This is a genomic window from Legionella moravica DSM 19234 (assembly GCF_000423305.1).
GTDB classification, from domain to species: Bacteria; Pseudomonadota; Gammaproteobacteria; order Legionellales; family Legionellaceae; genus Legionella; species Legionella moravica.
In genome coordinates, this window is record NZ_KE384001.1 from 57,672 (window position 1) to 173,014 (window position 115,343).

Here is a 115,343-nt window from a genome sequence, read left to right on the forward strand (position 1 = left end):
GTTAAATCCTGATAAATTGGTCAGTATGGGGATTTCTCCCCTGGACGTTATTGAAGCCGTAAAAGAACAAAACCAACAGGCCGCAGTAGGGGTTATAGGCCAACCTCCTGTTCCTCAAACCATTCCTTTTCAGTATCAGATTACTACCTTGGGCCAATTAAGCGATACGCACCAGTTTGAAGACATCATTGTCAAAACAAAAGAAAACGGACAGATAGTCCGGGTTAAAGATTTGGGGCGTGTTGAAATGGGAGCCGAAACCTACATCACTACTTCCCAACTTAATGGAAAACCTAATGCCAGTATTGGAGTATATCAATTGCCAGGAGCCAATGCGCTGCAGCTGGCAGATGGTATTAGAAAACTTATGGAGAAAATGAAAAAGGAATTTCCGAAAGGAATGGATTACACCATAGTTTATGACACAACCAAATTTGTTAAAGAGTCTTTGAAGGAAGTAGTGCTTACCCTTTTTGAAGCTATAGGCCTCGTATTTATCGTGGTCTTTCTGTTTCTGCAAAACTGGCGAACCACACTGATTCCTTGTATTGCAATTCCAGTCTCTTTGATAGGAACCTTCGCATTGTTTAGTATTTTTGGTTTTTCGATTAATACCTTAAGCCTTTTGGGTCTGGTACTCGCAATAGGCTTAGTGGTTGACGATGCGATCGTTGTTGTTGAGAACGTTGAGAAAAAATTGGAGGAACATGTTTCTGACATTAAAGAAGCTACTTTGTTAGCTACAAAAGAAGTTCAGGGTCCGATCATTGCAACGACTTTAATTTTGCTAGCCGTGTTTGTTCCTGTTGCTTTTATACCCGGAATGACGGGTAGTTTGTACAATCAATTTGCTCTGGCAATTGCATTTTCAGTGGCGCTTTCAGGGATTAACTCCTTAACTCTTAGCCCGGCCCTTTGCGGAGTGTTATTGAAACAGAAAGTGGAAAATAATTTTTTTGTGTTTCGTTGGTTTGAACGAGGTTATGAAGCAACGTTAAATAAATATAAGGCCATGGTGGATTTATGCTTGAATCATAAAAAAATCGTGCTTATTATTTTTGTCGTGTTAGGTGTTGCTACAGCCTTTGTTTTCAAATCATTACCCACCGGATTTTTACCTGAAGAAGATCAAGGCTATTTTATTACTGTGATTAAAGGACCTGATGCTTCATCTCTTTACAGAACTGAAGAGACCGTTAAAAAAGCCCTTAAAATACTGTCATCTACTGAAGGTGTTGCCAATATCCTCAGTATTAATGGATTCAATATTATTGATGGAATCAATCAACCTGATACTGCCGTACTGTTTGTGATATTAAATCCTTGGTCGGAACGGACAACTCCTGATTTAAGCGCAGTAGGAATTATGAAGAAAGTTCAAGCTCAGTTTAATAATATTAACGATGCCAGGATAGGTGTAGTAAACGCCCCAACCATTCCAGGGCTGGGATCGGTAGGAGGTTTTCAGCTTGAAATAGAAGATGTGAATAATCAGGGCGTAGAGCAATTAGCCGCAGTTGTTAATCAGTTTGTCGAGGAAGCCAATAAAGATCCTGCGATAGGGGGATTATTTTCTGACTTGTCTGCACAGGTACCTCAGTTGTTTTTGAATATAGATCGAACAAAAGCCAAGGCTTTAAATGTATCCATTAACGAGTTACTGGTTACCTTACAGACTTATTTGGGATCGTATTATGTTAACAATTTCACCAAATACGGACAAACATATAGAGTAATGGTCCAGGCCGAGGGCAATTCAAGGGCGGAAGTAACGGACATCAGCAAGCTCTATGTTAAAAGCGATACTGGTGCCATGGTGCCTTTAAGCAGTTTATTAAAAGTTGAATATACTAACGGAGCCTATAATATTCCCCATTACAATTTATATACTGCGGCGAATCTGAACGGTGCTCCAGGGCCAGGTTATAGCTCGGGTCAGGCATTGACTGCAATTGAACATTTAGCAGCTCAAAAACTACCTAAGGGTTATGAAATGGAGTGGACGGGTATTACCTACCAACAATTAAAAGCCGGTAATATGGCTACATTAATTTTTATGCTGTGTCTGGTTTTCGTCTTTCTGTTTCTTGCTGCTTTATACGAGAGCTGGACCATGCCCTTTATGATTTTGCTTGTAGTTCCTCTCGCGCTTTTAGGGGCGGGATTAGCGCTCTTGTTACGCAATCTGGATTTGGATGTGTACGCGCAAATTGGCTTGATTTTATTAATTGGCCTTGCGGCTAAAAACGCTATTTTGATTGTAGAATTCGCCAAAGAAAAACGGCTGACAGGTGCGTCCATCATTGATTCAGCAAGGGAAGCAGCGGCATTACGTTTAAGACCTATTTTAATGACTGCCTTTGCGTTTATTTTTGGTGTATTACCTTTGGCAACGGCTACAGGCGCTGGTGCAGCCAGCCGTCATTCTATTGGCACTACAGTCATGGGCGGCATGCTGGTCGCAACGGTATTAAGTCTTTTGGTTGTTCCTGTTTTTTATGTGGTTATTGAAACCTTACGAGAAAAAAATACAAAAATAGTCACTAAGAGTGGTGAATTTGGCGATTAATTAACTCTTAGTCTGTATCTTCGCCTGTTATTCACGGCTGTCCCATTAAAAATGTGACGTCTTTCCGAGCGTAGCGAGGAATCTCCTGCAAATTGGCACAATCTGAATTAATGCATTAATTATCATTACCTTTTAAACTCTTTTTTTTTACAAGGAATTTAATGATGTCATCAGAAGATGTACCTGGATTTTTATATCATTTCGACACGCTCGAAGATCCAAGAATTGATAGAAAGAAATTGTATCCTTTAACGGAACTATTATTTGTTGTTATCTGCGCTAACCTATGTGGAGCTCAGAGTTGGCGTGATTTAAAAACCGTTATTATGCTTGAATCACGTGTTTCTTCCGGTGGACATACAGCCATAGAACAGCGCTACTTTATCAGCAGCTTGGCTGCAAATGCGAAACAAATTGCTCAGACTATTCGTAGTCACTGGGCTGTCGAGAACAGTCTACATTGGGTCTTAGACGTTACATTACGTGAAGATGATTCTCGCGTACGCAAAGATCATGCTCCTGAAAATATGGTGATGGTTCGGCATATTATTTTGAACAGGTTACAAAATACCAAAAAGAAATTTAAGGATATGAGCATTAGGCGCCTGCAGAAAAAGGCTGGCTGGGGAGACTCAACTCTTGATATGATTTTAATGGCCACATTTTAATGGGATCGTGCAACCTTGCAGGAGATTCCTCGCTACGCTCGGAAAGACGTCATATTTTTAATGGGACAGCCGTGGCCTGTTATTCACGCATCAAGACAATACTATTAATTTATGATAACTTTGTTTCTTTTTTGATTGGATGAAATCATGGTAATGACTTATGACGATTTTGAAAAAATTGAATTACGATCCGGTACTGTAGTTAAAGTTGAAGAGTTTCAACGCGCCAAAAAGCCTGCTTATAAAGTCTGGGTAGATTTTGGGAATGACATAGGCGTATTACAAACCTCTGCTCAGATAACGGTGCATTATACCCCCGAAACTTTATTGGGGCGTTCAGTTGTAGGCTGTGTTAATTTGGGTGAAAAAAATATAGCGGGATTTATTTCGCAATTTCTATTGGTTGGATTTTCGGATGAACAAGGTGCTATTTGTTTGGTTACGACTGATCCGAAAGTACCTAATGGACAAAAACTGCATTAATTGATGTCTTATCCTCTGTTCAGGGCAATGTGAGGATTGTTGGTTTTTGAAACCCCTGGAAAATGAGATATATGATTTTTAGTTTTTAACTCATGAAACCATCTTCATTCAGGAGGTTCCTGATGAACATGGTTTCTTGATGAGTTAATCTGTTTTAGATTGTAGAGGCTATGTTTTGATTAGGCTCTTGGCTGAAATCAATATGCTCCAGGGTACTTGTAATCGTATCTTTCAAAACATGTACTGCCTGGGCAACATCATCTGCCGCGGTTCTCGTCTTTTTGAAAAACTGAGGTGTCGTTCCTAAACTGAGTATATAGATTCCCCAGTTTGCGATAGACCTCAATACATCAACAACAGCAGTTACTCCTGAACGATTGCCCTCAAGTTGTTTAATAGCCTGTTTACCTGCATCGCAACACTCTTTAAAAAACGCATTAAAATCATTGGCTGTAATCTCTTCAATTTGCTTGCTTATCGATGGGTTGCTCACTAGATACAAATGGGTTTCTTTTGCCTTTTGAATGGCAGTATAAAACTCTACCAAGACGACATTTGCCTTTTGATTTTTGTTTGGATCGAGCGTGTTAATCAAAGCTTCTATATTGTTAAATGTCGGAATGCCAAAACCTAAAGACTCCAGTCGATTTTTTCGTTGTGGCATGCCATCCAAAACTTTTTGAACTTGATTATTGATAAATTGATAGAGCTTTTTGACATCCATGGACAATTGCAGTCCGCCTTGTTGACTTAATTGAGCGTAGAGTTGGGTCAATAATTGATCGCGTGCCTGGGTTTCCAACTCATCTTGAACGGAACAATTTGAATAGACAATATCTACAATAATCTGATGCAAAAACTCAGGACTTGCTGTTAAAGCTTCGAGATCAGCGGGGGATTGCTCCAACGCTACTTCAATATATTCTTTCGCGGCAGGAAAGGCTTTGCTTAACAAAAAAAGCTTGCAGAGTTGTTCTGTATGTTGAGTATCATTTTGTTCATTCTGCTGGGATACCCTTGAGAAGAATTTTTCAACCTGCTTATCAGAAATGGTGTATGTACCAAGGCGCCTCGTTCTCAGCGTCTTTAACTCATTGTCCAGTTTGAAAATGTTATCAATACCATTAAGTAAATCTGCATCCACTTCTCTTGTTGCTTTTAAATCATGCAAACGAGTTTTTAGCGTTTCACTGCTTAATTCTATTGGGTGATGTGCAATTAATGCTGAAATCATTTCTGAGCGCTCTTCATTGCTCAAGACGTTGGCAAAAGGTTGAGTAGAGGACTGCGAATTTATATAGTTAACAAATAAAGAGAACAGGGTGTTCTGATTGGTATGCCCCATGTCCCGCATGTTGATTGACAATTTAAAGAGCTCATTCGCAATAGGATCTTTATCCGATAAACCATTCTCTGCCAGATGGATTTTTAATTTGGTCACGGTGGCATGAACAAAAATCCTGATAGACTCGGGCAAATTAGCGATTGAATTGTTTAATTGTTCCAACTGATTTAATCGTTGGTGATAAAAACTGGACCATAAATTGGGGTGGTCTTTCAACCGAATATACATCGATTCAACCTGTTCCTTATTCATGGCAAATGGTTTGATTAATGTGACCAAACGATCCAGTTCCTGGATAATCAATGCCTTTCTACTTAAGGTATCCAAGTCAGGACATTTCCCCATTTTACTGGCTTCTTCTATGGTTTCGAACGTATTTAACTGCCCGCTTTCATCTACTCCTTTTATCCAGTCAATTTCTGTTTGGAAATCAACCCTAATACCCTGATGCAAATGTTCCGGATCAATCTGTTCCAAAGTTCTTACAATAAAGCTCATTTTTCCAACAACTTGGCCGTGATATAATTCTTTAGGGAGATTATGCATAGATACACCTATAACTTTATTACCGAATAATTCTGGTCAAATAATATCAAATGTGAGGTTTTTTTACAATATAATTGTTAGCTTTGTTTCCTTATTGTTTCATATTTGTTAAATATTTATGAGGAACAATATTAATTTGTTTCTGATTAATGAAATTCAGGTTCAGTTTTATCGGCCAACGTGTGTTTAAGGACGATACTTTTTAATAATGTAAATCAGGTTTTATGAATTGTTAAAAAGTGAGCTTTTTTTAGAGGGGTTTACGGAATCTATAGGCCCTGTTTCATTTAGAGGCATCAAGTTGTTATCCTCCTCTAACAGATTCTCATAGATGAGTGGTAGGGCGTCAACCTTAAGCTGACATCCTACCTAAGTAAAGACTTATTTTATTGAGTGAGTAGACTATTGTGGCGGAAATAAATCCTGAAACTTAATACGACTTTTAACGTGTAAGGCTTTACGTCTGTCTTTTGACAAATCAAATAATTTATAGATGATGATGGGAAATACAAAGCTTACTATGCCGATACCAAAAGCCAGTTTATACATGGGATCTTTATTCAACACCAGGAAAAATAAAGCAAACAACATCAGGATCACCGCTATTATTCCAGTATAAGGAGAGTAAGGCGTAACATAGCGTAGATCTTTAATACTATAACCCGCTTGATAGAGCCTGTTTCTAAAGCTGATTTGTGAAAGACATAATGAAATCCAGGCCAATGTACCAGTAAAGCCAGAGACCAGGAGTAGGGCAATATACAGCTTGGTTTGACCAAAGAAGTATCCAACCCCTAATAAGGTCCAAACGCCAGTCAGCGTCGCAATCACCGCATTTTGCGGTATGGCATTTTTGTTAAATTTGGCAAAAGTATGAGGAGCCATACCATCTCTGGCGAGCGCATTGAGTGAGCGCACGGTACCGTAGAATCCTGAGTTGGCGCAGGAAAGAGTAGCGGATAAAGTAACAAAACTGGTTACTGCTCCTGCCCAATTTAAACCATAAAAGTTAAGGGCATCGGCAAATACAGAGTTTGATAAACCTGCTTTTTGCCATGGGAAGATAAGTACCAGACAAAACACGGGTATGATGTAAATGAATAAAATTCTTAAGGTCACATTACGTATGGCATGAGGGATCATACGCGCTGGATTCTCTGATTCTCCTGCTGCAAGACCTATAATTTCCGAGCCCTGGTAGTTCACCAGAAGCAGGACCATGGCGGTGAGTAAGGACATGGTACCGTTCGGGAGAAGGCCTCCATCTCCCAACATGTATTTAAAACCAATGATTCCAGGGGGTTCGGTTCCATGGATAATTCCAAAGAAAATGAGAAGTGCCAAAACCACAAAGGCCATTAATGCAACAATTTTAATTAGAGCGAGCCAGAATTCAATCTCACCAAAAGTATCAACTTTTGCCAGATTGATGTAGGTAATGAGTAAACCAAAGCAAATCGCCCAGACATAGCCATTTATCCCGGTAAACATTTCCATAATAATACCGCCAGCCACGCATTCAGCTGGAATATAGGCGACCCAGCTTATCCAGTATGACCAGCCCACTCCACAGGCTACAGAAGGGGATATAAAGTCGGACGTATACGTAACAAAGGACCCTGAAATAGGAATGGCAACAGCCAGTTCACCCATACATAACATCGTTAAATAGATGATCAAGCCACCTAACATGTAAGCAATAAACACTGCTGGGCCAACGAGGTTAATCACCTCGCCTGTTCCAAGAAAATAACAGGATCCAACGATCCCACCCAGAGCAATCAGCTGAACATGACGGTCTTTTAATCCACGGCGGTAGCCACTGTCTTTAATGGGTTTAGCTAAGGTTGGATTTTTCACGGGCTGTTTCTTTCTCACATGGTTATTAAAGGGATAAACTCTAATGTTATAATTAACTGAAAAATTTTAAAACTATTCTAATCATAAAAACTAAAAATAGTTCCTTTGTAATTGAATAAACAGTTAATTTATTTCATCAAGTCACTCGAAGATTAATTCAATAAAAATTAAATTTTGGCGTTTATAGCATAATTTTTGTGCTTTTAAAAGAAAGTTTTTGGCTTAAGCTATTTGCTTTGCTCATCCAGAACAAACATCGAAAGAATTCTGTCCGTGATTTAATAATAACTGTTTGATTTAAAACAACAATTTCATGTCTTTTTGATTTGCTATAATCGGTGATTAAAATTAAAAAATGAATCAATTTAGAGTCTGTTGACAATTGCTCCTAATCATTGCATTTAAATTTTTGACCCTGAGAATTTACTCAGGTAGGATATTTTTATCTTAAGTTGTAAGGAACGATTATGTACCGATTATGGACGATCGCCACTGTTTTTTTTGTGTTCACTTCCGCTGTTTTTGCTGATAAATCGGAATGCTTGAATCACCATTGCCTGGCTGTAGTTGATGCGGGCAGCTCAGGATCCAGATTACACGTTTACGCATATGACCTGGATGAAACCAATACCCCAACTGGCATCAAGGAAATATGGAACAGAAAGGCTCTACCTGGACTATCCACTCTGGAACATGAACATAAGTCAATTTCAGTTTACATGGAGAAATTATTTACTGACGCACCCACAGTTCAAATGCCGGTTTATTTTTACTCAACTGCTGGGATGCGATTATTACCAAAGACTCATCATAAAAATGTGAATCAATTGGTCGCTGACTGGTTTGACAAACAATACTACTGGCGTTTGGTTACTGCCCGAACCATTACAGGTCATGAGGAGGGAGTTTTTGCATGGCTGGCAACAAACTATCAATTAAATCTGTTTAAACAAAGCGAAAAACCACTGGCTGGAGTAATGGACATTGGCGGAGCTTCCGTTCAAATTGTTATTCCTTTGAATGAAGAGCCAACTATGGATTCAAAAGACCGAGTTGAGTTTAATTTATACGGAAAAAAATACCGTTTATATGCACGCAGTTTTCTGGGATTAGGGCAAAATGAAATGGGGCATCAATTCTATGACCGAAAAACATGCTTTCCCGATGAATACGAATTACCCAGCGGACGATCTGGCAAAGGCGATGCCTCTACATGCACCAATGAACTGTCCATTTTAGTAAATGACGTACATTCAGTGAGAAAAACAGTCAAATCAGTACTGGCTTTAAACCCCGTAGATAATTGGTACATCATTGGTGGAATTACATTCATGCTCAACGACAAACTATTCCCAACCACCCAACACCAATTTACCAATCAGGACTTAATCTCTTTCGCAGATAAAAACATCTGCCACCAAAAATGGACCATCCTGGAAGAAATCTACCCCGATAACTTCATGCTCTACAACTACTGCATGCTCCCATCCTATCTCTACGCCTTAATAGTCAACGGCTACGGCCTCCCAGCCAACCAAAACATCAATTTCCTACCCTTGAATAAAAACGCCGACTGGACCATAGGAGTAGTATTGCAACATCACCAAACTTAAGTATACTTTTTATTAAGCCGCTGTAGCTCAGTTGGTAGAGCAGTTGATTCGTAATCAAAAGGTCTGCGGTTCGATTCCGCGCAGCGGCATAGTAGAATCAATAAGTTACAAAATTTTCTCACGGTCTCCTTGTTTTGTGTCGCAGCTGTGTCGCAATAATATCCGGGTCTTTCCTTAGTCTATACTCTAGGTATCAGTATTTCAGTCAAAAAGGACATGATATGAATACTAGAGTCAATATTTCATTTCTTTTGTTAGTTTTACTACCTCTCACATCATTTTCCGAAGAAAAATTTGACAAATTAAGATGTAATGGAAAGCTCATTGAACCAGGTGATTCCCTACAATTTGTTCTTGAAAATTGTGGTGAGCCAGTTAATAGAAGAAATTGGGGAAATCAATATGAGACTCAAAAATATCTCTATTTCAAAGCACCAGGCGAGTCTGGTTGTTATTACACTTTTTTTATTGATGACAAGATAGTTGCTAGTGTCTACAGAGGGTATCAAGGATGTCCTTAAGATCCCACATATATATATTAGTAATAGGAGGCTTCACTTTCGGATTGCTTGTATTTCCTTTAGTCACTTATGCTAAATCAGGTTGCTGCTCCCATCATAAGGGCGTAGCAGGATGTAATTCATCAACTGGATTTTATCATTGTTCTGATGGAACAGATTCTCCTTCCTGTATTTGTGGATATTCTAACCAAAATAGTTCTATCAAATACAAGCCTTTTAATACCAATACCAATACCAATATCAATATTAGTGCACCAGTATCAACAATAACCATTGGGGACATGACTGTTTATAAATGGACAGATAAGAAGGGAGTTGTTCATTATAGCGATAAACCATTTAGGTAGTAAATAAAATCAATTTCGTCGATACATTAAATCATATCTCCTGGTTTTGCTATAATTTGAACAATAGATATTACAAGGGAATTTATGTCCGTAAATAAATTGCGATCTATTTTAAAAAGTGCTTTTCCTCACTTATCTAAAATGTTTTCCGAAAAAGAAGGTGTTCAGCAATACAGGAAAATATTAACGTATTTTTTAAAGGATGGAGTAATCGATCCCCTTGAGTTAGAGCAACTCAAATATGTAGAAAATAAATACGAACTGACAGAGGAAGAAATAAGAAAAATTCAAAGAAAGGCATTATCGACCTACTTTAATGAGATTATCTCTGATAAGAGAATTAGTGAAGAAGAGCGAAAAACGTTACAAGAGTTATTGAATTTATTCTCTTTGCAAACTAACGAAATTAATTTTGATCAAAAAATTTTCAACAAATATTATACTTTGGGATTAATTGAGCAAGGCTCATTACCATCGGTTGAAAATAAAGATAAACTAAACATTATTTTTAAACCAAATGAAATATTGCACTACCGTGCCTCTTCTCAATTAAATAAAATAAAAAAAGTTACTAAACGAATCAATTATGGAGGCTTGACTGGCTCTATAAAAATTATGAAAGGAGTTCGTTATAGGATCGGCTCTATTGGGGTTCAAACAAAAACACAAGAAATTCTTGATACAGAAGACGTTGGGATTTTATACATTACAAACCAACGTATTGGTTTCAAAGGTAATAAAAAGCAATTTAATATCTTATTCAATAAAATCTTATCTTTTGAATTATTTGCAGAAGGTATCTTTCTATTCAAACAAGGCAAAGAAACTCCTTATATTTTAACTTTGGATGATTATGAGATTCCTCTAACCATACTGTCGTTCCTTTTAAATAATTAATTGTTCTTGAACGATCCAGAGTTGTTCTCTATAGAAAACAAGCAACCTGTGTGATTTCATACAGGCACTGCCTCTTCGATCGCAATGCACACTGACACTTAATATTCTATAATTGAACAAATGCATTCAAATCCCTTGGGAGAGTTAAATGGCCTTAGAATGGAGTGATAAGTTAGTTCAGTATAAAATAAGGAATTGGCTTCAAGATTTCGATACAGATTATTGTCCAGAAGATGGGGACTATGTTCCTGTTAATGAGAATGAGGATGGGAATTTGGAGCCTAACTTCAAAGAAAAACGCTATTTTAGAAGAGAAGAGCCCTTCCCGGATGATAGGGATTGGATTCCTTGCTTAATTTTGCATGAAAAATGACTCACTCCCTCACTTTCTATTAATTGCTAAAAATTTACAATCCCGTTTGGTTGCGAACGGGATTAAACTAACCTTATTTATTTGAAAAAACGTAGGATTTTAAAAGCTCAACAAGCCTATGTCTATCCACAACTCCAGATGCTGCCTGTTCGATAATATTTGGTAAATCATCCTTAATATCATTGATATTTTCATAATGATGATATTGTTCAGCACGTTTAAGCGCAGATTCAAGTTTCCCTGGATCAGTAACAGAAGCATTGGATAATATTTCACTTTGAATAAATACAACATCTTCTACAGTTAAAAAAATTAATTCCATTATTTATCCGCTAAGGCTTTAATAGTCGCAGTATGTCGCTCTTTTAGTTTAGCAATCGTCTGAGCACGTTTCTTGTACTTTGCTTCTTCAAGTTGAGCATCAGTTGGTGTGCCAATTTTCCCTATGATAAAAGGTTTTTGGCCTTTGCGAGTAAAGCAGATTTGCTCACCATTGGCGATTTTCTCCATGATTTCACATAAATGTTCGCGCATATGAGTATAAGATACTGTTTGCATGGTTTTCTCCACATTTCCTGTACATGTACAGTATAGTTGTTTTGATATGCTTGTTTCAAGTTAACTTGACTAAACAAAGTGCGACCTAACATAACCTACTCGATCATTTAACCCGAGTTTTACAATATTTGAGTTCCAGCTAGTGTCGTAAATTACTGTAATTGTGCCTGGGATATCATGGGGTTAACTTATACTGATTTGTTCATAATTCTGAAGTGTTCATTCAAAATGAACGATACAAAAAAATGAACAAGATTACCTATAGGCCTAGAATATCTGAAATCGGGTTTCTAATCGTTTTGCATAAGATCAGCATAAGATCAGGGTCAGGTCTTGAATTGTGAATTCTCAATTACAGCACATGCAAAATTCAAGGCCTGACCCTGCTGACCTTTCAAGGCCTGACCCTGCTGACCGGTTCCTTGGTTTAACTATTTAGTAAAGTGATCCATACCAAAAAACAGATTTCATAAAATGTCTAGTGTTCAGTCTCGCTTTTTGCCTTACTGTCCAGAAATGGGTACAAAGCGAGACTTTACCCTGATACTCTCTTTTAAAAGTAATGTTGATTAATAAAATCATGCTTTATTAATCATTAATGCGCTATATTGTGATTAATAAATAGCGAGGTTATTAATCATGAAATGGAATTGGCAGATTGAGAATTGGCCTAATTTTACTTGGGACTCAGATAAATTAGTTGTGTATGAACAATCTTTTACTGAGAGTGCTGGGATTATTATTGGTTCCTCACAACATATTTCTCAAGAAGGTAAGCAAAATTTATTCATCGATTTAATGTGTACTGATGCTTTGGATAGCTCTGAAATTGAAGGAGAGCATTTAAACAGGGATAGTGTTCAATCTTCTATAAAAAAAGAGTTAGGGTTATCTACTGAAGCCCCTAGAGCTAGCCTGGCAGAACGTGGGATCGCTAAAATGATAGTTAATTTATATCAAACGATTTCTAGTCCACTAACACATCAGGTTTTATTTGAATGGCATCAATTTTTAATGAGTAATAGCCATCATTTAGAAAATATTGGCCAATATCGTAGCCATGAGGAAGCAATGCAGATTGTTTCTGGGCCTGATTATGATCGAAAAATCCATTTTGAAGCGCCTCCTTCAAAATGTGTTATGGCTGAAATGGAGCCATTTATTAATTGGTTTGAAAGGAGTTCTCCAGCCGGCTCAGCGCCTTTATCCACATTAACTCGAGCAGGAATAGCCCATTTATGGTTTGAGAGTATTCATCCTTTTGAAGATGGGAATGGAAGAATAGGGAGGGCTATAGCAGAAAAAGCGTTGTCTCAAGGTTTTTCAAAACCAGTAATGACAGTATTAGCTAAAATATTATTAAAAAAGAGAAAGGAATATTATCAACAATTAGGTTTGGCAAGTAAAAGCTTAGACCTGACATCTTGGCTTTTATGGTTTGCTAATATCGCTTTGGAGGCGCAACAAAGCACTTATTTGTATATTGATTTTATTATTAAGAAATCTGTGATCTTAAAGGAAGCGGAAGGGAACATTAATCCAAGACAGGAAAAGGTTTTATTAAGATTATTTCATGCTGGGCCTGATGGATTTGTAGGTGGTTTAAGTGCTAAAAATTATATGAGCATTACTGGTGCGCCAATCGCTACAACAACCAGAGATCTGAATGACTTGGTTAAAAAAAATATTCTCAAAAGAATCGGCGAACTTAAAGCGACTCGTTATTTTTTAAATCTGGATAAGGCTTAAATGGAATTTGCTGAATTTGGTAATTCTGAGCGCATAGCATTAATAAATGATAAGAGAACGAGATAATAAATGAAAATATTACAAGTAGGAATTATGCCACGAGATATAGAAGTCAGGGTCAGGTCTTGAATTGTGAATTCTTAATTACAGCACATGAATCTATTGACGATCCGAATCAAATAGATTAAAAGCATTAGGAAAGGAAAATTAAAAATTAATAGTCCAACATGGCAAGATCACTACGGATAGAATTTCCAGGAGCCTTGTATCATATCACCTCTAGGGGTGATGGTCGGGAGCGCATTTACATTTCAGAAGAAGATCGAAATTTATTTTTAAATACTCTTTCGGAGACCTGTTTAAGATACACATGGGTGTGTTATGCGTACTGTCTCATGGATAACCATTATCATTTGTTAATAGAGACTCCAGCCGGCAATTTAAGTAAAGGTATGCAATTACTTAACGGCGTCTATACTCAAAAATTTAATCGAATACACAATCGTGTGGGGCATGTTTTTCAAGGACGATTCAAATCAATATCAGTTGATAAAGACCATTATTTGCTTGAGCTATCAAGATACATTGTATTAAATCCTATACGCGCAAAAATGGTTACTTCACCGCATGAATGGAAATGGAGTAGTTATCTAGCAACAATATTAAAAGAGACTAAACCAAATTGGTTATATGTAGATAAAATTCTCTGTTTATTTAGTGAAGATGTATCCGAAGCCATTAGGAAATATCAACAGTTTGTAATTGATGGAATAATGAGTAAGTCTCCTTGGAGTGATTTAAAAAAACAAATTTATTTGGGGAATGATGAGTTCATTAATGAGATGTTGAAAAAGATTGACCCTCAAATGAATTTAATAGACATCCCGAAAGCTCAATATGAAACGGAGATACACACATTGAAAGAAATAGAACAGAAGGCAGATACAAGAAAAGAAAGAATTCAAATTGCATACAAATGCGGACAATTTAGTTTAAAAGAAATAGGAGATTATTTTGGTTTGAATTATTCTAGTGTAAGTAAAATAGTCAAAAAATTATGACTATAGATTTCTAAATTCAAAATTCAAGGCCTGACCCTGCTGACTGCGTATACTGCTGACTGTGACCCTGCTGAGCCCTTGTTGATATTAAATGAACGCAAATGAGCTTATTGTTCTCTTTTAATGCTATAGAGAACGTGTTGCGAAAGCCGGTGATTCAGTGGCAGTTTGGGATGGGCAAAAGAGCCATTTATATCATGCGCCATACCGATTTTTTCCATTACTTTTCGTGAGCGTAGGTTGTTTGGCACTGTGAATGCAACTATTTCGCTGAGTTTAAGTTGATTAAAGCCATAATCTAAGGAAGCTAAAGCACCCTCTGTTGCATATCCATATCCCCAATATTGGGAGCCTAAACGCCAGCCAATTTCAACGGCAGGTGAAAAATGGGTAGGTTGATCGAAATAGTTGAGACCGATAAAGCCTATCAGTTCGCCTGTGTTTTGTAATTCAACTGCCCACAGCATGTAATGACGGATTTTAAACTGTGCATTCTGATGCTGCATAAATTGATTTATTTGCACCTCGGACATGGCTCCGGGCAAGAATTCCAGTACCTTTTCATCCTGATTTATTTCAAAGTATGGTTTGCGATCTTGTTCATACCAGGGTCTTAATATTAATCGAGAAGTTTTGATGATGGCCATGTTATTGAATTCCCGCTATTGGTTTGCTAACCAATCTTCATATGTTAGGGCAAAACGAAAATGATCTTGCCAAATGCCATTGATTTTCAAATATCGGGGTGAAAACCCTTCTTTGATAAACCCGTTCTTCTTCGCAAGTTGTATTGATGCAGTATTTCTAGGTTGAATATTGGCTTCAATTCGATGAAGATCCAAAGTTGTGAATATTTCTTTAAGAACTAATTTAAGCGCCTGATTCATTAATCCTTTTCCAGCGTATTCCGCAGTGGCGTAATACCCTAAATAAGCGCTTTTAAATACGCCTCTCATGATACCGCTAATATTAAAAACACCAATAATCTGCTCGTCGACATTCCAGGCAAAATAGTATTGTTCACTTTCTTGATTGCCTTTATTCAAGTAAAGTCGAAATTCTTCAGAAGTTGTCGGTACTGTTATAAAAGGAAAATAAAAATCGCGGCTTTTTTTGATTGCAGAAATAAACGCTGTTTCATCTTGGAGAGATGGTTCGCGAAGAACAATCATTTCATTCTCATGGGCTAAATTATGTAGCTTGATATTATATCATGGTTATAACAATATTTTATTTTAACAGAACTAAGGAATTGATGAACCAATTTTACATATTAACCGGAGCGCCAGGCAGCGGTAAAACATCTATGTTAGTTGAATTAGCAAAGCGAGGATTCCCTGTTATTGATGAGCCTGCCAGGCGAGTTTTAGCGCAACAAAGGCTCATTGATGGGGAGGGTGTTTATGACAAAAATCCCTTTTTGTTTAAAGAGTTGATGTTATCAAGGATGCTTTATGACTACGAGAACGCCCCAAAATATGATTTGGTTTTTTTTGACAGAGGACTTCCTGACCTTATCGCTTACAGCAAGTGTTTTAGTTTAGATATTGGTTCTGAGCTAAAAGCCAGTCGTAAAAATCGATATAATTCAATGGTTTTTTTTGCTCCAGCATGGGAACAGATTTATATCAATGACGATGAACGACAGATTACTTTTGAAGCGGCTCAGGTATTTGAAAATGATTTAAGGCAAGCGTATTCAGAGTTAGGATATCAATTGGTTAATATTCCTTTAATAACTGTTTCCGGCAGGGTAAATTTTATCTTGAAAACTATTCGGGGTGTTTGAATTACAGCATAAAAAACATTATGAGGTTTGGTACTTTTAAACACGGCTTACCCACTAAAAACTACGATATTATGGATACATCTTATCTCCAACAAGCAAATTATTTTAACAGCGCCAATCGGTATTTTCCAATTTGATTAATTATCAACTGTATCCATAATTAAAACCATAAGGCATCCTTTGCTGAGGTTTTCAACTGGATAAAAACTGGTCTCAAGGGATTAGCCGAGTTGAGTGTTGCTCGTCCGAGGTTACGTTATCGTGTTTGTCCTCCTGAGGCTCTAGCGCGCGGAATAATTTTGAAAGCATTGAATGCCTCTTGATGCAATGATTATGAAGCCCGATTACTCTGCGTCTTGCCATGATGGAATCATCAAAGATAAGTGCCGAAGGAATTTTAGCGAATTGCTGAATGCTCATAATGTCTTTCACTGCAACCTGGTCAAAGCCATTAGATCTTAAATCAATGGATTCGAGATTGTTTGGCATGCAGTTTATGATATGGCTAAGAGCTAACAGTGATTTTTTGTAGAACTGGTTTCTGCTTAAATCAAGTGACTGTAACCATTTGGGTAGGACTTTAATCATGGCGATGAGGTTTCTAGATGATTTTTGGTATAGGAGGTTTCCGCTTAAATCAAGAAAATTTAAGCCCTGGGGAAGTTGTTGGAAAATAGCCAGGAGGTTTTCTCCTGATTTTTGGTAGAGTGCATTTCCGCTCAAAGAGAGTGAGCGCAGATCTCTTGGCAGGGCGTTCATGATAATTACAAGATTATCAACAGAATGATTATAAAACAGGTTGTTATTGCCAAGATCGAGCGTGTGCAGATTTTTGGGCAAGGCCCTCATAATAGATACGAATTCCAGTGCTGATTTGCGATAGAGGCTATTTCCACTTAATCCAAGTGATTTCAGATCAGCTGGTAAGGCATTTATAAGGCGATGCAAGACATGAGCAGCTTGGGTACCAAAAGCATTTTCGCGTAAATCCAGTGAGTGCAGATGAGCAGGCAGCGCTTGGAAAAGGGCTCTGAGTTCCTCATAGGATTTATTGCCAAGATTATTGCCATGCAAATCAAGCGACTGCAGCGTTTTAGGCAATGCGTTCATAATGGCTGCTAAATTTTGGTCGGATTTCAGGGGAAGTGAATGCCAGCCCAACTTCAGGGATTTTAGGCTTACTGGCAAAGCGCTCATAATTTGTTCCAGGTCTTTGGCAGGTTTGATGCAGAGTTTGTTCCAACCCAAATCGAGGGATTCAAGGCTAACGGGTAAGGCCCTGATGATGGTTACAAGATCTGAAACGGATTTAAGGTAGAGACCGTTGGAGCGTAAATTAATTGATCGGATGTCCTTCGGCAGAGCATTCATGATGGCAACAACATCGGCACAGGAACGGTTGCCAAGATCATTTCTGCTTAAATCTATGTCGGTATTAAGCCGAGGCAGTGCCGCCAGTTCAAGAAGAATTTGAGGTAGTGTTTTTCCATAAAAACAAACTTTCATACGTTATCCTTAAGTATTCAGCTGCCGAACAGGGAGCGTTTCTGATCTGCGGCTGATAAGCAACAAACATCTTAGCATAATGAATTTCTATTTTCATAGGCTAAGATTCAACCGAGCTCTTAGAGACTCTGGCACAGGCAAGTGCTGGATTTAAAGGGTGACGTTTTGCAGGGAACTCACTAGGACTTGTTATGGACATACATCCGTTTTTAATGGGACGTTGGGTATTAATGAAAATCTATTAGCGAGTTGTCTTAAGGGGGCTGTACACATCTTGTCATCTGAAAAATAGACGGATTCCAGGTTCCTTATTCCAAAAAACTTGAACAAATTTATTAAAAGATTAAAATATGAACACTTAATTCCGTACAGAAGACACAATGCTTAAAAGAAAGCCACGAAAACAGTCCACTCCACTCCATTACTCTCGCACCACCATTGATATTAAACCGGCACCAGTAGGGGAGATCACTAAAACAATTTTGGGATCAGATGTTGAGGTAGGCATAGAACAAATATTTTATTTTTTACCACAAAAAAAACATCCCTTGTTTTTGGAGTTATATCAGCAATTTTCACGAGAGAATGCCATTAAATTATTTGCTTATACTCAAATTGCGAAGCGTTTTATGGAAATGCCCTCAATTTTATGGCACGAGCGTTTGAGATGTCTTCTTGCTCGCTGGAATATTATGAATGAATTGCTTTATCTCGAACATCAATTTGATAAACCCAATTCGTTGAGGACTGCTGAAAGTATTACTTTCTTTTTGAAAGAGATCCAACAAGACGAAGATGAAATCTGGAATTTTATCGCCAACTTTGCCTTTAATCCAGAGTCATATCCTGAAGAATTAAGGGAGCGATTGCAATCTGCATTGAGTCAATCCGTGTTCCTTTACGGAATGGTACCGGGGCATTATGCGTTTAAATTAAGTTATTTAACTGGACTTTCAACAGAGGCATCAGCGAAACGCTGGGAAGATTGCCTCTGGACCTACAACAACGCCCTCAGTGCCTATAGGCAATTGCACGAGCTGCTCGCCACTTTATTAGAACAGAGCAGAAATGCGTTGAGTGCACCTGCATCAAATAAACAATCAACTATGCAACGTAGTCTTACAATTCAAGCCGTTTGTGATGCGCTAAGGTGTACCAAGCAGGAAATTGAACGATTGCATAAAGAATTTATGTTTAAAGCGCGATTGCCAAACTCATCACCATACATCAATTATTTTGTTTATGATCCTCAGTTTGAATCTCAAGAGGATTCTAAAGACAGTGTAATGATTACGAGCATTTTCATGAAACTGGTGATTGCAATACGAAACCAACCACAAATTTTTGCTAACCCGGAATTTCATATCGCAACACGAGTTTGGTTAAGTAAGCCTGAGAGACTTTCTCAATTATCAGAATGTCTTTTGCAAACATTAAATCACGAGTTTGGCGTTCTATCGAACCATACTAAAACGATTACTGATTCGTTGATGGTTTTAGCCGATTTTCCTATATATAAACCCTTTTTTGAATTTCAAAAAGTACTCGTGTTTTTTTTCAAAATGTTTGAAAACTCAACTACTGTGCATGAGATGTCTTTTTGCCATGGAATCGTTTTTGACCTGTGGCAATATCATTTAGCCTGTATGGATCTGATGGATATAAGGAACTGCTATAGCCTCAATGAGTGCGATAGATCACTATTTCGTTATCTAAGAACTGAATATTTTGCCACTTTTTACGAAATTCATAACCGGCTGATTAATCTGTTGAGCATAACATTAAATAACGAAAGTCAGAATGAGAATAACCTGCAAAAAAGTAAAAATGTCTTCTCAAAATTTGATGAAAACATGTTAAAGACTATGTCGATTCTTCAGAACAGTGTCATTGAGATGACTCTGGAAAATAAAATTGAGAATGCAGAATTACTTCTGGCGAATATAGGCGTATTAACGGGCATGATTAATCAACAAAAATTGGAGGGGAACAGCACTTCAACGAGCAAAGACTCGCTATATAACCTCAACAGTCCTGTTTATTGCATTGCATCGGCAAAAGAACTTCTGGCTGCTCCGCCAACTCCTTGTCTTCAATTGGCAAGAACGCTCCGATTTACTGTGAATACCATAATGAATGTATCGGAGCTTGCCTCCCCAAATAATCTGACCTATAAAATGATGGAAGATATTCTTGATGCTGCCAATGCCGTACTTGGAGACATTATAGGAAGGTCATCTCAGGAGAGTTCTCTCTCGGATATTGCAGGCAAAGTAGAAAAAATAGCGCTTAAATTGTCTCATGGTATTTTATCGGGAAATTATGTGCAGCGCCTGGAATTGGCAAAACGTCTTGCATTAATTCTTGAAGAATGTTTAAAGCGAACAGAGACGCACCTTTTTGATCATTACATCCTGAAAAACGCTCTGGAAATGCTGCATACTCATATTATTAAGATTAAAAACAATACTTATGCAACGTTAGTACAATTTTTCACCCCAAAAGTTGAGGCTTTGACCGCCTCATTAGAAGAAGCCTCATCACTGAAATCCAGTTCATGCTCTGAGAAGGTAAACCCATTAGAGCTTGAAATGCAGTGCCCGGTATTTCTTGAGCTTTTGGAAAAAGCTCTCCAAAGAAAACATAAATGGAATAGCATTAATTATCAGGCAGTAGCCAGACTCTTCGCACAACTTGCTCAGACATCAGGCAGTGAACATCTTCAGTGTCGATTATTTATATTGTTTATTACTTCATTTTATCAACACAAATCTACTAACAGGGCAGATTTAGATGCACGATATACAGCACTTCATCATCTGTTTCTGGCCATACCGCTGCACGGTGGGTTGATTAAAAATCCTCGATTGAAAAAAACATTTCTTAGTGTTCTCGAGATTTTTTGTAAAGAAGCAGTGCACTGGTCTGAAGAGGGTGAATCTCGCCGTGCAGAGATCGTTCTTTTTGAGGCAAAAGCATTGCAGGATGCTTTGCAAACGGTTTTAACTCCAGAAGAAGCCTCACATTCGGAACAGTTAATCAATACAATGCTGAAGTCTATTTCGTTCCAAAAACACTATTCCGAACTGCTGACTTTTTTAAAGAATCCTCACCAGCCCCACGCCTTTGAAAATAATTATTGGCCTCTTACTAAAGAAAAAAAAGAAAGTAACAATTTATTGGAACAATTCCAGTCAGCATGGTACGCACTCTCTTTTAACTCCGGAATGATACAAAGCGAGGGAGATGCACGGGCATTATATCAAGCATGGTTTGCGGAGTTTATTCAATGCCGTGTTAAAACGACCAAAGAAATGTTACAGATGCGTTGGACAGAACACTATCACCGTTTTCTGGGCAATATGCCGCAACATCAGTCATCGGAACTGCCAGCCAAGAGAGCACATGTTACCGTAGCGTTTAAGCCTGTTGAATTATCAGAAACAAAGAAAGTACGTTCTTCTATCTCTTCATCACGGTTGAGAGCAATTGAACAATACAATCAAAAAAGCATGGAAAGATCTCTTGCTTCAAAACCATCAAAACCATCAAAACCTCGCAGGGGAGAGGGTAAAAAGGGGCGAAAACCAAGGTTTGTGGAAAGCGCCTCTGCTGTTGCGATAGAATCCCCGGTCGTTACAACAGCTATTCCAGCGCAAGATGTAATGAGAACGCCTGCATTAGACCATGATTCAATACAAAGCAATATGCCCCTCGCATCCAGTTCAGTTGATTCCTCGCTGTGCCAGCACGAACTGTCCGAAAAAAGTAGTCTTAAACTGCCAGAGGGCTATCAGAATCCGGCTTTTGTCCAGAAAGTTCTTGAGATCATCGAAGGTGCTGGTTACCAGGCCTACATCATAGGTGGTTTTGTCAGGGATACGTTACTGGGCTTAAATCCCAATGATGTGGATTTAATAACCAATTGCCCAGTAAGCATTCTGCCGACTTTGTTTTCTGACATCAGTAAAAGTAAAACATTTGATGATGTGTTTCACCTAACCAATCCTGACGATCAAAATCAGGTTGTAGATATTACCTGCCGAATTGGGGATACCCTGAAAAAATTATTGTCCCAGGGCGACTTTACCGTTAATTGTTTGGGTGTAAACTCTAAATCCACTCTTCTCATACCTTATCCTCGGAGTATTACTGATTTTAATCAACGTAAATTACGAACACTCATTTCTTTCAAAAAATCCATTGAGATTGATCCTGTACGTCTCTTGCGTTTGATCCGCCTGTCCAACCAACTGGGCTGGGAGCTGGATGTTGCAACAGTCAAAGCTATGCCTGAAGTGGCAATTCATCTGGCGTCTATTCCATTATTAACACTGGTCAAGCATATCCGTAAATGTTTTCCACACAATATAAATGTTGCTATGGCCAACCTGGACTCTTTTCTGCATTATAAATTATTTCCTGCAATTTTTGGCGTAAAAATGGCTTCAGAGCTATTGCCTGTTGACTTGTCTGATTTTATCAAAAGGGCATTCCTGGTTATTCTTACTGGTAAGGAATATGAGTATCTTGAAGACATCCTGGCAGTTTCCTCTCTGACACTTGTGGATTCTTCTACAAAGATAACCCAGACGGTTAAAGCCTGGCTTGCGCATGTGGTTCCCCAAGAAGATAGGGGTAAAGCAAGGATTTTAATGGATTGGTTACCAAAAAAAATTGCTCATTATCACGCACAGTCTCCACTCAATCTATTCAATCCATGTGCGGATACTTTTGATCCAGTTGAAGCACTTAAGCAAAAAATGTCGTTAGTTGAGCAACACTCTCAAACCTACAATGGATATTCGTTTTTTGAATCGCACACAACATGCGTTGCCTCATCATCGTCATCATCATGTGAGACAAATGATTCGGGCTTCCAATTTTATCCCCGCTGATTATGCACCTGCTTCTTGTCTCTTGTGAGTCTGGAAGCAGGACTATCTATCTTGCGGTTATCTGTTTTTTTACCAGTCACTTTGGCACAATAAAAACAGTTAATCGTTACAGAGATTCTCAAAGAGATCTTGTTGCACCAGCACTAATCGAATTTACTAAAATTTATCTCTGAAGAATCAGGTATTTCTGTGAATTTCAATTGTGCAAAATAAGGTAACGATAAGTCGTGATATCGGTAAATTTGTCTCAGGAAAAACACAGAAAAATTTGATGTGGTCAATCAGGAAACCCTTGCGCAGCATGGTATATTTTTTCCTTAAGCTATTTGCTGTTGCACTATTAATTAATTCATTTGTATTATAGTCTTGATACTCTCTGAAGCACTAAAGATTAAGAATGCGTTCATTCGCGGTTTGATTTTATTTTTTCATTAATAAAAGGATTTTAATTGGATAACAAGTCGCAAACAGGATTGATTCGAGCACTGGGTTTGGGTGCTTTAATTATATATGGTGTAGGGGATATACTTGGTGCTGGTATTTACGCGGTCATAGGTAAGATTGCGGGGCATGCAGGTTCTTTGACCTGGCTTTCTTTTGCAATTGCGATGGGAATTGTTTTTCTCACGGCTCTGACCTACAGCGAACTCGGGAGTAGACTTCCTAAAAGTGGAGGTGTCTCTATTTATGTACAAGAGGCATTTGGCTTGCAGTGGTTATCTATATTTGCGGGTTTATTGCTTTTTAGTGCTACGATTCTTTCTATGTCAACATTGTCGCAGGCCTTTGTGGGCTATTTGAAATCTTTAGGCTTCAAGCTTCCTGATTGGGTCGGTGTTTCCGTCTTTATGTGTCTTTTGCTTGTAATTAATCTTCGCGGAATTAAACAATCATCTATAGCTAATATAATAAGCACTATGGTAGAGGTGAGTGGCCTGTTAATAGTCTTGGCTTGTGGTTTTTTTTATCTCAGCACGTCACCTCATGAGACTTCCGTTGCTCCACCAGAGCAAATGCCAGGATTGAGCGATATTTTACAAGGTGCGGCTTTAGCTTTTTTTGCATTCACTGGTTTTGAAGATTTGGCCAATATTGCCGAAGAAATTAAAAATCCGGAAAAAAACATACCTCGCGCAATACTCGGTGCTCTCAGTACTGCTGGACTTTTGTATTTGGGGGTTAGTTGGGTGGCCACTGCAATTGTTCCAGGAGAAGTACTAAGCCAATCAAATTCACCTCTTTTAGAGGTTGTAAGTAAATCGTATCCTGCTATGCCTCAATCTCTGTTTACTATTATTGCCATTTTTGCAATTTCCAACACCACTTTATTGAATTATATTACAGCATCCCGCTTGCTTTACGGCATGTCCCGATCTGATCTTTTGCCGGGCTTTTTGCAGCGAGTGCATAAAACATTTCATACACCTTACATTGCCATTTTATTAATATTTCCATTAGTCCTTGGATTGGCATTGACGGGTACTTTAAAAGATCTGGCCAGTTCTACCAGTGCTGTAGTTTTGCTGGTGTTTTCACTGAGTAGTGTGGCATTAATCAAAATCAAACTGAGCGAGAGAAAAAAGGGTATGAAAGAGAACGTATTTCATATTCCTTTATTTGTACCTTGCTTGGCAGTTATTTTAAATCTCGCTGCCATTTCATTCTTACCTCCCAGAAATATCATTCCAGCGATGGTGTTTATTGGGTTAGGGATTATCATTACCTGGACCGTAACCAAAAGTCTTTCTTCTATACTGAAATGACTCTGTTCATGGCAAAAAAATCGGTCATGCCCGTAGAGGCGGGCAAGACCGATTTTTTTGTATAGGGCTGAAATGAATTCCAGGATTGATTGAATAGATTGAGAATGGAATTGATTTTAATTTTAATACTATGATAATGAATCAATCCAGAGTTTATTAACGAAGAAGAACGTATTGAATACTAAGCAGCAGGATATCCGTCTACTCCACGCAATAGAACACCAGGCATCATTATCAAACCATCGCATATCAAGCTTCGTGTTTGAAGGTAAAACGTACATTATTAAAAAACAAAGAGAAAGTCGCAGCAAAATTGGATATGTTATTTTAACATCAATTAGCAAATTGCTTCGTATGCCCGCCCTGCAAGGCATTCATGTTGGTGGTGGAAAAAAAACTCAAGATACAGAAGTGCGTCGTCTCAAAGCGCTTTGTATAGCAGATATTTTGGTACCTCAAATCATTTATGAAAATGAACTGTATTTTGTCATGTCATGCATGGGGGATAAAAGCTTTGATTTCATCTTGAAAAGTACTCAAAACAGTTCTTCAATTGCTCATTGGGAGCAAATATTAAAAGCCATTGTCAGCGTTCATGATAAAGGAGCTTATCTAAGCCAGGCTTTCTCACGTAATATGATTTTGCATGAAAGTCAGGAGGTGGCTTTTATTGATTTTGAAGATGATCCTGGCACGATAATGTCCTTGCACTTGGCTCAGGCACGTGATTGGTTACTTTGTATTCTCTCGACTTGCTGGAGACTTGATATTGATTTCAAAACTCAGGCAGAAATTATTTCAAATCATTTAAGTCAGGAACGAGAGGAGGTGCAAGAGGAAGTATTGGCCTGTGCTTCTAAAATTGCATCCTTACGTTTTCTATTTCGTAGAAAGAAACCCTATAAAAAAAGAGATCTGCAATCGTGCAAAGTTCTTATCGATGTAATGAATGAACTGAAACAACTGCGTAAAAGATGATTCATTTGTGTTCAAGAGGAAATGGAGCAATTTTTTGATTGATTTTAATGGAGTTCTCTTATGTCTCAAGTAAGTAGCCTGATTGCTCGCAACCAGGCTACCTAATATCAACGTTCCTGTGAGAGTAACAACTGTCTTTTAGCTTGTATAAACTAAAGATACACCAACATAGTTTGCATGGCTTTCAATGTCATATTGCCCATTATATTGGCTATTTAAGCTAGAACGGGTAGGGTAAAATGTGTAATTATAGTCCAGTGCTGCAGAGAAGTGTGATCTAAGCGCATACGCCAGGCCTACTCCAAATCGACCACCTACTTGATCGCGTGCATGATAATATGGACTTACGGTATTTGTTGCCTCACGATTTAAAAATGTATCTCTAAATGCAAGACCAGCTCGACCGTAAACTAATAGTTCGGGGCTATAACGATAACCCGGAAGTAAATCTAAGCCTAAATAGTCCTGGCTTGAGAAACTAACGTCAAAGCGCTGGGCCGTAAAAGTAACGCCTGGATAATTATAGTTAACTACGCGATGCGGGAAATAGGTATTGGCTTCAACGCCTAAAAATAAATTATTTACAAAAGTATGGCCTGCGCCGATAAAGAGATTTCCCTGGGCTTGATTATTGGTAGATGAGGCTGTTGAATTTCGACCAGAAAGGACATTAGTTACATTTAATTTATCACTATTAAATGTTGCGCCAACTCCAACCCCAACATATAAATGTTCTTTAGGGCTAACGACTGTAGAAATTGGTCCCATTGTTCCAGAAAAAACAGACGTCGATGCCATTAAACTCAGTAAACATATATTTTTTTTCATTTATCATCCCTTTGAAAAAATTATTTAATCCTGTAAAAAAGTCTATTAAATTCAGTATTTTAATCTATTACAGCAGAGAGTGACTGCTGTTTGACGGTTTATGATATTGCATATGATTCTGTAGAGCAACATTGTGTTTTCGCACATTGAGGCAATTTGTTCAGGGACTAATGGATAGTATGAAGAAATTACCAACAGCGTCTCATTTTAACAAGGCTAATCGATACCTTCCTATTTCATGAAAACCAAGAGATTGATAAGCGCCAATAGCAGACGGTTCATTAGTGAACAAAACCGCCTTTTTAACTTCTCGGTGGGCCGCTTGTTTTAGGCAAAGATAAACAGCTATTCTGGCAAAACCTTTATTTCTTAATGATGGCGGGGTATAAACGGGGCCGATCTGTACGATATCGGGTAGGTCAGCATTAAATCCACATAGAGACACAGGTGCGTTATTTACAAATAAAACCCATCGATTACGGCTAATCTGTGAGTCTTGAATTTCGTCAATAACGGATTGTTCCAGTGCAGGATTATCAGCATCCTCTCCGAGCGCTTCAATATCATAAGCAATAAGCCATTTTTTGATGATATCCAAGTCACAATCTTGTACTGGTTTAAGTGCGCAGCTATAGGAGTGAATCGCTTGAGGAATTGTCATTTTATTGAGATTAAGTAAGAACAGCTTTTCCTGATAATTAATGGCAAACAGAGACTCTTCCAGTTTTAGCTTATCAATGACAAAATCAGCCTGGGTGTCTTCGCCAAGGATTCCGGCAATCGGTCTTGTTCTTTTAAGCTCAAATTCTTCTACTAATGCGGATAATGCAGAAAAATGTTCCGTTTGCATCATCACATTACCATTCCAATAATGCGCTAAAACACCATTAATTTTATTGTTTTCAAAGGAGCCGTAATAGTCTCCGTGAAATGGTGTATTTTGGAAGGAAATTCCCGAGTGGTATAAATTGTTCCTAATGAACATGGTCGTTTCTTGATAATGATTGAGATAGGATGACAATTCATATATATGCGATTCGTCGAGTTTTTTTATCTCAATCATGGTTACCTCGGTAAGAAAAATGCTCTTCATGCATTTTTAGATAAGGGTTAAGATAGCTTAATCAATACATAGTTTAAAGAGACATTAATGCATTGCGGTGAAATGGATAACCACTTAGACCAAAAACTGATTGCAGACTAATTTCCACAATGGGGATCATTACATGCCCATGTTGCTTGGCTATTCCCTATATTTGGAAATAGCCAAGAACTGTCAAGAAGGGTTATTTAGTTATTGAGAAGGTTATTATTCATTACCTCTGATACATCCTCCATAAACCGCTCTCCATGACTGGGTTTAAAGAATTGTGGCGATGGATTGGTTGCCGCTTGATAAAATCCTAAGCCATTAACAAGTGAAGAAAGAAATTCCAAACAATCTCTTATAAATCGTTGCCATGAAGGATCTCGATGCTTTTGAATTGATTCCTTTGTTTCCAATAATGTGTTTTTGAATGCTTCCAATCGTCCATTAGGCAACTGATCTTTATTTTCCAGGCAGAGGATTAGATTGTGCACTGCGGATTTTTTTATATGCAATAACTCACTTTTGTCTTTGGATTGATTTAAATGATTAAGATACTCTTTAGATATTCTAATGAGTGAATCAATTACACCAATTGCAGCGGCTTCTTCACTACTTTCAACCAGGTTTAACTCCTCTTCGATTTCTTTAACCCGGGTCTCAGAAGCACTAGGAACTTCGTTTTCTATTTGCAGTTCCTTGGGAGTAGGTTCGCCGGGTTGTTCTGTATCCATCTCATCCAAGGGGGGTATTGGGTCCTGGATTTTTGAGTCATCTAGCTCCAGGCGATTTTTTCTAGTGATAAGACCCTCTTGGGATGTAAGGAATGTCGTATAAATATCTGAAAATTTAGATAAGGGATTGACATACAACTCAGGCCAATGCTGTACCAAATTCCAAATTGATTTGTGATCTCTGTAAGTTCCTGTGTAAGCCCCAAAAGTGACCGGTTTTATTGAGAAAATACTGTCCTCGACAAATTGTGTGCCTTTAAAAACGTAGAGGTATTTATTGTTTTTTGCACTAAGGCTGGCTGGGTTCATGTCCGTTTCGCTTACTCTATCATCCAGCAAATCTCTAAAATATACATGTGCTCGAACGATAATATGGGCGTTTCTTTGGCTGTGCTGATTGATAATATCCAAAGCCTCCTGTTCAGATACTCCGGCCTGTGAGCCTAGATCCATAAGATACTCATTCAGCAGCTCTGCTATCATGGAAAACAGTGCCGGGTTTTGAAAGGTATCAGGCGTTATTGTTTCTACGAACTTTTTGGTTAGGGGTAATGGAATAAAGAGATCGGCTACATCATCCCGGTAAACGCGTACACCTTCGGTTGGCTCTCCGAAGACTGGCGCATCACGTCCGGGTGCTGAGAATGAAGGCCCTGAACTGGATGAGGAGCTTGATGCTGAGCCGGTTGGCCAATCGTTCCAATTGAAATCTGCACCATTTCCGCTGAGAATATCTTCTTGAAAATCGGGTTTTTTATCTGAAGGGTAATGTTCAAAAGCATTAAAATATTTCTGGGCTTTTTCTGCATTGTCAACGCGCAACCAAGCGGTTTGTAACTCTTTAAATTGTTCGGTTGTATCTTCGGCTTTATTTTTATCCGGGTGCAGTATAATGGCTCTTCTGTAGTAGGCTTTTTTAAGTTCTTGAAATGTACTTGAGGGTTCGACTCCAAGAATTTCGTAAACGGTAGGCATGAGATAACTCCTATAATTTTATAAATAATGATGATTCAGTTATTTTCAATAAACTATGGATCCTTTGACGCGTCAGAGACGATCAAATGGACGCTATTTTTTGCTTTCAGATGTCTGTATACCCTCCAGAATCAGCCTCAAAAGAGTTCTATTGATTCAATAATTAACCCAAGTGAATCTGATAAAGTTAATTTGTTTGGTCATTTTACGAACAAATTGTTAAATCAATCTGAGGTTAAACCGTCGGATGTAGCATGGGGTATACGCATATCGAATAGGAGTTGTTCAAGCGGGGGTGAGAAGCTTCATTTCAAAATTACAAATTCGTGCTGTAGGTCATACGGTGAATATTCTCTTATTTTCTTACTGAGTATGTGAGGCCAAAGTTTACTGAATTACTTTGGGCTAAAAGGGCGGATCAATAATACATTGATATAAATGAATTTTTTATGCCAAAAATTCTTAAAACATGCAAATCATGCCGCCTAATCTTATATCGTAACAACGAAAATGGCATACCCCCAACGCATTTCGAAGAATCTCATTAACCGGCTCATAATCTCACAGTGATTAAATTTTACACATGAACTCTTAACTTTGTGAGAATATCATGTCTAATATTTATCCAAAAAAACCTATTGTCGTTTTATCTGTAATTGAACCAGGAACATTGGGTGACTTATCTTTCGTAGATAAAATGATTGATTCTTATCAGAATCAAGAAAATGACCAACCATTCATCATTCTGCTTAATGATCTAGGAGATGAATCATTAAAAGATAAAGGTTTGGTTCAAACTTTAAAAAATAAAGTTGGAGAAGAAAATATTCGAATTATTCATACCGACATGGAACACTCTGAAGACATTACGCAATCCTGGCAATTGCGAGAAGAAATTGCCAAATCAAAACCAAAAGCAATCATTTATGGGCCAATGATAATAGAGAAAGATTGTGCCGCGTGTAAAAGATTGGCAACTATCAATGATGTACCCTTTATTGTTCTACCTGAGTACAGTTATAAATATCATGGTTCTAATTCAATTCCAACGGGTCCAGGACCAGACGCAAACGGTATGTTTTTAGGAGGATTCAAAGAAAACCAAAATATACATGCTGAGGATGAACATAAATTTGGCAAATCATTGAATCAGCTAGAGAATGAGAATCAATTGTTTTTTGCTTATTTGAATAATCATTCATCAGGTCGCGGAGCGAACCCAGAGACGTTCAAACAGGAATTATTAAGTTATTTATATTTTGTTACGAGTACGTTAGCACATTCAGATAATCAAAAACCAGCTGAGGTTTTTACCCGAATTATACCTGAGATATTTGATTCCTATATCAAAGAGCTACAGCAAAACAATCCCTATGAATGTGGTTTTGAAATACATTATGATGGAGAAATTCATCATGTTTCAGGGAGGAGCGGAAATGATGATCATGTGGTAACCATTAATCTAAGCAATCCTTTTCCTCTAAAAAAAGATTCCATGATTGCCATGATGCAAGCATGCAAAAGACAAATGAATCCGGTGTGTGCCACGGGAGATCAATCCCTTGGTGAAACAATTTCTATTGGAGTTCCATTTTTCTATCAAGCCATGCCCTGGAAAAAAGATCTCGCTAAAGATTTAGACACGACTGCCCAGGTTAAAAATCTTGATGGTGTAAGCGAGATGAATAAACACGGATTTACTTTTAAAAAATTAACTGATGCTGATGAGTTTGCTCAACAATACAAGGAAAAAAGAGTTGAATGGGCTGCTCAGTATTCATCGTTAAGTAAGCATATAGCTGATTTACACCAAGAGTTACCCAATAAGATTGAAAACGGCATAAAAAATCAATCCCAATTGGGCTACACGCATCGAAACAGATTTCATTTTTCTCCAGTTAATTCAAATCAACTTAATCCTGTTCAGGATCAGTTAAAAGAGTTTAGCGGGGATATGTTGAAAGCAAACATATTAGCGGATGTTAAAGATAAACTCTTGGGAGCCCCCAATGAGTTTGTGCTCAATTTGATTGTTAATGGGTTTAAAAGTTCTCAGGAATACACCATTCTAAAAACAGGACAAGATGTAGCAACAACATTATTCAATTTAGAAACGAGCTCAATCGAAGAGTTCAATAAAATAGTAGAAGAGGCAAGGGAGCAGTTGAAATCAAAATCCAGTGTAAGCTTAAGCTGACTTATGTCAGCTCAAGCTCGATATGAAATAAATAGTAAATACCTTGTCGTGTCAGGGTAGGCCCCACCGTTTGATATTAAGCCCCCCCTTGAATTGATAAACTTTTGGCTTTAATAAAAAACCGACTCAAATCGGTTGATTGACTGAGCCATTGTCTAATATATTCAACAAACTCCCAAATAAGGCGTTCATCGGCACGTTTTTTAAGAAAATAGGCGTGAAACTCAAGGTTCATAGAAAAATCACTGAGTTCAATTAGGGCTAATTTTTCATTAAGTAGTCGTTCATAAATCAAGCACCAGCTGGATCCAGATTCCACAATTTGGATATTGCTGTATATTGTATTGACTTCTGCGATTGTTTTAATAGAAACATTTTTTTGTTTTAGTAATAAATTAAATTTTTGCCGCATGATGCTGTCATTTGTTAAGAATACAGCATCGTATTGTGCCAAGTCCGCTATGGAAATTGGCATAGTACATTTGGCCAATGGGTGTTCGATGGACACAACAGGCAAAATTCTTTCTTTCCACAAAGGTACAGAAATGATATTAGCAGGACAATTTTCAACCTGAGGTAAAATGACGATGTCATAGTTGCCACCGGTCAGGTTGGTGATAAACTCTTTTGCAGGTACTATTTTATTGACAATAAAATAGTTTGTTTTAAGTCCATGCATGTAATTGGTAAATTCGGCAAATGCTGAAATTGAAATATAAGGATTAAGTCCTATATTAATCGTTAATTTAGGCTGGCTTTTACGATCGTTATGTTCTGCTTTCATCATTTCATTATAAATGCCGAGCATTTGTCGAATATAGGGAAGAAAAGCCTTTCCTTTGCTTGTCAGTTCTACCCCATAATTGTTATTTACGAAAAGTTGAGCCCCTAACTCTTGTTCTAATTTTTTAATACGCCTGCTTAAGGTTGGTTGTGAAGTGAACATATGCTTTGCTGCCAAGGATATCGAATGGTATTCAACAACAGCAAGAAATGTTTTCATGTCTACTATATTCATCCAGGCCTCCTGGTCTTCTCAAGAAAGAGATAACCTTGCTTTTTTGTTGTTCACTTTTGTTTGTAATATAATAATAGCTTACACCGGAAATTCAGCTTTGCGTCAACCCTTGATACAGAGGATATGCGATAAGCGTATAGGCCATGCAATAATTCAAGATAACCAATCACATTTTATTAATTTGACTCACTTAGAATAGAAATTACACAAGAGCTTACTTTGTTATTCAGCTCTTAGAACATATTTTTATTTATTCGAGGTGTATCATGAGTAAAAAGCTGACAGAGTCAATGAAGCAAGAGATTTATGAAGTAATGCGTACAAAATGCAATACTTCAGATTTTGGAGTTCGTGATGCGATTACGTTTTTTGGTTGTATACCCGGTGTTAATACCAATGTGACTGATATTAAGAACAAATTTCATGAGCAACCCCCTCATGTCTTGAAAGTAATAGAGCGTTGCCGAAAAGCGGAAGAAACCATTGAAGAAGATAAGGACTATAAAAAACAGGGGCCAAGAAAAGGTCAGGGGATCGAACATCCATTGACTCATAAAGAAGTATTAGTCAGAGAGTCGATGGAGAAGACTGCTCAAGTAGTTCAATCGGATAAAGCGGGTGTGTGTCATACTTTGGCACAGTTTGCTTTTGTTAATTTAATGAAAGAATGTACGATGGAGGGTAGGGCATTTGATGATGTGGATCCTTCAGAAATCCCTTCAATCAGAATAGTAGCCCACAACCCCCAATCTAACACAGGAAATGCGCGATTACGTGCTGCCGGTACTCATAATTTTATTATCGTTGGATTAAATGAGGATAATGATTTGACATACGAACAACTGGAGGAGGAAAAAGATAACTTTCTTATTATTGACCCCTGGTATTTTGCTTTAGGAAATGAAGGGAACCAATGGGGACATGGAATTTATACCTGGGATGAATATCCAAAAGGATTTTTGCATAATTTAACATGCACTTATGATAATCAAAAACCTTTTACTCAAGACGATTTGGAAGCTGCCAGGGAATTGAGTCAAAATCAGAAAAAAGAGAGTTTTAAAGTATTCAAGATGGATTGGCATACAACAAAGCAGGTTAAAACTCTTGAGGAGAGTCTTAATTCTATGAAAGCTAAACTGGCTAACTTAGAGGATGAGTGTTTAACTCTTAGTGATGACAGCGAGAATGACTGGGATTTAGAGGAAGATGAAATGAGTGTAAATGACAAAATGGAGAAATTGATGTCATTGAATCTGGAAATAGCGAGTTTAAAAGAGCGAATAAATTCAACACGAACAAATATAGATATCTTGATGCATAATAAAGAACAAGAGGCATGCACTCAACCACAATTAAGCTAAGCGTTCATCATGTCATGACGATAGATATGTAAAACACATTATAATGCTTTATCTTAAAACAGGCATTAGAAAAAGGTAGGGGTTTTAACAATGGATTGGGCAGCACAAGTTTGCTGCCCAAATTACATGAGCCTTTAGGCTGTATATTTAAATTCAACAAAAAGCTGATTCGCTGTTAACGTTCCTTTCCAAGGTGCGCCATAACTCCAACCATCGCTGTTAGTATAAACGTAATCTGGCCCTTCGAAAGTACCTCCGCTAAAATATCGGTAACCAATATTAGCACTTAAATGGCTTGAAACGGGTTGGAAATTAAGACCAACACTTCCTTGCCAGGCAAATGATGTACGGGTTGTCTCATTGCCTATAGAAGTGGTAGACCCTATATTCGTAGCGCTTAAGGGGACGATACCCACTGTATGGAAGTTGTTGACTTTATTATAGCCAGCTCCAATACCTCCGCTGATGAACGGCATGACGTTCAATGACCAGGGTGCTGTATAGGGTGTATTATTATGTAATATGATATTGGCTAAAACAGATTTGTTATTCAGGGTAAAAAAACGGTTTCTAACGGAACCTGTAAATCCAGGCGTGCCACTAGCTCCGGTTTGGAATATTTGATAATCCATATCCTCGTTATTGAAGTAACTTACACTTAAATCAATATAAGGGTGAACTTGTTTTCCAATGGCAAAGCTATAAAAACCTTCATCCGATAAATCACCGTCATATCCTTGTGATGCATTATCCCAGAATCCAGGATCGGGGTTTACAATACCGGATTTATCAGTCCAGGAATAGCCAGTACCAATTGAAACAAACCAGGGCATTGGTTGAGCAATCTCTCCCATGGTTCCCGCTACAGCAGGTAGAGAGGCAATACAACAAAATGCAAATACATGTTTTTTCATTATCGTCCTTTATAATTTCAACTTCATGGACGTATTAATATATAGGAAAAAAAAATTAATTCAATCATCAAGTTAACGAACCATCCCATAATAAATAATCAATTTTTTAAATTGAAATAGCGTGCTGATATAGGTACTATACTGGCGAATTTGGTTCATTGCTGGAATTATGTCTGAGTGACATCGTTCAGTGATTTAGGGGCTGTTGACAATTCATTATGTTCAAGCCTACTTTCCGCGACTTGCTCGCGGAATCGATAGATCGTGCGCAAAACAAGAATATATTGTGCCTATAAAGAGTGAATTGGATCCCGCGAACAAGTCGCGGGACGTCGAAACTTGAATTGTCAACAGACCCTAATCAATTGTAAAAGAATAAAAAACAACAATAGGGAAGATGTATGTTAAAAAAAACTGCCTTGGCACTAATCGCCTTAGGAAGTAGTACCGTTTTTGCAGGCACAATGGGACCTGTTTGCACACCAGAAAATGCAACTGTTCCTTGTAAATCAACAGGTTGGGATGTTGGTATACAGGCAATTTATTTGCAACCTTTGTACAGTAACTCTGAATTGAACAATCTCAATATTGGAAGTGCAAGTGGCGTGCGTATTTTTCAAAAATATCCTAATGACTTTGATTGGGGCTTTCTATTAGAAGGATCTTATCATTTCAATACCGGTAATGATTTGAACCTGAACTGGACCCATTGGGAAGAACCCAATGAATTGCGAATTCATCCTACTCCTGGCTCAGTAGCAGGGCAAACGCAAGCCTCTATCAGTGATTACAGATACCGTGGATCAGACTTTGATCAGGTCAATGTTGAATTTGGACAGCACGTGGATTTTGGCGCAAATAAAAATATTCGCTTCCATGGCGGCCTTCAATACGCAAAGATTGATGTTACTTTGATAAATCGTCAGATAGTAGCTGGTCTTCTGCCTCCCGACACAGAATCGAATGGTGATATCAGCATAACAAATCTGTATCAGTATAGTGGAATAGGTCCACGCATTGGGGCAGATATGTCTTATGACTTCCTGAATGGCTTTGCACTGTATGCAAATGCAGCTACGGCCTTATTAGTAGGGGATACCAAGTACTCCGATAATGCGCCTTTTAATACTATTAGCAGACCCGTTCGGTCCTCTTATACCGCTTTGGTTCCTGAGCTTGAAGCGAAAATGGGCGCTACTTATACCTATGGAATGGCCCAAGGTAATTTAATCTTTGATCTGGGTTATATGATTACTAATTATTTCAATCCACTTCATGAAAATGATCTTAGCTTGTCTACACTAACTTTCAACACCAGGCCCAATTCAGATTTTGGACTGATGGGACCTTATGCGGGATTTAAGTATGTAGGTTCGTTGTAATTAGAGGCCTTAATCTGCAGATATCTCTGGAGTTTCCCACTTTCCCTGGAGATATTCTGCTGATTAAGGAGCTTTTATTTCTAGAGCATATCAACTGATTTCTATTTCCTAAAGTACATCGATTTCCTTAAAAATTCAGCTCGTATCATGTCATCATTTAGATGTAAATGATGGTTCAAAGTTGTTTGTCTAATTGAATTGAACCAGAGGGTTGAAACACAATTGCTCCATTGATATTCCCTTGTAACACGTTTTGATAGCGTCATTCGGTGGCGCACAATATTCCGAATCTCACCGTCAATTAATTTGAAAATCAAGGTGTTTGCGGGTAATGGATAATATCATGGAATAGAGCTGTTTCACTTGTAAGGTTACGGTACCCGTGCAATTGATTCGCATTAAAACGTATACCGTCGCCATTTGAGAGTTTTTGCCACACTCCATCAATTAATACTTCTACAGTACCCTGAATAACCGCGACATGTTCTATAACTCCTTGTTTATGAGGAGGTGATAAATGCTCACAGCCTGGTAACAATTCAATAACAAAGAGTTCAAAACTTAGTTGAGGCTCAAATGGGAAAAGAGGTAAAACCCGGATTTTTTTATCGTCAGGATGGATGGTTTGTACCTGACCTGTACGATATTTTAATTCACTGGATGTTAAGTCTATCTCTTCAATGAACGAAGAAAAGGAAGTTTCAAATCCGGTTGCAATTTTCCAGAGAGTAGCAATAGTTGGGCTTGATTCTTCACGTTCAATTTGCCCTAACATTGCTTTGCTTACGCCGGTTGCTGCCGCTGCTTTGTCCAGACTCCATCCTTTTTTTTGGCGTAAGTCTTTTAATGTTGTTGCGATATGTTTGTATATATTTTCCACAATTATTCCCCGAAACTATTGTGCGTTATGGCGCACAATGATATTATGATAATTATGCGTTATAACGCACGTATTGTACATTGTAGAATTAAGGAGTGTAGTGATGTCCGTTGAGTCGTTCCCTAATAAATTAGTTGCAGTACTGAATAAAAGTGTTGAACCCGGAAAAGTCATGAATGCTTTAGCTCATATGTGCATTGGACTAGGCTCAGCAATTGGCCAGCAGGATTTGAGATTGACTCACTATCGCGATGCGGATGGTGGCTCTCATCCTTTTATCTCAGAAATACCCTTTATTATTTTATCGGAAAAATCTAATAAAATCAGAACAATACGCCAGGAAGCTTTAGCGGCAGGGATTTTATTGAATGATTTTACAGACACAATGACAGTGGGTACTTATCAAGAGCAAATTCAAAGAACCCTGCAGACAAAAGAAGAAAGTCTTATTTATTATGGCATTGTCTTATTTGGCGATTGGGCAAAAGTTACCGAGCTCACCAGAAAATGCTCTCTATGGCGCTGAGAACATTGCAGATTTTGATACTGTATAAACTCAACAATTTGCTCTTCAGCTATAGCTTCACGTGATCAAACAATATAATGAATTGATTAGCAAGTATGCTAAGAATAGGTCATGTACTAAAATTACAATGGGATCAAATGTTTAGAGATCCCATTGGCTAGTGAATAGGCAACATTATCTGGAATCTATTTTAGAATAGAACCGGGTACTGGTTGAAGATAGATACCGCTGGCATATTCCTGCCAGTTTTCGGCATTTTTGAAGTTGCAATGTTTTGAAACCATATGCCATCCTGGTTCTGGGTTAATGCATTCTGCTTGTAATGGTCCTGCTGCAATAACCATGGCGGCAGCTATGATTAATCCAACTACTGTTGATTTGATCTTCATGTAGATCTCCTTGGTGTTTGTTTGTTCCTATTGGTCAAAAAGCGGCCATTGTTAGTATAGTAGGATCTCTGGAATATGCAAATTGCCATAGGATAAGTTGTTGCTTTCTAAAGCATACTATTCTAAAGACTATCTTAGTAGCGGATAAGCGTTACAATAAAACTGGCTAAAGGAATAGCAGAGCCAAGCATAAGAATGATTATTAAGGAGCTTAGAAGGGGAGCTGCAAGCAATTCATTTTGTCCAGGCAACTTTTTTTCTCTAATAATCAGATAAGCAAGTAATAACAGACCATAAAAGTGAAAAGAATAAATAGTCGTCCGTGTTAAGAAATGAGGCATATAGCCAATTTTGACGTAATCAAAGGGAAAGTTGAGCAAAAAGATACAGAGCAGCAAATATCCTAAGAAACGTGTTGAAGCACTGTTTTTTTGTGCTTCTCTTGACCAGCATAGTGCCAAGGGCAGGAGCAATATCGAGAAATAATAAATCCAGCCGAAGGGACTGAGCAACAACATGAACACTAAAGTGAGACTGAATCGATAATGATTTACAGTGTGCTTGATGCATTCATTAGTGGGAGTGCGCAAGAAGTAATAATAAATTCCAAGAGTACAGGTAAATACGAACATGTAAATTAAGCTGATTTGGTGGTGCATCTCATGAGGGACATCATAGCTGAAAGTAACAAGTCGAAATAAAAAACCATAGATACTGGCATTCCAACTGTCTGCATACCAGGTTACATGGCTCATTAAATTATAGTAATTTTGGTATATTTGAGGTCCCCAGAGGAGCAAGGGAATAGCCCAGCAACAAACGCACACGGACAGCATCATCAACAATAGTTTATAACGACGCTCAGTCAGTACGTAAAGAAACAATAATCCCGGGAACAACTTAATGGATATGATAATGGCCCATAAAAAACCTGCTAAACCATCACGGCCCCGCAGGTAATAATGGTATCCCAACATAATAAAAAAAAACAAAATCGATCCGACTTGCCCAATAGCAAGATTCATGATGGTAGAAAACAGCATCATATAAAGAAGAATCAGGCCTAAGCCATATTGACGCAGGCTGTTTTTTGAAAAGGCGAGAGAACATGTGATGCCTGCACCAATTAATCCAGCAATAAAAGAAAAAAGAATCCAGCACAGCAGGGCAGAGTGATAGCTTAGAAGACCTAAAGGGTAGGTTAACCAAAGAAAAACTGGCGGGCATAAATTACTGGTCAGTTTCCTGGGAATGGGCAAATAATCAGCCACTAAAGATGCATAAGGGTTCTCACCATTCATTAATGCGTGTATGGATGAATAAAATGTCGTGAAATCCAGCTTGAATTGATCATTAAATATCAGATAAAAAAGCAATGCATAGGTAATAAGTACCCAAATGACAATAATGGGCTGCCAAATCCTGTTCTTCATCTGTTGATATGAATCCATGCATTCAACGAATACTGTAGATTAGAGTATATCGTTTATCCTCACAACTGAATTTAAGCCAGATATTCAGCGGAATGTGTAAGAGAATTTATTTAACTGACTAGCCTCTACAATTTTCTTTCAGGAACATGTCGCGAGATGTTTAATTTGTTGATGAATTGGCAACTCATCGGTGTGAATCATATTTTCGGTGGTGATTCAGGTCTTTGGGCTCTTCGGGGGACAAGTCTGGCTATTTTACTAAGGCACTCATTTAATCATGTTGCTCTGAAAATTATTTCGGTATATCCTGACGATTCAATCAGCAACAATTTATGTCAGTGTGATTTTTATCGGAACGGTAACTGATTGTTTTTCATAGGAAAATAGTTCGCTGATTGTATGGATCTGAAAGCAAGTGACGATAAGGATTAATCTATTAAGGAGTTCGAAGATTATGAGTACTTTATTTAGTTGGCTTCCCAACGTGTTAGGGTTAAATAGTGAACCTAATCAGTTCAGGGACCAGTGCTACAAAACTTATGGTGGTGATGCTCCTCGATGGGGTGGTTGGATGGATAGCTGTGAGATTGGATCAGGCGTTTATGCCTGGGCATATTATTTTGCGGGGTTTGTTGGTACTCTGGCTTCGGTGGTTGGTGGTTATATGGCCTTAGAGTTTGCAAAAAATGCGCATTTGGAGGAAGTGCCATCCGATACTAATTCTGAAAACTACACTTACTCTTAAATAGTTAAGCAGCTGGTTTGAGTTTGACATTAACCGTGAAACTCAAACTACTCGTGCCAAAGTACATTTGAGGCTCATTTGCCCCTGTTCAGTTAGAATGGGTGTAACATGGTTAAATAAACTAGGAAATTTAACTTTTAAAGATTGGCGGCTCTGAAGAAGCAGCGGAAGAGCTGGTGGAGGCTAAAAGTGCATCATTTGAAAGTTGAGTTATTATCGGTTCTATTTTGTCTGGGCCGCATACTTTGGCCAGATCGTGTCTGAACACAATACTGCGAAGAATTTCGACAGGTGTTTGTTTATTTGCCCCATAACCCAGCCTCTGCGTGGTATCGTTGTGTGCATCATTCTGAACGACGCGCACCAATGTTTCGAGGTATAATTCTTTTAGCATAATTTTGGCATGATCATGGGCAATCGTTGAAGTGCTTGGTCCAGTTAACGATTTAATTGTTTTTTTTGTGAGACTTTTAGACGGCACATGACCCACCGGTACCTGTATTTTTTTTTCTAAAACTTGAATAAATAATTCGTCAATCTGAGCCAAGGCAATTAAAGGATTTGGATTTAAGCGAGCGGTTAATTCCCTCTTTGTGCCTTCTTTATCTCCTATAATGGTTTCAGGGCTTAAATTGCCAAAATATTCTTTAGCTCTGGTTATTTTAAAGGCATTAAAATTATCCAGATCTGTTCGTGTTTCGATTAATAGCTCATAACTTGAAAATCCAGCATAATGAGCAGGAAACTCGGTAATCTTGAGGCCATGGCCATTTTGTAAATGCAAGAGATTTGCCAGTAAAAAGATAAACGTTCTGCCATTTCCATCAGGAAAATAATGAGATTGATGCAGCTTTCGAATGAATCGATTAATCGCCATGATTTCATAAGCATTTCGATGTTCAGGATCTGCTATTGATTGAGCACGCTGAAGCTCAGCATAGTACTGGTCAATGTCATTTTGGACAAAAGTTAAAATGTCTTCTCGTGTAGCTGCATTAGAAATTAGGTCTACTCGTGTCATTTCATCGTCTGAAATGTTTACTGGACCAGTGTATAACCTCAAAGTAGCTGATGCTAATTCAAGTTGTTTGATTAACATATTTTTAAATTCATTTGGAGTTGCAAAGTCATTAAAACTGATTACCCTCGAGTAAAACATTCCAGGTTTCATGATTCCTATTTCATTTTGTGGAAATTCTCTTGATCCTTGGGACTCATAGGATGATTGTATCATCGTGACCAGCTCATCAATACCTGCCAGAGAAACCCCGGCAATAGCTTCCAGACCTGGTAACGGGAGAACGATTGCAAATTCATTTACTGATTCACAGTATCCTTGTCTACAAATTCTCTCATTCTTGAATGCCGATTCATATTGATACGCGCTAAAATAAATGTGTTCAATAAATTCTGGTGTTATGTGCACGTCATCAAAACGTCGTAAAAAATTAAAACCTGCCTCCATGCCTTGATAATAGGACGGACGAAAATTATCTGGTCCACGACATGCTTGCCAACCATCTGTTTGCAGACGCCAAATTTCATTTCTTGGAAAATCTTGCAAGGCAGTATCAAATAAATTGGGCATAGTGAGTTCAAGTATAATAAAGCATCCCTTTAATTATAGTCTCAATTTAATCAGGAGCTGTTGATATTTCATTCTTTTCAGGACTACGTTCCTCGATTTGTTCTCGAAAAGTCGAAATCGATATTGACAACAGCCCCTTGGAAATAGACTCTGTACATAACAAAAAAACCTGTCTTGCCCGCGCAGGCGGGCAACTATCTGACATTAGGCACTGCAGTCAGTTGAGATAACTCATTGACATGCACCCAAATTATATCATCTTGAACGCCAAAGGGAGGGGATATGGAGTGCATCAGCAAGTCGAAAGAGAGTTTAAGCGTGGAGAAAATAATCCCCACTTTTTTCTTTGGCATCGGATTATTTTGATCAATAGTTGCTCGCCCTTCCAATTAGCCTTAAGTTTTTCTTGACGAAATGCTAAATTGATAATTCCAAATGTTATCGAAATCTCGCAAAAATGTCCTTCTCCCTCAGGGAGAAGGTGCCAACGGCGGATGAGGGGATCACACATCACAAACGAAATCTACAATATAGGTATCAATAGGGCATTGTCTTTTGAATTTAAATCCTTGAAATCGTTGTGTTCCAGGTGAGTTCCACATTTTAATTTCCATGCAGTTGCTGTTTTTGCGTAGACTTTTTGCATTATCAATTAATCCCATGCATTTAATTTATTTTTGGTTGGACTAAGTATTTTAATAGATAATTTTAATCGTTTTAAGACCCCCTCATCCGCCGTTGGCACCTTCTCCCTGAGGGAGAAGGACATTTTTGCGAGATTTCGATAACATTTGGAATTATCAATTTAGCATTTCGTCAAGAAAAACTTAAGGCTAATTGGAAGTGCCCGTTGCGCGGGCATGACATTTTTTTTTCATGATGAGGGAAAAAATTAAAAAATGACACCGGTGTTTAAAATATTTACAAAAAGCGAAATATGTTCTATTATTCATCAAGTTCTTGCAGCAAAGGTAAAATCAATGACAAAAAGACGAGTTCCTGTTTATGGATTTGATTCAGATGAAAAAAACTTCATTCTGCAATTACTTGCCGAATCGGAACAGTACTCTTTTGAGAATAACTCTCCAGAACAAAAATTCAAATACCTGACTTCATTCACACCTCATTCCATACTTTCATTACAGATTTTCGTCTTGAATTTAGCAGATAAGCGATTTAGACAACCTCCTGAAATGGTGAGGCCTTGTTTAGGTTGTTATTTCTCGCGATCTGTACTTCTAATTCTTCATGGTGAGGATCCGGAAATTTTAGATAATTATGAACTGAGTTATCATGATAAAGACAACATTCAAATAATTCATAGTAAAAATATTAAAGAACTAAATCCCGGTACTATCCATGACGCTCTGAATCAATTGGAAAAAAATGAAGAGATGATAGCTGAGCCAACGATTTTTTCTGCATCTTATTAGTGTGTATTGGGAATTGTTCCTCACCCTCTAATAATGTATCCGTATATGTCGGTGGGAGTATTTGTCGCCCCTGATACTCAAATCTCGCCAGGATATAAAAACATACATTCGATTTATATTCTGGTTAGTCCAATTAAGTGAAACTGTTTAATTATCCATTGCACTTTCTAATCATTTCGCTTTAGGATAGTTAGGTATCAAGCTTGGTTTTTTTGAAGTCATTTTTACCAAACGAAATCGGCTTTTGAACTAATTTCCCTTGCGTCAATCTGACATGCAAAGGATAAGAGAATGATTAACTGATAAACAAGGAGCGTTTGTGAGTTTAACCAAAGCCAATGTGATTGATTATTTATTGCAAGTGAATTCTTTAATGGCGATTAATAATCACCATGTCGTTGATAAGAACGGTTATAAGACCGGACAAACACCACTGGCAATTCAAATTGGACAAGAATGGATTCAAGAAATTCTGGAAAAGGACAGTCTGTCGGGACACAAAATTATATCAAAGAAAGAACGGAATGCATTAATTGCTTTAGGAGAGGCTATAGACAGAGTCCCAACTTCAATGAGTATCTCATCATTGATGTCAATAATGGACTTGGGTGGTATCCAAAATAATTTGTTTGAATCCATTACTCTCTATATAGCAAGTATTACTCAATTAAATGAACACCTGAATTTGCTTAAGGCCGTTGTCCTGGTACTTAAAATCATTGAATACGATTTGAGTAAAAAAGAAGGTCCAATAACTATAGGTTATCGATTTTTCAGCATGGTTGTTTTAACTAATGAACAAAGAATAATAAATCACCTTAAGATTAACACCATTTTAAACGAAATTCTCCAAAAATTTGACTCATGTTGTGAGCAAAATATGAACTGCTCAACGAGTATGGATGTTTTGATGGGATAAGGGGATATTCTCTTTAACTGTAATGAAAGAGAATATCCCTCAAATTTAACATCAAGGTTTAAGTTGATGACCGCTCGGTTTTATCTCTCTGGTTATTGGGGCCGATTTAAACATGCCAAAATGATCAAGAGCAGGATATTGGGGACTTTGCATATAAGTTGAACTTGATGAATTCACTATGTCCGCTGCTGTAATTATGCTTCCATCTATCGTTAAAAGCGGGGGAGCAAGTGCAAGGATGCTTTTTCCATGGACTGCAATGCATCGATGCAATTCTTCAAAAAGTTCAGGACTTCCTACTTCAACAATCGATGAACGTGTCATCTTATGTCTAACGATTAAACCACCTAGCAATGCATGAGCCACGGCATCTGCAAACAAATACTGACTTTTTGGAGAAAGTTGTTTGGTCCAGTGAATGTAATGGTTGGCTATGGCCCAAGTTAATCTCTCCACTACTGTCAAACTGTCAGCCGGCCTGAAGGAATTGAGCATTTCATACAAATAGGCCATACCATTGACATTGCTTGGCAATTTATAGCCCGTGTTTGAATCCCCGGTTGTGCACTGCTTGTAAAATTTAAGCAAGTCTGCAGCATAGGGAAAATGTTTTGACCAATTACTGTTTTGATTGAGCCACTCCACATCAGCATCAATCGATTTCACTGAATCCGGAATTGATTTACCTGTCTCCTCATCGATTGGAACTTGTTCAAGTACTGGCTTTATAGACTCATCTATAGAACTTGATGCAACTCTTTCGGCAGTAGCTTTTACAGCCATAACTCCGTCCATTGCACTGGGGGACACGTAATTGATTAATTCCAATACATTTGAGTCAAAAGCCATGCCGAACAATAAACTGCTTGACTTTGAATTATTGCTACTGGTTAACTTGATTAGTTGCCCAGATTTTCGGAACTCGTCAAGCCAATTCAGTTTTGTTAAATTGTGTTTTATTGCAGTAAAAATGAAACGCTGAACATGGAGGCCAAAAGCTTGTTTGAAAGTCATATTATATTTTTTTTCTCGCTGTATCTCAGTATTTATAAGTAAGTCAATACCATTGCTTAACGGAGTGAGCTTTGCTTTAATTAAGGGTTGTTCTTCTTCTAACGCATCCCTTGCCATAAACTCCAGGCTACGGAGCATTAGACTGGCAACATATTTTTGATAGAATCATTTACCGATTTATAATGCTTTTTAATCTCAGTTTCCAGGAACCCCAGATTTATTTTGTGGAGCTGAGATGTGTTTGTGAAGGTTTTGTTGTTTCTCCTTCAGATGCTACTTCTTGTGGAGGCGTTTGTGTTTGTTCTTCGGACGCACCAACTTGCGAAGATGATTGCGCTTTACTTTCAGCTACTATTTGCAGGTATTCATTCCATAATACACACTCGGAATTAAAAGAGTCCAATAGTTCTTTTGGATCGCACTGAGACAACACTGAATCCAGATGATACAGGTCGCCACATAAAATACGAGCTAGTAGACCCGACGATTGTTTCAAGGTATCTGGAGCCTCTTCTCCGAACAGGATGCAGTACAAGGGTGGTGCCGATTCGGGATTGTGTTTTGCTTGCGCTAACAACTTTCGCGCTTTGCGAGTATCATTTTTCGTTTGACTGATAAATTCGTGATTGGAATACATTGTGTTCTACTTCAGTTCCAGTTGGGTTAGTATTTATTATTGGATTCAATCTCATAAAATCCGCGTTGGTCAGCATAAATTTTCTTTGGTGGTGTATACCACGCATGATGATTTTCACGATTTTTTTGTTCGTCTTCATACCATTGGCAGGTTTTTTTATACATATCAAATAAGGCGCCAAGCAGGTCTTGTCCACAATCAATAAAGTGGGTGTACTCCATGAGGAACAGCAAGGCTTTGGCGCTCTCGATTTTATCTACTCGCTTATACCCCCCGTTCCACAAGGTATACCCACACACGTTTAATTGCGTGAGGTACGACTCTTCATTTTGTCGTTTTATGATGTAGTCTTTAAGCTCTTGTTGCGAATAGGGTTCTGGAAGAGAAAACAGGGCACGAGAAGAATGAAAGTTCTGCGGCCAATTGATCAATCGGTTGATTTGTTCGGAAACGGCTTGATTATAGAGCGGGTTTGACGCGTCGTCTAAAGGAGGGCACATATTGATTTCCATTGGCATTATGTGCGCGCTATTTTATCATGACGATCCAAACAATGATATCTTGGTTCGTTTCGTTTCTTTTTGTGTAGAAAGTGCACCCTTGGAAGGGGGCATTTTTTGAGTGATATTGCATCTTTTAGGGGCGCAGTTCCGCCCCTTTATAAAAGCTACAGTTTCTTGTTCACAACTCATTGAAAAGCCATATTTGGCGCACTTTAAGCGAAAACATGCACGCAAATCTGACTTTTCTCTAAGACTCCCTATTTTGTGACCAAGAGTCAGTTATAAGCGATGAGGCTAAAACCAGCGCACTATTTAATAGCGGCTGATGATACCTCCTGAGTCGTAAAAGGATAATAACGCAGGCTGGCAAAAACCATTTGATCACTAGTTTGATAACCAATGTATTGGGGGTTAACCACATTGGTCTGTCCGCCATTGCCTGAGAAGAGTTTTCGCACGGTATAGGAATACTGTAGGCCAGCACGTAAATCGCCAAAATCTCCTTGATACACTTTATTCCATAAACCGGTTGTCACTTGCCATATTGCCTGATTGTTTCCTTCACAAATGCCGTATTCAATGTTGCATCCAGTATTGTTTGCGTTAGGAACACCATACCCAAAGTAATTGTCATTAACTCTGAAATAAGTGCGATCTTCTTGTTCTTTACCACCATAGACATAGAGGTCAAGTTTTGGCGTGGCATGCAATGTTGCACCAGCCATGAATATAACTTCAGGTATTGCTGTTAATGTGCCATTAGAATTTAGCGTTGCATCAGGAAGAAAACCGGAGGAATAACTTCCTATACCGCGGCCTGCCAGGAAATTTCCTTGAAGATCAAGTAACTTCGGAAGTACTTCAATAACGCCGCTACCGCCAAAACCATAAGCACTTGTATCATGATTTTCATTATAATTAGGCGCGGTTCGAACGCGATTATAGAAATTGCGGTGCAAACCGATACCTTCAATGTGAACTCGGTGATGATTAAAAGTATCTTCATAAGCCAGCTTTCCAATCACATCAGGAATGTTGTTCAAAGAAAAAATCGCAACATTGGGAAGAGTTTGAATTCCGGGGCTAGAACAAATCTGGCTTATAACTCCATTGCCCAAATTGGTTCCGCAGGGTGTGCCACCAAAGGTTGTTTGAGCGTTTTCTATTGAGATCGCTGCGGTGAACACCTCGCCCAGATTCTTTACCAGACGTAATTGCGGTTGGCGTTTCCATACAAAACCGACAACATATTGAGCATCAATGGTTAGTGGTACTAACTCATTGCGAGGCGTTATTCCTTTTAGATTCGTTGTTGCAAGAGACCAGGTTTGACCTGCCAGTACGTGAACTCCCCAATTATTCCAGTCCGTATTAAAATAAGCATGCCTTAATCTCAGATCGAAGGAGTTACTTTCTGTAGAGTTTGCTGAACCGTTACCTAAAAAATCGACCTCGAGATATCCAGATACCAAGGTTTCTGGATTGATTACTCCCTCAAATAGGCTGGATAAACGTGATTGGCGGGCAGAGAGTCTGGTTTCTCTCATATAATGCAAGGGATTATTACCAAGTGGAATGCCACTGAAGAAGGATCCCACATCAGACTGTTGATAGAGTGAGCGAGTAAAACCTTCGAGAGCAAAAAATCCACCAGGAGTGATCGTCAGTCCTTTTAGATAAATCTTTTTATCTTTGGCAATGTAAGGCCCCTTAGTAGATGTAGAAGATACTGGATGTGCTACAGGTTTTTGTACTACGGGCTGTTTGACATGCGGTTTGTCCGATGTAATCACTTGCTTGGTCTTATGGATTTGAGTACTGCCATTACTTTTTGATCCATGAGATATCTTGGTAGTTGCTTTGTGCTGCGCGATAAGCAATTGTTCCAATAAACGAACCCTATTTTCCAATGCTTCAATCTGTTTTTGTTGTTCATTAGACGTAGACGCCGTATGACCGGGTACAGAGACGCTGACGGTCAGAAGCGTTGCAAGAATGGAGGAGGATGCAAGGGTAGAAACGGGGCGGCGTTTTTCTTCAGAGAGTAGTAACTTCATAAAACATGTCCTTATATTAGATTTCAACACTATTCTGATTTATCAGGGTAGGTTGACGATGCATGGGTTCAATTTGTCACTCCTAATGCTCGAAATGTACGGACTGACCGCGAAATCAGCCTAATACATTGGAACCCGTGGTTAATGCCCGAGCTATTCTCTTAAAAGAGGGTCTCTCTGGGGCAAGCCATGCCTCGTATTGGTTAGCATGCAATGGTTCATAGTTCCTGGCTAATTAACAGAGCGTATAAACGGAGTTACCTCTAGCGTTATCAGGGAAGCGATTCTCTATGATTCATTGTTAAAAATCAATAAGATAAAGAGAGATATGTATAAAAAATGAGGGGTGGCTCAAGAGATTGAGTTGTGCGAAAGGCGTCTGTTGCTTTTGCCTGATTAGTAGTTGCCGCTGAAAGTAAATGGATAATAGCGCAGGCTGGCAAAAACCATATGATCATGGGTTTGATAACCAATGTATTGGGGGTTAAGTAAATTCTCCTGTCCTCCATTACCTGAAAAGATTTTTCGCACAGTATAGGAATATTGAAGGCCAGCACGTACATCACCGTAATCCCCTTGATACACCTTATTCCATAAACCGGTTGTCACTTGCCATAAGGTCTGATTGTTTCCCCCACAAATACCGTATTCAATGTTGCATCCAGTATTGTTTGCGTTAGGAACACCATACCCAAAGTAATTGTCATTAACTCTGAAATAAGTGCGATCTTCTTGTTCTTTACCACCATAGACATAGACGTCAAATTTTGAAGTGGCATGCAATGTTGCACCTGCCATGAATATAACTTCAGGTATCGCGATTAATGAACCATTGGAATTTAAAGTCGCATCAGGAAGAAAACCGGAGGAATAACTTCCTACGCCGCGGCCTGCCAGGAAATTTCCATGAAGATCAAGGTATTTCGGAATTAATTCGATCAATCCGCCACCACCAAAACCGTACGCACTTGTATTATGATTTTCATTAAAGTCAGGCACGCTTCGAACGCGATTATACAAATTACGGTGCAAACCGAAACCTTCAATGTGAACTCTATGGTTATTAATAGTGTCTTCATAAGCCAGCTTTCCAATCACATCAGGAATGTTGTTCAAAGAAAAAAACACAATATTGGGAAGAGTTTGAATTCCGGGGCTAGAACAAATCTGGCTTATAACTCCATTGCCCAAATTGGTTCCGCAGGGTGTGCCACCAAAAGTCGTTTGAGCGTTTTCAATTGAGATCGCTGCGGTGAACAGCTCGCCCAGATTCTTTACCAGACGCAATTGGGGTTGGCGTTTCCAAACATAACCAATGACAAATTGGGCATCAATGGTTAATGGAAGAAATTCATTGCGAGGCGTTATTCCTTTTAGATTCGTTGTTGCAAGTGAAAAGGTTTGACCAGCCAGGACATGAGCACCCCAATTATTCCAGTCGGTATTAAAATAAGCATGCCTTAATCTCAGATCGAAGGAATTACTTTCAGTGGAATTTGCTGAACCGTTGCCAAAAAAGTCGACCTCTATATATCCGGCCACTAACGTTTCGGGATTGATTACTCCCTCAAACAGGCTGGACAAACGTGATGTACGTGCAGAGAATCTGGTTTCACTCATATAATGCAAGGGGTTATTGCCAAGTGGAATTCCGCCGAAGAAGGATCCCACATCAGATTGTTGATAAAGTGAGCGAGTAAAACCTTCGCCAGCCAAAAATCCGCCAGGTGAGATCGTCAGTCCTTTTAGATAAATTTTTTTATCTTTTGTAGTGAATGGTTTCTTAAGAGAAACTGAGGATACTGGATGTGCTTCAGGTTTCTGTACTACGGGCTGTTTGACATGCAGTTTGCCCGATGTGATAGAAGGAGTGGTCTTAATGGAGTGAGTAGCGCTATTTCTTTTTGATCTATGGGATGAATTGGTTGATATTTTTTGTTGTGCAATAAGCAATTTTTCCAGTGAACGAATCCTATCTTCCAGTGCTTGAATCCGTTTTTGTTGCTCATTAGAAGAAGATGTTGACGTTGCATGTGCTGAGGCAGAGACGTTAATGGTCAGTAGAGTTGCAAGAATGGAAGATGATGCAAGGGTAGAAACGGGGCGGAATTTTTCTTCAGAGAGGAGTAACTTCATAAAACATGTCCTTATATTACATTCAACACTATTCTGGTTTATCAGGGTATGTTGACAGTGCATGGGTTCAATTCGCCACTCCTAATGCTCAAATTGTACGTATTGACCGCCAAATCAGCGTAATGCATTGGAACCCGAGGTCAAGTCATGCCTCCAATTGGTTAGCATGCAATGGTTCATAGTTCCTGGCTGATTAATGGAGCATATTATATATAAAGTCAACAACAACGTTATCAGGGGAGCGATTTTCTATGATTAGATTTTAAAAATCAATAAGATAACGAAAGAGTGCCAATAAAAAATGAAGGAGAGCATCAGAGATTGAATGATGTAGATACATTCTTGTTGACTATCAGGATGTTAGTAAATAAATTCGTGACTAAGTCTTAGAGCAGCACTTTGTGTAAGTCCTCACCATTCAACTTTTATCCTTCATTTATGAGAAGACTAAGAGGCTATTCACAGAGATATCCACAGAAAGTGTGGATAAGTAATTCAATACAAATAAAAAATTAATAGCAGGAAAACTCATACAGGGCTTGGGGATATCATTAGATGAGAGTTATGAATTAGAAAATATGACGAGGAAACTGGAAAAAAATATCCACAGGAACATTAGCTGTTGTTTGGATATTGGGAGGAACATCTTAACAACAAAAAAATAAAAAAAACAGTATTGACTGGAAAAAATTACTAAATATTTTTCTATTAAGATTTATCTTGATTTATTCACTGAGCGGAGTTGTATTATAGAGGGGATGATTAAGAAAATCAGGCTCTGCTGAATAGTGCTTGATAATTCTGGCGTGGTGCGGTTGTCCGTGCTCTTAATAAGATCTTTGGATGTTCAGTTTTTTGCTTTCATCTGTGTCTCAGGCCCGTGGACTTTCGAGGCTTCGATGGTGGATTTTCGCTATGAAGCAGAACAATCAAATGAATTACGTTGTGTTTTAAAATTAGCAAGAAGGAAGAATCAGATGCTTATCTTGGGATATATTTTAGCGCTATTTATGGGTTTGATTCTCGGAATGATTGGTGCTGGAGGAGCAATTCTTACAGTTCCTATTTTAGTTTATTTCCTTGGGGTTATGCCTGTAGTTGCGACCGCCTATTCATTATTAATTGTGGGTAGCACTGCTTTGTTAGGTTCCATTACATACTGGAAAAAAAAGCAAGTCTATTTAGCAATGGCTGTCATTTTTTCAATTCCTGCATTGTTGACTGTTTTTTTTACTCGTTTCTATATTGTGCCATCTCTGCCTGAGTTGATTGTAAACATACCCAAAAATAGTTTTGTCATGATCATTTTTGCTGTTTTAATGCTGATAGCAGGGGGATTCATGCTGAAACCAATATCCGTTTCATCCATATCTGAACCTCCTGTTTTAAAGTGTATTGATTATTTTAAATTAATGCTCTGCAGTATCTGCATCGGGTTATTGTCCGGACTGGTGGGGGCTGGTGGTGGTTTTCTTATTATTCCCTCACTTATTGCTTTTTTTGGTTTGGGCATGAAGGATGCAATAGGAACATCGCTAACCATCATTGCCATTAACTCTATAGCTGGTTTTCAGGGGGATAGGATAGCAGGAACTGCATTTAACTGGCCATTATTGACGGGGTTTATCTTACTTACACTTACAGGCATGATGTTGGGCATCTTAATTGGAAGTAAACTACACGATAAAAAACTCAGGGTAGTGTTTGGCTTATTTACTTTAACTGTTGGCGTTTTGATCATGATCAAAGAAATTGGTTCTTTGATAAGCTATTAAGCAAGGAGACTATTATGTTAATTCACCATTTCTTTGATAATGATACGGCAACATTTACCTATGTTGTAGCAGACAGTAAAACAAAAAAATGTGCCATCATCGATGCTGTTCTGGATTTTGATATGCCTTCTGGACGAATTGTGACACATTCAGCAGACAAAGTGCTTGAATTTATTCAGCACAATCACTTGGAAGTTGAATGGATATTGGAGACTCATGCCCATGCAGATCATCTCACTGCTGCTCAATACTTAAAAGATAAAGTCGGTGGGCGAATAGCTATTGGAGAGCATATTAAAGACGTGCAGCAATTTTGGATGCCACTTTTTAATTGTTCAGGTGAATCATCATTTGATGGATCTCAATTTGATCATCTGTTTAAGGACGAGGAAACTTTTTATATTGGCACGCTTCCGGTTCGAGTAATGCATACTCCTGGTCATACTCCGGCCTGTGTTACCTATTTAATTGAAGATGCTGCTTTTGTTGGTGATACTCTCTTTATGCCCTATGTGGGCACTGCCAGAACCGACTTTCCCGGAGGAAGTGCCAACCAACTCTATCGCTCCATTCAAAAGATTCTTTCATTACCAGAAAATACTCGCCTGTTTACTTGTCATGATTATCCCCCTTCTGGCCAGGATCCTGATTGCCTATCTACAGTTGGGGCACAAAAAAAACATAATATTATGGTCAAGGGAGATGTTTCAGAAGAAGCTTATGTGATTCAGCGCTTGGCTAAAGATAAAGGGAAGCCAGTCCCCAGATTATTACTTCCATCCATACAGGTCAATATTCTGGCTGGAAAGCTGAGTGAGCCTGAGGCCAATGGAATACGTTACTTAAAAATACCGTTAAACAGCTTATAAGGACCTATTAAATATCACTTATTACAAGTAGTGGATTTAACGTATTTCTAAAAGTCAGCGATCTTGATACTCTTATATTTAATTAGTGCTCTGATCAGGGATTGATTATGGTTTTGTATAGTGCTTCTTCTTCATATTATTCGATGATTGGTCGTTACGCTTTACTCGAGGCAGGTGTGCCTTTTCAACTCCGGCGTATGGATATTCATTTAGCTAAAGAGCAATTATCTCCCTGGTATATGAAGATAAACCCTTCCATGACGGTACCTGCTCTGGTTGATAACGAGCAGATCTGGACAGACAGTCAGGATATTTTAAAGTTTGCAGCTGATAAGGCTGGCGAGCTCTGGATGGATGCAGATGCCGAATGTGCCTCCAGAATCGAGGAACTGGTCCGCGATCAATATTCCATTACAATTGAACGGCTGACTTTTGGTAAAGCCTTGAGCCGGATCGCTCTACTTAGATTTTTTGCTCTCAATATGTTGCGAAAAGCAATTCGCTCTCTGGAAGCCGAGCTGCCGACGTCGTTGGATAAGGCTGCAATTGAAGCCAAAATCAGTCTGAACAAACAGCGTTTGGCTTATTTTACAGAAGGATCTCTTGTTGAAAAACTGGAGATTGAGCGTAACAATATTCGTTGTTACCTCAAAAAATTACCCGTTCCACAAACATTTTTATTGGGTGAGAAAATCAGTTCGGTTGATATTCTTACCGTAGTTTTATTAGGACGTTTAAAAATGATAGGTGAGTATCAGCTGGTGGAATCAGTTGATTTAATGAATTGGTTTAAACGAATGCAGTCACGTCCTGCCTATAAAGAAGCAGACATCTGGACCTATTTTCAACCATGGAGAATTCTGTTAAAGCGTTAAGACATAAGGCAGTATTCATTTACATAAACTCTGAAATTCCCGTTGGTGGAGCAGTTCAATGCCTGTGTTAATTGAATCATCTGGAATTGAGTTAAAGATTTTAAAAGCCAGGCACATCATAGAGGTTGCTGGGGGAAAATTCTTTATTTCATTGTCTGCAATTAAAGGACGTTATTTAATTAGTTCCTAACTTATTGACTTATAAGATTTAATACGTATGATTAATTTTCCTAAAATTCTTTCTGCGCTTTGAAACTTTATTGCTCAGCAAATTGAATTAATAATAATAAACAAGCGATAATGAAAAAAAATTCAATTCTATCTTCATTGACAGCTGCTGCTGTGATGTTACCCGCTTTAAACTTTGCCGCTGTATCAACGAATCAGGCGGAATCGACTAATCAGCTGGGTGTTACCAAAATTGAGCCGCCTGTGTTAAAAAAAACAGCGAGTCTTTCTTTTGGCGCGGACAACGGTAGTCCTGTCCTCTGCGTTGCTCCTTATCTCAAAAAGCTTCTTGACTTGAAGCCCATTCAAATATTTTATCTGAATGATTGCCCTGACAAGGTCGTTGACCCTGAAGGAGGGGATGCTGCTCTTCTGAACAGTGTAAGTAACTCAGAACAATTGGATGGGGATACTGCTTCTACGTCTGAAAAGCTGGATGAGGACACCGGCTCTTCCAGTGAAAAGCTTGAGGAAGATGGTGGGACTTCCATCGACTCTGGTGCGAATTCATCTGATGCTGCGGCCAACGGTTCACAATCGGATACGGCCACGGATTCGGAGTACGACCCTCATGCCATTTTTGGCGCGGATTCCAAGGTCTTTACTCGAATCATGCATCCTGTCAAAAATCTTTTTGCTGATGTCGCATTGGCTTTAACCAAAATTACTCACAACAACCAACAATATAATCTGGTACCGTATAGTCCCGATCCTATGATTGATGTTAATGCCATCAATGCGTATTTAGAAATTCCGTTTACAGAAAAGATGGATTTCAAGGTGGCTGTTGGTCGTGATGCTTTAACCAGTGCTTCTCCTATATATTATACAGTAACCGGTGCATCGCCTGGGGTGGTCGCTCCTGATACTGGAGTCGCCAAACAGGCAGTAACTGGCGCGTCCGTTCGTGATCAACGTAATGAAGCAGCGGTTAGTTTAAATTATTATGGAGAAAAAGCGACCACAAAAGTTGAAGTTGGCGCATCGAGAGAATACGATTACAAATCAAATTTTATCGGAGCAGAAACAAGCATCGATTTTAATAATAAAAATACAGCTTTAAATATTGGAACGAGCTATACAGCCAATGACATTATACCCAACCAGCTTGGCGCGATAAACCCCAGGGTGGGCGGTACGAATAATAATTGGCAAATGATGGGCGGGATAACCCAAGTCGTCAATACTACCACTCTGGCTCAATTTGCAGTAACGTATTTTCTGGACAGAGGATTTATGAACGATCCTTACAAACCGGATTATCTCCCAGACAGGAGAGTGGGGTGGTCATTTGCGGGTAAGTATCTACATTATATACAATCGTTTCATGAAGCTGGGTTCAATTTGGAGTATCGTTATTATACAGATGATTGGGGCGTTAGCTCCTCGACGGTGAAATCCACTTTGCGTATGGATTTGGTGAATGGTTGGGGTTTGGAGCCTGGTATTCGTTATTATTCACAAACGGGTACTAAGTACTATAATCTGTTAACCCCTCCAAACGTGACGCCACAAAGTACGTTTTTATTCTATACCAGTGACTATCGTTTTGCTTCTTATGGTCAGTTGTCTGGTTTGTTGGAGGTGGATAAACAGTTATCTGCCAGTAATACAGCGTATATTGGAGGCTCGTATGGAGTCAGAAATGCCTCTATGCGTTTAGGTGGTACCAAAGTAACGTATCCGACAGAACCTGAATTTACCAAAATCAGGATGGCGGTGGTGTATGTCGGAATTAAAGGCGTTTATTAGTGCATTAACCATTAACAAGGAGAGAGTGATGAGAGCATGTGCGTTGATCAGTTTATTTATCTGTGCCCTGATGCCATCTGTGTTGTTTGCAGTCGGAGAGGGAAGTGCCGTTCCTGCAATATCGTTACCGCTAATGTCAAACCCTGCTACCAAGGTAAATATTGCCAACATCAAGGCAAAATATATTTTAATTGATTTCTGGGCTTCCTGGTGTGCTTCCTGTCGTCAGTCGATGTCTGAATTATCCAGTTTATCAAAAAGTCTTAATTCAAAGGGTTTAAAAGTGGTGGGAATCAATACCGATAAAGATCCGGCTGCGGCAAAACAGTTTTTGAAAATGTATCCTTCTTCTTTTTCTCATTTGTCTGATCCGGATGGTACGGCTGCTAAACAATTTGGATTATCAAAAATGCCGACCTCCTATCTCATCGGGCCTGATAAAAAGATAATTCGTGTATTTCCTGGTTATGATGCAGGCAATAGTGCAATCATTAAAGGACTGGTTAAATAAAAGGTAACTATGATGCGTGATGTTGCAAGCAAGTATAAACGAATTAAGTTGAATAATAGGCAATGTACTGCAGGTGTTGTGCTGTTACTTGCTTTAATCGATGTTACTTGCATCACAGGGTGCACCAAGGTTGAACCGTGGGAAAAAGGCAACTTCACCAAACCGAGCATGTCACTCGAACCCTGGTCCATTCCTGCTTACATGAACAATAAAACCATGGAAAAAGCGCTTGAATCCTCCCGAGGTAGTGTCAGTTTGGGAGGTGGGGGTTGCGGTTGTGGCTAAATCTTCAGCAGTCAGGAAGTTAAAACCTTTGGCGGTTCGCTTTGTCTCTATGGGATCGCCATGTGAAGTTCGTCTTATAAGTAAAAATAAAGAGCATGTGAACAAGGTCTTGAAACTGGCAGTTCAAGAAGTTAATCGGCTGAATGATAAATATTCCCGATATAAAGCAGACAGTGTTATCAGCAGAATAAATCAATCAGCAGGTAGTGATCGGTTGCTTACCCTGGACGAAGAAACGAGCGCCATACTTAATTATGCCGATGTTTGTTTTCATGAAAGCGATGGGTTGTTTGATATTACTTCCGGGGTATTACGTAAAGCCTGGAATTTTAAAACAGGAAATATAACAACAAAAGCACCCTCTCAAACCCTACTGGATGAACTCTTGGACCTGGTGGGCTGGCAGAAGGTGTACCGTCAGGGACAGCAATTTGCCTTACCTCAAAAAAACATGGAAATTGATTTTGGTGGTATCGTTAAGGAATATGCCGCTGACGCCGTTGCCAGTTTGTGTCAACAGCAAGGGATTTACAGTGGTCTGGTTGATTTGGGTGGAGACATTCGCATCATAGGGCCATATCCTGACGATGATTACTGGTCTATACACATTCAAAATCCTCAAAAAACAGGCGCATCACTTAGAGAGCTGCAGGTGAAACAAGGTGGGATTGCCACTTCGGGTGTTTATGAGCGTTTTATAGAGCTTGACGGCAAGCGTTATTCCCATCTTCTGAACCCTAAAACAGGGTGGCCTGTGGAAGATTGTCCCATTTCTCTTACAGTGTTAGCCCCGCAATGCATCATTGCTGGAAGCATCACCACCATGGCCATGCTTAAGGGAAAAGAATGTGCCAAGTGGCTGCACGAGTACATTGAGTTACCTTATTGGTGTTATCTTTCTAATGGCGAATTGTTAACAAACAGTAAATAAGTTCCCTATATTTGTATAAAGCATAGCAATCCACATTTTATAGTCTAAAATTTAGACATAACTATGTGAGACTCTTCATGTACCGATTAGTTCAAATATGCTGTGTTTTATTTGTTCTTCTTTTCTCTTCCTTGATTAGTTCTGAAACCGTTTATGCTTCTGAGACTCCGGAAGCACATTCTTCTCTTCTGAGTAATAGTGATAGCATAAAACAAGGACATGATATTTTTGTTGGTGTACAGATGAAGCTTCCTAAAGGGTGGGAAACTTTTTGGCGTACTCCTGGAGAGGTAGGATACGGGGCTAAGTTTTCATGGGAAGGCAGTCAGAATTTAAAGCAAGCTGAAGTATGGTGGCCATGGCCAATGCGAATAAAAAGCAATGACTTTATTGCCAATGTCTACAAAAATGAAGTGATGTTTCCAATAAAGATCGTTCCGATAGATCCCACCAAAACTTTGACTTTGAATCTAAAACTGGATTATTTATTATGCAACCCTACCGCCTGTGTACCCCAACAGACACAATTAGGATTAATTTTGCCTCCAGGTGACGCTGCGTTATCGCCCAATGCAAAATTAATCGACAAAGCGATAGAGGCCATTCCGAAATCTGGCAATACCGATAATTTGGCAATCCATGATGTAGCTGTAACCCATCAGGATGATGCATCGGCCAATTTGAAGGTTAATGTCAGGTCTGCAGAAGACCTTAAAGACGCGCAATTATTTATCGAAGGTGCAGACGGGTTACTGTTTAATGTTCCCAAGTTAACACAAATTGATAAGAATCAAGGGTACTATACTATTCAAGTTAAAAAAAATGCAGCCTCTGAATCTGACCAGACTTTGGCACTCTTGCTAAAACAACCGTTTCAGCTAACCTTGGTGAATAACCAACACGCCATTTCATTATCGAAACAAGTAAACGACTCTCAGGCTCTATCTAAGCTCAATGGGACTAATCAGACTGAGCCAGTGACAGATGAGCAGAATGATAGCTATTGGTTAGGAACGATTGTGCTTTTTGCTTTCCTGGGGGGATTGATTTTAAATCTGATGCCTTGTGTGTTTCCTATTTTATCACTCAAAATACTGACGCTTCATTCATTTAAAAATAAACGCATGCATGGTGTTTTTTATACATTGGGGGTACTGGTTTTCTTTTTTATCATTGCTCTGGTAACACTACTCTTGCAAAACCTGGGTAGTCAGGTGGGGTGGGGATTTCAAATGCAGTCCCCATTCGTTCTAATTCTGCTGATTTTTTTGTTCGCGCTTATTACGCTTAATTTATTTGGCTTTTTTGATATTCCATTTTCGTTAAGCACCAATCTAAGATGGCAAAAAACACATGAATTACTTTATGCCTTTGGAACGGGTGTTTTGGCTGCAGTGGTCACCACACCTTGCTCAGCCCCATTTATGGCAACGGCTGTTGGTGTGGCCATAAGTCAGGGAAGCTGGGTGGCTTTCTTGATATTTCTCTCTCTTGGATTTGGATTTGCCTTGCCATATCTGTTCTTGTGTATGCTTCCGAACAACAAGGTTATTTTGCCCAAGCCGGGTGCGTGGATGGAGAAACTGAAACAATTTCTTGGATTTCCCATGCTACTGTCGGTTATCTGGTTGTTATGGGTAGCCGGTTTTCAAATGAGTCATGACAGTGTCATGATGTTATTGGTCAGTTTGTGTTTTCTGTTACTGTTTTTTTGGTTTTTAAGCACTGTTCGGCATGGAGCATTGCGCTGGATAGCCTTATTGGTCAGTTTTGCTCTTGTGATGTACCCATTGTATTGGATTAATCAGGAGTTGACTCAGAAACATCAACACATACAAACTTATGAATATTCCTCTGAAAAACTGGATGATTTGTTAAAGAACCATCAGAAGGTATTTGTTTATGCGACAGCGGCCTGGTGCATTACTTGCAAATTCAATGAAAAAATAGCAATAGACACGAATGAAGTACATAGTTTCTTTAACAAGGAACAGATTATCGTGATAAAGGCAGATTGGACCAATAAAAATGATGCCATTTTAAAGTATTTGCAACAATTTGATCGTGCCGGCGTACCACTCTACGTGTATTACCCCAAATCAGGTAATCCGGTTGTATTGCCTCAGATTCTAACGCCATCAACGATTATTGACCAAATTAACAAAAATCCCTGAGCAATTAAAAGAGATGCGTTAAAAATCAAGTAGAGTTAATTGCCTATTTTCATGGAAAATATCTTTTTTTAACTTGATTCCTATACCTAGTAATCGAACGGGCTTGCCTTTTCTGGAAAATCCTTCATGCACCATTTCCTGTAAAATGTTCAAATCAATGGCATGACTTATACGCTCAACAGTTGTTTGTTGAAAGTCATTAAATTTCAATTTTACAAACAGATTATGAATACCAGATAGTGCACCTGAACGCTGGATGCGCGCTTCAAGGCGTTGAATCAGTTCTGGCAATGAGACAATACAGGCCTGACTATCGGGCAAGTCTTCTGGATAGGTTTCTTCAACACTGATGGATTTGCGCTTACGATAAGGATTGACTGGGCGATTGTCTATGCCTCTAGCGAGCTCATAAAGTCTCGGCCCCATGATGCCAAATTTTTTTGATAGAAACTCGATGGGATACTGTTGTAAATCAGCGCATGTTTTAATGTTAAGTGCGGTGAGTCGCGCTTCCATTCTCGGACCTACGCCAAACAGCTTGCGAACCGATAACGGAGCAATAAAATCCTTGATGTCTTCTGGTCTAATTACCATTTGCCCATTCGGTTTATGCCAGTCACTGGCGATTTTCGCAAGGCTTTTATTAGGCGCTATACCAGCACTCGCGGTGAGTTGACGTGTCTGATAAATTCGATTGCGTAATTCCTGGGCTATCCAGGTAGCACTTCCCTTGCATTGAGTGGAATGGGTGACATCCAGATACGCTTCATCTAAAGAGAGCGGTTCAACGAGATCTGTATATTCGGCAAACAGTGCTCTGATTAACTGACTTTCTTTTTGATAGACATCCATGCGCACAGGTCGCAAGATTAATTGACGACACAGTTTTAACGCGTGGGCTGTTGGCATTGCGGATCGCACACCGAATTGGCGGGCAGCATAATTACAGGTTGCTATGACTCCACGACGTACCGCCTCTCCTCCTACAGCGATGGGCTTATCTGCAAGCTCGGGGAAGTCTCGCATTTCAATTGCAGCATAAAAGCAGTCCATATCGATATGGATAATTTTTCTTATTGGATTCATTAGTTCATCGCAGAATACAGTCAATAAGGTGGAACTCGAAGCAAAGGCTCGTAATTTAGTAGTATATACTCAGTGTCCAATGGATTGGGAAAAAAGTGGTTCAATTGCTCCTCTGTTTATATCAAACCTTGGTACCGTAAACCGGTTTAGTGTAAGTTGTATTTGCATTTTTTGATAGACTCTAAAGAACAGTATAAATTATATTGTGGCAATCAAATAGGAAATTCATCAATCCAGTGTGAAGTTCATATCGAGTTAAGAATAGCTTAAGCCTCTCGCTGTATAATGATTTTATACCAGGAGCATTTAATGGCAGCAGATCGTAGAAATTTTTGGTCTAAACTTTTTGATCTTCCCAGGAACAACGAGTCCTATGTACCCTATATATTAAGCTTGAAATTTATTTGGGCCCCTGTAACCAATGCTTTATTCTCTTTTATAAACAATGTACGCAGTTTGTTTGTGGATGCAGTACACACTGATGATGATCTGGATCATGACAATCCGTCAACTTTGATTAGCAATGCGCCTGTATTATACAAGCATACTCAATTAATTCGTGGGCTATCATCTACCACAGACAGGGATGTTCTTCATTACATGGTGCGATCCTTTAAGTCGAACTCCTATTCTAAAGACGATTTGGGCAATACTCCATTGACTGCTTTTCTGGCACAGCATGTTTTTACCAAGCAAAAAGAGTATCTTGAAGTAGGTCACAAGGAAGTTATATCCGTATTAATTAAACTAGCTGAGTTAGCTCAAACATCCGACTCGGCAAAACGGCTTTTACTAACGCCTAATCAACCCTATGGAGAAATAACTGCTGAAGCAGCAACTCTTGGAGTACCGGTAAACACACCATTGATGTTATTGGTCAAGGCAGGCGATATTGAGGGCGTTAATCTATTGCTTCCGTTTTATTCTGCAGAAGAGTTGATGAAATCAACTCCCCGGGGAAATAGTGTATTTCATATTGCTTCAATTACCGGACAAGAAGAAATGCTGAATTTATTAAAAGGCAGGGCAACTGAACTTGGCATCTGGAATCAGTATCAAGAGAATAAAAACAATGCTGGGTACACTGCTTTTGACCTGTTAGGTGCCTTGATTGCTACAAAAGATTTTTTTAAAAATCTGCTCGATTTTTCTGATGCGTATCTAGGCGGGGAGGAAATTAATAAGGTTGCTATTACTAATCAAGGAACACATAGTGTCTGGATGGTTCGAAAAGGCGCTATTAATTTTAATCAGGGTTTAACCAGCGACAATGACTCTGAGGAAATGAATCAAGATGTCTCTGTTACCTTGCCACGATATTGAACGCCCAGAGCGATAATGTAATTTCTATTTCCTAAACCAGCGGCCCCTCTTGGAAAGTAGTCGAGAGCCCCAGTACTGTTATCAATCTTTTCAGTCTCGGCCATAGTATTGGGGAAATAGGTTAGTGAACCTTCTACGAACAATTTGATCTGCGGCTTTATAAAATAGCCTGCGTTGAGCACGGCATTATAGTATTTGGAGTGATTACTTTGATCATGGAAGGTCAGAGTGCGTAAATAATGTTGATCGACGTCTTTTGCATTGACTCTGTTACTGAATTTGAACAGGCCATTAAACTCAAAGGATCGAACCAGATAGGCTCCAGCAAGACCAATATAAGGCGATTTATAGACCTGCTTATATCCTATAACGCTTTCGCCAGGAACAAAACAGCCAATATCGCTTCCATTATCATAGGTAAAGCAACCGCCTTTACTCAGAAAACTAAAAAGGGTGCGTTGATAGCCTGCCATTCCAGCCACTTGATAGGATGGTTTTTGAATAAACCATGATCTTAAATTCAAATCAAACTCGTTCGCTTGACGTAAATTCGTATCCTCATGATGGGACCAATGAGTCCAGAGGATTTGATTAGGGTTAAACCAGTCATAATCATCCATTATCCCTCGGCCTTGCTGTAAAGTGATCCATCCCTGTGCATTAAAATCCAACCATCGGAACAGATGAACATTAGCTTCACCACGGATGATGGGTTCTCCACTAATTTTCCAGTCTAACTCACTTACTTTTCGTCCTGTTGGCGCATCATAAACAAATTCCTTTGATTTTCCTGATAAATAGCCAATTGATGCGTCTAAAGTAAAGCTGCCAACGTCATAGTGGCCAAGTTGATCGGGATTGCCTTGCAAGACAGGGGAAATAGAAAGCAAGGGTAATAGCATTAATCGAGCGAATCCTGACGTTTTCATTTTGATTTTAAGTCCTTTTATAAGTAAGAAATATCATGTGGGAAAAGTTGATATTAAGTCAATGATTCAAATGGGCAATTCTATTTGATATCAACTGGGATATTGGACTTATTCATTAATTCATCAACAGTACATGAATCATATTCACCAATATGGGCGATAATGTTATTCAGCTCAATGCTGATTTGATCTTTACATTCTTGTGTCAATGGGCCGTTGATTGACAGCTGATATTCCCCATATTGATTTTTTGAGAAATAAACCCATAAGGTTTTGTTACTGATAGGGCGATCCATGCAGCTGAAATGACTGGGATAAGAATAATTCAGATGGCCAAAATTTGTGTCCTGTTGTTCTTTAGTAAATAAACTGGGTGTAATACTGATGAGTACTCTAAGTCTGTCGGGTTTTTGGATCGGCAAGCTCAAATGAAACAATTCATTGATTTTTTGTTTAATCAACAGGCTGTTTTTAAAGGTTTTTGTCCTGCTTAAATATTTGAGATAATATTTGATTACTAAAGAATTGATTTTACTTTCTTTAAATTGTTTCGTGAGAAGTAGTTTGTTTATTGCATAGGAAAGATATTGGCTAAAGGTCAATTTTGAATTTTTAAATCCCAGATCTTTGATGAAATGAGAACATTGTTGGTAGGGTGCAGTGTTTAGAATGTGTTCTTCTATGGTATGTATGCAATCAATAAATCGACTTTTTTCATCCAAAGCCAGATTAATGCGTTTGTATTCAGAAAAAAGACCCACAACGGATTTGTATCGGCTGCCTTCTCTACCGCTGCGAATCAAAATTACTGGAATTTTACTCTGGTGGCTGATAGTGTAAAACGCGATTTGGCAGGCTGCGATTAAACCAGAGGTCACGTTGATGTTTTGTTTTTTATGCCACTCAAAAAATGGATCCATGATGCGATTGGGAATAGGGTAGTGGCATAAAAACTGTGATTGAATGGCTGCATCAGGCAAATGATTTCCATGTCCAAAACTCAATAATTCAAATCCGCGATTGTAGTGTTTCCAAAAATCAATTTTAGCAGTCAGATTTTTTTCATAATGCTCATTGTTGTGTTTGACATAATTAAAGAACGATTCTCTTTCTGGAGAGTGTAGTAATTTTTTTCCCTGGACAAGCTTCTCATAGCTGTTTTTAAATTGGCTCCAAACCAGTTCACAAGAGGTATCATCTACAATGATGTGAGGGATTAACAGATGCAATTCATGCAGATCGTTATTTATTTTATACAGATATACTCTGATTAAGGGTTGTTCTGATAAGGGAATAAGACGCATCAGGTTTCTGTAAAATTCCATATGAAGTACATCTCGCTCATTATTCAAAGAGATGTCATGAAACATTAATTGAAATTGACCGTGTCGATTAATGGTTTGTATGGGTTCCTCTTTGTTAAATTGAATCCAGAATGCGCTGTTTTGTTCTACAACATAATGAAAGGCCTGGGCCAGATAATCTTTATTAAGGGGACCATGTATTTGCACTTGCATGCCAATATTAAAGCTGTAATTGAGTTTATTCATCACCCAAAAAATGTACTGAAAATCACACAATGGAACGGTTTGTTCGGTCATTGGTGCACTTGTCGAATCAATCGTTTCAGAGTGGAGCAAAGGATATAGATTATTGGCAATTTCGGTTGCAATTTTTTCAATAGTCGGACTATTGATGAAGTACTCTATGGGTAAACTCAGTTTGGGAAAGTGCAGCAAATCGTGAATACGATTTCTTACTTCTATAGACATGAGTGAGTCCATTCCGATGGAAAATAGATTATCTTTTGCAGTGATTTGATTGCCGCTGTCCAGCCTCAGAACTTCTGCGGTGATAGAACATAAAGCCTGACTTAGTTTTGCAATGATCTCTTCTTTGGTACCCTGTTTCAAGGAATTTAAAAAGTGATTATCCGGTGTTGTGGGCATTTTGACACGATCTTCAAACAGGGCTTGTTTGGGCGAGTGTTTGAAATAGACAGTCCAATCCATAGGGCATGGAGCAATTTGGGTTAATTGACTGGTTAATAACACATCGAGTATCTCAATATTGTCTGGTTCCATAGGCATAAAACCATGCTGTTGCATGGCTTGGGTCAGGTTTGATGACATTCCGGTGTTTTGAAAAGGTCCCCAGTTTATTGCAATTGCTGGCAAACCTTCATGGTGTCGCCGATGCGCTAATCCGTCCAAAAATCCATTTGCTGCTGCGTAGTTTGCTTGTCCTTTTGCTCCCAGAATGGATGCCGAAGAAGAAAAAAGAACAAACAGTTCAAGAGGAACAGTTTTTGTTAACTGATGAAGAATCAGGGCGCTCTCCATCTTTGCGTTGAGTACGTTTTCTATTTGTTCCTTGGTTAAATTGATTATCAAGCCATCCTGAACGATTCCAGCCAGATGGAATACTCCCTTAAGGGGTAAAGAATCTTGAGTAAGGGATTTGATCAATTGCTCCATCTGTTGATAATTGCTGGCATTGATTTGATGATGTTTTATGTGGATCTGTTTTTGTTTTGCACTTTCAATTAAGGATTGAATGGAAGCTGATGGTTCTGAACGACTGGTCAGATGGAGGTTTCGTGCACCTCTTGAGATTAGATAGTGTATTAATGGTGTTGCTAAACCACCTGTTCCGCCAATAATCAGATAACTGGCCTGAGAATCACAAATCAGTCTTTGTTGTACCTGGTTTATGTGCAGATGTTTGTTCTTCAATCCGGGTACATAGAGTGCCTTTCTCAGAGCGCATTGCGTTTCGGCATTATTGGCATTAAATAAATAATGAAATGCATCTTCCAGACTGCTCTTGGCATCACAATCCACTGTGTAATTTTGTTTTAAATCGAGCTCGTTTCTAAAACTGTTCCAGAAGGAGGTGGCCATGGTGTGGTAGGGATTGACTGCTTCATTCCCGTCCAGGGCAAAAGCCTGTTCTGTTACCAAGGTAAAGCTTTCAGGGCGTGATTTAAAGAGCATTTTGCAGCAATGTACCAATTCATAAAATTGACTCTGATCATAGAGAAACACGATGTGTTTATGTTCTATATCGGCCAGAGATCTGACTTCTTTTATGAGTTGGTAACGGAGCGTTCCTAATCGCTTTTTAGCTTTTTCCGGATCGGTTGAAATGACCAATAGCTCTGCTAATTTCTGTTGAATTGGTTGTTGGTGTTTAACCTGTTTCCATTGAATTTGATACAGATGATTCAGAATGGATTCATAGGAAATAAATTGATTGGGTGTGACTTTTCTTAATTTCAGCTCTTTGATAGACGCAATCAATAACCCTGAGTCATCATATATTTTTAAATCAAAACACAGATCGCGTTCGTCTTTCGTTCTTCTTTTGAGCAAGTGCACCCAAATAGTTCGCGGCGCATGGTGAAAAGCGGTCATCTGATCCAGGGAATAGGGAACGTAAGTTGAATGCTCCACTGAATTCATACTGAGCAGAACAATGCTTTGTATGGCGCCGTCAAGCAGTATGGGGTGATAATGATAATCAGTCGTCTGAGTTGCCTGGGTTAAGGTTATTTTAGAAAGTATGCTGTCCGTGCCAATATATCCTTCCTGCATCACCTGAAATTCTTTGCCATAAAATAATGAGCGATTTTTAAAGTGATCATAAATTTGCGACAGATCCAGCTTTTTATCAAAGGATGATTTGAGCTCGTTAATGTTGATGTGTACGGGGGGAGAGCTGGTTTTGGGGCAACATTCCATCTCGGCATATTTTTGCCAACTTGAATCATGCTGCGCAAAAATGGTGATTTTGTATCGTCCATTTTGGATTGGTTTTGCCAGAAGTTGAATCTCTTGACCTTGTCGAGGATATAATGGACGTTCGACATGAACGTGTTCAATACTCAGCTCATTGCTCTTGAGTAGTTCCTTTGCAGCGGTTAAGCCACACTCTAGATAGGCCGTCGCCGGAACAACCACTTTATCAAATACCATGTGGTGTTTTATATAACTTAGATTATTCAAATCCAGTTTGTTTCTGAACAGGAATTCATTTCCTGGCATGGAGAGCATTTGTCCTAAAAGAGGATGGATTAGGCTTTCAGGTGGTGCGTATTCACTTTTTTTATCCGGCCAGAATTCAACGCGGTCAAAAGTATAATGAGGTAACACAACGGGGTGAAACTCAATGCCGAGTGATTTATAATACTGTTTCCAGTCGATTGATTCGCCATTTAGGTACTTTTTCAATAAGTCATGAAGCAATGGGTTGTGTGTGCGTTCGAAGCTTTTTCCTGGAGCAGAGGATAAGGTAAAATGGCCTGAATTAAGAAGCTGCGCGGCTTCGGTGGTACTTTTTGCTGAGAGAACCAAACGATAAGAATAATGATCGCGGCATGTTGCGGCAGTAAAACAGACATCGCTGAAATTCTCTTTGGTGTGTTCCAGATACTGTTGATACGCCTTGGATAATTGAATGAGTGCTGAACTGGATTTTGCTGATAAAACAAGCACATGAAGCTGGTCTGTGTGGGTTGATCTGCTCATGTCCTGCTGAGGAAATTCTTGAAGAATAACATGAGCATTGGTGCCGCTAAATCCGAAGGCATTGATGCCTGCGCATCGTGGCTTAACACTGCTTTTCCAGTCCATATTTTGCAAGGCAATGCGGGTATTATTCAAGGTAATGTTTGGATTTAAATGCTTAAAATTCAGTATCTTATAAATTTTTTGATTTTTTAAACTGATAATTGTTTTTATAATGCCGGCAATCCCTGAAGCACTTTCAAGATGACCTATATTGGTTTTAACAGTACCCACATACAACGGGTTTTCCTGGCTGTGATGGGTCCCATACACCTGATTAATGGCATGAATCTCTATCGGATCACCCAGTGGGGTACCTGTGCCATGCGCTTCAATATAGCTGATATCCTCGCTTGAGAGATTGGATTGGCTCAGCGCCGTTTTCATCACTTCTTCCTGGCTTGTACCATTAGGAACCGTTAAACCTGCTGACTTTCCATCATTATTGACTGCTGTTGCCTTGATTACCGCTAAAATGGAATCTTTATCGCGCAGGGCATCGGATAATCTTTTGAGCAAGACAACACCACAGCCTTCGGCTCGGGCATATCCGTCTGCTCGTTCATCAAAGGTTTTGCATTGACCATCGGGTGCCAGGGCTTTGGCCTTGCAAAGGGTTACGTTAGATTCAGGCATCAACAGGATGTTCACGCCACCAGCCAGTGCATAATCCGTTTCATGATTTTTTAAACTTTGGCAGGCGTAATGAAGTGCGACCAGAGAAGAGGAACAGGCGGTATCTATGCTTAAAGAAGGGCCTTTAAAATCAAAAAAATAGGCGACTCGTCCAGGAATTAAATTCAATACATTTCCAGTAATCGAGTACGCGCTCAATTCTTCATTGGAAAATCCTGATTTCTCCAATAGAGCATAATACTCATTAGGCCCTACACCGGCAAAAACTCCAGTCAAGCTGCCGCGCAATGAATCAGGAGGGTAGTTTGCATATTCCAAAGCCTTATAACACTGCTCTAAAAAAAGGCGCTGCTGTGGTTCCATTAATTTGGCTTCGCGAGGACTAATGCCAAAAAAATTCGCATCAAAATCTTTAATGTGCTCTATAAATCCCATTTTAGTGACGTAGGATTTACCCGGGGCATCCATATCGGGATCATAATATTTGCTATTATCCCAACGCTCTATGGGAATATCCTTTATGCCGCTGAGTCCTTGCTCGAGCAAAGCCTCGAACGCTGCAATATCGGGAGCATCAGGCAGGTTGCAGCTCATTCCTATAATCGCTATGGCTTCTTCATTTTTGGGCGTTGATGGTTGTTCTGCCTGTTTTTGAATTAAATTCGCATCCAGTTCTGATTCAATATGACCTGCCAATTTATTAATGGTGGGATAATTAAAGCCAATATTAACCATGATCTTCATGGCAGGATCTAATTTTTTCTTCAGCTCGTTTGCCAGTTCGGCAATCATGAGCGAGTCCAGGCCAATTTCAAAAAAACCTTCGTCTTCATCTAAATCGTCAGTTGAGGACAGCTCCAATATCTCTTTGCAGAGCCCTGACACCATGTCTCTACAGGCTTTAAACCGATTTTCTTTATTAATATTGAGGTAATGACTTAACCACTGGGACCAATCTTTATTAGCTGTTTGATTGGTCAGACGGTGCTCATCCAGCAGAAGATCGTCAGAAAGCACTTTATAAAATCCGGTCAAGGGATTTGGAACAAAATCCAGCATGAACTTGAGATAATCTGGCGAGATGATGCTTGCTTGAGACAGCTGACCATTGAGTACTACTTTAATAAAGGAATGACCTTGTTCATTGGTGATCAATGCCTCTTTAAGCCCCTGATCTCGTGAACGTTTATTAGCCATTCCAACCTCGCCCCAAGGCCCCCATTGGATGGCTGTGCCCGGAAGCCCCAAGCGTTGACGCTCGGCAATCAGCAAATCAAGAAAACTGTTGGCGGCACTGTATACGGATTCTTTGTTGCTTCCGAATACTGAGGAGATGGACGAATAAACGGCAAAGAAATCCAAATCACAGTGTTGACTTAGTTCATGTAAATGCCATGCTCCTTTGACTTTTGCAGAAAATAAATAATCCACATCTTCGTCTTTATGATCTATTAACGGAGCTTTTATTGCTGCTCCTGCTGCATGAATAATGCCTTTTAACAGATTATCTGCATTAAGTTCCGCTATGAGTTTTTGTACTTGCTCTCTATTGCTGACATCCACACTTCTCGTTTGTATGGTCTGTTCCGGGAAGTCGATTAGAATTTTTTTTATGGCCGCTTTCAGTTCAGGCTTATCTGTTGCTCTGGAGATTATCACTACCTCCCTGGCTCCTGCTGAAAGCAGTGCCTGCGCGGTTACCAGACCTAGTCCTCCTGTGCCTCCTGAAATGAGGTATCGTCCTTTGCCTGAAATTAGAAGTTTATCGTCAGCTAAGGTGGCTCTTTTTAATCGAGACACCATTCTAACCCCATTGCGATAAGCTACCACGTGCTCATGTAATGGACCGTGGTTATGGTTCATCTCGTCATATACCTGATTGGTGATAATGGCTGATTCTGATGGCTCCAAATCAATCAGAGTGGTATTAAATTGGGGTAATTCCAGTCCAAGGGTTTTGCACAGCCCAATGAGCGGGCTATTGCTCAGATTAAGTTCGCCTGCGGGAAGCTCGGCTATAGCGTTGGTTGTAAGAACAACTAATTGGGGGGCAAGCGCTTTTTTATTGAACTCTTGAATTAAATGCACCAGTTTTTTAGTAAGGTGTTTTTGGAAGTCGATGTTGGCTCCAGTTTCTTTTGTCGTAGATGAATCCAGGCCTTCAGCAAAAATTATCCCATACAATCGATCTAAAGCAATGCCATCCTCCTCAACGAAAATCCTTAATCCTTTCGCTTTAAACTCAGATACCAGATGCTTGGCACCAATGAGCAGCCAATTCATCCCCTGAATTTTACGGTTTTGTTGGTCACAGGGTTGAATTTGCCACTGTAATTGGAAACACCAATGATCAGGAATTGGAATGTCATTCAATTTGTCTTTGGATTTTGTCCAATATTCTTTTCTGTCAAACTCATATAAAGGTAATTTAACCTTTTCAAAAGGGCTATTTAAAGACTGATAAAAATCAGTCCAGTTAAGAATAAACCCGTCCTCATAAGCTGTTTGCAACTCCTCCAGAGCAAGTCCTTGTTGCGCTGTTTCTCGGGATTTTTTTAATGTATGAATGGTGTATTCTTTTCTTTCAATCTGTTCCGCTGCTTCTTGGGCTGATTTGGCTCTAATGACGACACGGTGGAGGAAATGGCTGCGGCAGGTTGCGGCAGTAAAGCAAATATCTGCAAATCGTTCTTTAGTATTTGTTAAATAGTTTTGATAACTTGCCAGCAATAATTCAAGAGACAGTTTGCTCTTTGCTGACAACACCAGCAGAAAATCTTGTTGGGGAAGAGCTGGGAGCTCTTTACGCTGCTGTGGCGCTTCTTGCAGAATAATGTGCGCGTTGGCGCCGCTGAATCCAAAAGAACTGACTCCGGCACAGCGTAACTTTGTATGTTCAGGCCAATCGATAGTTTTTAGTGGAATTACTGCATTTTTTAATTCGATTTCAGGATTTAGTTTTTTAAAGTTGAGATGTTTAAATAATTTGTGAGTTTTAAGGCTTAAAATGGCTTTGATTATTCCAGCCACACCAGATGCACTCTCACAGTGACCAATATTGGTTTTTACTGAGCTGATATACAGCGGTTGTTTCATGCTATGACTGTCACTGAATATTTTAGTCAGTGTATTGGCTTCTATTGGATCTGCTAATGGGGTACCTGTTCCATGCGCCTCGATATAATCAATATCTTCAGGAGATAATTTTGACTTGGCCAAGGCGCTGCGGATCAGTTCTTCCTGTGCTGTGCCATTGGGGACAGTGAAACCGCTGCTTTTACCATCGCTGTTAATGGCGGTTCCCTTGATGACGGCAAGGATATTATCCTTATCTTTTAATGCGGTACTTAGACGTTTTAATACAATAGCCCCGCAGCCTTCGCTTCTGGCATAACCATCTGCGTCTTCGCTAAACGTTTTACAGCGACTTTCTGGTGATAACATTCGAGCTTTGGATAAGGTGATGTTCGACTCAGGAGCTAACAAAGTGTTTACCCCTCCGGCCAAAGCCATGTCGCAGTCACCTGCTTGCAGGCTGAGGCAGGCATTGTGAATGGCTGTCATCGATGAGGAACAGGCGGTGTCGATGACCTGGATTGGGCCGTGAAAATCAAAGGCATAGGCTACCCGGCCAGCCAAGGCATTCAGGACATTTCCAGTGGCAAGGTAAATACTAAGATCTTCTAATTTGAGGCCATTATCAATCAGTACGCGAGGGTATTCATTCGTTCCAACGCCAACAAATACTCCGGTATTGCTGTCTTTAACAGAATCCAGAGAAAGATTTGCGTCCTCTAATGCGTGATAACATACCTCCATAAACACGCGGAGTTGTGGCGACATGAATTTGGCCTCTCTGGGGCTGACATTAAAAAAATCGGCATCGAACTTTTTAATATGATCCATGAACCCTAATTGCTTGATGTACAGTTTGCCCAAGGTATTTAAATCGGGGTCATAATATTTATCGTTATCCCAACGTTCCAGAGGGATATCACTCATACCGCTTTCCCCTTGGTCTAATAGGGATAAAAACGCATCAATATTTTCGGCTTTGGGAAAACGGCAGCTCATGCCGATAACAGCGATTGGTTCAATGTTGAGTACATTAATAGACGGTTGTCGTTGTACGGTTTCAGGAACGATAATGGAGCGAAGATGGCGAGCCAGTTTTACCACATTTAATTGAGGAGACGTTAGGATAGATGGCACTTTATATCGAGGAGCAAAAGAATCCTGAATGAGTTGATCCAGAGCGGCCAATGATTCGGTGGTGAGGCCTAATGAATTAAAATCTTGGTATTCGTCTATACGCTCTTTATTAAGTAACGTTGCTATAAGACCAGCAATTTTTTCTTTGATGACCTCATCCTGTTGTGTTGGCGATTTTTGATAAAATCCATCCAGCCAATGATTATTGTCCGATTTATTTCTTGGTTCGTGCCAAAAGGATTTTCTATTAAATCGATAGAGGGGCAAATCGGTTTTATTAAACGGGGAATCGTTGTTCTCAATTCGCACGTTATCACCAGACAAATAATATTCAACAAGATGTTTATCTGTAAAACTTAAATATTTAGGTGGGTGATTTATGCTGACTTTTATGATTTCATAATCTTCAGATTCAATTTTTTGAATTAATGAATCTTTATCTTTTGCGATGATGGCGCAGCGGTATTTAAAGTGATCTCGACAGTTGATTAGAGTCTGGCAAATATCACTCAGGTTAGCAGCGGTGTTCTTCAAATAAGAAATAAAATCTGTCAGCATCATTTTAAGGGATTCTGAGTTACCGGCAGAAAGTAAAAAACATAACTCGGTGTCTTTGTCGATAGGGGATGCATAAATTTCTAAGTCGGGAGATTCTTCAACGATAAGACTGACATTGGTACCACTAAAACCGAAATTGGAAACCTGGGCATACCTTTTTTTATTGTTTTGCTTCAAAAAATCAACGGAGTGAATCGGGAAGAGGGCTGGAATGGCTTCTGGGGAAATGGTTGCATTAGGGATTGAATAATATAAGTTGGGTGGTATGGTTTTGTTTTTCAGAGCGCAGATTACTTTTATTAAGGAAGCGATACCTGATGAAGAAATGGTATGTCCAATTGTGCTTTTTACTGCCCCCAAGATGAGCGGTTTTTCAATGGAGTGTTGGCCTTGGTGTATGTGCTGAATGGCATTAAATTCAACAGAGTCGCCAATCACAGTACCTGTGCCATGTGTTTCAATATAATCAATGTCTTTTGGAGTGATGTTTGCTTGCTCCAGTAAGGCCTGATGCATGGCAATTTGTGCATTAATATTGGGAGCAACAAGACTTCCCTCGTCTCCATCGTGATTCATGACGATGCTTTTTATAAGGGCAAGTATATTATTTTTGTCTTTAATTGCGTCGCTTAACCGTTTGACAATAACTACAGCGCAACCTTCACTGCGCACAAAGCCATCCGCTTCAATATCGAAGCTGCTGCAATGCCCTTTTGCTGACAGCATATTTGCTTTACTCAAACCGATAAAGTTTTCAGGACATAAATTAAGGTGGACTCCACCAACAATTGCCATGTGGCATTGTCGTGTTCGCAGATCGGTTGCTGCAACGTAAAGGGCTGATAAGGAAGAAGAGCATGCTGTATCAACAGTCATGCTGGGACCTCTGAGGTTTAAAAAGTGACACAGTCTTCCTGGCGCTGCACTATTGGCCGCACCAATTTGCGTGTATTCGTTAAACTGTATGTTGTCTTTATAGTTGAGGTGGCTGTAATCCTGGGAGGAAATACCACAATACACGCCAGTCTTGCTGCCATTGATTGATTCATGAGTTATGTTTGCATGGTTTAAGGCTCGTATGGCTACTTCAAGGAACAGTCGATGTTGCGGGTCAATTTGTTTGGCTTCAGCTGGCGATATTCTAAAGAATTCGGAGTCAAATAAATGAGCATTACTTAAAAAACCACCAAATCGACTGATGATTTTATCTGCTTTTCTTCTGTCTGGATCGTAGTATTGATCAATATTCCAGCGATTCTCCGGGACTTCTCTGATTGGGCTTTGTCCGCTTAGCAATAGATTATAAAATGCGTCAACATGTTCTATATCCGAATCAATACCAGGGAATTGGCAATTCATTCCTATAATTGCCAGAGGTTCATTCATGTCGATAGCTTCGTCATGTTGCTGTTTCTTTAACACTTTTTGCTCCCTGTAATGCCTGAACACTCTAAATTACATGGTCGTAGAGGCGGTACTGACAGAAATTATAAATCGCAAGGATGATTAATCGTCTGGTCGAGTTGATTGTATTTATTTTAAAGAAAAATAAATATTCTCATATCAATTATAAACCATCAAGGCATAGTTGAGATAATGAGCGTGTTATTGATTTATAAGAACATTTTTAATAGAGGAGTGTTTTTTTTTATAAAGGTTAGATGTTGTATTAAGGTATTGTGGATTTTTATAAACCCTCATCCCCAGCCCTTCTCCCTTGAAGGGAGAAGGGAGTTTAGGTACAAAAACATTCAAGCTCCCTTCTCCCTTCAAGGGAGAAGGGTTGGGGATGAGGGTTGCTAATCAATTACCACACTCTCAAGTAAATTTAAAACAAGCTCCATAACCCCCTCGATGTTATTAAACACTTCATTATTCCAAACACGCATGACCCGATAACCAAGTGCTTCTAAATCCTTTGTTCGTTGTTGGTCATATGCTTCGGCAGCCATATGTTGGCCGCCATCAACTTCAATAATGAGTTTTTTTTCTCGACAAACAAAATCAGCTATATAGTGGCCAAACACTTGTTCGCGTACAAATTTATAGCCGCCTAGCCTTCTGTTTCGAAGATAATACCACATACGGATTGCAGCATCCGTTTGATTTTTTCTTAGGTTCCTTGCGCGCTCTTGCATTGTGCTTCATTAATTTTATTGAATATCCGTTAAGGGGGATGTTATCTCGCTTTGGTATTATTTCAAGTTATTTTGGAATTTAATAAACCCTCATCCCCAACCCTTCTCCCTTGAAGGGAGAAGGGCGTTTATAAATCGGGTGGTTTGGTAATACTTTAACATTCAAGCTCCCTTATCCCTTCAAGGGAGAAGGGCGTTTAGGTATAAACCGGGTGGTTTGGTAATACTTTAACATTCAAGCTCCCTTCTCCCTTCAAGGGAGAAGGGCGTTTAGGTATAAACCGGGTGGTTTGGTATTACTTTAACATTCAAGCTCCCTTCTCCCTTTAAGGGAGAAGGGTTGGGGATGAGGGTTACTAATCAATTGCCACACTCTCAAGTACATTTAAAACAAGCCCCACAATCCCCCGGATGTTTTCAAACACTTTTTAAGGTTGGGATTGCGAAGCGGGATGTTTTTTAATATCCTGAATTATCACACTATTTTTGAATGAATAAATGATAAAGTCTTGGCTCAACGCATGGTTTAAAAATGGAAAAACCCAGGACGTTATTAAGCAACCGGTGTCTTCATCTGTAAAACCTCGACCTAATGCCGCTTTTTATGAGAATTACTTCACCCTGATTGCAAGTGGCGCTCGTTTAAAGCTGGTTGAGGCGATGTTTAATCTCGATTTATTTTCCTTGTTTGAACAACAAGACTGTGTTGCAGAGCAGGACATTATTAAACAATTACATTTAATGCCAATTCGAGCGAAGAAGTGGCTTCATCTGCTCAGTTCGGAGCATTTTTTAATTAAAACAACGACCAGAGATTATCAGCCCGCCTACAGACTACCCGAAGAATTTGTTGAAATGATGCGCAGCGATAGATGGTGGGCTATTCGGTTCTTTTTTGGCACATGGAGAGTTGGAGCTGAAGAAAATTTAACCGACGTACTTCGCTATGGCCAGGTTAAAGTCCCCGTATCCTGGCCGCCCAAAACGGATGAAGAAGCCCTTTGGCTTGAAAACTGGATGGCAAAAACAGCAGAACAACCAATACAGAATATATTGGAGCAAATCGATTTTAGTAGAGTGAGCAATGTATTGGATGTAGGAGGAGGGGATGGAACCATGGCCTGCGAATTTGCTCGAGCTCATCCTCACCTTAAGGTCACAGTCTACAATCTTCCCAAAGCGGCAGAACTGGCGAGACAAAATATCGAAAAGCAGGGATTAAGTCATAGAGTCAGCGTATATCAGGGAGATTTTATCAATGAAGATGCATTTCCATTAGGGTTCGATCTGGTGTTATTTACTCGTGTGTTGTTTGATTGGAATGAGCAAGTCGATAGAAAATTATTACGCATGGCTTATCAATGCTTACCAGAACATGGTCTGGTAGGTATTTGTGAGTTTTATAAGGAGGAGAATCATGCACGATGCCTCTCTTCTGAATACCGATACATATTTCATGATGATTTTGCCCCGCATGTGATGAAAACCGCAGCCTCTTATCGCGCTATGCTAGAAGATATAGGGTTTACTGTTGTCATACCCAATACGGAACCTAAAGTTGGGTTTATATATACATCATTGATATTGGCTCAAAAATAACACGCGTTCATTCTATCGGGCTATTCTATATGATGATTTCATGGTTAAAAAAGTGGTTTTCCAAAGACGATAATCATACGTATTCGGAACATAGCTTAGCTTCAGTAACGTCCAAAAAATACAATACTGACTTTTATAATAATTATTTTTCCCTGATTGCCCAAGGCGCACAACTTAAATTGATAGAAGCCATGTTCAGCCTCAACCTGTTCTCATTGTTTGAACACCAGAAATGTGTTTTGGAACGAGATATTATTGAGCAATTAGGATTAATGCCCAATAGAGCGCTTAAATGGCTCCATCTTCTTGCTGATGAGCACTTTTTAGTGAAAATAACCACAGAGGATGGGAAGGAAGCCTATCAGTTGCCTGATGAATTCATTGCTCTGTTGCAAGGAGACAGTAAGTATTGGATGACTATGTTCTTTGCTTCCTGGAGCGAGATTGCTGATGAGAATTTAACAGACGCATTACGTTTTGGCTCCATAAGAAAACAGGTTTTCTGGCCCCCAAAAACCGAGGCGCAAGTTAAGAGGGTTGAGGAATGGATGACTTATACAGCTGATCAGCCTCTTCGTTGTATATTAAATCACATTGATTTTAGCAGGGTGACGCAACTTCTGGATGTTGGGGGCGGCGATGGAACCATGGCCTGTTCTATTGTAAACACTTATCCTCACTTACAAGCCACAGTATATAATGTACCTCTTGCAGCCAAGTTGGCCAGAAACACGATTGAGGCCAAGGGGTTAAGTGGAACAGTAGCTGTATTAGAGGGAAATTTTATTAACGAAGACTCATTCCCATCCGGATATGATTTGATTTTATTTTCTCGGGTATTATTTGATTGGGATGAATCATTATGCCGAAAACTGTTACGAATGGCTTATCACGCATTGCCTGAGAAAGGCATGGTTGCTGTTTGTGAATTTTTTAAGGATGAGGCTGATCCTGCGTGCCTTGTTGCAGAATATCGCTACATTTTTTTTGATGCATTTGCAGTAGATATAATGAAAACTCCAGAGGAATACCATGCGATGTTGAAGGAAATAGGCTTCACAATTATTATACCTAATACTTCAAAACAGCAGCCTCTTTATGATTGTACTTTGATATTGGCTCAGAAATAGACAATCATTTATGATGCCACTTGCAGTCGTTTTAAAAAATCAAGAATAAGCTTGGGTCATACATCCATACACTAATCGCTTGCCTGAGTGGGCTTCTTTTCCATGCATAAAGGTAAAGTTATCAACGATCATAAAGTCTCCTGCGTGCCAATAGATTGGGTAGGTATGTTGGTCAATCACTTGATTAATTTGGAGGATTTCTGCAGAAGAGAATGGGGTATTATTACCATAATGGCAAACTATGGGTAACATGTCTTTAGCGATGAGATATCGGTTCACGAGGTAGGAGTATGTCGGTAATGCCTTTAATTCACCGTAGAGTAAATTGGAATAATAATTTAAATATCCTGCTGAATTAAACCACAGCGTTTGATGGGTCACTGGATGAGTCACTGCTCCAGGTAAAAAATTCAGGACAATTAAATCAGTGCCTCCATTGACCCATTCCCATTTCAGTCCCTCGATGTTTAGGCGCTCTTCAATCTGTTTTTTCTCTACTGTACCAAAATAGTCCATCCAGGTTCGAGCACTGCTGGTATTTAACATCGATGTTATCAGAGATTGTTTGAGGGATTTACCATGGAAAAATTGTTTGTAGACTATGCCATGCTTCATTATTTTTTGCTGTATCTCCTCTGGCATATCGTGCCAAATGGCTCCCGCATTTCCAAAAAGCGTCGCACCACCTTCACGTGCTGGGGTATTGCAACAAAAATAGATATGGCTGGGCGGGTTTTTGGTTCTGGGCTTTTCATGATGAAGAGGTAAAAATATATGGGCTGGGAGATCGCTCGAAGTATAAATTTCATTGGCCAATATTGTTCTTGCAATTTCATAATCTTTAGTACTGCAACGGTCACCCAAATTGCATGCTTCGATAGCCTGTGAAAAGTGATCCACATCCTGACAGGCAAAACTTCTAAATAAAAGAGCACCGTATTTTGCAAGCAGCTTTAAAAATTCCACTCGATGCTGATGAATGAGCTTAATTAAGTTTTCAGGGGTATTAAGTGGCGCGGCAAGAGAGGACGTGATGATGGGGATGTTTAACTCGCGATGATTTACTATTTTAAAATCCATTCTATCCCCTGCATGGTTATTTAATTGCTTCTAAATATATGGGGCGGGTTTCATAATATAATTTGCCCCCATATTGGCGATGACAATGTTCCTGGAATACTTCTAACAGATCTTCAATGATATCGTTAACTTCATCAGGTGGAAATGTTTTGATGAAAGGCATGGTTAATAATAAATTTTTAAAATAACTGATATCAGGAAAGTAAACATGTGTCGTTTTTAGATTCAGTTTCAATTGTTTGAAAGGGAGTTGCAACAGGGTATTGAGAACACGATAAAAATAATATTGATATTCATTACTGGAATTAATGTAGCGTTCTGTTAAAAAATCATAGCGATGCTGTCTGGCTAATTCATAACAAGTTTGATAAATACTGTTGCTGGAAAAAGAGGAAAACAAAGCATATATTCTGCCGCCCTCAGCCAAGGAATGAAACATATTGGGAAAAGATAAGCTGATGTCAGTCCAATGCAAACACCAAAATGAAAGGATGAAATCAAATGGGTCAGTTGGTTGATACTCTTCAATATTGTGCAGTTCAAAACTGAGCGTTTTATTGGCCCAATGCTGATTCGCATGCTTGATCATCTCTGCTGAGCTGTCTATTCCAATGATATGTCCATTTTTTACATGATCTGCAAGAAAACGGGTGTATTGTCCATCGCCGCAGCCGATATCCAAAATTCTCCCAAATGGCTGCACTGGGAAGCTTTTACGAAACGCTTCACTGGTTTCATTTTGAAAGTAGTTTCCCTTGGTATAATTTTCGGGATTCCAATCCATATCAGTCCTGAACGTATTTCATAGAGTTATCCAACATACATAATATATTGGAAACCTATCTAATGAACAATAAGTTTTACCAGGGTCTCTCTGTACATGACAAAAAAGTTGTCTTGCCCGCACGGGCGGGCAACTATTTGGCATTTGGCACTGCAGTACGTTGAGATAACTCGTTGACACACTCTTCAAATCATATCATCTCGAACGCCAAAAGGAGGTGATATGGAGTGTTTCAGCGAGTTGAAAGAGAGTTTAAACGTGGAAAACAATAATCCCGACTGGCTCTTTGGAATCGGTTTATTTTGATGAATGTTTGCCCTTCTGCGTGGGCATGACCGTTTTTTTGCCATGTACGGAGCCAGGGCTTTTTGACAATTGACTATTTTTTTGCTGACAAACGCTTACCTGCGGCAGCTTGCCCCTATCTTTTTGCCACTGCCCCGCGCTAAAACATGGGATCCGGCCTTGATGCGCGGGACGGTGAAAACGAATGGTCAACTGGCTCTAAGAGGTTAAACGCGGGGGCGTATTATTAGGCTCAGGGAGTTCGATCAGGAGCTGGGCAATCGCTGCTTTGTTTAAAGTAGTATCTAATTGATAGCTGACTTTTACTTCAGGACGTTCTAATGATGCAGTCAGGTTGTGTTTTAATTCTGCACTAAAACGCTCAAATAAAGGTTTATCACCGGCGATTAAGCTTTTTATTTGCCGCTCGAGTGCTAAAGCAAACCAGGGGGTAGTGTGTGGAAGTATTGCTTCTACTATTTGGTGAAATCGCGCTTTTTCATCGGGACTGTCTTTGGGTAGCTGGGTGAGAATTACAGCAAAATCAGCATGTCGCTCGATAGGCGCATTTGCTATTATGAGTTCAAATTGCCTTGGGCTTAATTCTGCAGCGGCCATTTTGCAATAAGGTTCCTGGATGTTTCTAAAAATCTCCCAAAATTTATTTTCTTTGATGGACTGTATGAGCTGATCTTCTGATATGTGGTGCAACATGAGGCTGAGACGGTGTTCTCTGTTCTCAATGTCTGACTTATGATTCAACGGTTTCGCTTCGATCCGCCAAAAATGAGTGAGCAAATTTTTAAATTCGGGTAAAGCAGCTCGCTCAGCAATCATTTTAATTCGATTGTCGGGCAATGCATTCAAGTCACCCATGAGTTTTAGCTCATTAATAATATACGTTGTTGCATCCAGTTCCTGAATAAATGCGGCGAAAGCCTCATCGGTCCAATCCGTTTTAATCACAGGTTTGGCTGATGCATAGACTGGAGCTATTGAAGCGTTTACTGTTGCCCATTTGGATGTTTGAGGTTTGCTCTCCTTGGTACTTGAGGATGGTGCTGTTTGTTTGATATTTTTCTTGGTATTAATGGCAATATAATGTTCGGCCAATTTGGCCAATTCAATTTTAAAAGAAGCAGGATGGGCTAAATGAGTAATCTGATCGATTAACGCTGTTTTTATAGTTACTGTAGCATGAGGCAGAATAGAAACCAGTTTCCCTAGCAAATAAGGATCTGGTTGCAATTTTTTAATCATGTAATTGAGCGCATCATGATTTTTACTGTTCGAAGCAAATAACGCGAATTGATTTCGGTTCAAGGTGTTTGCTGCAGCTTCAATGTAGGTGTCTATATTGAGCAGTTTTAAAAAATCAGGGGAAGCAAGCGATGCAGTTAATTGAGCATCAGAGAGCGATTCAAGAACTACTGTAAATTTGTTCTTTTTATACTCCCTTTTGGATGGCTCAAATTCAAAACCACTAAATTGTCGCCACAGAGAATCCAGCTCCGTCAGGCTGTGAGCTCCTTTTCCTTTGACCGAACTGAGTCTTCCGACAAGTAACTGAATGTCTTTGTCGCTCATTTGACCCAGTCTGTCCCAAAACTCATCGCCTGATAATTTTGGATTTTTAATTACTTCAATCAATTTGACAATATAAGGTTCTTTGACTTTGGGTGTAGAGCCCTCTTTTTGCGGTTGAGCCTTTGCTTCATCCTGAGATATCAACTGATTTATGGTTTCTGTAAATGTTAAGAGGTCTTCAGGGCTATTAAAATCATGTGACTTTGAAAATTTAAATGGCTTCGATTGGGGTTTTGTTTGGGATTTTGCAAAAAAGACATCCTGACCTTTAGTGACTCCAGGTTGAGTTGACGTGGTGGAGTCGGTTTTCTTTTGTGGCTTGAGAGAAACATCCTGATTTTTAGTGTCTCCTGGTTTGGTGGACGGGGTTGAGTCCGCTTTCTCTTGATGTTTGATAGTAATATCCTTATCACTGGCTTGAGCAGGTGCACTCGCGTCGTTTTCTAATAACTTTGAGTGTAGCTGAGTAGCTTCATTGGATTCTATAGTTGCCCTGGTTAAATCCAGGCCAAAATTGAAGGCAGATATAGAGCCCAATGAACCGATTTTTGCTCCATTCAAGCTTGATGCGCCAAGCTCTTTACCCTGGATTGCTCCACTAAGGAAACCTAATACACTACCCAAAAAGGCTAATGGAGAAGTTACTACAACGAATGGAACAGAAATCAAAATCAGCACAACTCCACCTAAGATCTTAGGATAATCGGGTTGTGCAATGCGATTCTTTTTAGTTTGTTCTGATGCTAACTGTTCGGATTCGTCGGTGCTGAACTGGGATGCTTTTTTTTGAGGAGGGGGAGTTGTATGGGATTTATTTTTAGGATAATCATTCATTGTAATCTCTATCGATTAAAGCGGTTTTCTAATGTTAATATTAATGCACAAATATAGGCTTAACAAGTTATTTTTTGATCAGTTTCTAGTGAGTGTTAGTTTATAAAGTACATTTGGAAAGAGATGATGACTTCGGCAAAATGATTACTGCATTGTGAGGGATATAAGGGTAATGCGGTACTTTAACCTCAAAATTGGCAAATGTTCCCAATTATTCATAAACTTAATATCATAAGTGCGTCGCCACAAAACAGGCTCTAACCAAAGGATTTTCATCATGAGTTACTTCAAAACAAAAACACCTGTGTGCGAGAGTAAAAAGTGCCCTCAGCATATCAGCCTTGAGATTATTCCTCGTACTGTTGATCTGGGTGGATTTGAAGTAGGGCGAGTATTACCGTCCAGAGAAAAAAGGACAGTCGGTCCCTTCATTTTTTGGGATCAAATGGGACCCGGAGAACTGCTCACTGGCAAGGGTATTGATGTTCGTCCTCATCCTCATATTGGTCTTGCTACTATGACTTATTTGTTCTCTGGTTCACTTGAACACAGAGATACGTTGGGAACGTATCAAGCCATTGTTCCGGGTGAGGTCAATTTGATGACGGCAGGACGGGGAATTGCTCATTCAGAACGAACTCCGCAAAAGGATCGTCATAATCCACAGCAATTTTGGGGTGTACAATGTTGGTTGGCTTTACCGTTAAGCAAAGAAGAAATGGATCCTTCTTTTAATCATTATTCCAGAATGGTTGTTCCTGCTCATTATGACGAGAAAGACATCAGTATACGGGTAGTTGCTGGAGAATGGATGGGTTTAAAATCACCGGTGGTGACTCAATCGGATGCTTTGTTTGTTGAATGTGGGCTTCATGCTGCGCGACAAATGAGTATTTCTGGAGCTGTAGAAGAGCGGGCCATTTTTATTTTAAGCGGTGAAATAAGAATCGATAATGCAGACTATGGCAGTAATAGAATGCTCATTTTAAAACCAGGTTCTGATATTCAAATTACTGCTATTACTAATTCCAGTTTTATCGTGCTTGGAGGAACCGCTCTGGAAGAGCCACGCTACTTATGGTGGAATTTTGTATCCAGCAATAAAGAACGAATTGAACAAGCGAAACAGGATTGGAGTAATGGTGCTTTTGGGGCGATTCCTGGAGATGACAAGGAATATATACCTTTACCCAAATAAGTGGTACGTCTTTTAGGGGCTGGTGACAGTTTATCTATTTATCCTTGCTTCCTGTGCTTTGTTCGCGGCTATATAGGGTTCTCACTAAAATGAACCTGCTTTTAATAAGACCATTTCAAGTCGTTTTTGTTTTCATTGACAGTATTAAAATGATGCAATTATATGGATACCAAGAATTTTGTGAAGAAAATAATATATGAATCGTAATAAATAATGATAAATTGAGGGATTCTAATTTTATAATATTGATAATGAAAAAGAACAAACTAGTGCCAGCTATCAGGATGGCTGCTTTAGAAGACGCTCAAGCAATTGCAGAAAATCATATTCGTTCTTGGCAGGAAATGTATAAAGAGTTCATTCCTGAGTCTATATTGCAGGATCTGTCCATTGAAGAACGAACGCAACAATGGTCAGACCTTATAAAACAGAACGTTAAAGTATTAGTTATTGAGGTGCATCATAAAATTGTTGGATTTGCGAGTATTTGCGCCTTTAGAGATGCGCATGGTGATGGAGGCAAAGGTGAAATTAGTGCCATTTATTTGCATCCTGATTATTGGCGCTTGGGTTTAGGAACTCAATTATGTCTTGCCGCATTATCCGAATTATCCTCTTCTGGTTATAAAACCATTTACCTTTGGGTATTATCTGATAACCATCAAGCACGAAAGTTTTATGAATCTCTGGGCTTTCATAATACGGGGACAACCAAAATGGAAGAATTTTATGAGGGAGGCGCTTTGTTAGAGGAAGTTCTTTATATGAAAAAGCTTTAGTTTTGCTGGGAGTGAGCTTATGAAATGATATTGAACCTTAATCTGTAGTGGTTAAGTCAGTACATAATGTGGTTGACATTTCACTCCATAAATAGGTGGACAACTGATGGTCCTTGAAAGGAAATGTCCATGAATAGGGGCAAAATACATTGTGAATAAATTTGGGGGAGCAGTGGTGCATCGTTACGTTAAGAATTAATTTTTTCGGTGATTATTGAATTTTTTTAATCACTTACCGATACTGGTTTGATTTTTTTATCGCCACCATGTGTTTTTTAAGAACATTTATTGTATAATATTCGTCCTTTTCATATGTGTAGGAAACTTCATGATAAGATCAACCTCAGTTCTAAATTTTCGCAGTATTTCGTCTGAATCACAAGCAGCTTCTTCCACGCCGTCAATCGGAGAGTTAAAATTAAAACATTCCCTTTTTATGGAAAGCCAAAAAGGCACTCCAGCGGATTTGTCTGAGGCATACAGTAAAATAAAGAAACAATTGTTTGAAAATCGCTCTGTAGAAGTGGCTCATTATGCCATAGAACAACTTAAAAAAATTTTAATTGAAGTTGAATCCACTCATAAAGACGTGTTTATCAATTCTCTAAAAGCCAAATGCAGGTATTTATTAGCATGTTGTCTGCTTTATGCAACAGCTCATTCCGGAGAAATAGATCTGGACATCAATAAGGCAGCTCTTGGATTAATTGAAAGCGCACGCATGCTTGGATTACCTGGTTTGGAAAAAGCACAGCAAATCAGCACCGATTACTATAAAAGAGCCATGCAACTTAGTGAATACTATGGAGTATACTTAAACCGTTTAAATACCCCATTGCCCGAATCTCCTTGGGGTTCTAGAATAGAAACACCTCTACGTAAAGTGGTTGGCGTATCGCTTTTTAATCATCAATTGGATGCAGCCAAAATCTACTTGATGGAAGAAATGCCAAAGATAATTGATGAGATGCTCTCAAACGCCATTGATTTTGATCCAAGAATGGGGAAAGACCGATATTTGTCCCCAAGATTAAATTCTAAATGATGCTCCAATTTTTTGGGGCATTTTTGACGTTTGTTTCAAGAACAGAGATGATGCTTTAGCTCTAATTTGGACAGTGGATTGATGGTGTCTGAATCGCTAAAGATCTTTCTGTTAATCAATCCTTAAGCTTTAATGTTTTAAACTAAAAAAAAGCCTAGAGGAGACTATCATGTCAAACAAGAAACTTAATGAGCGTTTGAACCATGAACTGGATGAACTTGGTGTACCTGCTTTAATGACGGAGCGCGTTCAAGTATGTTCCAAACTTTTTAAACTTCCCAGGTTTAAAGTAGAGGCATTGCTAAATGGGATAATTACCTTTGATAATTATTCCATGCAAAAAATAGCTGATGAGCTTGAAGTCAGCATAGGGTGGTTGATGGGTGTTACAAAAAGTAAAACCAGACACTAAGGTCTGTTGATAGTTCATCTAGCTACCCCTGGAACCCGCGCTTTTTGCGCGGGATCTATCTGTTCTCATTAACGCTGGTGTTGGAAAAATAATTTTTTATCACCGTACTCCGATGCCAATAACGAACTTTCCAACATTAACGTGCCTATGTGGTATTCTTTGCCCTGGTAGTCACCGTATACTTCATATAGTGGGCCAAAAGGTACTTTTGATAAGGAAAGTCTGAAATCTTCACGTGAGGTTTCTGGAATGATGTTTTGTACTGTACTGGCAGGTTTGAAGAAAATACGTTCTGGATAAACTGGAATGCCATTATATCTGCCATCGCCTGTCCAGGCAGCCAAATGCCAAAGTGGCAGATTATTAGCTGGGTCACGAGCCCATTCAAATATTTTCTCTATTGCTTTTAAAGTCCAGCTTGTGGGGTGGGGTATCTGATTGGAAAATTCTTTTGCAAAATAATTCCAATTTCCCTCTTGTCCTTCAAGAAGATTCATAACCTGTAAATTTACAGAGGGATTTTGAGAGACCATGAATTTAATGGCCATGCCGGGGACATAACTGTCATCAGAGGGCGCCGCTGCCAAAGACAGTCTGGCGATACCAATTGCGCCAGTCTCGTATATTCCTGTAAATGGATGATCTGCTGCCGGTATAAAAGCAACTTTACCTACTGATCCGTTGGCATGAATAATTTTCACGCGGCCTTTCGGGAGTTCATCGCTGGTGTAATCAAAAGTAGGTTTTAAGTTAAATAAACCATTCAGTTTTTCGAGTATTTCTGAAAAACTGTTGCCACTCAGTGGGGGCAGTGGATCCAGTTGATTGCTCAGGGTAATTTCATGCCATAGTAACTCTTGTTTTTCTCCGGCAGGCAGACTTTGGTAATTAGAAGGCAATTGAGCATATAAAGTTGAGCTTAGGCTTAAGTACAAGAGACTGCTAATAACTAAATTGAAACAACGGCGCATTAAAACCTCTCCTTGTTAATTTTTATGACTTAGGAAAAACCCAGGGTCGAGGTCAAAGGAATTTCTAATAAATGAGTTCAGCTTAACTCAACGACTGATTTAAAAATTCCCTTTAACGAATAGATCGGGCGTTGTTCCCAAGTCCTGATTTTGTTTAATTCCATGACAGGTTATACGAATTAGAGAATTTGATCCATATTCAGCGTGTTAAAGATCATTTATCTTCTGGACTCTATTTAACTTCTTCACCTATCATTACCGCAAGTTCGCAGCATGACGAGTTGCAATGAATCATTCCAGATAGACAGCGCTTGAGGCTATGGTAGAGTGATTAATTCATGCAGACGACAATGATAAGTGAGAATGCAGCTAAAAGTACAATTGGAGGATAGAATGATTGATAACAACCCAAATCCAGGCGATGATGAGTTACATGAAATGGCAAATCAGTACATAAGCACAGCAAGTAAACTAATATTTCAGGATTTGCCTCACGTAATTTCACAAATTATTGAACAAGAAATTTGGAATAAAAGATCTCATCCGTATAAAAATTTTGGCGAGTATGCGCTTGGTCAGTCGCCAGATGGGCTTGGTATTACTAACAATGACCTGTTGTGGTTGTTGAGAGCCGCCATGAACAAAAGTAATCAACACGCTGCTCATTGGGGGGATGTACTTGGTGAAGTAGATACCAGTGTTAGAATGTTAGCAAAAGAAAAGAAGATTCCGATTCGAGAATTACATCGCGATTTGACCGAACAGGATGTTATGAGTATGCAGTTAGCTCAGGAAAATACCATCACTTATCTACCTTCTCGTTCCAAATCAGCAGATGGTCAACTTTTGAAATTAAGAGCGAGCGATCCCGAAGCGTATGATAATGTTGTTCAAGGAAAAATGAAGCTTAAAGAAGCGATGCCTCAACCGACGCGAAAAAAACTACACCCAATTGAGTCGGTTAAAAATAAGTTTTCAAGTTTATCCAAATCAGATCGCGAAGCATTTTTAGCCTGGCTCGAGCAGGAAAGAGAGAATATGGTGTAACCTGGACTGGTTTTATGTCAGTTCAATGATTTTGCTGTTTAATGATGAAACAGGCTCAGGAACAACTGAACATCAGTTAACAAGGTACAGATAAGAGATTTCAGTTGTTCTTCTTCCTGAATGAGTATTGGTCAGGTGTTTAGTGATGAAATTCTACCCAGTTACTAAAAGTATCAAGGAATTTTTGTAAATAATTTTTAGTACTTTCATTGGTAATATTATAGTGTTCATCAATCAAGTCCTCTTTATACATGAGGTAGACTTCAGGTTGTCCCATGACGAACATATCGATTCCAACCAAAATGCTGCGCAGATGCGATTGAGCGACTGCAGTGCCTATAACTCCTGGGCTTGTACCAATGATGGCTACAGGTTTATTAGCCCAGGAATTAGCACCATAGGGTCGAGAACCCCAGTCAATGATATTTTTTAAAACTCCGGGAATGGAACGATTATACTCCGGAGTAGCTATTAAAATTCCATCGGCATGAGCAACTTCATTTTTCAGATCAATCACTGATTGCGGTGGATTTAATTCAATATCCTGGTTATACAAAGGGATTTGGTGCAAATCCAGGATTTTAAACTGAAGCTTGGGGTGATTTAATTTGTCTAGCGCGAGAACGAGTTTTTTATTAAATGATTCGTTTCGTAAACTGCCTATGATTACCTTAACTGTTAACATAGTGAATATCCCTATAGGTTTAAAATAAACAGTATATGCTATATTTGAAAGTTCTCAAAAGTCCCGAGGTATACTATCTCAGGTCAATTCACAACCAGATTTTCACCATGGATGACATTTCCTGGTTTAATAGGTTTGGATTCAGTTACTGTTCTGCTTGAAGACTCTTGGGTGCTGGGCTTTTCGACCAAAACCTGGCTGTGGGTTGACTGTTGGAAGATCATGAAAAAGCATGCGATAAACAAGATGCTGAACCGATTAATAACCATATTAATTACCCAAATAAAATAAAATTTGCACTATATTAACACAAATACGAACTGTGCGCATTAAAATTGTTCTGTTTTTTAAAGGGGATAAAATCTGTCAAGTTATGAAATTTGGGCTAATCTTAATGTATATCAGCTACAATTCATAAAAATAAAGAATTCAGAGGGAATTGAATGAGCAGATTGTTAATGGTGGTGCTGGCCATATTAAGTCTATTGACTGTTTCTTGTAATAACTCAACTTCCAATGCCCCTGCTACGCCTGTTGAAGTGGATGTGGCTTTACCATTAATAAAAAAAATTGTCGAATGGGATGAGTATACAGGCCGTTTTCAGGCCATTGAAGATGTTGATATCCGATCGCGCGTTACAGGTTATTTAACTTCAATTAATTTTAAGGACGGTCAAATCGTTAAAAAAGGAGATGTATTGTTTGAGATTGATCCCAGACCGTTTCAATATGCCTTGGAGGTCGCTGTTGCTGAGGAAGATTTGGCCAAAAAACAATACGATAGGGCTTTAAAACTTAAGGCATCCAGTTTTATTTCTGCCGAGGCGATTGATCAACGCTATAAAGAGATGCAAGTAGCTACTACCCAGGTGAATGAAGCCAAATTAAATCTGGAATTTACCCATATTACTGCTCCCATAGGTGGGCGAATTAGCCGTTATTATGTCAGTGTTGGGAATCTGATCAAAATGAATGATACTATTTTAACTAAAATTATATCCCTGGATCCCATCCATTTTTATTTTGAATTCAGTCAAAATGATTTGCTTAAATACATCAGGCTGGACAAGTCAGGGAAGCTTCCCAGGTCAGATGCTCATTCGAATACTATCATGGTCAAATTACAGGATGAAACTCAGTTTGTTCATAAAGGCAAAATGGATTTTATCGACAACGTGGTCGATCAGGGCACTGGAACGATTCAAGGGCGTGCTCTTATTCCCAATCCTGATAACATCCTTTATCCGGGCTTTTTTGGCAGGGCACGATTAATCAGCAGCGGTGAGTATGAGGCCATTTTGTTGCCTGATAAAGCAATCAACACCGATCAATCCAAGAACTATGTATACATTGTTGATAAACAAAATAAGGTACAGCGTGTGTATATTGAACTCGGAGCCTTGCGTGATAGTGGTTTTTATGTGATCAAATCAGGTCTTAAAGGGAATGAACATGTTGTTATCAGCGGCATTCAACGAATTCGAGTACCTGAACAGGAAGTGAAGCCGGTTCTGATTAAATTGTCTGAATAAAAATAATCCTATATAACGGGACTCTATTAATGAAAATGCCTCATTTTTTTATAGAAAGACCGATATTTGCTTCTGTACTGTCAATTATCATCGTAATTGTCGGTTCTTTAGCCTATTTTAATTTGCCTATAGAGCAATACCCTCAAGTTGTTCCTCCCACCATTCAGGTTACTGCATCGTATCCAGGAGCTAATGCAAAAATTGTGGCAGAAACCGTAGCCACACCCATTGAGCAAGAAATGAATGGTGTAGAAAACATGCTCTATATGGATTCGCAATCAAGCGATGATGGGCAAATGCGATTGACGATTACCTTTAAAATGGGTACCAATTTGGATATGGCCCAGGTTCTTGTTCAAAACAGGGTGGCGATAGCGGAACCACGATTGCCAGAAGCGGTGCGTCGTATAGGGATTAAAACAGTAAAAAACTCTCCCGATTTATTGTTGGTTATTAATATGTACTCACTGAATAAAAAGTACGATCAAACCTATTTGGGTAATTATGCTGTACTGCAAATCAGGGATAAAATAAAACGTATAGACGGAGTAGGTGATATTCGGTTGGTGGGTGCCAGTGAATATGCGATGCGAATTTGGCTTAATCCTGATTTGATGAATTCTTATGATTTGACCGCCAATGAGGTGATTAACGCACTGGCGTCGCAGAACGTGCAGATTGCCAGCGGTACTTTGAATAGAGCGCCGCAAAAGTCCCAGCTCGGCATTGAATATACGATAGAAACTCAGGGACGCCTGATAAAGGCAGAACAATTCGCTCAAATCATCATTAAATCTGGAGAAAATGGTCGACTTGTCCGTTTAAAAGACATTGGCAGGGTCGAATTAGGGACACAAGAATATGCTACAAAAGGATATCTGGGAAAAAATCCAGCGATTGCATTGCCTGTTTTTCAGCGTCCGGGAACTAACGCGATTGAGGCTGCAAATGAAATAAAGGCGACCATGCAGGAGCTGTCAAAATCATTTCCGGAAGGGGTTGTTTATGACATTGTTTACAATCCGACGAATTTTGTTGCCGAATCCATCAATGCAGTAAAACGCACAATTTATGAAGCTGTTTTATTTGTGGTTTTAGTGATTTTACTGTTTTTGCAATCCTGGCGTGCTGCGATTATTCCAATTATTGCAATTCCAATTTCATTGATTGGCACGTTTGCTGTGATGGATGCAGTAGGTTTTTCGTTAAATTATTTAACTTTATTTGGTTTGGTTTTGGCTATTGGAATTGTTGTAGATGATGCCATTGTGGTTATTGAAAATATGGAGCGTAATATCAGTTCGGGCATGAGCCCGCGTGAAGCGGCACACAAAACCATGTCAGAAGTAGGCTCCGCCTTGGTCGCAATTGGTTTGGTTCTGGTCTCTGTGTTTTTACCCACCTTGTTCCTGGAAGGATTGTCCGGACGATTTTATCAGCAATTTGGCGCAACGATTTCTATTGCAACGATTATTTCCGTTTTTGTCTCTTTAACCTTAAGCCCTTCATTGGCTGCTTTATTGCTTAAATCCCATGGAAATAATAATGAGAAATTTAATCGGGAAAAGTGGAGGAATCCCATAAGAATGAGTCTTGAGGGATTTAATCGTTTCATTGATTCCATTTCCAGGTTTTATGGCCGATTCATCGCTAAATTAATCCATCATACCGGCAAGATGTTATCTATTTACATTCTTTTTATTTTAGTCACTGTATTATTATTTGGCTCTGTACCCAGAGGTTTTATACCCAAACAGGATCAGGGATATTTTATCGTTTCCATTCAATTACCCCCCGGAGCCTCCCTCAGCCGTACCGATGCAGTAGTCCAAGACGCAATCAATAAAATATTAGCGATTCCCGGGATTAAAAATGCGGTTGCTTTTGCTGGATTTTCCGGGGCAACTTATATTAATTCATCAAATTCTGCTGCGATTTTTTCAGTATTAAAACCCTTTGATGAGCGAAGAAAACTTGGATTGAGTTACAATCAGATTTTGGCTCAGTTAAGGAAGGAGCTGGGCTCGATTAAAGATGCGTTTATTGTGGTCATTCCGCCTCCTCCTGTCCGTGGTATCGGTAATGCAGGGGGATTTAAGATGATGATTGAGGATAGGGGCGGGCGAGGTACGCAGGTATTGTATGATGCTGTAATGACCCTTGCGCAAAAAGCGAATCAGGCTAAAGCAACCACATCAGTATTTACCTTGTTTGAAAACAGCACGCCCAAAGTTTTTCTGGATTTTGATAAAGAGAAAGCCGAGCAGCTTGGAGTACCTGTTGCCCGAGTGAACGAAGCACTTGAAGTGTATCTGGGTTCGGTATTTGTTAATGAATTTAATTATTTGGGACGAACTTATCGAGTGATTGCTCAGGCTGATGATGAATACCGTAAACGAACAGAGGATATTTATCAGATCAAAGTTCGTAATAATCAGAATGAAATGGTTCCAATCGGCTCCCTTGCAACAATCAAGATTACAGAGAGCCCTGCGAGAATGCCTCGATACAATCTGTATCCAGCAATTGATTTATTGGGAGACATAACACCTGGCTACAGTACAGGCGACGCTCTGGCTACGATGGAGCAATTGGCTAATGAATATTTACCGGAAGGAATTAGTTATGAGTGGACCGACATTGCTTACCAACAAAAGACAGCTGGTAATACCGCTGTTATTGCTTTTCTCCTGGGAGTGGTTTTTGTCTATCTGGTTTTGGCTGCTCAATATGAAAGTTTGACCTTGCCTTTGGCGGTGATTCTGATTGTTCCCATGTGTTTGTTTTCTTCGATGTTAGGGATAAAAATCCTGGGGATGGAAAATAATATTATGACTCAAATGGGGTTTATTATACTGATAGGTCTTGCTTCGAAAAATGCCATTTTGATTGTTGAATTTGCTCGTACCCTTGAACAGAATGGCGCCAGTCGATGGAAAGCGGCTATTCAAGCAGCCAAGCTTAGATTACGGCCTATTTTAATGACTTCTGTTGCCTTTATTCTTGGTGTATTCCCTTTAGTTATTGCAGAGGGAGCTGGAGCTGAAATGCGCCAAGCGCTTGGTGTGGCGGTGTTTAGCGGCATGATAGGCGTAACCTTTTTTGGTTTGATATTTACTCCGGTTTTTTATGTACTGACCAGTAAATTCGCGAGCATGTTTTCAAACAATAAAAGCCAAAATAAATCAGATGCTCTTTAAACTCAATCTCTGAATTAGTAGTGAATGAACGTGAGGGTTTTCAAGAATCAGATGCTGATTTTTGAAAAGGAATGGACATGGGACAACAAAGGATATTACATCATGGAAACTATAGTCTCTGAATCTGGAACAGGTAAATTTTCCCAGGAAATAAGGATAGGTGCACATGCGTTAAAAGCAGATGAACCTCTTGCCAGTGGAGGCAACGACACCGGCCCATCACCTTATGATTTATTGCTAGCAGGGTTAGGTTCGTGTACCTCCATGACGCTACGCATGTATGCTGATTTTAAAAAGATTCCATTAAGAAAAGTCATTGTGAGATTACAGCATGAGAAAATATATGCAGAGGACTGTGCTGATTGCGAAAATAAAAACTCTAAAATGGATCATATAATCCGAAAAATTGAGTTACAAGGTGATCTAACCGAAATTCAAAGGCAAAAATTACTTGAGATGGCCGATAAATGCCCAGTTCATCGCACGTTAACATCTAAACTGTTTATTACTACCGAGCTTGTTCCCGAAGGATAGCGGGTTGGTGTATTTAATTACGATGAGGATAAAATTCAGCTTTGAACCGCTTTTTATTGCATGGAGCACCTGACAAGTATGGAGTGTTCAATGTGTTTTACATGACCGCAGCTTTTTTGCCGCAATTTGGCCTTGATATGGTAAGATTGGTGCTGATTTTAAAAGTGAGTCATATATGATTAAAGTAGGGCAGTTTAATAAATTAAACGTAATTAAAGAAGTACCCTTTGGTTTTTATCTTGATGGTGACGATTGGGGAGAAATCTTGTTGCCAAACAAATTTGTCCCTGAAGGTACTAAAGTAAATGATTCGTTAGATGTGTTTATTTATTTTGACTCCGATGACAAGATTATTGCCACCACACAGCGACCTCGCGTCAGATTAGATCATTGTGCCTTTTTAAAGGTTATAGATGTCAATCGTGTAGGTGCTTTCCTGGATTGGGGCCTGGATAAGGATTTATTGGTCCCTGTGCCGGAGCAGCAAAGGCCAATGGAATTGGGTAAATCTTATATCGTTTATGTCAAACAAGATAGCAAAGGCCGCATTATTGCCAGTTCGAAACTGGATCATTTTCTGGATAAAACCCCGTTTAATTTGAAACGAGGGGATGAGGTGAGTCTGCTTATTGCTGAAACTACCGATTTGGGAACTAAGGTGATTATCAATGATCGTCATTGGGGACTGATTCATTCCGGGGATATATTTCAAACTTTAAATTATGGCAGAAGAATGCCTGGTTATATTAAAACGGTTCGGGATGATGGGAAAGTTGATGTTGTTTTAAGAAAATTGGGGCGTGACAGCGTTCATGAACTGGCAGGGCGCATCCTTGCTCAATTAAACCAAAACAGTGGTTTTCTCCCGCTCCATGATAAAAGCTCTTCACAAGAGATTATGCGTGCCTTTGGCGACAGTAAAAAAAGTTTTAAAAGTGCGATTGGCCAATTGTATAAAGAGGGTGTGATCTCTATCGAGGATAATGGAATTCGATTACGCAATAAAGCCAGGAACATCAAATGATTTTGTTTCTATATATGGAGACATAATTGCTTCAGGATAACAGCGCAAAAGCATTGGATCAACTATGTCTCAGCATCAGGTAGCTGCCGTTAAATAAATCTAAGCCGAATTCCCGCGGTGAAGACCGCTGGAACTAATGCTTGAGTGCCACCATCATGGATTCCGAGGTCACAGCCTCGGGAATTCGCTTGAGATTTGAGTACATGCTGCTTTCGAATTTCCGCGGCTGTGACTGTTGAATCCAGAGAGTAGAACGGGTCTGGTTTTTAAAGATGAGTAGACGATTCGGCAGTGCATTCGTGACAACTTTTCCCATGATTATCGAGGGATCCTCCTTAACTTTCTGTCCACTTGATTCCTTAAGATAACAGTGTACTATTCATTTTTTTTGAAACAGGGAAGGTTATGAAAACATATCATGTATTAAAAGGTATTTTTTGTGTTTGGTTTTCTATTGTTTTCTGCGTCAATGGTTACGCTGCTGCTACGTCAAATCAAACTCTGGTACAGTACGTCTCAATGGGGGTGTTCTCCAAGAAAACGGCTCGGGTTGCATTAAATAAAATGCCCCCGCTGGATACTCTTGCCGTTCATCATAAACTGCAATTGTATAAAATTCTTTACAGAACTCCCGCTCCCGATGGAAGCCTGACGATTGCTTCCGGACTGGTTGCTATGCCAATATCTCCAACCACCAAGGTTGGGATTGTCAGTTACCAGCATGGCACACGGTTTGAACGTAATGATGTGCCTTCTCGTAATAATGAAAAGAACTATATGTATCTGGCTGCATTTGGCAGTAGTGCAGGTTATATGATAGCCATGCCTGACTACCTTGGTCTTGGGGATAATGAACTGCCTATTCATCCGTATGTGCAGAGTGACACACTCGCCAGTAGCAGTGTGAATATGCTAATCGCCGCTAAGGAACTGGCTCATACTTTAAATTATCCAATCAGTGAGAAGTTGTATCTTGCCGGTTATTCTGAAGGTGGTTTTTCTACCAATGTCATGTTTGAATTACTGGTAAATCAATATCCCGATCTTCCAGTTACCGCGGTTGCTTCCGGATCGGCGCCATATGATTGGGATGAAACCATGAGTTTCATTATGCTTGACCCAGGCCCTCGTGCAACAGCGTATCTGGCTTATTTCTTTTATACATTACAAACTTACAGACATTATTGGGCTGATTTTAATGAACTTTTTGTGCCGCCTTATAATACACTGATTCCTGTTTTATTGGATGGTAATCATACCGCAGCCGAAATTCTCCAGGCCTTGCCTTTGAATCCACAGATCATACTGCAACCTGCTTTTTTTAGTGGAATTATTAACCAAACGGATGAACATCTCGATATACTCAAAGCCAATTTCAATCACTATGATTTTGTTCCTAATGCTCCTTTTTTGATGATAGGAACTAAGGGAGATCGTGATGTTCCCTATCATGGCGCTGAAACTGCCTATGACATTTTCAGGAAAAAAAGCGATCAAGTTTTTATTAAGTCAATCAGTGACACCCTGGATCACATACAGGCTCATCCCTATGTCCTTAAGGAACAAGTAGAGTTTTTCAGGCAATTTGAGGACTGATTGATACAATGAAGAAAGGGGGTGAATTGAATGGTGTTACACTTGAACTCCATTAAATGAGTAAAGCGCATCACAATGAGGTAGAGCTTCTTAAAACTCGGAAGTTTTGCCATCAATAACGCTGTGGCGTAGCTCAAAATTCATCAACCAGGTCGTCATCAGAAGATCCTGTTCGGTATTGAGGATGATAAAACATCTTGATTGTGAGATGTTTCATCATCCAAAGGAAAGAGGGGCCAACTTTAGATTTTATTGGCTGGTCCTTGATCCAGCTTGTCCTGGATTTCGTCCACGATTTTTGATGATTTTGTTTTATGCACATGGAAGAATGAATTATCGTTTGCTAGATTAATTGCTCCTTTAACCAGTAATCCAATGCCGGCAGTTGATATTGCGATAGCTAAATTGATTAAAATCTCAGACCAACCTCTATGTTTTTCCAGTTGAGGACGCTCTTGATTAATAACATCAGTACAGGTTTTATTGAACGTCTGGCGATCCCCATCCTTTTGCAATTGAGTAAATGCATCAGTCAATGTGCCATGTATCTTCATTGCACTTTGGTAGGCTTCTACATGACCATCCCGCAGTAACTCCATGGCCTTGGTTCTGAGTTTATATAATTCACTATGAAAAGGACTTACTAAATCTTGAGGTTCTTGTTGAGGTTTAGATATGATTTGAGACGTAATGGGGGGCTCAACGCGTACTTCCGGAACAGATGATTGGGCAGGAGTTCTTTCTGAATGCTCTTTTTTATCAGATTGAATTACACGACTCACCTCTTCAACTGCATCTGCTTCCAGCTGCGCTAATGGTCCACCTTGAACTCCTAACACCTTATAAGTTCCTGTATTATTTGTTGCCCCTTTTCCTAGCATGTTATCCAGATTAATGATGTTTTTTTGTGTAGGTTCACCTGAGTCATGACCATGAGCATAAAACATTTGATATCCATTATGATCTTGTTCTCTGCTTAAATAATAATAATCACGATTCCATATTAAAAAGGTTACTGGATCATTTTTAAAGTCTCTGGAATTTGACATGTTCTTTGTCAGGGTATGAACTGTTCCTGCTTTAACGTGTTTGTCAAATACTGCATTAATCGCTTCTATGGTTCTTGCTAAATTTTCAGCAGTATCGTCTTTGTAAACGACCCCATCATCTTTAAAAAGTTCTGTCATAGAACGAATGGTTTCTAATCCTATGCCCGCATGACTGTATACTGTAAGGTTGTCGCCATCGAGAGTATAGGAGATTAATTTCAAGTTGGGTAAGTAACTGGCTTGAACCAATTGATCGACTTCATCTTTTGTAATCACTCCACGTTCAATCAAAGCTCTCATGTTATCCATAGATCTGGATTGCCCCATAAAACCAATATTGGGAGCATATAACTCCTGATTTTGTTCATATGGAATCATAAATTCAATACCATGATTTGAAAGCAGTATTTCGGTTTGAACACCTGACTTGTTGAGTTTCTCAAGAATTTTAAAAATGAAATAGTCGTTTTGGCCGCGGTCGCAGATTTCATCTCCAACAAAACGTATGAGAGGTTTTTCTCCAATTTCCAAATTATCAACAATAGCATTAAAGGCTTTAATATCTTCTTTAGTTAGATTGTCCTTCAGATAGATATCTTTTAATTGAGTATATTGTGCGTCACTTATCTTTAGAACACCATTTGTCACTAAAAAATACATCATCAACATTGCGTTAGCATGCAAGTCACCGATGGTGATCTCCGTTGCTGTAGTTATGTCCGCTTGAGGACATTTATAAATATCGATTCCAGGTTTTTCAATTTTAGAATGGGTCATTTTGCACCGCCGTAAGGTTGGTTTTATTTAGATTTGTTCTTATTATAGACAAGGTATATTAAGAAATTATTAAGCTGGTCTATAGTAGCATGACTGAGGAGATTATTTGGGTCGCAAAAGGGGAGCATCATTGTGTTGGATTATACTCAAAATTTATCGGTGTAGTGAGTACAGATAATGCCAATTGAATCGTATTGTTTATATCTTTTAATGTGCTAAAGCCTACAAGGGTTTCCTGGTTCATGATTTCTTTAAAGGGTTCTAGATTAGAAAGAGGCTCACTAACTTCCGCATAATGTTCGGAATATTTTCTAAGCAAATCAAATGAGTCTGCTGTAACGGAGTTGCGAGGGAGTATTTCTGTGTGCCAATGACCCATTTGATGGGAATCGGGATTAATTTTGTATGCGCTGATTCTGTTTTTTGTTTCGATGAAAACAGAGAGTTGGGACTTGCGTACATAAATACCAATAATACCATTAAAATCAATAGGATGAGTTTTAGTAATCACTGACGATTCAACTGCAGTTGTTGGATATGTATTAGCTGCTGTTAATGCACTGAAATTGGTATCATACATTGTTATTCCTGATTATTTTTTAATAATTTTAATTAGGTCCTATGAACGAATGTTTAATTCGTTGCAAACAAGTTGTCGTTGCGAGCGTTTGCGACGATTCGATCTACTTCGCGAACACTCGAAATGACGTAATTTTATTCTACAAATAGTGTTTACATAACCCAGGGTGTGTTGACAATTTATCAATTAACTCTCAATGTCCCACGACTTCTTATGTATTAGTTATTATACAGGAGTAAGCTTAGGGTTTACTTAAAGAGTTAAATAAAATGAATAAATCAGTCATAAAAGTTTAAAATAAAAGAGTATATTTTAAGCTCGCTATTGTACAGTGTGTTGTGCCTTGTGAATTAAACAATCCCTTTATCCAGATAATCGAGGGGAAGGGCCGTAGTGTCATTAATCGTCCGTAATATAAAACTTGAGTGAACCGTTTCAACTCCATTGATGGCCGATAACTTACCCAGTAAAAATGCTTGATATGCCTGGAGATCAGGTACAATGATTTTTAACAGATAATCTGCTGATTGTCCTGTTATGAGGTAACATTGTACCACCTCAGGCAGAAAACGGACGGTCTCTTCAAAGGCATTCATAATGGCAGGCTTATGACTGTTTAATCCTACAAGCACAATAACCGTTAAGTGCAAGCCTAAATGTTCAGGCTCAAGAAGCGCAACTTGCTTTTTAATATACCCTTGAGCCTCTAATAATTTAACTCGCCGCAGGCAAGAGGAAGGAGAGAGCGCGACCAAGTCAGCTAATTCCTGATTGCTGATCTGAGAATCTGTTTGCAGAAGTTCAAGAATTTTCTTATCTGTACGATCCATCAAAATGCCTCTTTTCAATAAAAAATAGAAGATACAAGTAATAGTTTAGAATTTAATATCAAAAATATCTATTTTAGTGAAATTTAAATTCATTATCACGCATTTATAGTCTAATTTTGCAATTTAATTTCAACGATAATCAGTTAAAATCAGTGCTTGTTTATAATTTAGACACCATGTTCGCGTTAATCGCTTTTTTGAGAGGAATTATGTCAAACTCACGAATTCTTGCCTGGTTTGTATGGATTATTGTGTCCATATTTTACGCTTATCAATACGTTCTCAGAGTGATGCCTAGTATTATGATGGTTGATATTACCACTCAGTTTCATATTGATGCTGCTGTATTTGGCCAATTTTCAGGAATTTATTATTTGGGGTATTCTTTGATGCATTTACCTATAGGCATCATGCTCGATCGCTTTGGTCCACGTAAAGTGATGTCGGTATGCATTTTACTGACTGTTGTTGGATTATTGCCAATATTATTTGCAGAGCATTGGATTTATCCCTTGATTGGTAGAGCATTAATCGGGATTGGATCTTCTGCTGCTATTTTAGGAACATTTAAAATTATCCGTATGACGTTTAAGGAACAGCATTTTCCTCGGATGTTGAGTATTTCCGTCATGATTGGGCTTATAGGTGCTGTTTATGGTGGAGGGCCTGTAAGTTATTTGTGCTCTACCTTGGGTTATCAGGTGGTCGTTGAGTTGTTCGTTATTCTTGGCCTGGCACTGGCTTGTATTACTTATTTTATTGTTCCTGATGTTGAGGCTACGCATCAGGATTCTGTTATAGCCAATATAAAGGCCGTATTTACCAATAGTGATGTCATCCTGTTGTGTTGTTTCGCTGGTTTGATGCTTGGACCTCTTGAAGGCTTTTCTGATGTATGGGGCTCAGTTTTTTTAAAACAGGCTTATGGTTTTGATGTGACGACTGCTAATTACCTGCCATCAATGATTTTTATTGGGATGTGTTTTGGTTCCCCTGTGTTAAGTTTGATCGCTGAAAAATCAGGTTATTATTTGGGTACTATTATCGCAGCAGGCACTGTAATGTGCCTTATATTCAGTACCCTGGTGATGGGGGTGTTAACAGTAACGTCTATTTCCGTGAGTTTTATTTTGGTGGGAATGTGTTGTGCCTACCAAATTTTGGCAATTTACAAAGCGTCTACTTATGTTCCGGATAATCTGGCGGGTCTTACCACAGCTGTTGCCAATATGATCATCATGAGTTTTGGGTATGGTTTTCATTCTGTCATTGGTTATGTCATTAATGCTAATGGCGGAACTCAGGTGGTTCGTGCTTTTACTTACGGTATAGGGATCATTCCAGTGACCCTGGCTTTAGGTATTATTGGTTTTGTAATCATGGCATATAAAGAGCGAAATAGGGTACCTGTTCGTTTGGATGTGCAATTTAATTGATTGAGGGGAACTGATTCTTTGTTCCTCTTTTTATCATTCGTTTCATTGTTTGGAGTTAATTGAACTATAATTTTAAGATGTATGGTTAATTTCCCTGTGGGATCTCGTTAAACGTGATTCTGCACCAGGTCAATTGAGGATCATGAACAGGGGACTTTATGGATACTCTGAAAACGGAAATTCCTGATAATATTGGGCACACAACGTTCTATCGTGTCTTCATCCCCCCAGTTTTGTTGTCTTTATTTTGCCTTATTATTTATTATTACACCAGTTTTACTGTTTTTCATACCGTGGTAGAACTCTTTTCAATTTTCATTGGTTTTACCGCGATGACGGTAGCTACTACCAGTACTCGATTTACAAACAACCAATTTGTTGTATTTATTTCGATTACGGCTGGTTGGTGTGCGGGCCTCGATTTAACACACATTCTGGTTTATAAAGGGATGAATTTGATCCCTGGAGCAGGGGGAAACGAAAGTACCCAACTGTGGATATCTGCTCGGTTTTTACAGGCTTTTTCTTTTCTGGTAGCTCCATTTTTTTTTAGACACTCAATCAAAGTCTGGATCATTAATGCTGTATATGGCTTTTTATCCTGTTTCATTTTTATTACTGTCTTCCAAGGCCTTTTTCCACAAACGTACATTGAGGGATATGGGTTAACCTCGTTCAAGATTATTAGCGAATGGATCATTGTATTAGTTCAGTTCATGGCCTTGCTTCTGCTTTGGTATAACAAGAAAATGATGTCCGCTAGCTTGTTGTATTATTTAACTATGTCCATTACAGCAATGATACTGACTGATATCATCCTGTCTCATTATACCGATTTATTTGGTCTGGAAAACATAATCGGTCATTTGCTTAAAATATTTTCCTATTGGTTTATTTATGTCGCCCTGGTGGTGTCTACTTTACGAGAGCCTTTTAGCATGCTGGCTCGAGCCGCCAGTACTTATGACAACATCCCCGATCCAATAATGATCGTGCAGTCAAATACCCTGGTGAGTCAGGCTAATACTGCCGCAGCCCTTTTTAGTCATTTAAATGCCGAGCAGTTGGTTGGGCTTTCCAGCCATAGTGTGTTTCATGATCCCCGGATTACTCCAAAACAGTGCCCAGTCTGTTCACAACTCTCAATTAGAAATGATAGGTTTATGATTGAGCTGGAAATAGATGGATTATGGCTGGAATGCAGTCTGTCTCCTATAAATTCAGATATGTTTCCCAATTCATGGGTACAGATGATTCGCAATATCACCGATCGCAAACAACTTGAATTGGAACATAACAAGTTATTATCTGCGCTGAAGGAACGACTTAAAGAAATGAGCTGTCTCTATAACCTATCGAATATAATCGGCTCTAAAGACGACAAAACCATTGATGAACTATTGACAGAGTCAGTTGCCGAGATTCCTAAAGCATTTCAATTCCCAGATAAAATAGTTGCGATAATTCAAAGTAAATGGGGCAATCATTCTTCTCGTTCTGATTCAGAAAGGACCGATTACCATATTGAAAAAGAATTAATTATTGATCAAGAGTATGTGGGTAAAATTTCAGTTTATTATTCTGCTCCTCCCCTAGATTTGAAGAATATATTCCTTCCAGAAGAAGTCACCCTCCTGGATACCGTTGCTTTGCAATTAATTAGTGCTATACGACAAATTCTTGCAAAGCAAAAGGCAGTAAGTGCTGAACATCGATTTAAGGAAAGTGAACAGCATTTCCAGGCCATCATTGATCAGACTGGTGTCGGTGTTTATGTTCGGGATAAAAGCAAATTTTTATACGTTAACCCAAAATTTTGTGCTATTACGGGTTGGAGTCAAGATGAGCTGTTGCGTTTTAATTTATTAGATTTGATTGAAGATGAGCCCACCAAAAAATACATCCAGAATCAATGGCAGGAGTTGTATGAAGGAAAATCAAGTATTTCTTATCAATTTCCGTTCAAGAGAAAAGATGGGGTACAACTAACTTTAAGGTCTGATGCAACAGTAGTAACCTGGGAAGGACAAACGGAATACCTTGCATTAGTCCAGGACATTACGGAAATTGAACATGCTAACAAACAAATTAATAAGTACATTGAGCAGTTGGAGAAAGCAATAAAAGGAACGTTTACAGCAGTTTCCAATATAGTTGAGATGCGAGATCCCTATACAGCAGGCCATGAGCGCAGGGTCGGACTAATTGCCCGGGTTATTGGTGAGGAATTGGGGTGGTCTGCAGATCGCTGTGCTTCATTAGAGCTTATCGGTTTGGTCCATGATGTTGGTAAAATTTCAATTCCTGCTGAAATACTGTCCAAACCGAGCAAATTGACTGATCTTGAAATGGAATTAATCAAGGGTCATGCACAGGCTGGTTATGATATTTTAAAAGACATTCACTTTAATCTTCCAGTTGCTGAAATTATACTACAACACCATGAACGTCTCGATGGAAGTGGCTATCCCCGTGGTTTAAAAGGGGATGAAATTCTACCAGAAACACGTATTATTTCTGTTGCTGACGTATTAGAGGCAATGGCCTCCTTTAGACCCTATAGACCTGCCTTGGGGGTTGAAGCAGCGGTCGCTGAAATTAAGCGTGGCAGAGGCGTTCTATATGATGCACAAGTTGTTGATGTTGCTTGTAAACTGATTAGCGAGAAAAAAATAATATTAACACACACTGAACATTAATTTGATAATTTCCTTATATTCGTCAGTCAGGATAGTCCACGGCTGTCCCATTAAAAATATGACGTCTTTCCGAGCGTAGCGAGGAATCTCCTGCAAATTGGCACAATCTGAATTAATGCATTAATTATCATTGGACGTTACATTACGTGAAGAGGATTCTCGCGTATGCAAAGATCATGCTCCTGAAAATAGGGCGATGGTTCGGCATATTATTTTGACCAGGTTACAAAATACCAAAAAGAAATTTAAGGATATGAGCATTAGGCGCCTGCAGAAAAAGGCTGGCTAGGGAGACTCAACTCTTGATATGATTTTAATGGCCACATTTTAATGGGATCGTGCAACCTTGCAGGAGATTCCTCGCTACGCTCGGAAAGACGTCATATTTTTAATGGGACAGCCGTGCAGGATAATCTATATCTCATTGATCTAAATTATTTTATATTTTAGACTCAATGGCCATTTGCTTAATTCACAATGTACATTGGTAATGAAGATTAGCTCAACAGAGAATATTATTCATTACATAACTTGAACATTATCATTTGATTGGAACTTTATTAATGAAAAAAACAAGGACTTTTCTTTCTTTAACTGTTGCGCTGTTTGGTGCTCACTCCTTTGCTGGTACTGGTGGGGTTGCATTTGAAGAGAATACAGGCTGGACTGGTTTTTATGTTGGCGCAAATGCCGGGTATTTATGGTCTGCAAGCAATTTAATCAGGAATTTGGGAATTCCATCTTATTATAATCCAGTTTTTTATCCTTTCTCGCAATCAATGTCTGAGACGATAGCCTTTCTTGGAACTCATGAAATTGACAATTCATCGGATAGTTTTATAGGAGGGGGGCAAATTGGATACAATGCTCAGATTTTGGATAAACTGGTTATAGGTATTGATGCGGATTTGGATGCTATAGCTCCAGCAAGCAGTACCAGTAATTTTGTAAGCACAGCAACAACTCCTCTGCTGGCAGGAGTGACTCATATTGCTAATATTACCCTTACTAAAAAACTGGATTACCTGGGTTTACTTAAAGGTCGTTTGGGGTATTTAATCAATCCTACTCTATTGGTTTATGGAGCGGGTGCGTTTGCTTATGGTGGCGCGACATTGAATACACAATACAACGTGACCAACACCCAACCTGTTTTTACTCCCATGTCGGGTTATGCTTCAGTACATGATGTTTTAGGCGGTTGGGCCGGTGGCGGTGGCGCAGAATGGTTAGTTACTCCCAAATGGAGCGTTAAAGCGGAATATATTTATTATAACTTAGGACCTATGCATAGCTATCTGACTCTTGCTCAGAATGCAGCGTTTAATCCCCTTGTTGAATATGCAGCTGCTTCAGTAAAATCCAAAGCGGAATTTACTGGAAATATTTTGAGGGTTGGCGTTAATTATCATTTTGGATAATGATTTTTTATTGAACGCATCAATTAAGCGGTGACTTCCAATTTCCGCGGCTTTGACCCTGTCTCTTGTGCACAACTCACCAAAGATGGCTCTTCAGTGAGTTGTGCACAAGAGACAGGGCTTTGACCTCGGAATCCAGAGATTAATGCTGGACTAGCTTTAATTAAAGTAAGGTTTTAAAGTCTGTTGTACATCCAAATCCAAAGTTCCCGAATTGGGATTAATGGCACTAACGGTGTCGCCAAGATAGCCTATTGCCCAAAAATAGACATTATTGGTTCCTATGCCGCTTTCTGCCAGATAAGGCATTAACGATTGGGTGAAGAAGCTTTTACCTGCTGCAGTTTTCCAGGATGCTTCGCCTAGTACGATAGGAAATCCCGCTTTATGCAGGAAGCCCCAGCTCCAGTCAAAACGTAAAGTACTCGCAATTCCAGGTTCGGTTTCCCAGCCAGCAACTTCTTTCGGATATACGTGAGGAGAAAAAACCAAATGTCCATTAGTACCGGCCTTATCATCACCCAATAACCAATCGACAGAATTTGAGTTTAGGTCGGGAACCTGTTTGTATAATTCATTAGTGAATTTATCAGAGTCAAATTGTGCGACTCCATTCTTTGCCAACTCTTTATTGAGCAGAGGTTTAAAATCTTCCCCCCAATTACCCTTAAATGAGACGACTTCCTGATTGTCACTGCAAGTACCCGGATCATTCCAATGATCGAAACCATTCGTGTAGCCTGGCAGGTTGTTTTTGGGGATACAAATGATTGGGTTGTCGGCATCATCGTTGCCACCACCTGAGCCTTCAACAAATAATAAAAGATCCGGGTTGGTCTGATGAATTGATTTCGCCGCAGTGGCAATAACCTGTGTCCACGCGACTTGATTATTTTTTGTTTTGAACCAGTTGAGCTGGTAGGGCTCATTAAAGACATCGATACCAATGACATTATCAAGACCTCGTTGTTTTATTTCATTAGCCAGAATTGTTAAATCTTTGGCGTATTGGTTCATGTCATAAACGGTTCCGTCACGCATACCATCACCGTAGCCATAACGATGATGCATGTCGATCATGACTTTAACCTTATTCTTTTTCATTTCCTCAAGCACTATCCAGAATGCTTGCTTCGGGCTTACTGCTTTGTCGCACGCTTTACCGCTTGCTTGCCACGATTTACAGAACAAACCATTACCTGACTCGGGTTTGTCTTTGTTGGAAAGCGCTTTATTTAAATCTACTTCAGACTGGTCGTCATAAAGAACGCCTGGCTGAATAGGTAATCGCACGGTTTTAAATGATACTGCATTTTGTTGGTCCACTCCTGAATCAGCATAATCACCGGGGTGTACTAATAAATCCATCAAACCTGCGCGTACCGTGTTCGAATCATTGGTCATACTGTAAAAGGGATTGTTTTGCAGGCCTTGAAAGACATTAGTATCCTGAAAGCCTGACCAGGATATACCGTTTATGGAAACTTGATTGCCTTCATTGTCATAAATTTGACCTTGATGAGTGTAGTAGGCATTCGCATCCAGCGTTATACCAAGCAATAAACCTAAACTGAGGTATTTTACAAAGCGCATGTGTCATTTCTCCATACAAGGTGATTATTAATATTCAAATGAATGAGCGTAAAAAGTTTATTATTTAAACATATTTGGGGTTATTTTGTACATTTTAGGTTGATATTTTACAAAAAAATTACATCTTGATGCGCCTGAAGAGAGGAGTGTGGAGGACAAAATGCTCAATAGGAAGATGTGGAGTCTGCTGATAATTGCCAATAAGTGTAAAAGCAGACTCTGACAGGGTATTAAAAATTCATGCTATCAACGTCAGAATTTCCATTGGCTAAATAGGATTTTTACCAGAAGAAAAGAGCCAGACGTTTAAATTATTTCTTATTTATTAGGGGCTGTTGACATTTCATTATGTTCAAGCCTACTTTCCGCGACTTGTTCGCGGAATCGATAGATTGTGCGCAAAACAAGAATATATTGCGCCTATAAAGAGTGAATTGGATCCCGCGAACAAGTCGCGGGACGTCGAAACTTGAATTGTGCACAGGCCCTAATAACAACGCAACGCACCCCATGCATTTCTCCAGCATCCGGGATGAGCTGGTGCTGGTGTTGAGAATGCGCCAGGATGATTTAAGACGCATGTTCCATTGTATATTGCTCTATGAAATCCATACCCACAACCTTGAGCTGCATTTGCAATGGAAGAAAAACTGACGGCTAAAAACAACAAACCAACCATAACACCTGTACGTACAACGCCTGAAAAGCACATAGAATGTGTATTCATGGCATCCTCCTTAGTTTTTTATTTGTTTTCCTGCAAACTAAGTATAGTTCTTATTTTCACAAAAGTGCGTAATTTAAAATCAAAAATTTTTTCTTAGTAGGGGCTGGTTCATTCATCAGATTCCCAAAGAAATATGTTATTATTGCCCGATTTCAAAGAACAGAGTGTTAACAGCACGATCAGTTCTTATGAAGCAAAGAACAGGGATTTCTGGAAACGTTGCGCAATCATTGATTTATTTTTTTTGCATCGGAGTCTTGCAGGAGCGCAGAGCAGAATAAGCGAGGCACAATGTTTTCTTGCGATTAACCTAAATTGAAGGGTGAAAAGGTGATCTGTAACTTATCGCTTATTGAAAATTCTCTTCAAAATAAACATTTTATGATATAAATCACGTAATTATTATAAGTGAAGGCTCGCAGTGAATTATCGTCCAGATGTAGATGGGTTAAGGGCAATTGCCATTATATTTGTTTTGTTTTTTCATAGTGGTCTGAGCCTGTTTCCTTCTGGTTTCGTCGGAGTTGATGTTTTCTTTGTGATTTCCGGTTATTTGATAACCAGCATCATCTATCAGTCCTTGCTCAATAACAAGTTCTCACTTATTTCATTTTATAACCGAAGGTTATGGCGTTTACAGCCCGTTTTTATTTGTTTGCTTGCAGTTAGTTTACTGATGACTTTGTTGTTTTATTTACCTGACGATTTAATTATTTTTGGGAAAAGTGCTCGAAAGACTTCTGTATTTCTATCCAATTTGTTTTTTGGAAAGGTAACCACAGGTTACTTTTCACCGGACAGTAACCAATTACCTTTGTTGCATACCTGGTCCTTATCCATTGAATGGCAATGTTATCTGCTTTTGCCCATTGCTCTCTATTTTTTGCACACTTTCTTTGGAACGCGTCGAATAGTCCGAATCATTTATATTCTTACGGTTTTATTTTGTGCCATATCTTTATATTGCTCATCACATGCTCCAATGAAAACCTATTATCTTTTATCGAGCCGTGTCTTTGAGTTTTTAATCGGTTCTTGTGTTGCTTTGGGGCAGCTTCGCTGGTCATTCAATAAATATTTTATCAATATCTTAAGTACCCTGGCTATTGTCACATTATTTTGCATCGCAATGCGCCAAGACGTCAGTTTGGGCTATCCTAATGGATATGCTTTTATTCTGTGTCTTGCGACAGGTATACTCATCGCTACAGGTCAGTGTGAACCTAAACCCGTTTGGAGTCAGATTCTTTCGACAAAACCCCTGGTATTTATTGGATTGCTTTCTTATTCTCTGTACATTTGGCATTGGCCCATTTTTGTTTTGATTCGTTATCTCAATATAGAAGAGACCTCTTTGGTTCTACTGTTCGCTTTTTGTAGTGTATTTATTGTGGCTTATCTTTCCTGGCGGTATATAGAAAAACCTGCTGCCAAAGCAAATAAAACGCCCTTTATAAAAAGTGCAATTATATTGTTAGCGGTGCCGGTTAGCCTTGCCCATATAAGCGACTTCATCATTAAAAATGAAGAGGGTTTGCCTCAGCGATTTGCTGAAACATCCAGATTGTATGCGACTTTAAATCAATATTCTGATGAACAAAGACCTAAATGTCTTCAGGGAAAAAATATTGAAATAAATCATGATTGCGTTCTGGGTGCCAAAAACTCAGGAAAGAAAACAGGGCTTTTAATCGGTGATTCTTATTCCAATCATCATTGGCGATTTCTAGACACTATTGCAAAGGAAGCAGATGTGTCCATTCTTGCTCATGCAACCATTGCCTGTCTGACACTACCTGGAATATTCCAGTTCGATATGTTTATTAAAAATGGAGTTTACCAGGTATGTCATGATCAAACTGCTCGTTACTATTCTATGATTCGAGAGCATCATTATAATTATGTGATATTGGGAGAAAACTGGTACGGTTATCTGGGTGATAAAATTATAAATCGTACAGATGATCAGCGATCTTATGCTTTAACTCAGGAACGCATTAAACAGGGTCTTGATGATGCGTTGCAGATTATTGTTGCCTCAGGGGCAAAACCGGTTTTAATTAAATCCATTGCTTCTACTCAAAGAAATCCCCATGAGTGTTTTTTTGAGCATATTAAAAGACGAAGTTCTTATAATTCAGAACAATGTGAATTTGATTTGATTCCAGGCGATCAACAATGGTTTGATGATCTTTTTGCACAGATGAAACAGAAATATCCTCAATTGGTAGTCATTGATCCGCAGAAGGTCTTATGTCCCAACGGGCGCTGCAAGGCCGATATTGATGGGGTGCCGGTGTTTAAAGATGAGGGACATATCACTGATTATGCGTCATATCAATTGGGCCGTGCCTATTTGCAGCAGTACCCAAATCCTTTAACGTAAAGTGCGCACAACGCCAGCCGCGACCAGATCAATAATGGGTTCTCCACAATGTTGTGCAATGTCCGTGCGTACTTGATTGCGAAGTCGAATGATCTCCTCCCAACTGTCATCTTGCGGAGTTATGGGCTTACCAATGGTTATCTTAATTGGAACAGGCTTAAGTACGTAGCTGCCGTCTCGTAAAAAGTGACGCGTGCCGGCTATAGCGACTGGACAAACATCCGTTTTAGTTTTAACTGCCAGATTGAATGCGCCTAATTTAAAAGGACGTAATCCTGTAGCATAACTAAAGGTGCCTTCCGGAAAAATCACAACAGAATGTTTGTTTTGAATGATTTTTTCGATTTGATGCATATGTTCAATACTATTCATAAAGTCCAATCGATCTACAACTAAATAACGCAGTTTTTTAACAAAAGTGCGTATGAACGGTGTTTTTAACAGTTCCTTTTTTGCCGTAAACACAATGCCTGGCGGCAGGACAGCCAACAAGAGCAGGGCATCAGTGTAGCTTGCATGATTAGAGACAAAAATCAGCGGGTTGTCATCGCTTATATTACTGGCGCCCTCAATGTGGATAGGGCACATCGCCAATCTGAACCACATGCGCGCTGCCCAACGGGTTACGTGAGCGCCTGTTCGATGAGACGCAAGCAAAACGATCAGCCAGGCAGGAAAAAGCGTCAGCAGGAACAGGATGCCCAGATAGAGTGTATAGATTAATTTTCCTGTGAAGCACGACAGATCGTATATCTTTTTACCTGTACTCATCACTACTAATCTAAGCATTTGCATCCGTGCTGATAGTCTATTGTTGATAAGTTTTCCTGCAATAAATGCTTGTTTGCAAGCAGACCGTTGTAATTTACCGCTTGATGTTTTAGGAACAGTCTTGGGTGGAACAAGAATAATGTGATCCGGTACGATATCCAACTCTACTGCCATCGAGTCGATGATTGCGGCACGAAGTACAGATTGTGCTTCGTCTTTATGCTCATTCGTTTCTGCAACAACAATTAATTGTTCTGTTCCGGTATCTGGATCATTGGCACCAAAGGCGATAACACAGCCTTTACGAATATTGGGTATGCGATTCACCAGTTCTTCTATTTCTTCTGGATACAGATTTCGCCCGGCTTTAATGATGAGATCCTTTTTTCTACCTGTAATAAACAACTCTTTATCTGCCAGATATCCCAAATCACCAGTGTCCCACCATCCCTGGTGATATGCATTTTGAGTTGCTTGCAGATTATTAAAATACCCCTGCATTGCAGAAGGGCCTTTAAATTGAATGGAGCCAATCGATCGCTCTTCAAGTTCATTATCATCTGCATCGACAATCCGCACTTCATGTCCCGTTAACGGCAGTCCGCAGCCTATAAAATCGACTGTTCCCTCCTTTTGTGATGCAGGAATGGCTTTGTTGGTTAGTTCAAAAGCATCACGTTGAATTCTATCCATTCGAGGATTACGCCTGTTTAAAGGAAAGGTCAGGCCAACTGTAGCTTCTGCTAATCCATACACTGGTGCAAACGATTCAAGTTTAAAGCCATAGGGGGAGAATTTTTTACTAAAACTCTCCAGGGTTTTTGGATTGATGGCTTCTGCACCGTTAAATGCAAATCTCCAGGCACTGAGGTCTAATCCTTCAATCTCTTCGGGATTGATTTTTTTTACGCATAATTCATAAGCGAAATTGGGACCACCTGAAAGGGTTGCTCTGTGATAATGCAGTGCCCATAACCATCGTTCCGGTCGAGTTAAAAACGTCAGTGGCGAAAGGATGGTTACAGGAATTCCAAAATACATGGCTCCAAGCCAGCTCATCAGTCCCATATCATGGTATAGAGGTAGCCAGCTGACTACTGCATCAGTAGGTTGAACTGGTATTGCTTTGCCTATAGCTCTTATATTCGAGAGCATGTTGTGATGATGAATCACCACACCTTTAGGATCTCCTGTGCTGCCCGAAGTGTATTGAATTAAAACCGGACTTTGCGAATCCAACTCAAACTTGGGTAGAATTCCAGTCGTCATTTTAAGTTGATCTGTAGTTGTTACCTCTATAAGACTTGGTACAAATGCCCCCAAAATCTTACTCAATGTTGATGCTTCCGAGAAGGTAATCAAGATTCTGACTTCAGCATTATGTAAAATTCGCGCTTCCCGTTTTGCATATTCTTCAATGCGGTCAGGACGAAATGGTGGGTAAATTGGAACAGGTATAGCCCCGGAACATAATACGCCACAAAATGCATAAAAAAATTCGGCACAGGTTGGGAGCATTATAGCAACCGTATCTCCTTGCTTTATTCCTTTATAATATAAGCCTCGGGCTATATGTTCTGCTGAATTCAATAATTGTGAATAGGAGATTATTTCTTCTTTCCCCTGTTCATTTTGCAAATAAAGATGCGGCCTTTGAGCCTCTTTTCTAGCATAGACAGTGAGTACTTCGATTAATGTTCTGGCAGAGGTTAAATCCATATTGGAAATGCCAAGAGGGTCAGTGATACTGTGTTTGATTTTAGTTTTTGGCAAGGAATGGGGACATTCCATGATGAGTTTGGTGAGATCGTTTAATGAGTCAATGTCGACCAGCGCGCGTTCTGGAAGTTGTAAGGAAAATTCCTGTTCAACACGGCGAAAGAGCTCCACTTTTCCGAGACTGTCAATACCGATATCTCTATCGAGAGACGCAGCGAGTGTGATTGCCTGACGCCCGCGTTCAGCGCCCAGATCCGTCATGAATTTACGGACAATTGAGAGCAGCTGCTCTTCGATTGCCTGTTGGCTTGATTCTTTCTTCATTATTCAATCGATCCTGAATAAAGATCGGGTTTAAACCTTTTAATTGGCGTATTACCTGTTTAAATCCGACCTTTTGAATGAACGAAATCAGAGTTCAAATCTTTGGTTTAATGATAAAAACCTCAGATTTGGCTGGATATACTACAATTATAGATGATTGGTTATGAAAAAATGAACGGGGCAAAGGAAGGCAGTGATTGTCAGGTCGTCATAAATTACTTGCCCTGATTCATTCTGTATACAAGAAAAATGCTAACAAAGAGATCTTGTTATCGTTGGGTAGTTTTAATGAACAGCATAAATTGGTCGCAAAAGGTTACAGAGCAAAGTCATGCCCTTGATCTTGAGCCTGGGGTCTTCACTTGGGATGATCCACAAAAAATTGCATTATCATTGCTTCAGTCTGCATCAAACAGTACCAGGAGAAAAGCAACGGTGTATCAATCGGCTATGTCCATGTTAAATTTTTATATAAATCGTGCAGGAAAAAACTTGTCATCAGAGAGAAAAGAATTGCTCAATCAAGTAAAGCAGAAGTTGATCACGCTTGCAAAGGATGATACATAAAGGCGTTTTAAAGCAGGACATTTTATGATCGCAAATACGAGATGGGAGCATTTTACCCATGATGCGGACATTGGAGTCAGAGGAATAGGCCCCACTTTGGCGGCTTCTTTTGAAATGGGTGCCCTGGCCTTAACCGAGGTGATTACGGATTCTCATTTAATTAAACCCGATGCAATTGTTCATGTACGCTGTCAGGCACCTGATGACGAAATCCTGTTCACAGATTGGTTAAATACGATTATTTATCATATGGAGATACACAACATGCTATTTAGTGAATTTCATGTCACTATAAAAAATCATCTCCTGGAAGCTATTATTAAAGGAGAGACAGTTGACCGGGAGCGGCATCATCCAGCAGTTGAAGTGAAAGGAGCAACCTATACGGAGCTGAAGGTATTTAATCAACATGGCCTATGGACTGCGCAATGTATTGTGGATGTTTAGTGAATAATGAAACAAGAGACGAATACACATGGATCTTAATCTTTTAAATAAAATAAATGAATTTGAATGGCAAATCCCTAAACACGGCTCCATGCTGGTTCCTGCTGTTCTTTATGCTTCTGAAGAGTTAATCGCTGATATGGATATGAAGGTCTATGAACAACTGACCAATGTAGCGGGTTTGCCAGGTATTGTGGGAAATGCTTATGCTATGCCTGACGCGCATTGGGGATATGGTTTTCCTATAGGTGGAGTTGCTGCTTTTGACCCTGAGGAAGGGGGCGTGGTTTGTGCCGGTGGGGTTGGATTTGATATTTCCTGTGGGGTTCGCCTCTTGTCTACCGGATTGAAAAAGATGGATTTGGAGCCAGTAAAGGAAGAATTAGCCGATGCCTTGTTTGCTCACATCCCTGCTGGCGTTGGCAGCAGGAGTCGTATTCATCTTACGATAAAACAATTGGATGATATGCTTCGCGGTGGCGCACAATGGGCTGTAAAGCAAGGTTATGGTGATCGTGAGGATTTAGAGCGTATCGAAGATGAGGGATGTACAGAAGGGGCCATGCCCGAGCAGGTATCAGAACAGGCAAAAAAACGTCAAAAAAATGAAATGGGCACTTTAGGCTCTGGAAACCATTATTTGGAGCTTCAGGAAGTCAGCCAGATTTATTGTCAAAAAACTGCTGCCGCTTTCGGTTTGGCAGAAGGTGATGTCGTCGTTAGTATTCATTGTGGGTCACGAGGATTAGGCCATCAGATTGGCACGGATTATTTACGCTCAATGCTCATTTATTCTGAGCGGCAAGGGGTTAAACTGAGTGATCGGGAGCTTGCCTGTGCACCGATTAATTCACGAATTGGAGAGAATTATTTGGGAGCCATGCGAGCGGGAATTAATTGCGCATTGGCTAATCGTGAAATTATTACACACTTTATGCGTGAAGTGTTTCAAGACGTGCTGCCTGGAATAAAGATAAAGCTGGTTTATGATGTGTCTCATAATACCTGTAAGGAAGAATACCATGAGATTAATGGGAAATCCCAACGTGTTTTTGTTCATCGGAAGGGAGCAACACGTGCCCTGGGGCCAGGTCATCCCAAATTGCCTACTGTATTTTCTCATGTGGGGCAGCCTGTAATTATAGGTGGAAGCATGGGGACAGCGTCTTATGTTTTAACCGGTACCAAGACTTCTGAACACCAATCCTTTAGTTCTGCTTGCCATGGTGCAGGACGTGCCATGAGCCGCCATCAAGCGTTGAAAAAATGGAACGGGAGTGACATTGTCAAAACGTTGGCTCAGCAAGGAATATACATTCGAAGCGGTTCCTATCGAGGGATAGCAGAAGAAGCCCCCGGAGCTTATAAAAATATTGATCGCGTGGTCGATTCTGCTCATCAGGCGGGCCTGGCCAGAAAAGTCGCCAGACTGGTACCGATTATTTGTGTTAAAGGCTGAGGTATCTCAGTACTCTATATTGTGTCCGTTGGGCTTTAAATTAATAGGTGCTAATAAACTATAGTGACTGCCTTCTTTTTGAGGTTTGCTTTCAACAAAATAC

89 protein-coding genes and 1 tRNA gene (2 of these 90 cut by a window edge) are annotated in these 115,343 nt (G+C 39.3%); 51 read left to right on the plus strand and 39 right to left on the minus strand.

The annotated features are described in order from the left end of the window. The 3 genes from G543_RS17945 to G543_RS0113125 all read left to right on the plus strand — a co-directional run. Positions 1-2,569 carry the 3' portion of an efflux RND transporter permease subunit gene (locus G543_RS17945; protein ID WP_051190705.1) on the plus strand. Its footprint begins 563 nt before the window's first position, so 2,569 of the gene's 3,132 nt are visible here — the last part of the coding sequence; its start codon lies off the left edge, out of view; the stop codon is at positions 2,567-2,569. Positions 2,570-2,730: 161 nt separating this feature from the next. Then, positions 2,731-3,237 (plus strand): ISAs1 family transposase, encoded by a 507-nt coding sequence (locus G543_RS0113120; protein WP_081675677.1) that lies wholly within the window; start codon positions 2,731-2,733, stop codon positions 3,235-3,237. Positions 3,238-3,384: 147 nt separating this feature from the next. Further along, a complete protein-coding gene (locus G543_RS0113125; protein WP_028384930.1) occupies positions 3,385-3,720 on the plus strand; it encodes a tRNA-binding protein in 336 nt (111 codons plus the stop codon). 154 nt (positions 3,721-3,874) lie between these two features. On the opposite strand, the gene G543_RS0113130 is transcribed toward G543_RS0113125, so the two are convergent. After that, positions 3,875-5,611, minus strand: coding sequence for a hypothetical protein (locus G543_RS0113130; RefSeq protein WP_028384931.1), 1,737 nt, complete (start codon positions 5,609-5,611; stop codon positions 3,875-3,877). Between the two features lie 402 nt (positions 5,612-6,013). Beyond that, positions 6,014-7,489, minus strand: coding sequence for an amino acid permease (locus G543_RS0113135; RefSeq protein ID WP_035922319.1), 1,476 nt, complete (start codon positions 7,487-7,489; stop codon positions 6,014-6,016). 449 nt (positions 7,490-7,938) lie between these two features. Here G543_RS0113135 and G543_RS0113140 point away from each other — a divergent pair, with 449 nt between their 5' ends. From G543_RS0113140 to G543_RS0113165, 6 genes are all read left to right on the plus strand, one after another. After that, positions 7,939-9,084, plus strand: a complete 1,146-nt coding sequence (locus G543_RS0113140) for an acetate and sugar kinases/Hsc70/actin family protein (RefSeq protein WP_035922321.1) — start codon at positions 7,939-7,941, stop codon at positions 9,082-9,084. A gap of 16 nt (positions 9,085-9,100) precedes the next feature. After that, positions 9,101-9,173 (plus strand) — tRNA-Thr (locus G543_RS0113145). Positions 9,174-9,305: 132 nt separating this feature from the next. Beyond that, positions 9,306-9,605, plus strand: coding sequence for a DUF2845 domain-containing protein (locus G543_RS17950; protein WP_035922322.1), 300 nt, complete (start codon positions 9,306-9,308; stop codon positions 9,603-9,605). After that, on the plus strand, positions 9,596-9,952 hold the full coding sequence (locus G543_RS18795) for a DUF4124 domain-containing protein (RefSeq protein ID WP_081675678.1): 357 nt from the start codon (positions 9,596-9,598) through the stop codon (positions 9,950-9,952). The genes G543_RS17950 and G543_RS18795 overlap by 10 nt, the downstream gene beginning before the upstream one ends. Before the next feature lie 84 nt (positions 9,953-10,036). Further along, a complete protein-coding gene (locus G543_RS0113160) occupies positions 10,037-10,849 on the plus strand; it encodes a hypothetical protein (protein WP_028384934.1) in 813 nt (270 codons plus the stop codon). A 148-nt stretch (positions 10,850-10,997) separates the two neighbouring features. After that, complete coding sequence (locus G543_RS0113165; RefSeq protein WP_028384935.1) at positions 10,998-11,222, plus strand: hypothetical protein; 225 nt, start codon at positions 10,998-11,000, stop codon at positions 11,220-11,222. Between the two features lie 73 nt (positions 11,223-11,295). On the opposite strand, the gene G543_RS0113170 is transcribed toward G543_RS0113165, so the two are convergent. Beyond that, a complete protein-coding gene (locus tag G543_RS0113170; RefSeq protein ID WP_028384936.1) occupies positions 11,296-11,544 on the minus strand; it encodes a hypothetical protein in 249 nt (82 codons plus the stop codon). Next, positions 11,544-11,780: a hypothetical protein gene (locus tag G543_RS0113175; RefSeq protein WP_028384937.1), complete on the minus strand. Its 237-nt coding sequence runs from the start codon at positions 11,778-11,780 to the stop codon at positions 11,544-11,546. Before G543_RS0113175 ends, G543_RS0113170 begins: the two co-directional genes overlap by 1 nt. 639 nt (positions 11,781-12,419) lie before the next feature. On the opposite strand from G543_RS0113175, the gene G543_RS0113180 reads away from it, so the two are divergent. Continuing rightward, positions 12,420-13,529 (plus strand): Fic family protein, encoded by a 1,110-nt coding sequence (locus G543_RS0113180; protein ID WP_028384938.1) that lies wholly within the window; start codon positions 12,420-12,422, stop codon positions 13,527-13,529. Between the two features lie 227 nt (positions 13,530-13,756). Next, positions 13,757-14,590, plus strand: a complete 834-nt coding sequence (locus tag G543_RS17955) for an REP-associated tyrosine transposase (protein ID WP_028384939.1) — start codon at positions 13,757-13,759, stop codon at positions 14,588-14,590. 107 nt (positions 14,591-14,697) lie between these two features. On the opposite strand, the gene G543_RS0113190 is transcribed toward G543_RS17955, so the two are convergent. Continuing rightward, a complete protein-coding gene (locus tag G543_RS0113190; RefSeq protein ID WP_028384940.1) occupies positions 14,698-15,237 on the minus strand; it encodes a GNAT family N-acetyltransferase in 540 nt (179 codons plus the stop codon). A 15-nt stretch (positions 15,238-15,252) separates the two neighbouring features. After that, the gene (locus G543_RS0113195; RefSeq protein ID WP_028384941.1) at positions 15,253-15,762 is read right to left on the minus strand and encodes a GNAT family N-acetyltransferase; all 510 of its coding nucleotides are present in this window, start codon (positions 15,760-15,762) and stop codon (positions 15,253-15,255) included. Positions 15,763-15,845: 83 nt separating this feature from the next. On the opposite strand from G543_RS0113195, the gene G543_RS0113200 reads away from it, so the two are divergent. Beyond that, on the plus strand, positions 15,846-16,379 hold the full coding sequence (locus G543_RS0113200) for an AAA family ATPase (RefSeq protein ID WP_028384942.1): 534 nt from the start codon (positions 15,846-15,848) through the stop codon (positions 16,377-16,379). A gap of 213 nt (positions 16,380-16,592) precedes the next feature. On the opposite strand, the gene G543_RS0113205 is transcribed toward G543_RS0113200, so the two are convergent. Then, complete coding sequence (locus G543_RS0113205; RefSeq protein WP_028384943.1) at positions 16,593-17,885, minus strand: leucine-rich repeat domain-containing protein; 1,293 nt, start codon at positions 17,883-17,885, stop codon at positions 16,593-16,595. Positions 17,886-18,265: 380 nt separating this feature from the next. Between G543_RS0113205 and G543_RS0113210 the strand changes: the two genes are divergently transcribed. The 3 genes from G543_RS0113210 (at position 18,266) to G543_RS0113220 (ending at position 25,524) form a co-directional block, all read left to right on the plus strand. Further along, positions 18,266-22,783 carry a tRNA nucleotidyltransferase/poly(A) polymerase family protein gene (locus G543_RS0113210; protein ID WP_028384944.1) on the plus strand — a complete coding sequence of 1,506 codons (4,518 nt, stop codon included), beginning with the start codon at positions 18,266-18,268 and terminating at the stop codon, positions 22,781-22,783. 449 nt (positions 22,784-23,232) lie between these two features. After that, complete coding sequence (locus tag G543_RS0113215) at positions 23,233-24,546, plus strand: APC family permease (RefSeq protein WP_028384945.1); 1,314 nt, start codon at positions 23,233-23,235, stop codon at positions 24,544-24,546. A 174-nt stretch (positions 24,547-24,720) separates the two neighbouring features. Continuing rightward, entirely contained in the window at positions 24,721-25,524 is an 804-nt protein-coding gene (locus G543_RS0113220; protein WP_238584690.1) for a BUD32 family EKC/KEOPS complex subunit, read from the plus strand. 138 nt (positions 25,525-25,662) lie between these two features. Here G543_RS0113220 and G543_RS0113225 read toward each other — a convergent pair whose 3' ends face one another. The 3 genes from G543_RS0113225 to G543_RS0113235 form a co-directional block, all read right to left on the minus strand. Beyond that, the gene (locus G543_RS0113225) at positions 25,663-26,352 is read right to left on the minus strand and encodes an outer membrane protein (RefSeq protein WP_028384947.1); all 690 of its coding nucleotides are present in this window, start codon (positions 26,350-26,352) and stop codon (positions 25,663-25,665) included. Positions 26,353-26,554: 202 nt separating this feature from the next. Continuing rightward, on the minus strand, positions 26,555-27,415 hold the full coding sequence (locus G543_RS0113230) for a GNAT family N-acetyltransferase (RefSeq protein WP_028384948.1): 861 nt from the start codon (positions 27,413-27,415) through the stop codon (positions 26,555-26,557). A 227-nt stretch (positions 27,416-27,642) separates the two neighbouring features. Next, positions 27,643-29,148 (minus strand): J domain-containing protein, encoded by a 1,506-nt coding sequence (locus G543_RS0113235; RefSeq protein WP_028384949.1) that lies wholly within the window; start codon positions 29,146-29,148, stop codon positions 27,643-27,645. Positions 29,149-29,758: 610 nt separating this feature from the next. Here G543_RS0113235 and G543_RS0113240 point away from each other — a divergent pair. After that, on the plus strand, positions 29,759-31,345 hold the full coding sequence (locus G543_RS0113240; protein WP_028384950.1) for a hypothetical protein: 1,587 nt from the start codon (positions 29,759-29,761) through the stop codon (positions 31,343-31,345). Between the two features lie 76 nt (positions 31,346-31,421). Here G543_RS0113240 and G543_RS0113245 read toward each other — a convergent pair whose 3' ends face one another. Then, positions 31,422-32,363 (minus strand): LysR family transcriptional regulator, encoded by a 942-nt coding sequence (locus G543_RS0113245; RefSeq protein WP_028384951.1) that lies wholly within the window; start codon positions 32,361-32,363, stop codon positions 31,422-31,424. 266 nt (positions 32,364-32,629) lie between these two features. On the opposite strand from G543_RS0113245, the gene G543_RS0113250 reads away from it, so the two are divergent. Then, the gene (locus tag G543_RS0113250) at positions 32,630-33,727 is read left to right on the plus strand and encodes a hypothetical protein (RefSeq protein ID WP_028384952.1); all 1,098 of its coding nucleotides are present in this window, start codon (positions 32,630-32,632) and stop codon (positions 33,725-33,727) included. A 134-nt stretch (positions 33,728-33,861) separates the two neighbouring features. Here G543_RS0113250 and G543_RS0113255 read toward each other — a convergent pair whose 3' ends face one another. After that, on the minus strand, positions 33,862-34,641 hold the full coding sequence (locus G543_RS0113255; protein ID WP_028384953.1) for an outer membrane protein: 780 nt from the start codon (positions 34,639-34,641) through the stop codon (positions 33,862-33,864). A 464-nt stretch (positions 34,642-35,105) separates the two neighbouring features. Here G543_RS0113255 and G543_RS0113260 point away from each other — a divergent pair, with 464 nt between their 5' ends. Beyond that, positions 35,106-36,023 carry an Lpg1974 family pore-forming outer membrane protein gene (locus tag G543_RS0113260; protein WP_420795219.1) on the plus strand — a complete coding sequence of 306 codons (918 nt, stop codon included), beginning with the start codon at positions 35,106-35,108 and terminating at the stop codon, positions 36,021-36,023. Between the two features lie 313 nt (positions 36,024-36,336). On the opposite strand, the gene G543_RS0113265 is transcribed toward G543_RS0113260, so the two are convergent. Further along, positions 36,337-36,903: a helix-turn-helix domain-containing protein gene (locus G543_RS0113265; protein ID WP_028384955.1), complete on the minus strand. Its 567-nt coding sequence runs from the start codon at positions 36,901-36,903 to the stop codon at positions 36,337-36,339. A gap of 103 nt (positions 36,904-37,006) precedes the next feature. Between G543_RS0113265 and G543_RS0113270 the strand changes: the two genes are divergently transcribed. Continuing rightward, entirely contained in the window at positions 37,007-37,429 is a 423-nt protein-coding gene (locus G543_RS0113270; protein ID WP_028384956.1) for a DUF2000 domain-containing protein, read from the plus strand. 185 nt (positions 37,430-37,614) lie between these two features. Here the strand turns inward: G543_RS0113270 and G543_RS0113275 are convergent, their stop codons facing one another. Together G543_RS0113275 and G543_RS0113280 are read right to left on the minus strand one after the other, a co-directional pair. Next, positions 37,615-37,818: a hypothetical protein gene (locus G543_RS0113275; RefSeq protein WP_028384957.1), complete on the minus strand. Its 204-nt coding sequence runs from the start codon at positions 37,816-37,818 to the stop codon at positions 37,615-37,617. A 134-nt stretch (positions 37,819-37,952) separates the two neighbouring features. After that, positions 37,953-39,251, minus strand: coding sequence for a glycosyltransferase family 87 protein (locus G543_RS0113280; RefSeq protein ID WP_028384958.1), 1,299 nt, complete (start codon positions 39,249-39,251; stop codon positions 37,953-37,955). Between the two features lie 454 nt (positions 39,252-39,705). Between G543_RS0113280 and G543_RS17960 the strand changes: the two genes are divergently transcribed. Then, entirely contained in the window at positions 39,706-39,996 is a 291-nt protein-coding gene (locus G543_RS17960; protein WP_051190706.1) for a hypothetical protein, read from the plus strand. A gap of 130 nt (positions 39,997-40,126) precedes the next feature. Here G543_RS17960 and G543_RS0113295 read toward each other — a convergent pair whose 3' ends face one another. Both G543_RS0113295 and G543_RS19460 read right to left on the minus strand, forming a co-directional pair. Further along, positions 40,127-41,584: a hypothetical protein gene (locus G543_RS0113295; protein WP_028384960.1), complete on the minus strand. Its 1,458-nt coding sequence runs from the start codon at positions 41,582-41,584 to the stop codon at positions 40,127-40,129. 503 nt (positions 41,585-42,087) lie between these two features. Further along, the gene (locus tag G543_RS19460; protein WP_081675681.1) at positions 42,088-42,246 is read right to left on the minus strand and encodes a DUF559 domain-containing protein; all 159 of its coding nucleotides are present in this window, start codon (positions 42,244-42,246) and stop codon (positions 42,088-42,090) included. A gap of 318 nt (positions 42,247-42,564) precedes the next feature. On the opposite strand from G543_RS19460, the gene G543_RS0113305 reads away from it, so the two are divergent. Together G543_RS0113305 and G543_RS0113310 are read left to right on the plus strand one after the other, a co-directional pair. Next, positions 42,565-43,017 carry a hypothetical protein gene (locus G543_RS0113305; RefSeq protein WP_133141348.1) on the plus strand — a complete coding sequence of 151 codons (453 nt, stop codon included), beginning with the start codon at positions 42,565-42,567 and terminating at the stop codon, positions 43,015-43,017. A 319-nt stretch (positions 43,018-43,336) separates the two neighbouring features. Next, positions 43,337-43,936 (plus strand): hypothetical protein, encoded by a 600-nt coding sequence (locus tag G543_RS0113310; RefSeq protein ID WP_028384962.1) that lies wholly within the window; start codon positions 43,337-43,339, stop codon positions 43,934-43,936. A 51-nt stretch (positions 43,937-43,987) separates the two neighbouring features. Here the strand turns inward: G543_RS0113310 and G543_RS0113315 are convergent, their stop codons facing one another. The 5 genes from G543_RS0113315 to G543_RS0113335 all read right to left on the minus strand — a co-directional run bounded on the left by G543_RS0113315 (position 43,988) and on the right by G543_RS0113335 (position 50,283). Continuing rightward, on the minus strand, positions 43,988-45,067 hold the full coding sequence (locus G543_RS0113315; protein ID WP_028384963.1) for a hypothetical protein: 1,080 nt from the start codon (positions 45,065-45,067) through the stop codon (positions 43,988-43,990). A 100-nt stretch (positions 45,068-45,167) separates the two neighbouring features. Beyond that, a complete protein-coding gene (locus G543_RS0113320; protein WP_028384964.1) occupies positions 45,168-45,587 on the minus strand; it encodes a hypothetical protein in 420 nt (139 codons plus the stop codon). A gap of 26 nt (positions 45,588-45,613) precedes the next feature. Next, complete coding sequence (locus G543_RS0113325; RefSeq protein WP_028384965.1) at positions 45,614-46,087, minus strand: hypothetical protein; 474 nt, start codon at positions 46,085-46,087, stop codon at positions 45,614-45,616. A 311-nt stretch (positions 46,088-46,398) separates the two neighbouring features. Next, a complete protein-coding gene (locus G543_RS17965) occupies positions 46,399-48,147 on the minus strand; it encodes a hypothetical protein (protein WP_051190707.1) in 1,749 nt (582 codons plus the stop codon). A gap of 396 nt (positions 48,148-48,543) precedes the next feature. After that, complete coding sequence (locus G543_RS0113335) at positions 48,544-50,283, minus strand: hypothetical protein (RefSeq protein WP_028384966.1); 1,740 nt, start codon at positions 50,281-50,283, stop codon at positions 48,544-48,546. A gap of 899 nt (positions 50,284-51,182) precedes the next feature. Here G543_RS0113335 and G543_RS0113345 point away from each other — a divergent pair. From G543_RS0113345 to G543_RS18500, 9 genes are all read left to right on the plus strand, one after another. Next, on the plus strand, positions 51,183-52,058 hold the full coding sequence (locus tag G543_RS0113345) for a sulfite exporter TauE/SafE family protein (RefSeq protein WP_051190708.1): 876 nt from the start codon (positions 51,183-51,185) through the stop codon (positions 52,056-52,058). Between the two features lie 14 nt (positions 52,059-52,072). Continuing rightward, positions 52,073-52,927: an MBL fold metallo-hydrolase gene (locus G543_RS0113350; RefSeq protein WP_028384968.1), complete on the plus strand. Its 855-nt coding sequence runs from the start codon at positions 52,073-52,075 to the stop codon at positions 52,925-52,927. Positions 52,928-53,034: 107 nt separating this feature from the next. Next, positions 53,035-53,802 carry a glutathione S-transferase family protein gene (locus G543_RS18490; protein ID WP_051190709.1) on the plus strand — a complete coding sequence of 256 codons (768 nt, stop codon included), beginning with the start codon at positions 53,035-53,037 and terminating at the stop codon, positions 53,800-53,802. A 58-nt stretch (positions 53,803-53,860) separates the two neighbouring features. After that, entirely contained in the window at positions 53,861-53,992 is a 132-nt protein-coding gene (locus G543_RS19465; RefSeq protein WP_274519377.1) for a hypothetical protein, read from the plus strand. A 110-nt stretch (positions 53,993-54,102) separates the two neighbouring features. Next, positions 54,103-55,782, plus strand: coding sequence for a DUF3570 domain-containing protein (locus tag G543_RS0113365; RefSeq protein ID WP_028384969.1), 1,680 nt, complete (start codon positions 54,103-54,105; stop codon positions 55,780-55,782). Further along, positions 55,757-56,293, plus strand: coding sequence for a TlpA family protein disulfide reductase (locus G543_RS18495; protein WP_081675682.1), 537 nt, complete (start codon positions 55,757-55,759; stop codon positions 56,291-56,293). The genes G543_RS0113365 and G543_RS18495 overlap by 26 nt, the downstream gene beginning before the upstream one ends. Positions 56,294-56,302: 9 nt before the next feature. Continuing rightward, entirely contained in the window at positions 56,303-56,578 is a 276-nt protein-coding gene (locus G543_RS0113375; RefSeq protein ID WP_081675683.1) for a DUF4266 domain-containing protein, read from the plus strand. Continuing rightward, the gene (locus G543_RS17980) at positions 56,571-57,509 is read left to right on the plus strand and encodes an FAD:protein FMN transferase (protein WP_202972364.1); all 939 of its coding nucleotides are present in this window, start codon (positions 56,571-56,573) and stop codon (positions 57,507-57,509) included. The genes G543_RS0113375 and G543_RS17980 overlap by 8 nt, the downstream gene beginning before the upstream one ends. Before the next feature lie 77 nt (positions 57,510-57,586). Continuing rightward, positions 57,587-59,683 (plus strand): protein-disulfide reductase DsbD family protein, encoded by a 2,097-nt coding sequence (locus G543_RS18500; protein WP_051190712.1) that lies wholly within the window; start codon positions 57,587-57,589, stop codon positions 59,681-59,683. A gap of 18 nt (positions 59,684-59,701) precedes the next feature. Here the strand turns inward: G543_RS18500 and dinB are convergent, their stop codons facing one another. Beyond that, positions 59,702-60,769 carry a DNA polymerase IV gene (gene dinB, locus G543_RS0113390; protein WP_028384971.1) on the minus strand — a complete coding sequence of 356 codons (1,068 nt, stop codon included), beginning with the start codon at positions 60,767-60,769 and terminating at the stop codon, positions 59,702-59,704. Positions 60,770-61,078: 309 nt separating this feature from the next. Between dinB and G543_RS0113395 the strand changes: the two genes are divergently transcribed. Beyond that, positions 61,079-62,092, plus strand: a complete 1,014-nt coding sequence (locus tag G543_RS0113395; protein WP_028384972.1) for an ankyrin repeat domain-containing protein — start codon at positions 61,079-61,081, stop codon at positions 62,090-62,092. On the opposite strand, the gene G543_RS0113400 is transcribed toward G543_RS0113395, so the two are convergent. From G543_RS0113400 to G543_RS0113410, 3 genes are all read right to left on the minus strand, one after another. Next, complete coding sequence (locus G543_RS0113400) at positions 62,059-63,021, minus strand: omptin family outer membrane protease (RefSeq protein WP_028384973.1); 963 nt, start codon at positions 63,019-63,021, stop codon at positions 62,059-62,061. The two genes, G543_RS0113395 and G543_RS0113400, sit on opposite strands and share 34 nt — an antisense overlap. Before the next feature lie 80 nt (positions 63,022-63,101). After that, positions 63,102-74,381 carry an SDR family NAD(P)-dependent oxidoreductase gene (locus G543_RS0113405; protein WP_051190721.1) on the minus strand — a complete coding sequence of 3,760 codons (11,280 nt, stop codon included), beginning with the start codon at positions 74,379-74,381 and terminating at the stop codon, positions 63,102-63,104. A gap of 413 nt (positions 74,382-74,794) precedes the next feature. Beyond that, positions 74,795-75,133 (minus strand): endonuclease domain-containing protein, encoded by a 339-nt coding sequence (locus tag G543_RS0113410; protein WP_028384975.1) that lies wholly within the window; start codon positions 75,131-75,133, stop codon positions 74,795-74,797. A 498-nt stretch (positions 75,134-75,631) separates the two neighbouring features. Between G543_RS0113410 and G543_RS0113415 the strand changes: the two genes are divergently transcribed. Continuing rightward, positions 75,632-76,732, plus strand: a complete 1,101-nt coding sequence (locus G543_RS0113415) for a methyltransferase (protein WP_028384976.1) — start codon at positions 75,632-75,634, stop codon at positions 76,730-76,732. Between the two features lie 29 nt (positions 76,733-76,761). Beyond that, positions 76,762-77,862, plus strand: coding sequence for a methyltransferase (locus G543_RS0113420; RefSeq protein WP_035922332.1), 1,101 nt, complete (start codon positions 76,762-76,764; stop codon positions 77,860-77,862). Positions 77,863-77,901: 39 nt separating this feature from the next. Here G543_RS0113420 and G543_RS0113425 read toward each other — a convergent pair whose 3' ends face one another. The 3 genes from G543_RS0113425 to G543_RS17990 form a co-directional block, all read right to left on the minus strand. Continuing rightward, the gene (locus G543_RS0113425; protein WP_028384978.1) at positions 77,902-78,942 is read right to left on the minus strand and encodes a TauD/TfdA family dioxygenase; all 1,041 of its coding nucleotides are present in this window, start codon (positions 78,940-78,942) and stop codon (positions 77,902-77,904) included. A 16-nt stretch (positions 78,943-78,958) separates the two neighbouring features. Further along, positions 78,959-79,726: a class I SAM-dependent methyltransferase gene (locus G543_RS0113430; RefSeq protein ID WP_028384979.1), complete on the minus strand. Its 768-nt coding sequence runs from the start codon at positions 79,724-79,726 to the stop codon at positions 78,959-78,961. A 504-nt stretch (positions 79,727-80,230) separates the two neighbouring features. Further along, the gene (locus G543_RS17990; protein ID WP_051190713.1) at positions 80,231-82,432 is read right to left on the minus strand and encodes a hypothetical protein; all 2,202 of its coding nucleotides are present in this window, start codon (positions 82,430-82,432) and stop codon (positions 80,231-80,233) included. 277 nt (positions 82,433-82,709) lie between these two features. Here G543_RS17990 and G543_RS0113445 point away from each other — a divergent pair, with 277 nt between their 5' ends. From G543_RS0113445 to G543_RS0113460, 4 genes are all read left to right on the plus strand, one after another. Further along, positions 82,710-83,630, plus strand: a complete 921-nt coding sequence (locus G543_RS0113445) for a pirin family protein (protein WP_028384980.1) — start codon at positions 82,710-82,712, stop codon at positions 83,628-83,630. Positions 83,631-83,881: 251 nt separating this feature from the next. Continuing rightward, a complete protein-coding gene (locus G543_RS0113450) occupies positions 83,882-84,409 on the plus strand; it encodes a GNAT family N-acetyltransferase (protein ID WP_028384981.1) in 528 nt (175 codons plus the stop codon). 328 nt (positions 84,410-84,737) lie between these two features. After that, positions 84,738-85,454, plus strand: a complete 717-nt coding sequence (locus G543_RS0113455) for a hypothetical protein (RefSeq protein WP_028384982.1) — start codon at positions 84,738-84,740, stop codon at positions 85,452-85,454. 169 nt (positions 85,455-85,623) lie between these two features. Next, positions 85,624-85,866 carry a hypothetical protein gene (locus G543_RS0113460; protein ID WP_028384983.1) on the plus strand — a complete coding sequence of 81 codons (243 nt, stop codon included), beginning with the start codon at positions 85,624-85,626 and terminating at the stop codon, positions 85,864-85,866. Positions 85,867-85,934: 68 nt separating this feature from the next. Here G543_RS0113460 and G543_RS0113465 read toward each other — a convergent pair whose 3' ends face one another. Continuing rightward, a complete protein-coding gene (locus G543_RS0113465) occupies positions 85,935-86,837 on the minus strand; it encodes a hypothetical protein (RefSeq protein WP_028384984.1) in 903 nt (300 codons plus the stop codon). Positions 86,838-87,230: 393 nt separating this feature from the next. Here G543_RS0113465 and G543_RS0113470 point away from each other — a divergent pair, with 393 nt between their 5' ends. Further along, positions 87,231-87,884, plus strand: coding sequence for a hypothetical protein (locus tag G543_RS0113470; RefSeq protein WP_238584693.1), 654 nt, complete (start codon positions 87,231-87,233; stop codon positions 87,882-87,884). A gap of 139 nt (positions 87,885-88,023) precedes the next feature. Here G543_RS0113470 and G543_RS0113475 read toward each other — a convergent pair whose 3' ends face one another. Beyond that, a complete protein-coding gene (locus tag G543_RS0113475; RefSeq protein ID WP_028384986.1) occupies positions 88,024-88,569 on the minus strand; it encodes an NADPH-dependent FMN reductase in 546 nt (181 codons plus the stop codon). Positions 88,570-88,652: 83 nt separating this feature from the next. After that, on the minus strand, positions 88,653-88,838 hold the full coding sequence (locus tag G543_RS0113480) for a hypothetical protein (RefSeq protein WP_028384987.1): 186 nt from the start codon (positions 88,836-88,838) through the stop codon (positions 88,653-88,655). A gap of 174 nt (positions 88,839-89,012) precedes the next feature. Here G543_RS0113480 and G543_RS0113485 point away from each other — a divergent pair, with 174 nt between their 5' ends. The 5 genes from G543_RS0113485 (at position 89,013) to G543_RS0113515 (ending at position 96,455) form a co-directional block, all read left to right on the plus strand. Beyond that, positions 89,013-90,101, plus strand: coding sequence for an efflux RND transporter periplasmic adaptor subunit (locus tag G543_RS0113485; RefSeq protein ID WP_028384988.1), 1,089 nt, complete (start codon positions 89,013-89,015; stop codon positions 90,099-90,101). A 29-nt stretch (positions 90,102-90,130) separates the two neighbouring features. Next, complete coding sequence (locus G543_RS0113490; protein WP_028384989.1) at positions 90,131-93,301, plus strand: efflux RND transporter permease subunit; 3,171 nt, start codon at positions 90,131-90,133, stop codon at positions 93,299-93,301. A gap of 102 nt (positions 93,302-93,403) precedes the next feature. Beyond that, a complete protein-coding gene (locus tag G543_RS0113495) occupies positions 93,404-93,835 on the plus strand; it encodes an OsmC family protein (RefSeq protein WP_035922375.1) in 432 nt (143 codons plus the stop codon). A 175-nt stretch (positions 93,836-94,010) separates the two neighbouring features. After that, the gene (locus tag G543_RS0113505; protein WP_028384991.1) at positions 94,011-94,859 is read left to right on the plus strand and encodes a CvfB family protein; all 849 of its coding nucleotides are present in this window, start codon (positions 94,011-94,013) and stop codon (positions 94,857-94,859) included. A 405-nt stretch (positions 94,860-95,264) separates the two neighbouring features. Then, the gene (locus G543_RS0113515) at positions 95,265-96,455 is read left to right on the plus strand and encodes an alpha/beta hydrolase family protein (protein ID WP_028384993.1); all 1,191 of its coding nucleotides are present in this window, start codon (positions 95,265-95,267) and stop codon (positions 96,453-96,455) included. A 242-nt stretch (positions 96,456-96,697) separates the two neighbouring features. Here the strand turns inward: G543_RS0113515 and wip are convergent, their stop codons facing one another. From wip to G543_RS0113530, 3 genes are all read right to left on the minus strand, one after another. Further along, positions 96,698-98,281, minus strand: coding sequence for a Dot/Icm T4SS effector Wip (wip, locus tag G543_RS0113520; RefSeq protein WP_028384994.1), 1,584 nt, complete (start codon positions 98,279-98,281; stop codon positions 96,698-96,700). Between the two features lie 127 nt (positions 98,282-98,408). Further along, positions 98,409-98,861 carry a hypothetical protein gene (locus G543_RS0113525; protein WP_028384995.1) on the minus strand — a complete coding sequence of 151 codons (453 nt, stop codon included), beginning with the start codon at positions 98,859-98,861 and terminating at the stop codon, positions 98,409-98,411. 350 nt (positions 98,862-99,211) lie between these two features. Continuing rightward, a complete protein-coding gene (locus tag G543_RS0113530) occupies positions 99,212-99,697 on the minus strand; it encodes an Lrp/AsnC family transcriptional regulator (protein WP_028384996.1) in 486 nt (161 codons plus the stop codon). Positions 99,698-99,900: 203 nt separating this feature from the next. On the opposite strand from G543_RS0113530, the gene G543_RS17995 reads away from it, so the two are divergent. The 3 genes from G543_RS17995 to G543_RS18005 all read left to right on the plus strand — a co-directional run bounded on the left by G543_RS17995 (position 99,901) and on the right by G543_RS18005 (position 105,247). Then, a complete protein-coding gene (locus G543_RS17995) occupies positions 99,901-101,127 on the plus strand; it encodes an MFS transporter (protein ID WP_035922342.1) in 1,227 nt (408 codons plus the stop codon). Between the two features lie 158 nt (positions 101,128-101,285). Next, positions 101,286-103,826 carry an MASE3 domain-containing protein gene (locus G543_RS18000; protein WP_051190715.1) on the plus strand — a complete coding sequence of 847 codons (2,541 nt, stop codon included), beginning with the start codon at positions 101,286-101,288 and terminating at the stop codon, positions 103,824-103,826. Between the two features lie 563 nt (positions 103,827-104,389). Continuing rightward, a complete protein-coding gene (locus G543_RS18005) occupies positions 104,390-105,247 on the plus strand; it encodes an outer membrane protein (RefSeq protein ID WP_051190716.1) in 858 nt (285 codons plus the stop codon). A gap of 159 nt (positions 105,248-105,406) precedes the next feature. Here G543_RS18005 and G543_RS0113555 read toward each other — a convergent pair whose 3' ends face one another. Both G543_RS0113555 and G543_RS0113560 read right to left on the minus strand, forming a co-directional pair. After that, positions 105,407-106,840, minus strand: a complete 1,434-nt coding sequence (locus tag G543_RS0113555; RefSeq protein WP_028384997.1) for a cellulase family glycosylhydrolase — start codon at positions 106,838-106,840, stop codon at positions 105,407-105,409. A gap of 487 nt (positions 106,841-107,327) precedes the next feature. Continuing rightward, entirely contained in the window at positions 107,328-107,567 is a 240-nt protein-coding gene (locus G543_RS0113560; RefSeq protein ID WP_028384998.1) for a GCG_CRPN prefix-to-repeats domain-containing protein, read from the minus strand. A gap of 421 nt (positions 107,568-107,988) precedes the next feature. Here G543_RS0113560 and G543_RS0113570 point away from each other — a divergent pair, with 421 nt between their 5' ends. Then, positions 107,989-109,953: an acyltransferase family protein gene (locus G543_RS0113570; RefSeq protein WP_028385000.1), complete on the plus strand. Its 1,965-nt coding sequence runs from the start codon at positions 107,989-107,991 to the stop codon at positions 109,951-109,953. Here G543_RS0113570 and G543_RS0113575 read toward each other — a convergent pair. Further along, a complete protein-coding gene (locus tag G543_RS0113575) occupies positions 109,945-112,767 on the minus strand; it encodes an AMP-binding protein (protein ID WP_028385001.1) in 2,823 nt (940 codons plus the stop codon). The genes G543_RS0113570 and G543_RS0113575 overlap by 9 nt on opposite strands. 288 nt (positions 112,768-113,055) lie before the next feature. Between G543_RS0113575 and G543_RS0113580 the strand changes: the two genes are divergently transcribed. Genes G543_RS0113580 through G543_RS0113590 form a run of 3 tightly spaced genes read left to right on the plus strand, consistent with a single transcriptional unit; the run spans position 113,056 to position 115,240 of the window. Beyond that, entirely contained in the window at positions 113,056-113,334 is a 279-nt protein-coding gene (locus tag G543_RS0113580; RefSeq protein WP_028385002.1) for a DUF3175 domain-containing protein, read from the plus strand. Between the two features lie 24 nt (positions 113,335-113,358). After that, the gene (locus G543_RS0113585) at positions 113,359-113,781 is read left to right on the plus strand and encodes an archease (RefSeq protein WP_028385003.1); all 423 of its coding nucleotides are present in this window, start codon (positions 113,359-113,361) and stop codon (positions 113,779-113,781) included. 28 nt (positions 113,782-113,809) lie between these two features. Further along, positions 113,810-115,240, plus strand: a complete 1,431-nt coding sequence (locus tag G543_RS0113590) for an RtcB family protein (protein ID WP_028385004.1) — start codon at positions 113,810-113,812, stop codon at positions 115,238-115,240. A gap of 6 nt (positions 115,241-115,246) precedes the next feature. On the opposite strand, the gene thpR is transcribed toward G543_RS0113590, so the two are convergent. Continuing rightward, a protein-coding gene (gene thpR, locus G543_RS0113595; protein WP_028385005.1) for an RNA 2',3'-cyclic phosphodiesterase crosses the window boundary here: on the minus strand, positions 115,247-115,343 show its 3' end. It continues 494 nt past the right edge of the window; 97 of the gene's 591 nt are visible here — the last part of the coding sequence; the start codon falls outside the window, past its right edge; it ends in the stop codon at positions 115,247-115,249.

Excerpts from the sequence above, each read along its gene's own strand:
- G543_RS0113120 (WP_081675677.1), top strand. The coding sequence starts at position 2,731 with ATGATGTCATCAGAAGATGTACCTGGATTTTTATATCATTTCGACACG.
- G543_RS0113365 (WP_028384969.1), top strand. The coding sequence starts at position 54,103 with ATGAAAAAAAATTCAATTCTATCTTCATTGACAGCTGCTGCTGTGATG.
- G543_RS0113585 (WP_028385003.1), top strand. The coding sequence starts at position 113,359 with ATGATCGCAAATACGAGATGGGAGCATTTTACCCATGATGCGGACATT.
- G543_RS0113495 (WP_035922375.1), top strand. The coding sequence starts at position 93,404 with ATGGAAACTATAGTCTCTGAATCTGGAACAGGTAAATTTTCCCAGGAA.
- G543_RS0113350 (WP_028384968.1), top strand. The coding sequence starts at position 52,073 with ATGTTAATTCACCATTTCTTTGATAATGATACGGCAACATTTACCTAT.
- G543_RS17990 (WP_051190713.1), bottom strand. The coding sequence starts at position 82,432 with ATGAATGATTATCCTAAAAATAAATCCCATACAACTCCCCCTCCTCAA.
- G543_RS0113450 (WP_028384981.1), top strand. The coding sequence starts at position 83,882 with ATGAAAAAGAACAAACTAGTGCCAGCTATCAGGATGGCTGCTTTAGAA.
- G543_RS0113375 (WP_081675683.1), top strand. The coding sequence starts at position 56,303 with ATGATGCGTGATGTTGCAAGCAAGTATAAACGAATTAAGTTGAATAAT.
- wip (WP_028384994.1), bottom strand. The coding sequence starts at position 98,281 with ATGACCCATTCTAAAATTGAAAAACCTGGAATCGATATTTATAAATGT.
- G543_RS19465 (WP_274519377.1), top strand. The coding sequence starts at position 53,861 with ATGCCTGTGTTAATTGAATCATCTGGAATTGAGTTAAAGATTTTAAAA.
- G543_RS17950 (WP_035922322.1), top strand. The coding sequence starts at position 9,306 with ATGAATACTAGAGTCAATATTTCATTTCTTTTGTTAGTTTTACTACCT.
- G543_RS0113140 (WP_035922321.1), top strand. The coding sequence starts at position 7,939 with ATGTACCGATTATGGACGATCGCCACTGTTTTTTTTGTGTTCACTTCC.
- G543_RS18495 (WP_081675682.1), top strand. The coding sequence starts at position 55,757 with ATGTCGGAATTAAAGGCGTTTATTAGTGCATTAACCATTAACAAGGAG.
- G543_RS0113400 (WP_028384973.1), bottom strand. The coding sequence starts at position 63,021 with ATGAAAACGTCAGGATTCGCTCGATTAATGCTATTACCCTTGCTTTCT.
- G543_RS0113395 (WP_028384972.1), top strand. The coding sequence starts at position 61,079 with ATGGCAGCAGATCGTAGAAATTTTTGGTCTAAACTTTTTGATCTTCCC.
- dinB (WP_028384971.1), bottom strand. The coding sequence starts at position 60,769 with ATGAATCCAATAAGAAAAATTATCCATATCGATATGGACTGCTTTTAT.
- G543_RS0113200 (WP_028384942.1), top strand. The coding sequence starts at position 15,846 with ATGAACCAATTTTACATATTAACCGGAGCGCCAGGCAGCGGTAAAACA.
- G543_RS0113335 (WP_028384966.1), bottom strand. The coding sequence starts at position 50,283 with ATGAAGTTACTCCTCTCTGAAGAAAAATTCCGCCCCGTTTCTACCCTT.
- G543_RS19460 (WP_081675681.1), bottom strand. The coding sequence starts at position 42,246 with ATGGGATTAATTGATAATGCAAAAAGTCTACGCAAAAACAGCAACTGC.
- G543_RS0113415 (WP_028384976.1), top strand. The coding sequence starts at position 75,632 with ATGATAAAGTCTTGGCTCAACGCATGGTTTAAAAATGGAAAAACCCAG.
- G543_RS0113275 (WP_028384957.1), bottom strand. The coding sequence starts at position 37,818 with ATGAAGATCAAATCAACAGTAGTTGGATTAATCATAGCTGCCGCCATG.
- G543_RS0113210 (WP_028384944.1), top strand. The coding sequence starts at position 18,266 with ATGCTTAAAAGAAAGCCACGAAAACAGTCCACTCCACTCCATTACTCT.
- G543_RS0113165 (WP_028384935.1), top strand. The coding sequence starts at position 10,998 with ATGGCCTTAGAATGGAGTGATAAGTTAGTTCAGTATAAAATAAGGAAT.
- G543_RS0113240 (WP_028384950.1), top strand. The coding sequence starts at position 29,759 with ATGTCTAATATTTATCCAAAAAAACCTATTGTCGTTTTATCTGTAATT.
- G543_RS0113260 (WP_420795219.1), top strand. The coding sequence starts at position 35,106 with ATGGGACCTGTTTGCACACCAGAAAATGCAACTGTTCCTTGTAAATCA.
- G543_RS0113245 (WP_028384951.1), bottom strand. The coding sequence starts at position 32,363 with ATGAATATAGTAGACATGAAAACATTTCTTGCTGTTGTTGAATACCAT.
- G543_RS0113480 (WP_028384987.1), bottom strand. The coding sequence starts at position 88,838 with ATGGTTATTAATCGGTTCAGCATCTTGTTTATCGCATGCTTTTTCATG.
- G543_RS18000 (WP_051190715.1), top strand. The coding sequence starts at position 101,286 with ATGGATACTCTGAAAACGGAAATTCCTGATAATATTGGGCACACAACG.
- G543_RS0113405 (WP_051190721.1), bottom strand. The coding sequence starts at position 74,381 with ATGAATGAACCTCTGGCAATTATAGGAATGAATTGCCAATTCCCTGGT.
- G543_RS0113225 (WP_028384947.1), bottom strand. The coding sequence starts at position 26,352 with ATGAAAAAAAATATATGTTTACTGAGTTTAATGGCATCGACGTCTGTT.
- G543_RS0113420 (WP_035922332.1), top strand. The coding sequence starts at position 76,762 with ATGATGATTTCATGGTTAAAAAAGTGGTTTTCCAAAGACGATAATCAT.
- G543_RS0113130 (WP_028384931.1), bottom strand. The coding sequence starts at position 5,611 with ATGCATAATCTCCCTAAAGAATTATATCACGGCCAAGTTGTTGGAAAA.
- G543_RS0113485 (WP_028384988.1), top strand. The coding sequence starts at position 89,013 with ATGAGCAGATTGTTAATGGTGGTGCTGGCCATATTAAGTCTATTGACT.
- G543_RS18795 (WP_081675678.1), top strand. The coding sequence starts at position 9,596 with ATGTCCTTAAGATCCCACATATATATATTAGTAATAGGAGGCTTCACT.
- G543_RS0113205 (WP_028384943.1), bottom strand. The coding sequence starts at position 17,885 with ATGAAAGTTTGTTTTTATGGAAAAACACTACCTCAAATTCTTCTTGAA.
- G543_RS0113160 (WP_028384934.1), top strand. The coding sequence starts at position 10,037 with ATGTCCGTAAATAAATTGCGATCTATTTTAAAAAGTGCTTTTCCTCAC.
- G543_RS0113195 (WP_028384941.1), bottom strand. The coding sequence starts at position 15,762 with ATGATTGTTCTTCGCGAACCATCTCTCCAAGATGAAACAGCGTTTATT.
- G543_RS0113170 (WP_028384936.1), bottom strand. The coding sequence starts at position 11,544 with ATGGAATTAATTTTTTTAACTGTAGAAGATGTTGTATTTATTCAAAGT.
- G543_RS0113580 (WP_028385002.1), top strand. The coding sequence starts at position 113,056 with ATGAACAGCATAAATTGGTCGCAAAAGGTTACAGAGCAAAGTCATGCC.
- G543_RS0113430 (WP_028384979.1), bottom strand. The coding sequence starts at position 79,726 with ATGGATTGGAATCCCGAAAATTATACCAAGGGAAACTACTTTCAAAAT.
- G543_RS0113295 (WP_028384960.1), bottom strand. The coding sequence starts at position 41,584 with ATGCCCAATTTATTTGATACTGCCTTGCAAGATTTTCCAAGAAATGAA.
- G543_RS0113410 (WP_028384975.1), bottom strand. The coding sequence starts at position 75,133 with ATGCAAGAGCGCGCAAGGAACCTAAGAAAAAATCAAACGGATGCTGCA.
- G543_RS18490 (WP_051190709.1), top strand. The coding sequence starts at position 53,035 with ATGGTTTTGTATAGTGCTTCTTCTTCATATTATTCGATGATTGGTCGT.
- G543_RS0113190 (WP_028384940.1), bottom strand. The coding sequence starts at position 15,237 with ATGGCCATCATCAAAACTTCTCGATTAATATTAAGACCCTGGTATGAA.
- G543_RS0113180 (WP_028384938.1), top strand. The coding sequence starts at position 12,420 with ATGAAATGGAATTGGCAGATTGAGAATTGGCCTAATTTTACTTGGGAC.
- G543_RS0113465 (WP_028384984.1), bottom strand. The coding sequence starts at position 86,837 with ATGCGCCGTTGTTTCAATTTAGTTATTAGCAGTCTCTTGTACTTAAGC.
- G543_RS0113560 (WP_028384998.1), bottom strand. The coding sequence starts at position 107,567 with ATGAATACACATTCTATGTGCTTTTCAGGCGTTGTACGTACAGGTGTT.
- G543_RS18005 (WP_051190716.1), top strand. The coding sequence starts at position 104,390 with ATGAAAAAAACAAGGACTTTTCTTTCTTTAACTGTTGCGCTGTTTGGT.
- G543_RS0113230 (WP_028384948.1), bottom strand. The coding sequence starts at position 27,415 with ATGATTGAGATAAAAAAACTCGACGAATCGCATATATATGAATTGTCA.
- G543_RS0113305 (WP_133141348.1), top strand. The coding sequence starts at position 42,565 with ATGACAAAAAGACGAGTTCCTGTTTATGGATTTGATTCAGATGAAAAA.
- G543_RS0113315 (WP_028384963.1), bottom strand. The coding sequence starts at position 45,067 with ATGGCAAGGGATGCGTTAGAAGAAGAACAACCCTTAATTAAAGCAAAG.
- G543_RS0113515 (WP_028384993.1), top strand. The coding sequence starts at position 95,265 with ATGAAAACATATCATGTATTAAAAGGTATTTTTTGTGTTTGGTTTTCT.
- G543_RS0113235 (WP_028384949.1), bottom strand. The coding sequence starts at position 29,148 with ATGCCTACCGTTTACGAAATTCTTGGAGTCGAACCCTCAAGTACATTT.
- G543_RS18500 (WP_051190712.1), top strand. The coding sequence starts at position 57,587 with ATGTACCGATTAGTTCAAATATGCTGTGTTTTATTTGTTCTTCTTTTC.
- G543_RS0113460 (WP_028384983.1), top strand. The coding sequence starts at position 85,624 with ATGTCAAACAAGAAACTTAATGAGCGTTTGAACCATGAACTGGATGAA.
- G543_RS17995 (WP_035922342.1), top strand. The coding sequence starts at position 99,901 with ATGTCAAACTCACGAATTCTTGCCTGGTTTGTATGGATTATTGTGTCC.
- G543_RS0113455 (WP_028384982.1), top strand. The coding sequence starts at position 84,738 with ATGATAAGATCAACCTCAGTTCTAAATTTTCGCAGTATTTCGTCTGAA.
- G543_RS17965 (WP_051190707.1), bottom strand. The coding sequence starts at position 48,147 with ATGAAGTTACTACTCTCTGAAGAAAAACGCCGCCCCGTTTCTACCCTT.
- G543_RS0113575 (WP_028385001.1), bottom strand. The coding sequence starts at position 112,767 with ATGAAGAAAGAATCAAGCCAACAGGCAATCGAAGAGCAGCTGCTCTCA.
- G543_RS0113125 (WP_028384930.1), top strand. The coding sequence starts at position 3,385 with ATGGTAATGACTTATGACGATTTTGAAAAAATTGAATTACGATCCGGT.
- G543_RS0113470 (WP_238584693.1), top strand. The coding sequence starts at position 87,231 with ATGATTGATAACAACCCAAATCCAGGCGATGATGAGTTACATGAAATG.
- G543_RS0113175 (WP_028384937.1), bottom strand. The coding sequence starts at position 11,780 with ATGCAAACAGTATCTTATACTCATATGCGCGAACATTTATGTGAAATC.
- G543_RS0113490 (WP_028384989.1), top strand. The coding sequence starts at position 90,131 with ATGAAAATGCCTCATTTTTTTATAGAAAGACCGATATTTGCTTCTGTA.
- G543_RS0113555 (WP_028384997.1), bottom strand. The coding sequence starts at position 106,840 with ATGCGCTTTGTAAAATACCTCAGTTTAGGTTTATTGCTTGGTATAACG.
- G543_RS0113475 (WP_028384986.1), bottom strand. The coding sequence starts at position 88,569 with ATGTTAACAGTTAAGGTAATCATAGGCAGTTTACGAAACGAATCATTT.
- G543_RS0113280 (WP_028384958.1), bottom strand. The coding sequence starts at position 39,251 with ATGAAGAACAGGATTTGGCAGCCCATTATTGTCATTTGGGTACTTATT.
- G543_RS0113250 (WP_028384952.1), top strand. The coding sequence starts at position 32,630 with ATGAGTAAAAAGCTGACAGAGTCAATGAAGCAAGAGATTTATGAAGTA.
- G543_RS0113590 (WP_028385004.1), top strand. The coding sequence starts at position 113,810 with ATGGATCTTAATCTTTTAAATAAAATAAATGAATTTGAATGGCAAATC.
- G543_RS17955 (WP_028384939.1), top strand. The coding sequence starts at position 13,757 with ATGGCAAGATCACTACGGATAGAATTTCCAGGAGCCTTGTATCATATC.
- G543_RS0113320 (WP_028384964.1), bottom strand. The coding sequence starts at position 45,587 with ATGTATTCCAATCACGAATTTATCAGTCAAACGAAAAATGATACTCGC.
- G543_RS17960 (WP_051190706.1), top strand. The coding sequence starts at position 39,706 with ATGAGTACTTTATTTAGTTGGCTTCCCAACGTGTTAGGGTTAAATAGT.
- G543_RS0113505 (WP_028384991.1), top strand. The coding sequence starts at position 94,011 with ATGATTAAAGTAGGGCAGTTTAATAAATTAAACGTAATTAAAGAAGTA.
- G543_RS0113525 (WP_028384995.1), bottom strand. The coding sequence starts at position 98,861 with ATGTATGATACCAATTTCAGTGCATTAACAGCAGCTAATACATATCCA.
- G543_RS0113425 (WP_028384978.1), bottom strand. The coding sequence starts at position 78,942 with ATGGATTTTAAAATAGTAAATCATCGCGAGTTAAACATCCCCATCATC.
- G543_RS0113445 (WP_028384980.1), top strand. The coding sequence starts at position 82,710 with ATGAGTTACTTCAAAACAAAAACACCTGTGTGCGAGAGTAAAAAGTGC.
- G543_RS0113270 (WP_028384956.1), top strand. The coding sequence starts at position 37,007 with ATGTCCGTTGAGTCGTTCCCTAATAAATTAGTTGCAGTACTGAATAAA.
- G543_RS0113345 (WP_051190708.1), top strand. The coding sequence starts at position 51,183 with ATGGTGGATTTTCGCTATGAAGCAGAACAATCAAATGAATTACGTTGT.
- G543_RS0113255 (WP_028384953.1), bottom strand. The coding sequence starts at position 34,641 with ATGAAAAAACATGTATTTGCATTTTGTTGTATTGCCTCTCTACCTGCT.
- G543_RS0113325 (WP_028384965.1), bottom strand. The coding sequence starts at position 46,087 with ATGTGCCCTCCTTTAGACGACGCGTCAAACCCGCTCTATAATCAAGCC.